General features: G+C 59.6%; 91 protein-coding genes and 1 pseudogene. 64 read left to right on the top strand and 28 right to left on the bottom strand.

Annotated features, from left to right (window positions below):
- The first annotated feature begins 126 nt into the window (after positions 1-126).
- The 15 genes from gap to BW686_RS11340 all read left to right on the top strand — a co-directional run bounded on the left by gap (position 127) and on the right by BW686_RS11340 (position 17924).
- Positions 127-1128: a type I glyceraldehyde-3-phosphate dehydrogenase gene (gene gap / locus BW686_RS11410; protein WP_054985554.1), complete on the top strand. Its 1002-nt coding sequence runs from the start codon at positions 127-129 to the stop codon at positions 1126-1128.
- 100 nt (positions 1129-1228) lie between these two features.
- Positions 1229-1747, top strand: coding sequence for an RNA polymerase sigma factor (locus tag BW686_RS11405; RefSeq protein ID WP_179149241.1), 519 nt, complete (start codon positions 1229-1231; stop codon positions 1745-1747).
- 117 nt (positions 1748-1864) lie between these two features.
- The gene (locus BW686_RS11400; RefSeq protein WP_084916701.1) at positions 1865-2770 is read left to right on the top strand and encodes a FecR family protein; all 906 of its coding nucleotides are present in this window, start codon (positions 1865-1867) and stop codon (positions 2768-2770) included.
- A 121-nt stretch (positions 2771-2891) separates the two neighbouring features.
- A complete protein-coding gene (locus tag BW686_RS11395) occupies positions 2892-5468 on the top strand; it encodes a TonB-dependent receptor (protein WP_084916699.1) in 2577 nt (858 codons plus the stop codon).
- A 112-nt stretch (positions 5469-5580) separates the two neighbouring features.
- Positions 5581-6195 carry a biliverdin-producing heme oxygenase gene (locus BW686_RS11390; protein WP_086934809.1) on the top strand — a complete coding sequence of 205 codons (615 nt, stop codon included), beginning with the start codon at positions 5581-5583 and terminating at the stop codon, positions 6193-6195.
- On the top strand, positions 6192-6650 hold the full coding sequence (locus BW686_RS11385; protein ID WP_084916693.1) for a YbaN family protein: 459 nt from the start codon (positions 6192-6194) through the stop codon (positions 6648-6650). Before BW686_RS11390 ends, BW686_RS11385 begins: the two co-directional genes overlap by 4 nt.
- 91 nt (positions 6651-6741) lie before the next feature.
- Positions 6742-7098: a DUF5064 family protein gene (locus BW686_RS11380; protein ID WP_084916691.1), complete on the top strand. Its 357-nt coding sequence runs from the start codon at positions 6742-6744 to the stop codon at positions 7096-7098.
- A 119-nt stretch (positions 7099-7217) separates the two neighbouring features.
- On the top strand, positions 7218-8726 hold the full coding sequence (locus tag BW686_RS11375; protein WP_084916688.1) for a sigma-54-dependent transcriptional regulator: 1509 nt from the start codon (positions 7218-7220) through the stop codon (positions 8724-8726).
- 174 nt (positions 8727-8900) lie between these two features.
- A complete protein-coding gene (locus BW686_RS11370; RefSeq protein ID WP_084916685.1) occupies positions 8901-10616 on the top strand; it encodes a PAS domain-containing sensor histidine kinase in 1716 nt (571 codons plus the stop codon).
- Positions 10616-11005: a response regulator gene (locus BW686_RS11365; RefSeq protein ID WP_084916682.1), complete on the top strand. Its 390-nt coding sequence runs from the start codon at positions 10616-10618 to the stop codon at positions 11003-11005. Before BW686_RS11370 ends, BW686_RS11365 begins: the two co-directional genes overlap by 1 nt.
- Before the next feature lie 9 nt (positions 11006-11014).
- Positions 11015-13132: an EAL domain-containing response regulator gene (locus BW686_RS11360; RefSeq protein WP_084916679.1), complete on the top strand. Its 2118-nt coding sequence runs from the start codon at positions 11015-11017 to the stop codon at positions 13130-13132.
- Between the two features lie 87 nt (positions 13133-13219).
- The gene (locus tag BW686_RS11355; protein WP_373271004.1) at positions 13220-13969 is read left to right on the top strand and encodes an efflux RND transporter periplasmic adaptor subunit; all 750 of its coding nucleotides are present in this window, start codon (positions 13220-13222) and stop codon (positions 13967-13969) included.
- The gene (locus BW686_RS11350) at positions 13966-15288 is read left to right on the top strand and encodes an efflux RND transporter periplasmic adaptor subunit (RefSeq protein ID WP_084916673.1); all 1323 of its coding nucleotides are present in this window, start codon (positions 13966-13968) and stop codon (positions 15286-15288) included. Before BW686_RS11355 ends, BW686_RS11350 begins: the two co-directional genes overlap by 4 nt.
- The gene (locus BW686_RS11345) at positions 15288-17384 is read left to right on the top strand and encodes an HlyD family efflux transporter periplasmic adaptor subunit (protein WP_084916671.1); all 2097 of its coding nucleotides are present in this window, start codon (positions 15288-15290) and stop codon (positions 17382-17384) included. Before BW686_RS11350 ends, BW686_RS11345 begins: the two co-directional genes overlap by 1 nt.
- A 27-nt stretch (positions 17385-17411) precedes the next feature.
- A complete protein-coding gene (locus BW686_RS11340) occupies positions 17412-17924 on the top strand; it encodes a GNAT family N-acetyltransferase (protein WP_084916668.1) in 513 nt (170 codons plus the stop codon).
- Here BW686_RS11340 and BW686_RS11335 read toward each other — a convergent pair.
- The gene (locus tag BW686_RS11335; protein WP_084916666.1) at positions 17917-18228 is read right to left on the bottom strand and encodes a DUF6916 family protein; all 312 of its coding nucleotides are present in this window, start codon (positions 18226-18228) and stop codon (positions 17917-17919) included. The two genes, BW686_RS11340 and BW686_RS11335, sit on opposite strands and share 8 nt — an antisense overlap.
- A gap of 53 nt (positions 18229-18281) precedes the next feature.
- The gene (locus BW686_RS11330) at positions 18282-18872 is read right to left on the bottom strand and encodes a phage tail protein (protein WP_084916663.1); all 591 of its coding nucleotides are present in this window, start codon (positions 18870-18872) and stop codon (positions 18282-18284) included.
- 366 nt (positions 18873-19238) lie between these two features.
- Between BW686_RS11330 and BW686_RS11325 the strand changes: the two genes are divergently transcribed.
- From BW686_RS11325 to BW686_RS11295, 7 genes are all read left to right on the top strand, one after another.
- On the top strand, positions 19239-20075 hold the full coding sequence (locus tag BW686_RS11325; protein WP_084916661.1) for a sulfotransferase family protein: 837 nt from the start codon (positions 19239-19241) through the stop codon (positions 20073-20075).
- A gap of 139 nt (positions 20076-20214) precedes the next feature.
- Positions 20215-27993: an Ig-like domain-containing protein gene (locus tag BW686_RS11320; RefSeq protein WP_084916764.1), complete on the top strand. Its 7779-nt coding sequence runs from the start codon at positions 20215-20217 to the stop codon at positions 27991-27993.
- A gap of 92 nt (positions 27994-28085) precedes the next feature.
- A complete protein-coding gene (locus tag BW686_RS11315; RefSeq protein ID WP_179149247.1) occupies positions 28086-29579 on the top strand; it encodes a TolC family protein in 1494 nt (497 codons plus the stop codon).
- 316 nt (positions 29580-29895) lie between these two features.
- On the top strand, positions 29896-30279 hold the full coding sequence (gene gcvH, locus BW686_RS11310; protein ID WP_084916655.1) for a glycine cleavage system protein GcvH: 384 nt from the start codon (positions 29896-29898) through the stop codon (positions 30277-30279).
- 10 nt (positions 30280-30289) lie between these two features.
- Complete coding sequence (gene gcvP / locus BW686_RS11305) at positions 30290-33154, top strand: aminomethyl-transferring glycine dehydrogenase (protein WP_084916653.1); 2865 nt, start codon at positions 30290-30292, stop codon at positions 33152-33154.
- A 77-nt stretch (positions 33155-33231) separates the two neighbouring features.
- A complete protein-coding gene (gene gcvT / locus BW686_RS11300) occupies positions 33232-34356 on the top strand; it encodes a glycine cleavage system aminomethyltransferase GcvT (RefSeq protein WP_084916650.1) in 1125 nt (374 codons plus the stop codon).
- Positions 34357-34761: 405 nt separating this feature from the next.
- A complete protein-coding gene (locus tag BW686_RS11295; protein WP_005891387.1) occupies positions 34762-34974 on the top strand; it encodes a cold-shock protein in 213 nt (70 codons plus the stop codon).
- A 152-nt stretch (positions 34975-35126) separates the two neighbouring features.
- On the opposite strand, the gene lptG is transcribed toward BW686_RS11295, so the two are convergent.
- Together lptG and lptF are read right to left on the bottom strand one after the other, a co-directional pair.
- On the bottom strand, positions 35127-36188 hold the full coding sequence (lptG, locus tag BW686_RS11290) for an LPS export ABC transporter permease LptG (RefSeq protein WP_084916648.1): 1062 nt from the start codon (positions 36186-36188) through the stop codon (positions 35127-35129).
- Positions 36175-37302 (bottom strand): LPS export ABC transporter permease LptF, encoded by a 1128-nt coding sequence (gene lptF / locus BW686_RS11285; protein WP_084916644.1) that lies wholly within the window; start codon positions 37300-37302, stop codon positions 36175-36177. Before lptF ends, lptG begins: the two co-directional genes overlap by 14 nt.
- A 318-nt stretch (positions 37303-37620) precedes the next feature.
- On the opposite strand from lptF, the gene BW686_RS11280 reads away from it, so the two are divergent.
- The 5 genes from BW686_RS11280 to rlmF all read left to right on the top strand — a co-directional run bounded on the left by BW686_RS11280 (position 37621) and on the right by rlmF (position 44194).
- Complete coding sequence (locus BW686_RS11280) at positions 37621-39111, top strand: leucyl aminopeptidase (protein WP_084916642.1); 1491 nt, start codon at positions 37621-37623, stop codon at positions 39109-39111.
- Between the two features lie 59 nt (positions 39112-39170).
- A complete protein-coding gene (locus BW686_RS11275) occupies positions 39171-39599 on the top strand; it encodes a DNA polymerase III subunit chi (RefSeq protein ID WP_084916639.1) in 429 nt (142 codons plus the stop codon).
- Between the two features lie 7 nt (positions 39600-39606).
- Positions 39607-40050 (top strand): DNA polymerase III subunit chi, encoded by a 444-nt coding sequence (locus BW686_RS11270; protein WP_084916636.1) that lies wholly within the window; start codon positions 39607-39609, stop codon positions 40048-40050.
- A 209-nt stretch (positions 40051-40259) separates the two neighbouring features.
- Complete coding sequence (locus BW686_RS11265) at positions 40260-43106, top strand: valine--tRNA ligase (protein WP_084916633.1); 2847 nt, start codon at positions 40260-40262, stop codon at positions 43104-43106.
- A 101-nt stretch (positions 43107-43207) separates the two neighbouring features.
- Positions 43208-44194: a 23S rRNA (adenine(1618)-N(6))-methyltransferase RlmF gene (rlmF, locus tag BW686_RS11260; RefSeq protein WP_084916631.1), complete on the top strand. Its 987-nt coding sequence runs from the start codon at positions 43208-43210 to the stop codon at positions 44192-44194.
- 283 nt (positions 44195-44477) lie between these two features.
- Here rlmF and BW686_RS11255 read toward each other — a convergent pair whose 3' ends face one another.
- The gene (locus BW686_RS11255; protein ID WP_084916628.1) at positions 44478-44759 is read right to left on the bottom strand and encodes an HU family DNA-binding protein; all 282 of its coding nucleotides are present in this window, start codon (positions 44757-44759) and stop codon (positions 44478-44480) included.
- Between the two features lie 394 nt (positions 44760-45153).
- Here BW686_RS11255 and yejK point away from each other — a divergent pair, with 394 nt between their 5' ends.
- The 3 genes from yejK to BW686_RS11240 all read left to right on the top strand — a co-directional run bounded on the left by yejK (position 45154) and on the right by BW686_RS11240 (position 49014).
- On the top strand, positions 45154-46155 hold the full coding sequence (yejK, locus tag BW686_RS11250) for a nucleoid-associated protein YejK (protein ID WP_024662369.1): 1002 nt from the start codon (positions 45154-45156) through the stop codon (positions 46153-46155).
- 5 nt (positions 46156-46160) lie between these two features.
- Positions 46161-46511 carry a glutaredoxin family protein gene (locus tag BW686_RS11245; protein ID WP_084916625.1) on the top strand — a complete coding sequence of 117 codons (351 nt, stop codon included), beginning with the start codon at positions 46161-46163 and terminating at the stop codon, positions 46509-46511.
- A gap of 97 nt (positions 46512-46608) precedes the next feature.
- Positions 46609-49014: a hybrid sensor histidine kinase/response regulator gene (locus BW686_RS11240; protein ID WP_179149239.1), complete on the top strand. Its 2406-nt coding sequence runs from the start codon at positions 46609-46611 to the stop codon at positions 49012-49014.
- A gap of 73 nt (positions 49015-49087) precedes the next feature.
- Here the strand turns inward: BW686_RS11240 and BW686_RS11235 are convergent, their stop codons facing one another.
- The 8 genes from BW686_RS11235 to BW686_RS11195 all read right to left on the bottom strand — a co-directional run bounded on the left by BW686_RS11235 (position 49088) and on the right by BW686_RS11195 (position 56542).
- Entirely contained in the window at positions 49088-50020 is a 933-nt protein-coding gene (locus BW686_RS11235) for a glutathione S-transferase family protein (protein WP_084916622.1), read from the bottom strand.
- A 64-nt stretch (positions 50021-50084) separates the two neighbouring features.
- Positions 50085-50423, bottom strand: a complete 339-nt coding sequence (locus BW686_RS11230) for a GIY-YIG nuclease family protein (RefSeq protein ID WP_084916620.1) — start codon at positions 50421-50423, stop codon at positions 50085-50087.
- Complete coding sequence (locus BW686_RS11225; RefSeq protein WP_084916617.1) at positions 50416-50907, bottom strand: nuclear transport factor 2 family protein; 492 nt, start codon at positions 50905-50907, stop codon at positions 50416-50418. Before BW686_RS11225 ends, BW686_RS11230 begins: the two co-directional genes overlap by 8 nt.
- A 73-nt stretch (positions 50908-50980) precedes the next feature.
- On the bottom strand, positions 50981-52210 hold the full coding sequence (locus BW686_RS11220) for a CynX/NimT family MFS transporter (RefSeq protein WP_179149246.1): 1230 nt from the start codon (positions 52208-52210) through the stop codon (positions 50981-50983).
- A 168-nt stretch (positions 52211-52378) separates the two neighbouring features.
- Positions 52379-53143 carry an amino acid ABC transporter ATP-binding protein gene (locus tag BW686_RS11210; RefSeq protein ID WP_005891362.1) on the bottom strand — a complete coding sequence of 255 codons (765 nt, stop codon included), beginning with the start codon at positions 53141-53143 and terminating at the stop codon, positions 52379-52381.
- 10 nt (positions 53144-53153) lie between these two features.
- The gene (locus tag BW686_RS11205) at positions 53154-54251 is read right to left on the bottom strand and encodes an amino acid ABC transporter permease (RefSeq protein WP_084916612.1); all 1098 of its coding nucleotides are present in this window, start codon (positions 54249-54251) and stop codon (positions 53154-53156) included.
- Positions 54252-54261: 10 nt separating this feature from the next.
- Positions 54262-55443, bottom strand: a complete 1182-nt coding sequence (locus BW686_RS11200; protein ID WP_084916610.1) for an amino acid ABC transporter permease — start codon at positions 55441-55443, stop codon at positions 54262-54264.
- Between the two features lie 70 nt (positions 55444-55513).
- Positions 55514-56542 (bottom strand): amino acid ABC transporter substrate-binding protein, encoded by a 1029-nt coding sequence (locus tag BW686_RS11195; protein ID WP_084916608.1) that lies wholly within the window; start codon positions 56540-56542, stop codon positions 55514-55516.
- A gap of 485 nt (positions 56543-57027) precedes the next feature.
- Here BW686_RS11195 and BW686_RS11190 point away from each other — a divergent pair, with 485 nt between their 5' ends.
- On the top strand, positions 57028-57687 hold the full coding sequence (locus BW686_RS11190; protein WP_084916603.1) for an alpha/beta hydrolase: 660 nt from the start codon (positions 57028-57030) through the stop codon (positions 57685-57687).
- 122 nt (positions 57688-57809) lie between these two features.
- Positions 57810-59264 (top strand): ATP-dependent RNA helicase RhlB, encoded by a 1455-nt coding sequence (gene rhlB, locus BW686_RS11185; protein ID WP_084916600.1) that lies wholly within the window; start codon positions 57810-57812, stop codon positions 59262-59264.
- A 3-nt stretch (positions 59265-59267) separates the two neighbouring features.
- On the opposite strand, the gene moaE is transcribed toward rhlB, so the two are convergent.
- From moaE to BW686_RS11160, 5 genes are all read right to left on the bottom strand, one after another.
- Positions 59268-59717: a molybdopterin synthase catalytic subunit MoaE gene (gene moaE / locus BW686_RS11180; protein ID WP_084916597.1), complete on the bottom strand. Its 450-nt coding sequence runs from the start codon at positions 59715-59717 to the stop codon at positions 59268-59270.
- 2 nt (positions 59718-59719) lie between these two features.
- A complete protein-coding gene (gene moaD, locus BW686_RS11175; RefSeq protein WP_084916594.1) occupies positions 59720-59965 on the bottom strand; it encodes a molybdopterin converting factor subunit 1 in 246 nt (81 codons plus the stop codon).
- On the bottom strand, positions 59962-60447 hold the full coding sequence (gene moaC / locus BW686_RS11170; RefSeq protein WP_084916591.1) for a cyclic pyranopterin monophosphate synthase MoaC: 486 nt from the start codon (positions 60445-60447) through the stop codon (positions 59962-59964). The genes moaD and moaC overlap by 4 nt, the downstream gene beginning before the upstream one ends.
- 272 nt (positions 60448-60719) lie before the next feature.
- A complete protein-coding gene (locus tag BW686_RS11165) occupies positions 60720-62114 on the bottom strand; it encodes a PhoH family protein (RefSeq protein WP_084916588.1) in 1395 nt (464 codons plus the stop codon).
- 294 nt (positions 62115-62408) lie between these two features.
- Entirely contained in the window at positions 62409-63587 is a 1179-nt protein-coding gene (locus BW686_RS11160; protein ID WP_084916586.1) for a polysaccharide deacetylase family protein, read from the bottom strand.
- A gap of 199 nt (positions 63588-63786) precedes the next feature.
- Between BW686_RS11160 and yaaA the strand changes: the two genes are divergently transcribed.
- The 13 genes from yaaA (at position 63787) to BW686_RS11095 (ending at position 81800) form a co-directional block, all read left to right on the top strand.
- The gene (gene yaaA / locus BW686_RS11155; protein ID WP_084916583.1) at positions 63787-64566 is read left to right on the top strand and encodes a peroxide stress protein YaaA; all 780 of its coding nucleotides are present in this window, start codon (positions 63787-63789) and stop codon (positions 64564-64566) included.
- A gap of 811 nt (positions 64567-65377) precedes the next feature.
- Positions 65378-66694, top strand: a complete 1317-nt coding sequence (locus BW686_RS11150; protein ID WP_084916580.1) for a nucleotide sugar dehydrogenase — start codon at positions 65378-65380, stop codon at positions 66692-66694.
- Between the two features lie 101 nt (positions 66695-66795).
- The gene (gene alg8 / locus BW686_RS11145; protein WP_084916578.1) at positions 66796-68277 is read left to right on the top strand and encodes a mannuronan synthase; all 1482 of its coding nucleotides are present in this window, start codon (positions 66796-66798) and stop codon (positions 68275-68277) included.
- Between the two features lie 40 nt (positions 68278-68317).
- Positions 68318-69490: an alginate biosynthesis protein Alg44 gene (locus tag BW686_RS11140; protein WP_084916577.1), complete on the top strand. Its 1173-nt coding sequence runs from the start codon at positions 68318-68320 to the stop codon at positions 69488-69490.
- A 2-nt stretch (positions 69491-69492) separates the two neighbouring features.
- Positions 69493-70905 carry an alginate biosynthesis TPR repeat lipoprotein AlgK gene (gene algK, locus BW686_RS11135; RefSeq protein ID WP_084916574.1) on the top strand — a complete coding sequence of 471 codons (1413 nt, stop codon included), beginning with the start codon at positions 69493-69495 and terminating at the stop codon, positions 70903-70905.
- Complete coding sequence (locus BW686_RS11130; protein ID WP_084916571.1) at positions 70902-72383, top strand: alginate export family protein; 1482 nt, start codon at positions 70902-70904, stop codon at positions 72381-72383. Before algK ends, BW686_RS11130 begins: the two co-directional genes overlap by 4 nt.
- Before the next feature lie 26 nt (positions 72384-72409).
- The gene (algG, locus tag BW686_RS11125) at positions 72410-74020 is read left to right on the top strand and encodes a mannuronan 5-epimerase AlgG (protein ID WP_084916568.1); all 1611 of its coding nucleotides are present in this window, start codon (positions 72410-72412) and stop codon (positions 74018-74020) included.
- Positions 74021-74034: 14 nt separating this feature from the next.
- Positions 74035-75474 (top strand): alginate O-acetyltransferase AlgX-related protein, encoded by a 1440-nt coding sequence (locus tag BW686_RS11120; protein ID WP_084916565.1) that lies wholly within the window; start codon positions 74035-74037, stop codon positions 75472-75474.
- 8 nt (positions 75475-75482) lie between these two features.
- A complete protein-coding gene (locus BW686_RS11115) occupies positions 75483-76619 on the top strand; it encodes a mannuronate-specific alginate lyase (protein WP_084916563.1) in 1137 nt (378 codons plus the stop codon).
- A gap of 186 nt (positions 76620-76805) precedes the next feature.
- The gene (locus BW686_RS11110) at positions 76806-78362 is read left to right on the top strand and encodes an MBOAT family O-acyltransferase (protein ID WP_084916560.1); all 1557 of its coding nucleotides are present in this window, start codon (positions 76806-76808) and stop codon (positions 78360-78362) included.
- A 10-nt stretch (positions 78363-78372) separates the two neighbouring features.
- Positions 78373-79548, top strand: a complete 1176-nt coding sequence (locus BW686_RS11105) for an alginate O-acetyltransferase (protein WP_084916558.1) — start codon at positions 78373-78375, stop codon at positions 79546-79548.
- 12 nt (positions 79549-79560) lie between these two features.
- Complete coding sequence (locus BW686_RS11100; RefSeq protein WP_084916555.1) at positions 79561-80229, top strand: alginate O-acetyltransferase AlgF; 669 nt, start codon at positions 79561-79563, stop codon at positions 80227-80229.
- 119 nt (positions 80230-80348) lie between these two features.
- Positions 80349-81800 (top strand): mannose-1-phosphate guanylyltransferase/mannose-6-phosphate isomerase, encoded by a 1452-nt coding sequence (locus tag BW686_RS11095; RefSeq protein WP_084916553.1) that lies wholly within the window; start codon positions 80349-80351, stop codon positions 81798-81800.
- Between the two features lie 156 nt (positions 81801-81956).
- On the opposite strand, the gene BW686_RS11090 is transcribed toward BW686_RS11095, so the two are convergent.
- Positions 81957-84728: an RHS repeat-associated core domain-containing protein gene (locus BW686_RS11090; RefSeq protein WP_084916758.1), complete on the bottom strand. Its 2772-nt coding sequence runs from the start codon at positions 84726-84728 to the stop codon at positions 81957-81959.
- A 331-nt stretch (positions 84729-85059) separates the two neighbouring features.
- Between BW686_RS11090 and BW686_RS11085 the strand changes: the two genes are divergently transcribed.
- The 5 genes from BW686_RS11085 (at position 85060) to BW686_RS11065 (ending at position 89136) form a co-directional block, all read left to right on the top strand.
- Complete coding sequence (locus BW686_RS11085; protein WP_084916551.1) at positions 85060-85464, top strand: hypothetical protein; 405 nt, start codon at positions 85060-85062, stop codon at positions 85462-85464.
- Positions 85465-85654: 190 nt separating this feature from the next.
- A complete protein-coding gene (locus BW686_RS11080) occupies positions 85655-86119 on the top strand; it encodes a multidrug transporter (RefSeq protein WP_084916548.1) in 465 nt (154 codons plus the stop codon).
- Between the two features lie 18 nt (positions 86120-86137).
- The gene (locus BW686_RS11075; RefSeq protein WP_084916545.1) at positions 86138-86956 is read left to right on the top strand and encodes an SDR family oxidoreductase; all 819 of its coding nucleotides are present in this window, start codon (positions 86138-86140) and stop codon (positions 86954-86956) included.
- Between the two features lie 170 nt (positions 86957-87126).
- The gene (locus tag BW686_RS11070) at positions 87127-88074 is read left to right on the top strand and encodes a LysR family transcriptional regulator (RefSeq protein ID WP_084916543.1); all 948 of its coding nucleotides are present in this window, start codon (positions 87127-87129) and stop codon (positions 88072-88074) included.
- Between the two features lie 87 nt (positions 88075-88161).
- Positions 88162-89136 (top strand): 2-hydroxyacid dehydrogenase, encoded by a 975-nt coding sequence (locus BW686_RS11065; RefSeq protein WP_084916540.1) that lies wholly within the window; start codon positions 88162-88164, stop codon positions 89134-89136.
- 47 nt (positions 89137-89183) lie between these two features.
- Here the strand turns inward: BW686_RS11065 and BW686_RS11060 are convergent, their stop codons facing one another.
- Positions 89184-90086 carry a DMT family transporter gene (locus BW686_RS11060; RefSeq protein WP_084916536.1) on the bottom strand — a complete coding sequence of 301 codons (903 nt, stop codon included), beginning with the start codon at positions 90084-90086 and terminating at the stop codon, positions 89184-89186.
- Positions 90087-90221: 135 nt separating this feature from the next.
- On the opposite strand from BW686_RS11060, the gene BW686_RS11055 reads away from it, so the two are divergent.
- The 4 genes from BW686_RS11055 (at position 90222) to fecA (ending at position 95219) form a co-directional block, all read left to right on the top strand.
- A complete protein-coding gene (locus BW686_RS11055; RefSeq protein ID WP_084916533.1) occupies positions 90222-91106 on the top strand; it encodes a helix-turn-helix domain-containing protein in 885 nt (294 codons plus the stop codon).
- 101 nt (positions 91107-91207) lie between these two features.
- Positions 91208-91711: a sigma-70 family RNA polymerase sigma factor gene (locus BW686_RS11050; RefSeq protein ID WP_084916756.1), complete on the top strand. Its 504-nt coding sequence runs from the start codon at positions 91208-91210 to the stop codon at positions 91709-91711.
- Positions 91708-92685, top strand: a complete 978-nt coding sequence (locus BW686_RS11045; RefSeq protein ID WP_084916530.1) for a FecR domain-containing protein — start codon at positions 91708-91710, stop codon at positions 92683-92685. The genes BW686_RS11050 and BW686_RS11045 overlap by 4 nt, the downstream gene beginning before the upstream one ends.
- A 185-nt stretch (positions 92686-92870) precedes the next feature.
- On the top strand, positions 92871-95219 hold the full coding sequence (gene fecA, locus BW686_RS11040) for a TonB-dependent Fe(3+) dicitrate receptor FecA (protein ID WP_084916527.1): 2349 nt from the start codon (positions 92871-92873) through the stop codon (positions 95217-95219).
- A gap of 123 nt (positions 95220-95342) precedes the next feature.
- Here fecA and BW686_RS11035 read toward each other — a convergent pair.
- Positions 95343-97845: pseudogene (locus BW686_RS11035) on the bottom strand (TonB-dependent siderophore receptor).
- Between the two features lie 245 nt (positions 97846-98090).
- On the opposite strand from BW686_RS11035, the gene BW686_RS11030 reads away from it, so the two are divergent.
- Positions 98091-98519 carry an HPF/RaiA family ribosome-associated protein gene (locus tag BW686_RS11030; protein ID WP_084916524.1) on the top strand — a complete coding sequence of 143 codons (429 nt, stop codon included), beginning with the start codon at positions 98091-98093 and terminating at the stop codon, positions 98517-98519.
- A 72-nt stretch (positions 98520-98591) separates the two neighbouring features.
- Here BW686_RS11030 and BW686_RS11025 read toward each other — a convergent pair whose 3' ends face one another.
- Together BW686_RS11025 and BW686_RS11020 are read right to left on the bottom strand one after the other, a co-directional pair.
- Positions 98592-99554, bottom strand: a complete 963-nt coding sequence (locus tag BW686_RS11025) for a FecR family protein (RefSeq protein WP_084916520.1) — start codon at positions 99552-99554, stop codon at positions 98592-98594.
- On the bottom strand, positions 99551-100093 hold the full coding sequence (locus tag BW686_RS11020) for a sigma-70 family RNA polymerase sigma factor (protein ID WP_084916517.1): 543 nt from the start codon (positions 100091-100093) through the stop codon (positions 99551-99553). The genes BW686_RS11025 and BW686_RS11020 overlap by 4 nt, the downstream gene beginning before the upstream one ends.
- Positions 100094-100255: 162 nt before the next feature.
- On the opposite strand from BW686_RS11020, the gene BW686_RS11015 reads away from it, so the two are divergent.
- Complete coding sequence (locus BW686_RS11015; protein ID WP_084916514.1) at positions 100256-100588, top strand: DUF3509 domain-containing protein; 333 nt, start codon at positions 100256-100258, stop codon at positions 100586-100588.
- A gap of 107 nt (positions 100589-100695) precedes the next feature.
- Here BW686_RS11015 and BW686_RS11010 read toward each other — a convergent pair whose 3' ends face one another.
- From BW686_RS11010 to BW686_RS11000, 3 genes are read right to left on the bottom strand one after another with little or no spacing between them, the layout of a single operon-like run.
- Positions 100696-101061, bottom strand: a complete 366-nt coding sequence (locus tag BW686_RS11010) for a hypothetical protein (RefSeq protein WP_084916511.1) — start codon at positions 101059-101061, stop codon at positions 100696-100698.
- Positions 101062-101073: 12 nt separating this feature from the next.
- Positions 101074-101916, bottom strand: a complete 843-nt coding sequence (locus tag BW686_RS11005; protein WP_084916508.1) for an RNase A-like domain-containing protein — start codon at positions 101914-101916, stop codon at positions 101074-101076.
- A gap of 11 nt (positions 101917-101927) precedes the next feature.
- Entirely contained in the window at positions 101928-102422 is a 495-nt protein-coding gene (locus tag BW686_RS11000; RefSeq protein WP_084916505.1) for an Hcp family type VI secretion system effector, read from the bottom strand.
- Between the two features lie 339 nt (positions 102423-102761).
- Between BW686_RS11000 and BW686_RS10995 the strand changes: the two genes are divergently transcribed.
- Complete coding sequence (locus BW686_RS10995) at positions 102762-103094, top strand: YXWGXW repeat-containing protein (protein WP_084916502.1); 333 nt, start codon at positions 102762-102764, stop codon at positions 103092-103094.
- Positions 103095-103197: 103 nt separating this feature from the next.
- Here BW686_RS10995 and BW686_RS10990 read toward each other — a convergent pair whose 3' ends face one another.
- The gene (locus BW686_RS10990; RefSeq protein WP_007244071.1) at positions 103198-103686 is read right to left on the bottom strand and encodes a phosphate-starvation-inducible protein PsiE; all 489 of its coding nucleotides are present in this window, start codon (positions 103684-103686) and stop codon (positions 103198-103200) included.
- Between the two features lie 406 nt (positions 103687-104092).
- On the opposite strand from BW686_RS10990, the gene BW686_RS10985 reads away from it, so the two are divergent.
- The 7 genes from BW686_RS10985 to BW686_RS10955 all read left to right on the top strand — a co-directional run bounded on the left by BW686_RS10985 (position 104093) and on the right by BW686_RS10955 (position 114586).
- Complete coding sequence (locus BW686_RS10985; RefSeq protein WP_084916499.1) at positions 104093-104359, top strand: YebG family protein; 267 nt, start codon at positions 104093-104095, stop codon at positions 104357-104359.
- A 706-nt stretch (positions 104360-105065) separates the two neighbouring features.
- On the top strand, positions 105066-106316 hold the full coding sequence (gene wecB, locus BW686_RS10980) for a non-hydrolyzing UDP-N-acetylglucosamine 2-epimerase (RefSeq protein WP_084916496.1): 1251 nt from the start codon (positions 105066-105068) through the stop codon (positions 106314-106316).
- 167 nt (positions 106317-106483) lie between these two features.
- The gene (locus BW686_RS10975) at positions 106484-108697 is read left to right on the top strand and encodes a cellulose biosynthesis cyclic di-GMP-binding regulatory protein BcsB (RefSeq protein WP_084916493.1); all 2214 of its coding nucleotides are present in this window, start codon (positions 106484-106486) and stop codon (positions 108695-108697) included.
- Between the two features lie 12 nt (positions 108698-108709).
- On the top strand, positions 108710-110830 hold the full coding sequence (locus tag BW686_RS10970) for a glycosyl transferase family protein (RefSeq protein ID WP_084916490.1): 2121 nt from the start codon (positions 108710-108712) through the stop codon (positions 110828-110830).
- Positions 110827-112791, top strand: a complete 1965-nt coding sequence (locus tag BW686_RS10965) for an NfrA family protein (protein WP_084916488.1) — start codon at positions 110827-110829, stop codon at positions 112789-112791. Before BW686_RS10970 ends, BW686_RS10965 begins: the two co-directional genes overlap by 4 nt.
- A 31-nt stretch (positions 112792-112822) precedes the next feature.
- Positions 112823-113695: a hypothetical protein gene (locus BW686_RS10960; protein ID WP_102048008.1), complete on the top strand. Its 873-nt coding sequence runs from the start codon at positions 112823-112825 to the stop codon at positions 113693-113695.
- A gap of 87 nt (positions 113696-113782) precedes the next feature.
- Positions 113783-114586 (top strand): SirB1 family protein, encoded by an 804-nt coding sequence (locus tag BW686_RS10955; protein WP_084916485.1) that lies wholly within the window; start codon positions 113783-113785, stop codon positions 114584-114586.
- Between the two features lie 186 nt (positions 114587-114772).
- Here BW686_RS10955 and BW686_RS10950 read toward each other — a convergent pair whose 3' ends face one another.
- Entirely contained in the window at positions 114773-115330 is a 558-nt protein-coding gene (locus tag BW686_RS10950; protein WP_084916483.1) for a hypothetical protein, read from the bottom strand.
- Between the last annotated feature and the right edge of the window lie 13 nt (positions 115331-115343).

The raw sequence follows: 115343 nt of genomic DNA, 5'->3' as shown, positions 1-115343 counted from the left end.
CAACTGGGAGGGCCTTTCAGGCTTGTAGTTGTAGATAAAACAAAATATTGCCACTAAAAAGGCTTGTTTTCTATTTCTATGAGAATAATCTTGTAATTCCAACAACAAATTCAGAAGGACGGCTGTATGACTCTTCGTATCGCAATCAACGGTTTTGGCCGCATCGGCCGCAACGTCCTACGCGCACTGTATACCCAAGGCTACCGTCAGGACCTGCAAGTCGTCGCCATCAACGATCTGGGCGACAGCGAAATCAACGCGCACCTGCTGCGCTTCGACACCGTACACGGCCCTTTCAGCGGCACGGTCGAGTGCGACAAGGAAAGCCTGACCGTCAATGGTGACCGTATTTCGGTCAGCGCCATTCGCAATCCGGCCGAACTGCCGTGGAAAGCGCAAGACATCGACGTGGTGTTCGAATGCACCGGCCTGTTCACCAGCCGTGACAAGGCCGCTGCGCACCTGACCGCCGGCGCCCGCAAGGTGATTATCTCCGCTCCGGCCAGCGGTGCCGATGCCACCATCGTCTATGGCGTCAACCACGACACACTGCGTCAGTCGCACCAGATCATTTCCAGCGCCTCCTGCACCACCAACTGCCTGGCGCCGGTGGCTCAGGTGTTGCACCGTGAACTGGGTATCGAAAACGGCCTGATGACCACCATTCACGCCTACACCAACGACCAGACCCTGATCGACGTGTATCACAGCGATCCGTACCGTGCCCGCTCGGCCACACAGTCGATGATCCCGAGCAAGACCGGTGCTGCCGAAGCCGTTGGTCTGGTGCTGCCGGAACTGGCGGGCAAACTGACCGGCATGGCCGTGCGCGTCCCGGTGATCAACGTTTCGCTGGTCGACCTGACCGTGACCCTGAAGCGTGAAACCACCGCCGAAGAAGTCAACGCACTGATGAAAGAAGCCAGCCAGCACTCCAAGGTGCTGGGCTACAACACCCTGCCGCTGGTTTCCCATGACTTCAACCACAACCCGCTGTCGTCGATCTTCGACGCCAATCACACCAAAGTGAGCGGCAAGTTGCTCAAAGTACTGTCGTGGTATGACAATGAGTGGGCATTCTCCAACCGCATGCTCGACAACTGCCTGGCGCTGCACAACGCGCAGTAAGCCTCGCCGCCGGCTCGATAAATTCTTACAGATCAACGCTTGACCCGACCAGAAGATGAGAAGCATTATCATTTGCTTGAATCTTCGGTCGGGCTTCTCTGTGCCACAGTCTCGTTTCAACACGGTCTTTTTGACTCAGCGCGCGGTGCTGTTGCGCACCTTGCAACGCATGGTCGGCAGCCACAGTGCCGCCGAAGACCTGCTTCAGGAAACCTGGCTGCGTGTTAGCCGCGCCCTGACCGAACACCCTGTCGATCACCTCGAACCCTTCGTTTTCCAGACCGCGCGCAACCTTGCGCTGGACCATTTGCGTGCGCGGCGCATTCATGGCCGGACCATGATCGAAGACGTCCCGAAAGCCCGGCTGGAAAGCGTCGTTGCGCAACTCGGTGCCCCCGAGGATGCCGCCCACGCCAAGCGCCTTATTGAAAGCCTGAGCGCCAGCCTGGGCACGCTGACCCCGCGCCAGCAGACGATCTTCACCCTCAGCCGCCTCAATGGCTGCAGTTACCTGGAGATTGCCGAGCAACTGCAGGTGTCGGCCAGCACCGTGCAAAAAGAATTGAAACTGATCATGGCGATTTGCGTGGGCGTGATCTCAAGGCTTGACCCGCCCTGAATGCTGCCGCAGGCTCTGGACTCCCATCGATACAATGCCAGGCTTTCGAGGAACACCGTGCCCCTGAGAACAGAACGTCCGCACGCCATTGCGCAAGACGTATTGAGCGATCGCGCGATGGATCAGGCACTCACCTGGCTGATCGAACTGGAAGCGGCAGACGAGGCCGGGCTGGCCCGTTTCGAGGCATGGCTGCACGCCGACCCCGAACATGCGCACGCCTTCGACAAGGCACGCGCGATCTGGCACTCGCAAACCGTTCAACAGACGGCCGAACACACGGTGCCACCGCCAAGGCCTTCGGCGTGGCGGCGTTTGCGTCCGCACTGGAAACCTCTGGCAACCGCCGCCATGCTGATGGTGGGGCTTTTCAGCTTCAGCAATCTGCCCATGCGCATGCAGGCTGACCATTTGACCGTGGTGGGCGAACGCCAACGGCTGGAGCTGGCGGATGGATCGAACGTTCTGCTCAACACCAACTCGGCGTTCTCCAGCAAGGTCAACGGGCAGCAGCGCTCAGCCCGTCTGCTTCAAGGCGAAGCCTTCTTCGACGTCACATCAAAGCCAGGGCTGGCGATGGAAGTCGACGCAGGGCCGGTACGCATGAGCGCCAACAGCACCGCCTTTTCCGTGCGTTATCTGAACGGCGTTGCGCAGGTGCAGGTGCAACGCGGTGCTGTCGATGTGCGCGCAACAAGGGGTGAATCGAGCCTGAGCCTTGCCGCGGGAGACAGTGTTCGCGTCGGCCCTGACGGTTTCGGTCGCCTCGAAAAGCTCGATCCCCTGCGCGACCTGGCCTGGGTGCAAGGCCGACTGATCTTCGAGAACAGCCCGCTGAGTGAGGTACTGGCCGAGGTGCGCCGCTATTACCCCGGCTGGATCATCAACACCAACCCGCAGCTGGGCCGGATGGCCGTGACCGGAAACTACCGCCTGGACAAACCGCTGGACGTGGTGCGCTCACTGGCGCAGATCACCTCGGCCAGCCTGCACGAAATGCCGGCACTGGTGATTCTCAACTGAAGCAGGATTTTTTTACTCGATAGCCGCTGGCCGTTCGTCTAGTTATAGCAGATGCAACTGATTCTCATCTTGAAACAGCTTGTAAACACTATAACGAGCAACACCCCAGGGAGCGCTACCGATGTCATCCACGTTCACGCCTGCCGCCCGACAGCACCGCGCGCGGCTCACGCTTTCGCTGCTGACGGTCGCAGTACTCAGCGCAAGCCTGCAGGCGATACCCGCCAATGCTTCCAGCGATAACACCCGGTCGAGCAGACCCGCTGGCACCTACAGTTTTTCGATCGCTCAGCAGCCACTGGTATCGGCACTCAATGAATTCAGCCGCATCACCGGCTGGCAGGTGGGCCTGTCCGCAGAGCTGGCGCAGAACGTGACCTCTCCGGGTACACGCGGCAACCTGAGTGCAGCACAAGCACTGGATGACATGCTGGCCGGCAGCGCACTGAGCTATCGCCATCTGGGCAACAACACTGTCGTGCTGGAAAAACGCTCGACGGGTGTCATGGCCCTCGATCAGATCACCGTCAGCGCGACCCGTCAGGCTCAAAACGTGACGACCGTGCCCAGCACCGTCAGCGTGCATTCCCGTGAAGAAATGGACCGCGGCACCGTCAACACCCTTCGAGACCTCGTGCGCCATGAGCCGGGCGTATCCGTGGGCGGTGCAGGCCAGCGCGCCGGCACCACCGGGTACAACATTCGCGGCATAGACGGCAACCGGATCATGACCCAGGTCGACGGCGTGGAAGTACCCGACAGCTTCTTCACCGGCCCTTACGCGCAAACCCACCGCAATTATGTCGATCCCGAGATCGTCAAGCGCGTCGAAATCCTCCGCGGCCCTGCATCAGCGCTTTACGGCAGCAGCGCCATCGGCGGCGTGGTCAGTTACTACACGCTGGACCCGGACGACATCATCAAGCCCGGCAAGGACGTCGGCGCGCGCCTGAAAACCGGCTACAGCTCGGCGGATGAAAGCTGGCTGAACTCGGCCACCGTCGCCGGGCGCCAGGGCGAATTCGACGGCCTGCTGCACCTGAGCCAGCGCAAAGGTCACGAAACCGACGCCTACGGTGAAGCAGGCGGCACAGGCCTGAGCCGTACCCAAGCCAACCCTGAAGACGCGCGCAGCACCAACGTACTGGCCAAACTGGGCTGGAACTACGTGGATGGCTCGCGCCTCGCCCTGGCCTACGAGAAGTACAGGGACGACCGGGATTCCAACCTGAAAAGCGCGGTGGGCGGGCCGTTCGCCAATGGCCGCGGCCTGGGCATGTATCAGTCGCGCACAGGCAACGACACCATCACCCGCGAGCGTTTCGGTATCGAAAACACGCTCAGCCTCGACAGCCTGCTGGCGGATAACCTCAAATGGAGCCTGAATTACCAGACAGCCAAGACCGACCAGAGCACCGACGAACGCTATTTCCCATTCTCCCGCGATGTGTATCGCCAACGCGAAACGGTGTATCAGGAAAAACAGTGGGTCTTCGATGCCCAGCTGGACAAAACGTTTTCCGTCGCCAGCACTGACCATGTGCTGACCTACGGCACCACCCTCAAACAACAGAAAGTGACCGGGCTGCGCAGCGGCAGCGGGACCTGCGCGAGGGTGTTCGGCTCCTGTCGCGCAACGGGCGCAAACAGCCCGGATGACCGACTGGCCGCCACCAGCGATTTCCCTGATCCGACCATCAACAGTTATGCGTTGTTCGCGCAGGACCAGATCAGCTGGAACGACTGGACCTTCCTGCCCGGCGTGCGTTACGACCATACCCGGCTCGATCCGGAGTTCACCCCGGCCTTTCTCAACTCGGTCAACCTGACAGACCCGGCCCAGGCCAATGATGAAGCGCGAACCTGGCATCGTCTTTCGCCCAAGTTAGGCGTGACCTACGCCCTGAGCGACCATTACACCGCGTACGGCCAGTACGCCGAAGGCTTCCGCACACCGTCGGCCAAGGCGCTTTATGGACGCTTCGAGAACCCGGCGGCCGGCTACGTGGTCGAGCCCAACCCGGACTTGAAACCGGAAACCAGCAAAAGTCACGAGGCCGGCCTGCGCGGCCGTTTCGAATCCGGTTCGTTCGATGTCGCGGTGTTCTACAACCAATACCGCGACTTCATCAACGAAGACGCGATCACCCCGGGTTATAACGAACTCACCTTCCAGTCGAACAACATCAAGCACGCCACCTTGAAAGGCGCAGAACTCAAGGGGCGTCTGAATCTCGACACGCTGGGCGCACCGAACGGGCTGTACAGCCAGGCATCCGTTGCCTATGTGCATGGGCGCAATGACGACACGGGTGCGCCGATCAACAGCGTCAACCCGCTGACCGCTGTCATCGGCCTCGGGTATGACCAGCGGGATTACGGCGGCCTGCTGAGCTGGACGCTGGTCAAACGCAAGAACCGGGTGGACGACAGCGACTTTCACACACCGGACGGCACCTCCAGCCAGTTCAAGACGCCGGGCTTCGGCGTCCTGGATCTGACCGCTTTCTACAACGTCAGCGACGACCTGACTGTCAATGCCGGCCTCTACAACCTCACCGACAAAAAATACTGGCGCTGGGACGATGTGCGCGGTTACGACGGCGTGGGTGAAGCCGGTGTGACCGCACCTGCCAACCTTGATCGCCTGACGCAGCCGGGGCGCAACTTCAGCGTCAATGTGGTGTGGGACATCTGACCCCGAGCGTGCTGAAAGCCCGCCGTCAAACCTCGATGGCAGGCTTTCTCTACGCGTTCAGGTCCGACTGTTCATCTATTCAACAAGCCTCTTTTCAGCAAGGAAGACTTCGATGCCCCTCGATCAGAACCGCCCGACACTGCGTTCGCAACGCCTCAGTCGTATCACCCATGCACCGCATGAAGAGCTGGACAAGGTGGTCAAGGCCCAGGCGCCGTTTGCCACACTGACCCGTTACGCACGCTTTGTGGTCGCTCAATACCTGTTCCAGAGCGAACTGCAAAGCCTGTACAACACCCCCGCGCTCCAGGCGATCATCAAAGACCTGCCCGCACGTTGCCGGGCAGTACACGCCAAGGCAGACCTCGCCGATTTGAACGTCGACATTCCGCTGCCGGTGGCGGGCGCAGTCCAGCCCTTGTCCGACGCCGAAGCCCTCGGCTGGCTGTTCGTCTCGGAGGGTTCCAAGCTGGGCGCGGCGTTCCTGATCAAACGCGCCGAAGCGCTGAACCTGAGCGACAGCTTCGGTGCCAGACACCTGGGCGAACCGGAAGGTGGCCGGGCCGCCGGCTGGAAGACGTTTATCAGGACGCTGGACGACCTGCCGCTGAACGCCGCGCAGGAAGCGCAGCTTGATCAGGGTGCCATCGCTGCATTCGAGCGTTTCAACGTGCTGCTGCAGCACGCGTATGCCGATGCAGCGGTCGAGGACGTGGCGCAGGCATGAAAAAGCGCCCGGTGCTGTTAAGCTGGCCGGGCTTTCTGAACCTGCCTGTAGAGACCATGACGTACAAACCACCTGGCTCAAGACTTTCACGCCTTTTATACGGCATCCTCGCCTATACCGCGCTGGGCATAGGCATCGTTGCGATCTTCGTGCCTGGCCTGCCGACCACTGAGTTCATTCTGCTGGCGGCCTGGGCAGCGACGCGCAGTTCGCCGCGACTGAATGCCTGGCTGGAAAACCATCGGGTGTTCGGGCCAATCCTGTACAACTGGCGCAATGGCCGACTGGTCGCCCGCAAGGCCAAGATCAGCGCCACCATCAGCATGCTGGTGTGTGCGGTGGTGATGCTCAGCCTGATCGGTCATGCGTGGTGGCTGTACCTGGCCCTGACCGGGATGGCACTGGGTAATCTGTGGATATGGTCAAGGCCGGAACCACCCAAAGCGGGGCGCTGATCGTGCCGTGGACGCACCGCGCATCGGGCTGAACTGCGCAGAGGCGAGCAGTGTCTGACTGAACACACTCATCACTTGATGGAATACCTTCATGTACGAGCCAGGCCATCTACACCTCATTCATGTGGCGCTGCAACCCGCGGAAGTCAGCTATGACCTCCACCTGCGTTATGAAGTCAGCGAAGACCCGAAGGAAGGCACCTGCATGAGTTTCACCTTGCAGGGAGAGGTCAATGGCACGTCTTTCGAAGAACAATTCCAGCTGACCCGTGACAAGGCGTTCGACTTCGCCCACGACGCCAGCCGCATCGCCATGAAGCACGGTCTGCCCAACTCGTCGTCACTGCCTATCGCCCAGCACAAGGACTACGACCGGATGTTCGCCGACATTCGCGACAAGCTGAACGTCAAGTCAGGCGATCCGGTGAAGCCCGAGCACCTGGAATAGTTTTTTCTCGTACCCACGCGAGTGGGTACGAGCGCCAGTTGTATTCACCACCGGATTTCACCAAACCCGCACCACAAGGCATACTTGCCGCCTTCTCCGCCGCGAATCGTTAACGTCCCATGCGTATCCACGTCAGCTTCATCGACCGCGTTGGTATCACCCAGGAAGTGCTGGCCATTCTGGGTGGACGCAATCTGAATCTGGATGCAGTGGAAATGGTCCCGCCTAACGTCTACATCGACGCGCCGACCCTCAGCCATCAGGTGCTCGAAGAGCTCAAGGACGCGCTGTTTCGGGTGCGGGGTGTGGAGGCGATCACGGTGGTGGACATCCTCCCCGGTCAGCGTCGCCATTTGCAACTGGACGCCCTGCTCGCGGCAATGACCGACCCGGTGCTGGCTCTCGACAGCGCAGGGCATGTGCTGCTGGCCAATCCCGCGTTGATTGCCCTGATAGGCCGCGAACCTGCGGGAGAGCCCATCGCTGAACTGTTTGCCGACCCCGGCCTGCAAACGGCGTTGCTGGAAAACGGGTTTCGTCTGCCGTTGCGCGAAATCACGCTCAACGGCGAGGCTCTGCTGCTGGATGCCACCCCGATTACTGAAGCAGGCGCGCTGATTACCCTGTACCTGCCCAGCCGCATCGGCGAACGCCTGTCGGCCTTGCACCACGATCATGCCGAAGGTTTCGATGCGCTGCTGGGAGACTCCGCAGCCATTCGTACCCTTAAAGCGAGGGCGCAACGCGTGGCAGCGCTGGACGCGCCGTTGCTGATTCAGGGTGAGACCGGCACGGGCAAAGAACTGGTCGCCCGCGCCTGCCACGCCAGCAGTACACGCCACGGCGAACCGTTTCTGGCGCTGAACTGCGCGGCGCTGCCGGAAAACCTCGCTGAAAGTGAATTGTTCGGCTATGCCCCCGGCGCCTTCACCGGTGCCCAGCGTGGCGGCAAACCGGGCCTGATGGAGCTGGCCAACCAAGGCACGGTGTTTCTCGATGAAATCGGCGAAATGTCACCTTATCTGCAGGCCAAACTGCTGCGCTTCCTCAACGATGGCAGCTTCCGGCGCGTCGGCGGGGATCGGGAAGTGCGGGTCAATGTGCGCATTCTCAGCGCCACCCACCGCGATCTGGAAAAAATGGTCAGCGAAGGCACCTTTCGCGAAGACCTGTTCTACCGTCTCAATGTTCTCAACCTGGAGGTTCCGCCGCTACGCGAGCGCGGCCAGGACATCCTGTTGCTGGCCCGCTATTTCATGGAACAGGCCTGCGCCCAGATTCAGCGACCCGTCTGCAGGCTGGCGCACAGCACCTACCCTGCCCTGTTGGGCAACCGCTGGCCGGGCAATGTGCGTCAGTTGCAGAACGTTATTTTTCGCGCTGCCGCGATTTGTGAAAGCACTCAAGTGGATATAGGCGATCTGGACATCGCAGGCACCGCCGTGGCACGCCAGAACGACGCCCCCATCGACAGCCTCGAAAACGCCGTCGAGGCGTTTGAAAAGGACCTGCTGGCAAAGCTCTATGCCGATTACCCCTCGACCCGCCAACTGGCCGCTCGCCTGCACACCTCGCACACGGCTATCGCACATCGGCTTCGAAAATACGGAATATCCGGCAAGTCGTAGCCGATTTGCACGCTAAGCGGAAAAATATTCCAGACAGATTCATTTAATTATCAAATCTGCCGATAACCTTCTGGTATGGTCCATAAACCTCCTATCATCCATTCGAATGGATGTCCGTAGATATGCTTTACGGCCGTTTTGGCAGACAGGGTCACGTAGTTACGGGAAAGAATCATGGAGAACCCGCCGGTCGACTACTTACCCGCCGAACCTCAGTCTCGCGCCGAAAAAATCGTGGAGTCGCGTCGGCAGAAAACACTGATCAAGACGAGTGCGCTTCAGGACGCCATTTTCAACAGTGCCTATTTTTCCAGCATCGCGACCGATGAACACGGGGTCATCCAGATCTTCAATGTCGGGGCCGAGCGCATGCTTGGCTATCACTCGGAAGACGTGGTCGACAAGATCACGCCCGCCGACATCTCCGACCCGGCCGAACTGATCATCCGCGCCGCAGCCCTCAGCCACGAACTGAACACCCCCATCACACCCGGCTTTGAGGCGCTGGTGTTCAAAGCCTCGCGCGGCATCGAAGACATTTATGAGCTGACCTACATCCGCAAGGACGGCAGCCGCCTGTCCGCTATGGTGTCGGTGACGTCGTTGCGTGACAGTGCCGAAACCATCATCGGCTACCTGCTGATCGGCACTGACAACACTGCGCGCAAGCAGGAAGAAGAAACCCAGGCCTTGCTGGATCAGCGCCTGCGCGACCAGCAGTTCTACACCCGTTCGCTGATCGAATCGAACATCGATGCGCTGATGATGACCGACCCGCAAGGCATCATTTCCGACGTCAACAAGCAGATGATGGCGCTGACCGGGCGCACCCGCGATGAACTGATCGGCGCGCCCTGCAAGAATTTTTTCACTGATCCGGCGAGTGCCGACGCTGCCATCAAGCGCGTGCTCAGTGAACACAAAGTCAGCGACTACGAACTCACGGTGCGCGCCTACGACGGCACCGAAACTGTCGTGTCTTATAACGCGGCGACCTTTCATGACCGCGACCGCAAGCTCAAGGGCGTGTTCGCCGCTGCCAGGGACGTGACCGAGCGCAAGCGTTTCGAGCGCACGCTGGAAGAGAAGAACATCGAGCTGGAACACGCCAGCCACATGAAGTCCGAGTTCCTGGCCACCATGTCCCACGAACTGCGTACGCCTCTCAACGCCGTCATCGGTTTTTCGGAGGCGCTGCGCGACGGCATGGTCGGTGATATGACCGATGACCAGCGGCGATACATCGGCGACATCTTCAACAGTGGCCAGCACTTGCTGTCACTGATCAATGACATTCTCGACCTGTCCAAGGTCGAAGCCGGCATGATGACGCTGGAGCTGGAGCCCGTCGATCTGGACGAACTGTTGAGCAACAGCTTGCTGATCGTTCGGGAGCAGGCCGCGCTGCAACGCATTCAGTTGAAGCTGGAGACCGAGTCCGACTTCGGGCTGCTTGAACTGGACCGGCGCAAGACCAAGCAGATCGTCTACAACCTGCTGGCCAACGCGGTGAAATTCAGCCAGCCCGGCGGCTGGGTGGTCCTCGCGGTGCGCCAAGTGCCTCGCGCACAGGCCGGCGTCCTGGAGGGGGACTGGCCAACCCACGGTTTCCCGCTCCCGCCCGGCGACGCCAGCCAGTTTCTGGAACTGAGCGTCAGCGACACCGGAATCGGCATCGCCCAGAGCGACATGAACAAGCTGTTCAAGGCCTTCAGCCAGATCGACAGCGGTCTGGCGCGCAAATTCGAAGGCACCGGGCTGGGGCTGGCGATGGTCAAACAACTGACCGAACTGCACGGCGGCTGCGTGGCGGTTGCCAGCGTCAAGGACCTGGGCACGCGCTTCGTGGCCTGGTTGCCGATTCGTCCTCCTGCACCCGAGGAGGCGTAATGGCCCAAATCCTGATCATCGAAGACAACGCCGCCAACATGCGTCTGGCCGAATTGCTGCTCAACAGCGCCGGTCATGACGTGCTCTGTGCGACCGACGCGGAAACGGGTCTCAAGCTGGCCCGCGAGCGTCAACCCGACCTGATTCTGATGGACATCCAGTTGCCTGAAATGGATGGCCTGAGCGCGACGTCGCTGCTCAAGAAAGAGGTGGCTACTGCGGCAATCCCGGTCATTGCCCTGACCGCGATGGCCATGAAAGAAGACGAAGAAAAAATCCGGCTGGCAGGCTGTAACGCCTACATCATCAAGCCCCTGCGCTATCAGGAGCTGTACCGGGTCATCGACGCCTTGCTTGAAAAAAATCCGCCTTTAAGGCCAATCATCTGAGCATTCGTCATGACCCAACCCGCCGCAACCATCCTGATTGTCGATGATGACGTCCATGTCCGGGACCTGCTTGAGGTGCTGCTGCGCAACCAGGGTTACGAGACGCTGACGGCAGAGTCGGGTGAACACGCGCTGGCCATAATCGATAAGCGCGCGCCCGATCTGATCCTGCTCGATATCATGATGCCGGGCATGGATGGCTACGAGGTCGCCAGCCAGCTCAAGGCCCGGAAAGGGACCGCCAATATCCCGATCATCATGCTCTCGGCACTCGATGAGCACAGTGCGCGCCTGTCAGGGCTGGAAGCCGGTGCCGAGGAATACCTGAACAAACCCGTGGACAGCGCCGAACTCTGGCTGCGCGTGCGCAATCTGTTGCGTCTCAAGGCCTTTGGCGACTACCTGAAAAGCCACAGCCTGATACTCGAAGACCAATTACAGCAGCGGACCATCGACCTGGAGCGCTTTCGCACGGTCATGGACGCGTCTGAAGACGCTATTTTCCTGATCAACCGCAACACCATGAGCCTTATCGAGTTCAACCGCAGGGCGTGCCAGTTACTGGGTTACACCGCCGAGGAACTCTCGCATAAGACACCCGCCGAGCTGGGCGAGACGTCGATGGAAAACCTTGAGCGGGTGTACGACCAGATCATCGCCGGCAAAGGCCCCAGCGAACCGCTGGAAACCCAGATCCGTGACAAAAGCGGACGGGATGTCGAGGTGGAGATCCATCGCCAGGCGTATCGCACTGGCGAAGACTGGGTCATCGTCGGCATCGTGCGTGACATCACCCGGCGCAAGGAAAGCGATCAACGCCTGCTGACGATGGCCCATTACGACACCCTGACCGGTCTGCCGAACCGGGATCTGTTTTTCACCAGCTTGCAGATGGGCCTCACTCAGGCCGCCATCAGTCGCTGGAAGCTCGCCGCCCTGACGGTCAACCTGGACGGGTTCAAAAATATCAACGAAACCTGGGGCCACGTTCTGGGTGATCAGGTGTTGCTGGAGGTCAGCCATCGCTTGTCGGACTGCCTGAACGCCAGCGACACCCTCGGGCGCGTGGACGGTGACGAGTTTGCCCTGATTCTGATGATCCGTGACGGTCAGGCCGATACCCGACAAACCCTTGAGCGCATTCGCAAGGCCTTGCGGGTGCCTTTCCAGGTCGAAGGCCAGAACATTGTCATGACCGCGAGCATCGGTATCGCTCTCTATCCGGAGGACGGCGAAGACGCACGCGAACTGATCAGACACGCCTACACCGCCATGAACAACGCGAAGAAGTTCGGCGTCGACAGTTACAGGTTCTACACCGCACAGATGAACGCCGAAGTGTCGGCACGTCTCGACCTTGAAGCCGCGTTGCGTGAAGCCGTGGAAAAGGAGGCGTTCGAAATTGTCTATCAGCCCAAGCTCAACCTGGCCGATGACCGGGTATGCGGGCTGGAAGCCCTGTTGCGCTGGCCACGCCCGGGGCTGCCCGGCGTATCACCTGCGGTGTTCATTCCGGTGCTGGAGAACCTGGGCCTGATCGGCGAAGTCGGCAACTGGGTGCTTGACCGTGTCTGCGCACAAATTGCCGACTGGGAACGCACGGGGCTGGGCCTGTTTCAAGTGGCCGTCAACGTCTCTGGCCAGCAGATATCCAACAGCAGCCTGGTCGCCGACATCCGTCAGGCACTGACAAAGCATCGGGTCAAACCGCAGTGGCTGGAGGTCGAGCTGACGGAAAGTTCGCTGATGGAAAACACGTCGCACACCATCGCTACTCTGGAAACGCTCAAGGCCAACGGCGTGAGTATTTCCATCGACGACTTCGGCACCGGCTATTCAAGTCTCGCGTACCTGCGCCGATTCCCTATTCACAAGCTTAAAATCGATATCGCCTTCATTCGTGAAGTGACCAGCAACCCGCAGGACGCTGCCATCGCCAGAGCGATCATCGAACTGGCTCACAGCCTCGGTCTGAAAGTCATTGCCGAGGGTGTCGAAACACCGGAGCAACTGGCGTTTCTGCGTAAAAACAATTGCGATCAGATTCAAGGTTATCTGATCAGCAAGCCGCTGCCGCTTGCAGAGCTCGAAACGTTTTTAAGCACGCCGGAAAAACAGTTCGGATAACACGGCACGATCGGCACAGGCTGTGCCGAGTACACCATTTTTTAAGGAGTTCGCTGGATGCGGTGTTCGCAAGCTGTACTTTTAGGGATGTTAAGTGTGGCAAGCCTGGCCCAGGCGCAGACGTCAACCGATAGCGCGCTGCTTGAAGACACCGCACCTGCCAGCCATTCCGTACCCGCCAGCGAAGCGCGAGGCGTGCTGCGCGCGACCAATCAGGCCGTGCTTGCCAGCGAGCTGTCGGGCCGTATCGTTGATCTGCCTTTCCAGGAAGGCGAGTCGTTCAACAAGGGCGATACCCTCGCCCGCTTCGATTGCTCCGCCTATCAGGCTCAGCTCAATGCCGCGCAGGCAGCCAGCCGTGGCGCCAGTGAAGAACTGGCACACAATCGGCAACTGGCCTCCCTCAACTCGGTGGGCCGCTTTGAAGTGGCGCGCGCCGAGGCCAGGCTTTCCGAAACACAGGCGCAGTCTGGCGTCTATCAGGTACAGATCAAGCGTTGCAGCGTGATTGCGCCCTATGACGGGCAAGTGGTCGAGCGCAAGGTCAAGCGTTACGAGAGCGTCGCAGCAGGCACGCCGATGCTTGAAATCGTCGACAACCGAACACTCGAACTCCACCTGTTGGTGCCTTCGCGCTGGATGAGCAAACTCAAGCCGGGGCAAACGTTCAGTTTCGTCCCGGACGAGACCGGCCAGCCCCTGACCGCGACCGTCAAGCGTCTCGGTGCGCGCATCGATGAAGGCAGCCAGACGTTGCTGCTGATCGCCAGCCTGCCCAAGGCTGAGGGTCTGCTCGGAGGCATGAGCGGTACGGCACATTTCGCGGAGCTTAAGTGAACGCCCCCGTATCCGGCGCGGTAGAACGGGTATTCGCGCAATTTCTGGACCTTGAACGGCTGACCCGCGCCGCGCCCACGACAGAGCAACTGGCTTACAGCCTGGTCAACGACAGCCAGGGGTTGTTCGGTTACCGCCATGCGGCGCTGGTGATCGCCGGCAAAGTGCGCTCGGTGACCGGGGTCAGCGTTATCGAACCCCATGCGCCGTTCGTGGCGTTTGTCGAGCACGCCGTCGGCCAGTTGCTCAAGCTGGACCTGGTCAAGCCGGCCCGCGTCGTTCGCATGGAGTCACTCAGTGCATCGGTGCGCGAGGACTGGAACAGCCTGTCGGCCCCCCATGTTTTCTGGCTGCCGCTGCAAGACCGCAAAGGCGAGGTGTTTGGCGGCCTGTGGCTGGCCCGTGACACGCCGTGGACGCCCGCCGAGCAAGTCCTGCTCGCGCAATTGGGCGATACCTGTAGCCATGCCTGGCTGGCCTTGCAACCCGGAAAACCCTGGCGCTTGCGTTTCAACCGCAAACGCCAGGCCTTGCTGGTGATGTTGGCGCTGCTGTGCCTGCTGATCCCGGTGCGTCAATCGGTGCTGGCACCGGCCGAGGTCGTCCCGCTGGGCGGTCGGGTGGTGGCTGCGCCTCTGGACGGCGTGGTGGCCGAATTTCTGGTCAAACCCAATCAGCCCGTCAAGACCGGCGACCTGCTGCTGCGCTTCGAGAACACCACCCTCAAGGCCCAGGCCGATGTGGCCGAACGGGCGCTGGGCGTGGCAGAAGCAGAACTGAAAGCCAATTCGCAGCGGTCGTTCGCCGACGCAGAATCAAACTCGAGAATCGACCTGCTGGCGGCCCGCGTCGAGCAGAAACGTGCTGAGCGCGACTATGCTCGCGAGTTGCTGAAACGCAGTGAAGTGCGTGCCGAGCGTGACGGCATTGCCGTGTTTGCCGATGCCCAGCGCTGGCTCGGCAAGCCGGTGCAGACCGGCGAGCGTCTGCTGGAAATTGCCGATCCGACTCAGGCCGAGCTGCGTATCGAACTGGCGGTCGGCGACGCGATTGCGCTGCAACCGGACGCTGAAATAGCGCTGTTTCTGGACAGCGACCCGCTGCAACGTCACGCGGCCCGCCTTGAACGGGCCGCCTATGAAGCGCAGCCCACCCCCGGCGGGCAGCTGGCTTATCGCCTGGATGCCAGTTTTCTCGAGTCGCCACCCCCACGGATCGGTCTGCGCGGCACCGCGAAGGTGTTCGGCGACCGGGCGCCGTTGGCGCTGTACCTGCTGCGTCGCCCTCTTGCCGGTCTGCGTCAAAGTGTAGGCCTGTAATGAACCTGCCCACTCTGCGTGCAGACCTGCAACTGACACCCGCCGCCCCGGCCCTCGACGGCTCGCCGCGCTGGACCCTGGCCGACCCGCTGCGCGGTCGCTATTTCAAGCTGGGTACTCAGGCCATGCGTCTGCTGCGTCATTGGGCACTGGGCGACGCTTCACGGGTGCTGCAAGCGGCCAATCGCGAACCGGGCCTGCCGCTGGGCAGTGCTGAAGTAGAAGAACTGCTGCGCTTTTTGCGCGGTCATGACCTGATCGCCGCACAGGACCCGGAGCAGCGCGCCAGCTACGCCCACAAAGCTGCGGCCTCACGTCACGGGCTGTGGCAGATGCTTCTGCATCAATATCTGTTCTTCCGCATTCCGCTCTGGCGTCCGGATGCATTTCTCGACCAGGTCTGGCCGTGGCTGGCGCGCTACGGTGCAAGGCTGCTGCGTTACGGGTTGCCGCTCACGCTGGCGCTGGGGGTTTTTCTGGTCGCCCGGGACTGGCAGCGTTTCATCGGCACCTTCCCGCACCTGTTCAGCCTCGGCGGTGCTCTGGCATTTGGCGTGGCCCTGTTTTTTGCCAAGCTTTGTCATGAGTTCGGCCATGCGTTCATGGCCAAGCGCGCCGGCTGTCGGGTGCAAAGCATGGGCGTGGCGTTCATGGTGCTGTTGCCCCTGTTCTACACCGATGTCAGCGACGCCTGGCGGGTCAATGACAGACGCGCCCGCCTGCTGATCGGCGCAGGCGGCGTGCTGGCGGAAATGCTGTTAGCGTGCATCGCCCTGCTGGCCTGGTCGCTGTTGCCCGACGGGCCGGCGCGCACCGCCGCCTTCATGCTCGCCAGCGCAACGTGGCTAACCACTGTGGTGGTCAATCTCAATCCGTTCATGCGCTTCGACGGCTACTTTCTGATCAGCGACTTATGGGGAGTCGACAACCTTCAGGGCCGGGCTTTCGCCCTCTGCCGCTGGCGGCTGCGCGAGGCCTTGTTCGGTTACGGCCTGCCTGCGCCAGAGCCGTGGTCACCGGTCATGCAGCGTCGGTTGCTGTGGTGGGGCTATCTTTCATGGCTGTGGCGTGCAGCGTTGTTTTTCGGTATCGCGCTGGCGGTCTACCACCTGTTTTTCAAATTGCTTGGGATTTTCCTGATGCTGGTGGAACTGGGCTGGTTCATTTTTCTGCCGATTTTCAAGGAATGTCGTCACTGGTGGTCGCACCGCGAACAAGCGTATGCACCCCGTGTGCTGCTCAGTGCGACAGGCTTGCTGGCGCTCGTCTTGCTGCTGATCGTGCCGTGGCACAGCAGTGTCGAGTTGCCGGTGATGCTGGAAGCCGAAAGCGTGACCGCCATTCACGCTCCGGCAGCGGCCAGGGTCAGGCAAGTCAACGTGCGGGACGGCCAGAAGGTCGAACAAGGTGCCGTGCTGATGGAGCTGGAATCCCCTGACATCGACTCCCGGCAAAGCATCGTGCGCCGTGAAATCAACATGCTCCAGTTGCAGATGCGTCGCCAGGCCGGGCGCAGCGAGACCGCTGCCGATGCCGGCATCCTGGAACAGCGCCTGGCCGAAGCCGTCGCCGAGTACAGAGGCCTGGCGGCACGGCGCGAGCGCCTGTTGTTGCGCGCGCCCAAGGCCGGGCAGGTGCGCGATCTGCTGCCGCAGTTGAGCGTCGGGCGCTGGGTTTCAACCAGGGATCCGCTGCTTCGGGTGGTCGAGGCAGGCACCCGGATTCGCGGGTACGTGGCCGAGAATGCGTTATGGCGCATAGCCCCCGGAGATCGGGGACGCTTCATTGCTGACGACCCGATGCGTGAGTCGCTGGCCGTGGAGCTTCAGGAAGTCGACGCCAACGGCGTGGCCTGGCTGGATCAAGAGGCGTTGAGTTCCGATCATCACGGCCCTATTGCCGTACGTCGAGACGAAAATCAGCGCGCCGAACCGGTACAAGGCCAGTACGGCGTACGCCTGAAACTGGTGGACAATACCGCCGCACCGTCCCAGCCATTGCGCGGCGTTGCCGTGCTGGACGGTCGCAGCGAATCCCTGCTGGGCGCGACCTGGCGCCGGCTTGCCGCACTGGGCGTGCGTGAAAGCGGGTTTTGAAGCTGACACATGGACAGAGGACAGCACATGACAAAAAAACCTTTCGCCAATATCGATGGACTGGTCGTGCGGCCATCGAGAGAGACCGACAGTGCCTTTCTACAGGTGCTCTATCACTCGGCGCGGCCCGATCTGCAACTGATCGACGGAGAACGCGATCAGGTTGAGGACGTTGTCGCCCAGCAGTTTCGCGTACAGGATCTGGGGCTGGGGGAGCACTTTCCGAACGCCATGCACTACGTGGTTGAAAAGCTCGGCACGCCCATTGGCGCGCTGGTCACCGACTTCGGCCACAACGAGATTCGCGTGCTGTACCTGGCGTTCATTCCGGCTGCACGTGGCAAGGGTTATGGTCGTAACGTCGTGCAAGGCGTGCAGCAGGCGGCCGAACAGATACGCTGTCCGGTCGCAACGGTGGTCTGGGCCAACAACCCCCATGCGCGCCAGCATTATCTGGCGCTGGGGTTTGAGGTTCAGGAACGGGACGTGGCGGCCGAGCGGCTGATCTGGTATCCAGGCCAGGCCGCTGCCGTCAATTGAAGCTGATGCAAAAGTAGGCTAACCGGCTGTCACGCCCCATGGCAGGTACGCGAGACACGAAAACATCCTGCAGTACGCCGGTGTCCGGTAGCTCGATGGCGCATGGGCCGTCGATAAAGGCGCTGGGCTCCAAAGAGTCCAGAGACACGTTGAACGGCAGGCGTTGATCTTGAGAGGCGCGCGCCTGCGGCCGTTCGGCGACCGATGAAACCTGGACCGGCAACTGACTGCCATCGCCCAATTGCAGTAAGCAGGTAGTACCGACCACCGCTCGAAAGTGTTCGACAGTAATGTCTTGCAGCATTAAGCATCTCCAGCGCGAAATACAGGAAAAGCCCGTCCCTGGGCGCGAACAACTCAACTCCGGCTTGGATAAATCCCTTGCAAGGCAATGCTGAAGTTCACGACCAGAAAAGGATTCATGCTGTCGAGAGGCAAGCTTCCGCCAACGGACTGCATGGTTCCACTGACGGCGGTGGTGACACCTTTTTGCACGACAGGCGTTGTTCCGGCACTGGGCGAGAATATATTGGCGGACATTGGCCCGGAGGTGGAAGCGCCTATAAACGCATTGTCGGTGGTTGGCGCAATGGTCGCCCCGGTGACTGCCGGGTTGGCCAGATTAATCGTGGTGGTCGCTGTCAGCGTGCTCAGTGCGTGTACATGAGCAGGCATGTTGGCGATGGCTACCGTTACCTTCTCAACCCCTGAAGCAGCGCCCATCACACGCGGAGTGAGGTTGGTGCCGGAGCCCTGATTGACCGGCACCCGACCCTGCAAATTGGGCACCATGAAGGTTGACGAACCGTTACCTCCGTACGTGCCCCCCAACAGTGAATACAAGGCCTGATACTGGTTGATGTTCAATGTTTGTCCGTTGCATTGCGCCCAGCCTGAAGGTGCAAAATCAAAACCAAACATCATGATTGAACCCATAAAAACTTCCATACGCCCTCATCCTTCTTATGTCATGTCATGGGAAAAGTCGATCCATCCGGGCACTGTCCCGAGTGGCCACGTGAGAGCGTAGACGCAGTTTTCAAGGTGTGATTGTTTTCGCACTGCGCCGTTATTGATCGCACATCCAGTGACGCTGGGCTGTTACCTGTCAAAAAGTTCATTACCGTTCATCTGATAATCATCATTTCAACCGCGACATGACCCAATAAAACCGGGCAGACGGCTGCTTCATCCGCTTTTTTCTTCGCTGATGGCCTAAAGACATGCGGACTTGTGTCGAACTCTTGGCATATAACTGCATTGTGTTACACGGCTCGAACACTGATATGAACCGTTGTTTTCCGGGGCGCAAGGATGCAAAAATTTCACTTTATCGCAGGGCTGCCACGATCAGGGTCCACCCTGCTTTCGGCCATTCTTCTGCAAAACCCGCGCTTTCATGCCGGCATGAGCAGCCCTGTCGGTTCATTGTTTTCCAGCGTTCTGGGCCAGTGCAGCGCGGGCAGTGAATTCTCCTCAGTGATCAATACCGACGTGCGTCGCCGCTTGTTGCGTGGGATTTTTGAATCCTATTACGCCGACAAGGCCGACAAAGACGTCGTATTCGATACAAACCGCGGCTGGAGCTCGCGACTGCCCGCGCTCATGGACCTGTTCCCGCAGAGCAAAATGATTGCCTGCGTACGCAATGTCGCCTGGGTGATGGACAGCATTGAACGCCTGTACCGCGCCAACCCTTTCGAAAACACCAAGCTGTTCAACGATGACGTCGAGCGCAACACGGTTTACAGCCGGGTCGAGACGCTGGCGCAACGCAACCGCCTGGTGGGCTTTGCCTGGGCATCGCTCAAGGAAGCCTATTACGGCGAACATGCCGACTCGATCCTGTTGATCGATTACGAACTGCTGTCCCAGGCCCCGGACCGCGTCATCAGGCTGGTCTACGACTTCATTGAAGAGCCGTGGTTTGAACACGACTTCAACAACCTCGCTTATGACGCCCCGCAGTTCGATGACGCACTGGGCGTCTCCGGCCTGCACAAGGTCAAGCCGCGCATTGCGCTGGAAACAAGGCCCACGATCCTGCCGCCAGACCTGTTCGAGCAGTATTCAACGTTGTCGTTCTGGAATGACGGGTCTGCCAGCGCAGCCAATGTCATCCGCATGAAATCAGACGCCGTGGTCAATTGATCGCGGTTTTATCAGTCCTAATGTTCGATCTCTGGTGAGCCGCATGTGGTGGAATAAACAAAAGTCGCGGACTGCAACGCGGGCACCGTCGAGTGCAACCTCCCCCGTTTCCCCCATGATCATGTCGCTCGAGCCGCGCATGCTGTTCGACGGTGCGGTCGCGGCCACCGTGGCTGAAGCGACCCAGCCGGACAGCCAGCCGACGCCGGACGCGTCGGCCAAGAGTGCCGAACAGGCCAACAGTGCCACCGACCATCACGCGCAAGGGCAGGCCTCTTCGGACGTTGCCGTCACGCCTGCTGCGGTGCCCGGCACCACCGTTGTGTTTGTCGACTCACGGGTGAAGGACTCGGCCAGCCTGCTGGCGGGCGTTGCACCTGGCGCACAAGTGGTCGAACTGGACGCCACCAAAGATGGCCTGCAACAGATTGCCGATTACCTTGAATCCCATCAGGGCGTCAGCTCGGTGCAGATCATTGCGCACGGTAACGCCGGCGACCTGTGGCTGGGCAACAGTTATGTTTCTGCTGACAACATCGCGCAGCGCAGCGCTCTGCTGGCCGAAATCGGCAATGACATGAACGCCGGCGGCGATATTCTGATTTACGCCTGCAACACCGCCGAGGGCGACACCGGCCTGAGCTTTGTCGACTCGCTGGCCACCCTCACCGGCCGAGACGTTGCGGCGTCCACCAACCGCACCGGGGTGGGTGGCGACTGGGATCTGGAGATTGCCACCGGCAACATCGAAAGCGTCAGCGCCCTCTCGCAACAGTCGATGGATGCCTACCAGTGGGGGCTGGCAACCTTCACCGTGACCTCCACCAGCAACACCGGCGCAGGCAGCTTGCGTGAAGCGCTGACCAATGCCCAGAACGGCGATATCGTGACCTTTTCGAGCAGCATGACCGTTGCGTTGCAAAGCCAGCTGGTGGTCAGCAAAAACATCACCGTGGATGGCGACCTGAACAACGACGGCGTCGCCGACGTCACCCTCGACGGGCAGAACAGAACCAGTGTCATCCGGGTCAACTCCGGGGTGACGGCCACACTCGACGGCGTGATCATCACCCGAGGCGTGGCCAGCACGGCGGGCGCAAACAGCGGCTCGGCCATTTCGGCCTCTGATGCGCTGGGCGGCGGTATCAACAACGCCGGCAACCTCACGCTGCGCAACGTCACGGTGACTGCAAACGCGGCAGCAGGCGGTGGCGGTGGTGGCGGTGTCCTCTCGCCCACCGTAGGGGGTGGCGGCGGCGGTGGCGGCGGCATCGGCGGGCAGAACGGTGCTACGGGTGGCAGTGCCGGGGCTTACACTCCTACTGACCCGTCAGCCAATAGCGGTGGCGACGGTGCATCATACGACCCTGCTTTTCTGAGTGGTAAGGGCGGCAATTCTGCGGGCGGCGGCGCCGGGGCCGTTGGCGCTTCCGGGTACACCAACGGTGGCGCAGGCGGTACTGCGACCAGCGGCGGACGCACCATCGGTGGCGGTGGCGGCGGTTCGGGCTTTGACGCCAGTGGCGGCAGAGGCGGATCAGCCGTCGGCGGCATTTACAACGCATCGACCGGCACGCTGGCGATCATCGGCACGTCGACCATCAGCAGCAACATCGGTGCAGGCGGTGGCGGCGGCGGTGGCGGCACGATTGGCGGCAACGGCGGCCGTGGTATCGGGGCGATCTGGAACAAAGGCACAGTCAACATCACGTCCGGCAACAACGCGGCCTTGACCGGCAACGTGGGTGGCAGCGGATCTGGCGGACAAGCGACCAGCGGCGGCACCAATGGCACCTCGCCTAACGCCGTCAATGACATCTTCAACGACGGCGGCACGCTCAACGCTGCCTATACCTCTGACACGACTGCACCAACGGGCACCAGCATCGTGATTGCCAATACGTCGCTGAGTTCGGGCGGCACATCGCTGGTCACCTTCACGTTCAGCGAGCCGGTCTTCGGCCTGGAAATCTCCGAAATCACCGTGCCCAACGGTACGTTGAGCAACCTGGTGACCACCAACAACATCACCTGGACAGCCACTTTTACGGCCTCCAGCGATACCTCCGACAGCTCCGATGCCATCAGCCTGTCGTTATCGGCAGTGCAGGACTCTGCCGGCAATATCGGCACCGGGACAGTGACCTCCAACAACTACGCAGTGTCCGACACCGTTCCGCCGACAGTGACTGTTGTGGTAGCAGACACCGCACTGGCGGCGGATGAAACATCACTGGTCACCATTACGTTCAGTGAAGTGGTCACCGGCTTCGACAATGCCGACCTCACAGTGGCCAACGGCACATTGACCGCTGTGAGCAGCAGTGACGGCGGCAAAACCTGGACCGCCACCCTGACGCCGACCGCCAACCTGACCAGCACCGCCAACCAGATCAGCCTCAACCGGGCAGGCGTGCAGGACCTGTCCGGAAACACCGGCTCAGGCGCTGCCACGTCCAACAACTACGCCATCGACACAGCGCGCCCGACCGCAAGCATTGTGCTGGCCGACAACGCGCTGAGCATCGGTGAAACCTCGCAGGTCACCATTACCTTCAGCGAAGCGGTGACGGGTTTCACCAACGCGGACCTGACCGTTGTCAATGGCACCCTGAGTACCGTGACCACCAGCAACAACATTGTCTGGACCGCGACGTTCACCCCGACCAACAACATTACCGACAGCACCAACGTCATTACTCTGGCCAACACAGAGGTGACCGATGCGGCGGGCAATACCGGGGCGGGCACCACAGACTCGAACAATTACGCCATCGATACCCAGCGCCCGACTGCAAACATTCTGGTAGCGGACGCCAACCTCACGGCGGGTGAAACCTCGCTGGTCACCATTACCTTCAGCGAGGCCGTCAGCGGTTTCACCAATGCCGACCTGACGGTGCCCAACGGCACCTTGAGCACCGTCACCAGCAGCGACGGTGGCGTCACCTGGACGGCGACCTACACGCCGAATAACAACGTAAGTGACACCACCAACCTGATCAGCCTGAATAACGCTGGCGTGGCTGATCTGGCCGGTAACGCAGGCTCCGGCACCAGCAACTCGGGCAACTTCACCATCAATACTGTGCGCCCGAGCGCTACCGTGGTCGTGGCCGACAGCACCCTTTCTGCTGGCGAAACCTCGCTGGTCACCATTACCTTCAGCGAAGCCGTCAGCGGCTTCACCAACGCCGACCTGACCATCGCCAATGGCACCTTGAGCGCCGTGAGCAGCAGCGACGGTGGCATCACCTGGACCGCGACCCTCACGCCAACCGCCAACGTGACCGATACCACCAACCTGATCACGCTCAATGCAAGCGGCGTCGCCAACGCTTCCGGCAACGCAGGCACTGGCACCATCAGTTCCAACAACTATGCCATCGACACTCAGCGCCCGACGGCCAGCATTGTGGTGGCCGACAACGCGCTGGGCATTGGTGAAACGTCGCTGGTGACCATCACCTTCAGCGAAGCGGTCAGCGGTTTCACCAATGCCGACCTGAGCATCAGCAACGGCACACTGAGTACGGTCAGCAGCAGCGATGGCGGCATCACCTGGACCGCCACCCTGACGCCGACCACAGGGGTCAACAGCAACAGCAATTCGGTGAATCTGAACAACGGCGGCGTCACCGATCTGGCGGGCAACGCCGGCAGCGGCCTGAGCACGTCGAACAATTACGCCATCGACACGGTACGCCCGACTGCCAGTATCACAATGTCGGACAATGCCTTGACCGCAGGTGAAACCTCACTGGTGACCGTCACCTTCAGCGAGGCCGTTGTCGGCTTTACCAACGCCGACCTGAGCGTACCCAATGGCACCTTGAGCGCTGTGAGCAGCAGCGACGGCGGTATCACCTGGACCGCGACCTACACGCCAAATGCCAATGTCGCCGATACCACGAACGTGATCACGCTGAACAACACGGGCGTGACCGATCTGGCAGGCAATATCGGCAGCGGCACGACCGATTCCGGCAATTTCACCATTGCCACTCAGCAGCCGACCGCCACCGTCGTGGTCGCCGACAGCGCGTTGTCTGTGGGCGAAACCTCGCTGGTCACCATCACCTTCAGCGAAGCGGTCATCGGCTTCAACAATGCCGACCTGACGGTCGAGAACGGTACGTTGAGCACCGTCAGCAGCAGTGACGGCGGTATCACCTGGACGGCGACCTTCACGCCGACCGCAAACGTGACCGACGCAAGCAACCTGATCACCCTGGACAACACCGGCTTCACCAACGGCTCGGGCGTGACCGGCAGTGGTGTCACCTCCTCGAACAACTACGCCATCGACACCCTGCGCCCGACGGCCAGCATTGTGGTGGCCGACAACGCGCTGGCCATCGGTGAAACGTCGCTGGTGACCGTCACCTTCAGCGAAGCGGTCAGCGGTTTCAGCAATGCCGACCTCGTAGTGGCCAACGGTACGTTGAGTGCGGTGAGCAGCAGCGACGGAGGCCTGACCTGGACGGCAACGCTCACGCCGTCAACGGGTGTCACAGACAGCAGCAATCTGGTGACCCTGAACAACGCGGGTGTCACTGATCAGGCAGGAAACGCAGGCACCGGGCTGACCGTCTCCAACAATTACGCCATCGACACGGCACGCCCGACCGCCAGCATCGTGGTTGCGGACAGCGCGTTGTCTGTGGGCGAAACCTCGCTAGTGACCATCACCTTCAGCGAGGCCGTCAGCGGCTTCAACAACGCAGACCTGAGCGTTGAAAACGGGACGTTGAGCGCGGTCAGCAGCAGCGACGGCGGTATCACCTGGACCGCCACCTTCACGCCGACCCTCAATGTCGCCGACAGCATCAACCTGATCACGCTGAACAACGCCGGCGTGGCGGACCTGGCGGGCAACACCGGAAGCGGCGTCACCACCTCCAACAATTACAGCATCGACACCAACCAGCCGACGGCCACTGTCGTGGTTGCTGACAATGCGCTGTCGGTGGGTGAAACCTCGTTGGTGACCATTACCTTCAGCGAAGCGGTCAGCGGTTTCAACAACGCAGACCTGACGGTCGAGAACGGGACGCTGAGCGCAGTCAGCAGCAGCGACGGCGGCATCACCTGGACCGCGACCTTCACGCCAACGGCGAACGTCACCGATACGAGCAACCTCGTGACCCTGGACAACACCGGGTTCACCAATGCCTCAGGCAACACCGGCAGCGGCGTCACGGCATCGAACAACTATGCCATCGACACCCAGCGCCCGACGGCGACCATTTTGGTGGCCGACAATGCGCTGGCCATCGGTGAAACCTCGCAGGTGACCATCACCTTCAACGAAGCGGTCAGCGGTTTCACCAACGCAGACCTGAACATCAGCAACGGTACCCTGAGCGCGGTCAGCAGCAGCGACGGCGGCATCACCTGGACCGCGACGCTGACCCCGACCGCAGGCACCACCAGCGCCAGCAATTCGATAGCCCTGAACAATGCCGGTGTGACTGACCTGGCAGGTAACGCCGGCAGCGGCCTGACCCTGTCCAACAATTACGCCATCGACTCGTCACGCCCGACCGCCAGCATCGTGGTCGCGGACAGTGCGCTGGGCGCCGGTGAGACCTCACTGGTCACGATCACGTTCAATGAGGCGGTCAGCGGTTTCGATAACAGCGATCTGAGCGTACCGAACGGCACCTTGAGCGCCGTCAGCAGCAACGACGGCGGTATCACCTGGACCGCGACGTTCACACCCGGCGCCAACGTGAATGCCAGCACCGGGCAGATCAGCCTGAACAGCGCCGGTGTCACTGACCTGGCGGGTAACGCCGGCAGCGGCATTATCAGTTCGGGCAGTTTCACCGTCGACACGACCAGACCTTCCGCCACCATCGCGATGGCCGACAATGCCTTGTCCGCAGGCGAGACGTCTCTGGTCACGTTCACGTTCAGCCAGGCCGTCAACGGCTTCAGCAATGCCGACCTGACCGTCGCCAACGGCACATTGAGCACAGTCAGCAGCAACGACGGTGGCATCACCTGGACCGCGACCTTCACACCAACTGCAAACGTGACCGATGCGAGCAACCTGATCACGCTGGATAACAGCGGCGTTACCAATGCTGCGGGCAACACCGGCAGCGGCACCACGGCATCGAACAACTACACCATCGACACTCAGCGCCCGACGGCGACCATCGTGGTCGCTGACAATGCGTTGGCCATCGGTGAAACCTCGCAGGTGACCATCACCTTCAGCGAGGCGGTCAGCGGTTTCACCAACGCCGACCTGACCGTCGCCAACGGCACATTGAGCGCCGTCAGCAGCAGCGACGGCGGTATCACCTGGACCGCAACGCTCACCCCGAACGCAGGCACCACCAGCAGCAATAATGCCGTGACGCTCGATAACAGTGGCGTCGCGGATCTGGCCGGCAACGCAGGCAGTGGCACGACCCAGTCCAATAGTTACGGCATTGATCTGGCCCGGCCAACCGCCAGCGTTGTTATTGCGGACAGCGCCCTGTCGGCAGGCGAAACGTCACAGGTGACCATCACCTTCAGCGAAGCGGTCAACGGTTTCAGCAATGCCGACCTGACCGTCGCCAACGGCACGCTGAGCACGGTCAGCAGCAACGACGGCGGTATCACCTGGACCGCCACCTTCACGCCCAATGCAAACGTGACCGATGCGACCAACCTGATCACGCTGGATAACACCGGCATCGCCGATGCATCGGGCAACACCGGCAGCGGCACCACGGCATCGAACAACTACGCCATCGACACTCAGCGCCCCACGGCGACCATTACCGTCGCCAATCCGAACCTGGCCATCGGTCAGACTTCGCTGGTGACCTTTGCCTTCAGCGAGCCAGTGACCAATTTCGACCTCTCGGACATCAGCGTAGGCAATGGCACGCTGTCCAGCCTGAGCAGCAGCAACGGCGGCCTCACCTGGACCGCGACCCTGACGCCGGATGCCAATGTCACCACTGCGCCCAGCAATTTCATCGTTCTGGACAGCGGCAGGCTCAACGATCTGGCGGGTAACGCAGGTACAGCCGTTGCCCTGTCCAGCAACTACAGCATCGATAACCAGCGTCCGACAGCGACCGTCTCCCTTGCCAATCCGAACCTGGTAACGGGTCAGACATCACAGGTGACGTTCGCTTTCAGCGAGCCGGTGAACAATTTCACGCTGTCGGACGTCAGCGTGGCCAACGGCACGCTGTCCAACCTGAGCAGCGGCGATGGCGGCACCACTTGGACCGCGACCCTGACACCGACCGCGAACGTGACTGACCCGAGCAACTTCATTGTGCTGGACAGCAGCACGGTGACTGATCGGGCGGGTAACGCCGGCACAGGCATCGCGCTGTCGCCCAACTACGCCGTCACGACCACGTCGCTGTCGGGAGACCCGCAGTTCCGGGTCGACGCGCCAGCACCGTTGGTCAACACACCGAATCTGCCGCTGCAGCCGGCACTGTTCGGTCCGCCAACGGGCAACCTGGGTTCGCCTTTGAGCTTCTCACCGTTGTTCGAACAGCGCACCACCGGCGGCGGCCTGCCGCCTGTGGGCAACATCTTCATCACCAACCGTGCGCTGGCACCGAGCTTTATTGCCCAGGTGTTCGACTCCAGCAGCGTCGGCGGGCCAGGCTCCGGTTTTACAGGCTTCAACAGCGGAGAAGGCAGCGTGTTCGGCACCAGCACGCTGTCGACGCTGTTTTCTCGCGAATCTGCGACGGACACCTCGACAACGGGCGCCTTCGACAGCGCTGGCAGCAACGGCCTGCGGGACTCGTCACAGAGCATCCAGGCAGGATTCGGCGCGCTGACCCTGGGTCAGCAGTTGCAACAGATCACCGATAACGAGCAAGAAAAACTGCGCGCACTGGCATGGGCTTTAGGGGAAGTCGGTGTCAGTGAAGCGCAAGCCTGAAACAGGGTTTAGTAATGCGCCGTTCCTGTACGGCGCTCATAAAAAAGAATGCGGTAGCTAGGGGCGGTCGGAGCATGAAAAGAAGTCAGAAGTTGTTCAGCATCAGTCTGCTGGCGCTGGTAGTGAGCGGTTGCGCTGTCACCAGCCAGCCTATCGACCGAAGCGTCAGCGAGCAGCGCGCCAAAAGCGACCTGCAACTGATGTACAGGGATCAGGAGCCACTGAACGGTGCCTTGACCCTGCATCAAGCCATGGCCCGCGCGGTGAAGTACAACCTTGAAGCGCGCCTGAAAATCATGGAAGAAGCACTGGCCAAGCGACAACTGGACCTCGCCAGCTTCGACATGCTGCCGCGCATGGCGCTGTCGGCAGGCTATGCCGGACGCAGTAACGTCAGCGCATCCAGCAGTGAAAGTGTTCAGACCGGCACCCAGTCCCTCGAACCGTCGACCTCGCAGGATCGCAGCCGGCGGGTCGCTGACCTGACCATGGTGTGGAACGTACTGGACTTCGGCGTCAGTTACATCAGCGCCAAACAGCAAGGCGATCAGCGTCTGATTGTTCAGGAACGACGCCGCAAGGTGATCAACACAATCGTTCAGGACGTCCGATCAGCCTATTGGCGTGCCGTGGCCGCCGAGCGCATGCTCAAGCAGATCGACAACCTGATGGCCCGCGTCGAGAAAGCGCAGGACAACAGCCAGAGCATGAGCGAGCAGCGCGTGGGGGATCCGGTCCAGGCGCTGGGTTATCAACGTTCGCTGATTCAGGCCACGCGCCAGCTGGAAGAACAACGCAAGGCGCTGTCACTGGCCAAGACCGAACTGGCCACGCTGATCAATCTGCCGATGGGCACCGATCTGAAACTGGCGACCCCGGACGATTACTCGATTCCGGAACTCAAGGTCGATATGGCACGCCTGGAAACCGAAGCACTGGCCAGCCGCCCCGAGCTGCGCGAACAGGACTACCAGACACGCATCAGTTCCGCCGAAACCCGCAAGGCCATGCTGCGCATGCTGCCTGGCCTGGAGTTCTCGGCGGGCGGTCATTACGACAGCAACTCGTTTCTGGTCAACGACAAATGGGCTGATCTGGGTGTGAAAGTCACCTGGAACCTGTTCAACGTTCTTTCCGCACCGGCTGCCATCGACGTGGCCAAAGCGGGTGAAGAAGTCGCAACCGCGCGTCGTCAAGCCATGTCCATCGCCGTGCTGGCCCAGCTCTACGTCGCCAACGCCAATTACAACGAGGCGCTGCGCCAGTTCAAAACCAGCCAGCAGTTGTCGAACATCGACAGCCAGATCGTCGGGCAACTGCGTAATCGTTATCAGGCCGCCGGCATCGGTGAGCTGGATCTGATTCAGGGCGAACTCAACACCCTGCAGGCTGACCTGCGCCGCGATCTCGCGTACGCCGATCTGCGCAATGCTTACGGTCAGATCTTCGCGAGTGCGGGTCTTGATCCGCTGCCGTCAGAGCTTTCTTCCACCAAAGTTCAGGCTATTGCAGCGGCCTTGAATTCACGTGAGTCTCAGTGGGAAGCAGGCAATATTTCCGTAGCGGCTGCCGCACCCAAGCCGTAAGGCTCCGTATGAATGGACATCCGGCAGCGCGCGAGCGCTGACTGGATGCACCCTCCCCGCCCGAAACGAAATCGTTCCACCGTAACGATTTCATTCCAATCTGCCTGGGTCCGCCCGTATCAAGGCCTTGATCAGGCAAGCATTTTCAAAAGCCTGACCCGTGTAGCGATTTCGCTACAGCCAATCGCATCAAAATCGCGCAACATAAAGTCAAGCCATTGATTTAAAACGATAAATAAAAGATGGCCGCTAAATTGCTAAGCATTGACTCATATTGCTCGCGTTCTGCGCGAGCCCTGTTTTCCGAGGAGTATGTATGAGCGAGTTGCGATTCACCGTTGACCACGAATGGCTGCGTGCCGAAACCGACGGCAGCATTACAGTCGGTATCACGCCCTACGCTCAGGAATCGCTGGGCGACGTGGTCTTTGTGCAACTCCCGGAATTACAGACCTACACTCAACACGCCGAAGTGTCTGTGGTGGAATCAGTCAAAGCCGCCAGCAGCATCAACATGCCGCTGGACGGTGAGGTCGTCGAGGTCAATTCCGCGCTCGATGCCACACCGGAACAGGTCAACGAAGACGCCTTGGGTGCAGGCTGGTTCTTTCGCTTCATCCCGCAAGATGCCGATGCCATCCACGGCCAGCTGGATCAGGACGCCTACGACCGCCTGATCAAAGCCAACGCCGAAGCCTGAGGAGCGAGCCATGACTGACCGTATTCAACTGACCACCGCCAACGAATTCATCGCCCGTCACATCGGCCCGCGCGCCGACGATGAACTGGCCATGCTGCAAACGCTGGGTTTCGACTCCATCGAAGCGCTGAGCGAAAGCGTCATCCCGGAAAGCATCAAGGGCACCAGCGTCCTGAACCTGCCGGCCGGGCAGAGCGAAGCCGATGCGCTGGCGTCCATCAAAGCCATCGCCAGCAAGAACCAGTTGTTCAAGACTTACATCGGTCAGGGCTACTACAACACTCACACACCGGCCCCGATTCTGCGCAACCTGCTGGAAAACCCGGCCTGGTACACCGCGTACACCCCTTACCAGCCCGAGATATCCCAAGGTCGCCTGGAGTCGCTGCTCAATTTCCAGACGCTGATCAGCGACCTGACCGGCCTGCCGATTGCCAATGCCTCATTGCTGGACGAGGCCACCGCGGCTGCGGAAGCAATGACCTTCTGCAAGCGCCTGAGCAAGAACAAAGGCAGTCAGCAGTTTTTCGCCTCCAGCCACTGTCACCCGCAAACCCTCGATGTCTTGCGCACGCGTGCCGAGCCACTGGGCATCACGGTCGTGGTGGCTGACGAAACCGAGCTGGGCGATGTCAGTGATTACTTCGGTGCGCTGCTGCAGTACCCGGCCAGCAATGGCGACATCTTCGATTACCGCGAGCTGGTCGAGCGCTTCCACAGTGCCAACGCGCTGGTGGCTGTCGCCGCCGACTTGCTGGCCCTGACCTTGCTGACTCCGCCGGGTGAGTTCGGTGCCGACGTGGCCATCGGCAGCGCCCAGCGCTTCGGTGTGCCGCTGGGCTTCGGCGGCCCGCATGCGGCCTACTTCTCGACACGCGATGCGTTCAAGCGCGACATGCCGGGCCGTCTGGTCGGCGTGTCAGTAGACCGTCACGGCAAGCAGGCACTGCGCCTGGCCATGCAGACCCGCGAGCAGCATATTCGTCGCGAAAAGGCCACCAGCAACATCTGCACCGCGCAAGTGCTGCTGGCCAACATTGCCAGCATGTACGCCGTGTACCACGGCCCGCGCGGCCTGACACAGATTGCCAACCGGGTTCACCAGTTGACGGTGATTCTGGCCGAAGGCCTGAGCCAGTTGGGCCTGAAAGCCGAGCAAGCCTTCTTCTTCGACAGCCTGACCTTGCACACCGGCAGCAAGACCGCTGCATTGCACGCTGCCGCCCGCGCCCGCCACATCAACCTGCGCGAGATCGACGACCAGCGCCTGGGCCTGTCGCTCGACGAAACCGCGTCGCAGTCGGCCGTCGAAGCACTGTGGGAAATCTTCGCCGGCGACGGTCAGAACACTCCGGACTTCGCCGCACTGGCGGACAGCGCCCAGTCGCGCCTGCCTGCGGGCCTGCTGCGCGAGTCGGCCATCCTCAGTCACCCGGTGTTCAACCGCTACCACTCTGAAACCGAACTGATGCGCTACCTGCGCAAGCTGGCCGACAAGGACCTGGCGCTGGACCGCACCATGATTCCGCTGGGCTCATGCACCATGAAGCTGAACGCTGCCAGCGAAATGATCCCGGTGACCTGGGCCGAGTTCGGCAACCTGCACCCGTTCGCCCCGGCCGAGCAAAGCGCCGGTTACCAGCAATTGACCGACGAGCTGGAAGCCATGCTCTGCGCGGCCACCGGTTATGACGCTATTTCGCTGCAACCCAATGCCGGTTCTCAAGGCGAATACGCAGGCCTGCTGGCGATCCGCGCCTACCATCAGAGCCGCGGCGATGAACACCGCGATATCTGCCTGATCCCCTCGTCAGCCCACGGCACCAACCCCGCCACCGCCAACATGGCCGGTATGCGCGTGGTGGTGACGGCCTGCGATGCACGCGGCAACGTGGATATCGAAGACCTGCGCGCCAAGGCTGTTCAGCACCGCGATCAGCTGGCAGCCATCATGATCACCTACCCGTCGACCCACGGCGTATTCGAAGAAGGCATCCGCGAGATCTGCGGCATCGTTCATGACAACGGCGGCCAGGTCTACATCGACGGTGCCAACATGAACGCGATGGTGGGCCTCTGTGCGCCGGGCAAGTTCGGCGGCGACGTGTCTCACCTCAACCTGCACAAAACCTTCTGCATCCCCCACGGCGGCGGCGGCCCCGGCGTTGGCCCGATCGGCGTGAAGTCGCACCTCGCACCCTACATGCCCGGCCACGCGCGCATGGCGCGCAAGGAAGGCGCGGTCTGCGCTGCGCCATTCGGCAGTGCCAGCATTCTGCCGATCACCTGGATGTACATTCGCATGATGGGCGGCGAAGGCCTCAAGCGCGCTTCGCAACTGGCGATTCTCAACGCCAACTACATTTCGCGTCGCCTGGAAGAACACTACCCGGTGCTGTACATCGGGACCAATGGTCTGGTTGCCCACGAATGCATCCTTGACCTGCGTCCGATCAAAGACAGCAGCGGCATCAGTGTCGATGACGTGGCCAAGCGCCTGATCGACTTCGGTTTCCATGCCCCGACCATGTCGTTCCCGGTTGCCGGAACGTTGATGATCGAGCCGACCGAAAGCGAGTCCCGAGAAGAACTAGACCGGTTCTGCGACGCCATGATCAAGATCCGTGAAGAAATCCGCGCGGTCGAGAACGGCACGCTGGACAAAGACGACAACCCGCTGAAGAACGCGCCCCATACCGCAGCTGAAATCGTCGGCCAGTGGAGCCACCCTTACAGCCGCGAACAGGCCGTGTACCCGGTCGATTCGCTGATCGAGAACAAATACTGGCCTCCGGTCGGGCGTGTCGACAACGTCTTCGGCGACCGCAATCTGGTCTGCGCCTGCCCGTCCATCGAGAGCTACCAGGAAGCCTGATCGCCCGCTGCCGTCCTGTGCCATTTGTCCTGGCACAGGACGGCAGCGCGACATGGCTCGCCAATAAGGAATTGAATATGTCCACAGAGAAGCTGCTGACGACTCCATTGCACGCCCTGCACCGCGAACTCGGCGCCAAAATGGTGCCTTTCGCCGGTTACGACATGCCCGTGCAATATCCGGCGGGTGTGATGAAAGAACACTTGCACACCCGCGCGCAGGCCGGGCTGTTCGATGTCTCGCACATGGGGCAGATTCGCCTGAGCGGTGCAGAGGCTGCCAAAGCGCTGGAAACCCTGGTGCCGGTGGACATCATTGATTTGCCGGTCGGCATGCAACGCTACGCAATGTTCACCCACGAGACGGGCGGCATTCTCGATGACCTGATGGTTGCCAATCTCGGCAACGATCAACTGATGCTGGTGGTCAACGCTGCGTGCAAGGATCAGGACCTCGCTCACCTGCGCAAGCACCTGGCAGGTCATTGCCAGATCGAACCGTTGTTTGAAGAACGCGCCCTGCTCGCACTGCAAGGTCCGGCCGCAGTGACCGTGCTGGCACGCCTTGCACCCGAGGTCGCAGGCATGACCTTCATGCAGTTCACCAGCGTCATGCTGCTGGGCGTTCAGTGCTACGTCAGCCGCTCGGGCTACACAGGCGAAGATGGCTACGAAATTTCGGTGCCTGCGGAGCACGCTGAAGCCTTGGCGCGCCGCTTGCTGGACGAGCCGGAAGTGGCGCCGATTGGCCTGGGCGCACGTGATTCGTTGCGCCTGGAAGCAGGCCTGTGCCTGTACGGTCATGACATGGACACGACAACCACGCCGATCCAGGCCAGCCTGCTCTGGGCGATATCGAAAGTGCGACGCGCTGATGGCGCACGCGCCGGAGGATTTCCGGGAGCCGAGCTGATTTTTGCTCAGCAACGCACCGGCGTGGATAAAAAACGCGTCGGCCTGCTGCCCCAGGAACGCACCCCGGTGCGCGAAGGCACAGAGGTTGTCGACGCGCAGGATAACGTTATCGGCACCGTGTGCAGCGGCGGCTTTGGCCCGAGCCTCGGCGGCCCCTTGGCAATGGCTTATCTGCACAACGATTACACCGCGCTGGAGACACTTGTCTGGGCAATGGTGCGCGGCAAGAAAGTGCCAATGCGGGTCACCCCCATGCCCTTTGTTGCGCAACGTTACTTCCGCGGCTAAATAAAGGCGTCAAAAAAACAGCCTTATACCTGCCAACAGAATCACTGTTTCCTGCGACGTGCGTCAGCCGGAAACAGTGCAATCCATATGCAAAATATGCACCTATAAAGTGCAAAATGTTATATCGCCTCCGGGGTTGCACTGTATGAGTGAAGGCGAGCCTGACTGCGCCAAAGCCCCCGGAAACAGGGGTGTCAGACGGTGAAACAGCAGGGGCTTGTTTTTGTAACGAGAGTTGGCGTAGAGTTTCCGAACTGTGTTTGCATGGGTCGCTGAATCTGGGCCTGGGCAGTAGCTCTAGGTTTGCTACAACCCGCTCTACGTTTCTTACTTCCTGCAACCAGCCCCAGTCCTCTTTCGTGCGAGAGAGGCTGTCACTAATGAAGCGTCAAAGGAATTAAGATAATGGCTGAACGTCAGAGCGGTACCGTCAAGTGGTTTAACGACGAGAAAGGTTTTGGTTTCATTACGCCTGAGAGCGGTCCAGACCTGTTCGTACACTTCCGCGCCATTCAGGGCAACGGCTTCAAGAGCCTGAAAGAAGGCCAGAAAGTGACCTTCGTTGCCGTGCAAGGTCAAAAAGGCCTGCAAGCCGACGAAGTTCAGGCCGAAGGCTAAACACCCCGGACTCCGGTTGCACACCAAAGCCTCTGGCATCGCTGCCAGGGGCTTTTTTGCGCCTGTTCGAAGGCCGCATCCGTTGTCGAACCGTACAGCGAGCGCCCATGAAAAAGCCGACTCAAGGTCGGCTTTTTCAATCCGGCGACACGTTACCCGGCGCGGCGCAACAACAGCACCCCGGCCAGCGCACAAGCCGCCGCAGGCAGCAGCACCGCCAGCAATGGAGGGAAGCCGAACAACAGGCTCGACGGACCGAGCAGGTCCTGGATGATGCGGAAGGTGAAACCGACCACAACCCCCGTGAACACACGCTGCCCCAAGGTGACCGAGCGCAGCGGGCCGAAGATGAACGAGATCGCCATCAGCACCAGCGCCACAGTCACTGCGGGCTGCAAGACCTTGGTCCAGAACGCCAGCCAGTAACGGCCATTGCTCAGCCCCTGATCGGCCAGATAATGGGCGTAGCTCCAGAGCCCGCTGATCGACAGCGACTCGGGCGGCATGATCACCGTGCTCAACAGTTGCGGGCTCAGCGACACATCCCAGCGCTCTTCCGGTGTATTGATGACTTCCGTGCTGCCGTCATTGAAATGCGTGGTGCTGACGTCCTTCAATTCCCAGTAATCGGTCTTGAAATGCGCCTCTTTGGCAAAGCTCGAGGTCAGCATGTGGCGCTGATCATCGAAACGATAGCGCGTCACGCCCAGCATCAGGCCATTGGGCTGCACGGTGTTGATGTGGATGAACTCGTCACCCTGACGATGCCACAGGCCGTGCCTGGCGCTCTGGGCGTCACCCGAACCCTGGGCCAGCGAACGGGCTGCCTGCGCCTGGTTTTCAGCGTAGGGCGCCACGTATTCACCGACCAGCACACCGGCGACCATCAGGAAGAGCATTGGCTTCATGACCGCCCAGACGATGCGCCCGATGGACACGCCTGCGGCGCGCATGATGGTCAGTTCGCTGCTGCTGGCCAACGAGCCCAGGCCGATCAGGCAGCCGATCAGGGCCGCCATCGGCAGCGTGTCATAGACGCGCCGCGGTGCGGTCATCATGACGTAGCTGAGGGCGTCCACCAGTGTGTAGGTGTCATTGATGTCGCCCATCTCGTCAATGAAGGCGAACAGCGAGACCAGTCCCAGAATGATCCCCAGAACCGCGAGGATCGCCAGAAATACGCTTTTACCGATGTAACGATCAAGCTTGACCACGAGTCACCTCCGTGACGCTACGACGACTCGCCATCTTCAGACGCAGAGGCTCCCAATAGAACAACAACAGACCGATGCACAGGTAAATGCCGTGAACCCACCACATGCCCAGGCTGAGGGGCAGCTTGCCCTTCTCCAGCGAACTGCGCACCGAGATCAGAATGGCCAGATAGGACATGTACAGCAGGATGGCCGGCAGCAGTTTCAGGTAGCGACCCTGACGCGGATTGACCCGCGACAGCGGAATCGCCATCAACGTCACGATGAACACTGACAGCGGCAATGAAATGCGCCACTGCAGCTCGGCAACATTGCGCGGCGTGTTGCTGCCGAACAGCTCGCTGGTCGGGATCGCCTCGCGGTCGGTGATTTCTTCGCTGATTTCAGGCTTGGGCAACGCCGCCCCGTACGTGTCGTACTTGACCACACGGTAATCGGCGGCGCCCGGGTTGCCGTCGTAGCGGTAGCCGTTTTCAAGGATCAGGAAGCGGCTGCCATTGGGCTGGACTTCCTGGTGCCCCTTCTCGGCGACCAGCACGGTGATGCCGTTGTCCTTGCTCTTGTCACTGGACATGCGCTTTTCGGAGATGAAAACGCCACCCAGTTGCGAACGGTCTTCCGACAGCTCTTTGGTGTAGGTAATCCGCGTACCGTCGCGTAACGCCTGGAAACGACCCGGCACCAGCGTATCGAACTCGGTCATGGCGTCCTGCTGATTGATCAGCAGCGAAAACTGGGTAGCGCCCTGCGGAGCCAGGCTGAAGCTCAGCCAGGCGACCAGCAGACCGACCAGCACAGCCGGCCCCATGCTCATGGCAAGCAGGCGCTGCTGGCTCATGCCGGTTGCGGCCAGCACGGTCATTTCGCTTTCCAGGTACATACGGCCGTAAGCCATCAGGATGCCAAGGAACAGGCCCAGCGGCAGGATCACCTGCAGAAAGCCCGGCAGGCGGAAGCCCATGATCATGAACAGCACACCCGGATCAAGCGCACCGGAAGCGGCTTGCGCCAGGTACTTGATGAAGCGCCCGCTCATGATAAACACCAGCAGCACGGCGCTGATTGCGCTCAGGGTAAGCAGCACTTCTCGGGACAGATAACGGAAGACAATCAAACCAGACACTCCAGAGTTGTCAGGCTCAGGCAGCCAAACAGGGAAAATTGTGAGCCACGGCAACCAGACATTCACGCCGGCAGAGGGCGTGGGCATCAAAAAATATGCGGCATTATCCTGTGAATGTATGTTTCTGTCACTGCGCACCGGGGATAGTTCGCACATACAGGCAAAGCAGGCGGCTCTACGGGGTTGTCAGCAGTCGTGCAGCGGGGTCAAACTGCAAGGCTTATCGCAGGCGTCGCCCTTGAAACACTCAGGCCATGCTGCGTTCATCATTCATATTTGCGACTCTCATCGCCTATTCGGGGACCCCACATGGAATTGGTTGTTAAAAGCGTAAGCCCAGAAACCTTGAAAACCGCAACACTGGTGGTCACCGTCAGTGAAAGCCGTGTACTGGTTGGCGCTGCGCAGACGGTCGACATCCTCAGCGGCGGGGCCATTTCCGCTGTCCTGAAGCGCGGCGACCTGGTGGGCAAATCAGGCCAGAGCCTGTTGCTGTCCGGCCTGCCCAACATCAAGGCAGAACGCGTGCTGTTGATCGGCACCGGCAAAGACGGCGATCTGTCGGACCGCCAGCTGAAGAAAATCGTCAGCGGCGTCCTGACCGGCCTCAAAGGCCTGGGCGGCAGCGATGCTGCGATTGTGCTCGATGACCTGTCCGTGAAAAACCGTGACACCTACGGCAAGGCTCGCCTGCTGGTCGAAGCACTGGCCGATGGCGAATACGTCTTCGACCGCTTCAAGACCCAGAAAGCCGAAGCACGCCCACTGAAGAAAATCACCCTGCTGACCGACAAGGTCAGCGTGGCCGATGTCGAGCGCGCCGCTGCTCACGCGCAAGCGATCGCCACCGGCATGGCACTGACCCGCGACCTGGGCAACCTGCCGCCGAATATCTGCCACCCTGTCTACCTGGGCGAAGAAGCCAAGGCATTGGGCAAGGCGCACAAGAATCTCAAAGTGGAAGTCCACGACGAGAAAAAACTCGCCGAGCTGGGCATGGGTTCATTCCTCGCAGTGGCTCAGGGCAGCGCCCAGCCACCCCGCCTGATCGTCATGAACTATCAGGGCGGCAAGAAAGCCGACAAGCCCTTCGTGCTGGTCGGTAAAGGCATCACCTTCGACACCGGCGGCATCAGCATCAAGCCTGCTGCCGGCATGGACGAGATGAAGTTCGACATGTGCGGCGCTGCCAGTGTGTTCGGCACCCTGCGTGCCGTGCTGGAACTGAAACTGCCGATCAACCTGGTGTGCATTCTGGCCTGCGCCGAGAACATGCCAAGCGGCACCGCCACGCGCCCGGGCGACATCGTCACCACCATGAGCGGCCAGACGGTCGAAATCCTCAACACCGACGCCGAAGGCCGTCTGGTGCTGTGCGATGCCCTGACCTATGCCGAACGCTTCAAGCCTCAGGCCGTTATCGATATCGCGACCCTGACCGGCGCGTGCGTCGTTGCGCTGGGCGGCCACACCACCGGCCTGCTGGGCAACAACGATGCGCTGATCAATCAGTTGCTCGACGCAGGCAAACTGGCTGATGACCGTGCATGGCAACTGCCGCTGTTCGATGAATACCAGGAACAACTGGACAGCCCGTTCGCCGACATCGCCAACATCGGTGGCCCGAAGGGCGGCACCATCACCGCCGCCTGTTTCCTGTCGCGCTTCACCAAAGCTTATGAATGGGCGCACCTGGACATCGCCGGCACGGCCTGGCTGAGCGGCGGCAAGGAGAAAGGCGCCACCGGGCGTCCGGTTCCGCTGCTGACCCAATACCTGCTCGACCGCGCAGGCGTTTAAGTACAACAACCCTGACGTATCGGGTTCACCCCCGATACGCCACCGGTTCCGGACCGCCCATGACTCAAGTCGACTTTTACATCCTGCCCAGTGCCGACCCTGCCGCACGGCTGGATTTTGCCTGCAAACTCACGGAGAAAGCCTGGCGCCTTGGTCACAAGGTCTATCTGCACTGCAGCGATGCCGCGCAGCGTGAAGACCTTGATGCCCGGCTCTGGCGCTTCAGGGGCGAAGTGTTTTTGCCCCACGGGGATGCCGAAAGCGATCACGATGCTCCAGTGGTGCTGGGACTGGGCGACGACTCGGGCGCTCACGAGGACTTGCTGGTCAACCTCGACCTGAGCATTCCGGCGTTTTTCACACGCTTCGCCCGCGTGGCCGAAGTGGTTGTCGAAGACCCGGCCATACGCCTTGCGGCACGCGAGAGTTTTCGTTCCTACCGCGAACGGGGCTATCCTCCGCAAGATCACCGACTGCAGCGTCTTTGAGGACACGATGGACACTTCAAAAAAAGCTGGATCCGCGCATTTGCTGGACGACCTTGAATCGATCCGCCAATTGCTCGGCGATGACGCCACCCAACCTTCGCAACTGACCGATGCGGTTCATCGCGAGGGGCAAATTCCGCTGTTGTTCGATATGGTCGGTAACCGGCCTGAATCGACACATCACGACGACTTCGACGAAGACGATATCCCGACCCTGACGCCCGATGCGCCTCATGCGCCGGTCGAGCAGGTTCAGCAAGCCCAACAGGCGCCTCAGGCTCCAACGCCGCCCAACCCCGATGCGCTGCTGAAACTGGACAGCGACCTGCGTGCCGCCGCACAGTTGATCATGCAAGACGTGATTGATGACTTTGCACCGCACATAGAGACCGAAATCAAACGTCGGCTGGAGGCAAGGCTGGAGCGGTTATTGGCGCAGCAGCCGAAGTGATGGGTGTGGTTTGACAACGGGTTCGGACGGTTACCACTCTGCCATCAAGGCATGAGTACCGAACCATGCCCCCTTGCCCACTGGCCGCCTGCTGACCGATCTGCCCGCTAACGTTCTGCCAGCTTGTGCCCCCGCGCTTATGGCTTGTCGCTTGCCCACAGGTCTATACTTACCGGTTTCCGAATCAAGGCCACAGGTTCCCGCCTCGCATGGACAAGACTTACCAGCCGCACGCCATCGAAACTTCCTGGTATCAGACCTGGGAGTCCGAGAACTATTTCGCTCCGCAAGGCGCGGGTGACTCCTATACCATCATGATCCCGCCGCCGAACGTCACCGGCAGCCTGCACATGGGTCACGGTTTCAACAACGCGATCATGGACGCGCTGATCCGTTTCCGTCGCATGCAGGGTCGCAACACGCTGTGGCAACCGGGCACCGACCACGCCGGTATCGCCACGCAGATGCTGGTGGAGCGTCGTCTCGAAGCGCAAGGCGTGAGCCGTCATGAACTGGGCCGCGAAAAGTTTCTGGACAAGGTCTGGGAATGGAAAGCCGAGTCCGGTGGCAATATCAGCCGTCAGATCCGCCGCCTGGGTTCGTCCGTAGACTGGAGCCGTGAGCGCTTCACCATGGACGACGGCTTGTCCGAGGCTGTTAAAGAAGCGTTCGTGCGTCTGCATGAAGACGGCCTGATCTACCGTGGCAAGCGTCTGGTCAACTGGGACACCAAGCTGCACACCGCGATTTCCGACCTCGAAGTGGAAAACCACGACGAAAAAGGCCATCTGTGGAACCTGCGCTACCCTCTGGCAGACGGCGCGAAAACCGCCGAAGGCCTGGATTACCTGATCGTCGCCACCACTCGCCCGGAAACCATGCTCGGTGACGCTGCCGTTGCAGTGAACCCACAGGACGAGCGTTACAAGGCACTGATCGGCAAATTCGTCGAGCTGCCGCTGGTAGGCCGCCGCATCCCGATCATCGCGGATGATTACTGCGACCCTGAATTCGGCACCGGCTGCGTGAAAATCACCCCGGCGCACGATTTCAACGACTACGAAGTCGGCAAGCGCCACAACCTGCCGCTGCTGAACATCTTCGACAAGAACGCCGCGGTTCTGGGCACGGCTCAGGTGTTCAACCTCGACGGCACGCTGAACGAGAGCGTCGACGGCACGCTGCCTGCGGCTTACGCCGGCCTGGACCGTTTTGAAGCGCGCAAGCAGATCGTGGCGGCATTCGACGCCGCCGGCCTGTTGGTCAGCGTTGATGATCACGCCCTGAAGGTGCCGAAGGGCGACCGTTCCGGCACCATCATCGAGCCGTGGCTGACGGACCAGTGGTACGTCTCCACCAAGCCGCTGGCCGAACCTGCGATTGCCGCGGTCGAAGACGGACGTATCGCGTTCGTGCCCAAACAATACGAAAACATGTATTTCTCGTGGATGCGTGACATCCAGGACTGGTGCATCAGCCGTCAGCTCTGGTGGGGCCATCGCATTCCGGCCTGGTACGACGAGTCCGGCAAGGTCTATGTCGGCCGCGACGAAGCCGAAGTTCGTGCCAAAAACAACCTTGGCCCGGAGATCGCGCTGCAGCAGGACAACGATGTACTCGATACCTGGTTCAGTTCGGGTCTGTGGACCTTCTCCACCCTCGGCTGGCCGGAAAAAACCAAGGCGCTGGAAACCTTCCACTCCACTGACGTGCTGGTGACGGGCTTCGACATCATTTTCTTCTGGGTCGCCCGGATGATCATGCTCACCCTGCACCTGGTGAAAAACGAAGACGGCACGCCGCAAGTGCCGTTCAAGACCGTTTACGTGCATGGCCTGGTGCGAGATGGCCAGGGCCAGAAGATGTCCAAGTCCAAGGGCAACGTGCTGGACCCACTGGACATCGTTGACGGCATCGACCTCGAAACCCTGGTACAGAAACGCACCAGCGGCCTGATGCAGCCGCAACTGGCGAAGAAAATCGAGAAGCAGACCCGTCAGGAATTCGCCGACGGCATTGCCAGCTATGGCACCGATGCCCTGCGCTTCACGTTCTGTTCGCTGGCCTCTACCGGCCGCGACATCAAGTTCGACATGGGTCGCGTCGAAGGCTATCGCAACTTCTGCAACAAGATCTGGAACGCCGCGCGTTACGTGCTGGACAAGGGTGAAGACTGCGGCCAGAACGGCGAACCCGTCGAACTGTCGCTGGCTGATCGCTGGATCATCTCGCAACTGCAACGCACCGAAGCCGAAGTGACCCGTCAACTCGATCAGTTCCGTTTCGACCTTGCGGCACAAGCACTGTACGAGTTCATCTGGAACCAGTATTGCGACTGGTACCTGGAGCTGTCCAAGCCTGTGCTGTGGGACGAAACCGCACCGGTCGAACGTCAGCGCGGCACGCGTCGCACGCTGGTTCGCGTTCTGGAAGTCGCGTTGCGTCTGGCACATCCGTTCATGCCGTTCATCACCGAGGAAATCTGGCAGCGCCTCGCGCCGCTGGCCGGTGCGCAAGGCAAGACCATCATGCTGCAAGCCTGGCCGGTGGCCAACGAAGCACGCATCGATCAGGCGGCCGAAGACGATATCGAATGGCTCAAGGGTTTGATGCTCGCTGTGCGTAACATTCGTGGCGAGATGAACATTGGTCCGGGCAAGCCGCTGCAACTGTTCCTCAAGAACGTCAGCGCCGAAGACCAGCGTCGCCTGAGCGAAAACGATTACCTGCTCAAGAAGCTGGCCAAGCTCGAAGCCATGACCGTGCTGACCGAGGGTGCCGAAGCGCCGCTGTCTGCCACCGCCCTGGTGGGCGACATGGAAGTGCTGGTGCCGATGGCCGGGCTGATCGACAAGGGCGCCGAACTGGCGCGCCTCGACAAGGAAATCCAGCGCCTGCAAGGCGAAGTGCAACGTGTGGGCGGCAAACTGTCCAACGCAGCCTTCGTCGACAAGGCACCGCCGGAGGTCATCGCCAAGGAGCGCGCCAAGCTGACCGAGGCCGAACAGGCGTTGGGCAAGCTGGCCGAGCAGCACGCACGCATCGCCAGCCTGTAAGGTAGTCAGAGAAGCCAGCCCCTCCGTGGGCTGGCTTTTTGTTATCTGGCCTTTATTGTCCAAAGCCCCTGTATTGACTGACTGCAGCTGAAATCGAACCCATGACAGATACCCCGAAACCACCACGCAAAAAGCCTCAGCGAGCAGCCAGACCCGCTGCGCCGCGTGAAAAGGCAACGTTTCACCCGCGCAATCGGCATCAGGGGCATTACGATTTTCCGAAGCTGATCAAATCCAGCCCCGAACTGGCGGCTTTCGTGATCCTTAATCCGTACGGCAAGGAAAGCATCGACTTCGCCAACCCCCAAGCGGTGCGGGTGTTCAATCGCGCACTGCTCAAGGCGTTCTATGGCATCGCGCACTGGGACATTCCGGCCGATTATCTGTGCCCGCCCATTCCGGGACGCGCGGATTACCTGCACTTTCTCGCCGACCTGCTGGCCGAGGACAATGACGGCGTGATCCCACGCGGGCCTTCGGTCAAGGCGCTGGATATCGGCACCGGGGCCAACTGTATTTATCCGCTGTTGGGGCACAGCGATTACGGCTGGCAGTTCGTGGGGTCGGACATCGACAGCACAGCCATCGCAGCAGCCACCACGCTGGTCAAAGCCAACGGCCTGCAGAAGGCCATCAGCGTGCGCCAGCAGAGCAATCGCAAACAGATCCTGCTCGGACTGCTCGACAGCACCGAACGCTTCACCGTGAGCCTCTGCAACCCGCCCTTTCATGCTTCGCTGGACGAAGCACAACGCGGCAGTCAGCGTAAATGGCGAGCATTGGGCAAGGCCGACCCCAAGCGCAAACTGCCGGTGCTCAATTTTGGCGGGCAGTCTCAGGAGTTATGGTGCGAGGGCGGCGAGATCGGCTTCGTGACCCGACTGATCCAGGAAAGCGCCGGACTGCCTGGTCAGGTGACGTGGTTCAGCACCCTGGTGTCCAAAGCCAGCAACCTTCCCCTGATCCACAGCGCCCTGAAAAAAGCCGGCGCACTTGAAGTAAAAGTCGTCGAGATGGGCCAAGGGCAGAAACAAAGCCGCTTCGTGGCCTGGACCTTCCTCGACAAGGCGCAGCGCATCACGGGCTGACGGGCTCGACTCTGCAGGCTATCGTGCCCATGCCCCGTGTGGGTACGCCGCTCTGCGTCAGGTCTTGAGTGATGCAGTGCGACACAGGTCTGTGACGCGGAGCGTCACCCAAGGCATTCCCACGCTGGAGCGTAGGGAACGATCATCTCAACTACCGTGCGACGCTCTGCGCCCGGCCTTGCGGCAGCCCACCGGAGCATGAGGAACGAAAGCCCTTGGCAAGCGCCCACAAAAAAGCCGTGCCCGGTTAACCGGTACACGGCTTTTTACAACAAGCGGGTGCTTACTTGTTGATCGCGTCGGTCAGCACTTTGGCTGGTACGAACTTGATAACTTTCTTGGCAGCGATTTCGATGGCAGCGCCAGTCGAAGGGTTACGGCCAGTGCGAGCTGGACGCTCTGCAACTTTCAGCTTGCCGATACCTGGCAAAGTGATTTCCACGCCGTTTTCCAACTGGTCGGCGACGATCTGGCCCAACTGCTCAAGAGCATTACGCGAGGTGGTTTTTGGCGCGTCGATGGCTTCAGCGATATCGGCGATCAATTGGTCTTTAGTAAGAGCCATGGTGGTGTTCCTTCCCTATCAAATTCATTTGGATTGCAAAGCGCAACGCAGGCCCGTGGCCAGGCAATGAACCTGACCGCCCGCTGGCAGCCACGATTAATCGCGAAAGTGTAGATACTGAAACCGGGTAATGGTTCGACCCACGTGTGCGCTAACTGCATGCTTGACGCGCTAAGTGCGCAAGACCGCGCAAAACTAGCACAGAGCCGGGCAAATATCCGCCCCTACCTATCCTTTTGGTCAGGTTTTAACGGTAATCGCACAAAAAACACCCAACACACCTGCGCTGTTGGTGAAAACCCTCCTGCTCAGGGGCCACTGGCGCATGCGTGCGTTACACTTGGCCCCATTGCAACGAGCTGCACGCTCTTCACCTTTTTCAGCCGAGAAGCCTATGCCGATCCGCCATTGCATCGTCCACCTGATCGAGAAAAAACCCGACGGTACGCCTGCTGTTCTTCATGCCCGCGACTCCGAACTCGCCGAGTCTCAGGCCATCGAGAACATGCTGGCCGACCTCAACGAGAGTTACAACGCCAAACAAGGCAAGGCCTGGGGCCTGTTCCATCCTGAGTCCGGCGCGCACCCTTTCAGCGGCTGGCTGAAAGAGTATATCGACGGCGGCAGCGACTTTACGGCGTTCTCCCGAGTGGCGGTCGAGCATCTGCAGAAGCTGATGGAAGAATCCAACCTCTCGGTCGGCGGCCATGTGTTGTTCGCGCATTACCAGCAAGGCATGACCGACTACCTGGCCATCGCCCTTTTGCACCACAGCGAAGGCGTGGCGGTGAACGCCGAGCTGGACGTGACCCCGTCCCGACACCTTGATCTGGGCCAGCTGCACCTTGCCGCACGCATCAATATTTCCGAGTGGCAGAACAACAAACAGTCCAAACAGTACATCTCGTTCATCAAGGGCAAGAATGGCAAGAAGGTTTCCGAATACTTCCGCGACTTCATCGGCTGCCAGGAAGGCGTGGACGGCCCCGGCGAAACCCGCACCCTGCTCAAGGCCTTCAGTGACTTTGTAGAGAGCGAAGACTTGCCCGAAGAGTCGGCACGCGAGAAGACCAAGACCCTGGTCGACTACGCCAGCAGCCAGAGCAAGATGGGCGAACCGATGGGCCTGGAAGAGCTGTCCGAGCTGATCGATGAAGACCGGCCAAGGGCGTTCTACGACCACATCCGCAACAAGGATTACGGCCTGTCGCCGGAAATCCCGGCCGATAAGCGCACCCTCAACCAGTTCCGCCGTTTCACAGGCCGGGCTGAAGGCCTGTCGATCAGCTTCGAAGCTCACCTGCTGGGCGACAAGATCGAGTACGACGAAACCGCAGGCACCCTGATTATCAAAGGGCTGCCGACCCAACTGACCGATCAGTTGAAGCGACGGTAATCCGCATGCTGATGCGCACCCTCAAAAAATTCGCACTGATCATGCTGGTGGTGGTCATTTATCAGAACTGGGGCAGGATCGAGCATTTCGTCAATCCTCCGTCAGCGGACGTTGCACAAAGTTACAGCCAGGCAAAGGTGGTGATGTACGCCACTGACTGGTGCGGCTACTGCAAACAGACGCGGCGTTTTCTGGACAGCAAGGGAATCGCGTATCGGGAGTTCGACATCGAGAAGTCCGAAGAGGGCCGCAAGGCCTATGAGGCGCTGGGGGGACGTGGCATCCCGCTGATCGATGTCAACGGCACGATCATCCGGGGGTTTGCCCCGGATGAAATACTGGCGGCGTTGAAGTAATCCCTGCCAGGCACACACAGCAAGCATGCTTTCCTGATGGAATCTGTTCACAGGTATCAGCAGGCCAGGTTGAACACATTACCAAGGGCGGTCGGACATGCGTGACAGAACTGCCCATCGGGATACCTTTCTCGCCGGCGGCGGCGAGATGGGTGAACGCATGCGCGCTCATGACTGGGCGGCGACGCCGCTCGGGCCAATGGACACCTGGCCACTGCCGCTGCTCACGATGGTCTGCGCCTGTCTGAACTCGCCCATGCTGGGTACGGTCCTTTGGGGACCGGATCTCATCATGCTTTACAACGACGCCTACATTCCCTCGCTCGCAGACAGACACCCCTACGCACTGGGCATCCCGGTGGCGGAAGTCTGGGGCGATACATGGGAACTGGTCGCCCCGCCATTTCTTGAAGCGATGACGACCGGCGAAGGCTTCATGCGTAACGATGTCGCATTGCCGATGGTGCGACGAGGCCTGCCTGAACTGACCTATTGGAACTTCACCGCCACCCCCATCCGCGGTGAAACCGGTGACATTGCCGGGCTGCTTAATCAGGGTGTGGAAATCACCGAACAGCACCGCACGACCGCCGAGTTGCGCGAGCTGAACATCGACCTTGAAAACAAGGTCACCGAACGGGCCTTTGCACGAGGCCAGACATGGCGGGTGAGCCCCGACATCCTCGGCGTGCTGAATGCGAAAGGCCACTTTGAAGTCTCCAACCCTGCATGGGCTGCCGTGCTGGGCTGGTCGGAAGCTGAAGTCGCCCGCACGTTCTTCATGGATTTCATTCACCCGGACGATCATGCGGCCTCGCAAGAGGCATGGGATGCCGCGATTCTGCGAGGATCGCCTGCGCTGCGTTTCGAGAATCGCTACCGGCATAAAAACGGAGACTGGCACTGGCTGTCGTGGGTCGCAGTGCCGGATCAAGGCAAGGTTTACTGCTCTGCGCGTGACGTCACCCAGATCAAGGAGAGCGAAAAAGAACTCGCCTCGCGAACCGCAGAACGTGACCGAATGTGGGAGACATCGCCCGACCTCATGCTTGTCATCGATTTCGAAGGGGTCTTTCAACGCGTGAATCCGGCCTGGACCGCGGTACTCGGTTACAGTGCGGACGAACTGGTCAGCCACCACGTCAACGAGTTCGTCCTCCCCGATGATCACCTGCAGACCCAAGGCGCCTACGAGCTTGCGGCGGAAGGCGGGCTGCCCAGAATCGAAAACCGTTACCGACACAAAGACGGTTCCATTCGATGGATCTCGTGGGTGGCAGCACCGGCAGGTGACGTTACTTACGCAACGGGCCGCGACATCACAACCGGCAAACTCCAGGCAGGCGCGCTGTTGAGGGCCGAGGAAGCGCTTCGCCAGTCCCAGAAAATGGAAGCCATCGGGCAATTGACCGGCGGGGTCGCGCACGATTTCAACAACCTGCTCACCGTTATCAAGTCGTCCACTGACCTGCTGAGGCGGCCAGGCCTCGCTGCCGACCGGCAAGCTCATTACGTGTCCGCGATCTCGGACACCGTAGACAGGGCCGCCAAACTGACGGTGCAGTTGCTTGCCTTCGCGCGGCGGCAAACGCTCAAACCCGAGGTGTTCGACGCCGTGGGCAGTGTGCGGGCCATGAGTGAAATGCTGACGACGCTGACCGGCTCGCGCATCAGAATCGTGACCCGGCTGCCAAGTGCGCCTTGCTTCATGGACGCCGATCCCAGTCAGTTCGACACAGCGCTGGTCAACATGGCGATCAATGCACGTGATGCGATGAACGGTGAGGGACAACTCACCATTTGTGTCGAGTCCGTCAATCAGATGCCGACGGTCCGCATGCCGCCTGCAGTCCCTGGCTCATTCATCGCGGTGTCGATCACTGACACCGGCGGCGGCATACCGGATGCCTACCGGGACAAGATATTCGAACCCTTTTTTACCACCAAGGGTGTTGGCCAAGGCACAGGCCTCGGGCTGTCTCAGGTGTTCGGTTTTGCCAAGCAGTCGGGCGGAGAAGTGACGGTGTCGAGTACCGTCGGCAACGGCAGCACCTTCACGCTATACCTGCCTCAGGTCAATGCCCTTCCCTACGTGAAGAACATCGCCCCCGTTGAAGCCTTGATGGACGGCCACGGTACTTGCGTGCTGGTGGTAGAGGACAATACCGATGTCGGCACCTTCGCGGTGCAGACGCTCGCCGACCTGGGGTATGTGACGGTCTGGGCGGCGAATGCAGCCGAGGCAATGGCCGAGCTGGCCAAGGATGCAGGCCGTTTCGATGTCGTGTTCTCTGATGTGGTCATGCCCGGCATGAACGGCATTGATCTGGCCCACGAGATACGCCGCCAGTATCAAAACCTGCCAGTGCTGCTGACCTCAGGCTACAGTCATATTCTGGCGCAGAACGGAACTGACGGTTTCGAACTGCTGCAAAAGCCCTACTCAGTCGAACAGCTCTCGCGTTTGCTGCGCAAAGTCGCTGCACAGCAGCGACGCACATAGAGGCCGAGGCTCAAGCCTGCCGCGATCCCCGCAAGCACGCCCTGCGTGCCAACGGGGGTATTGGCACGATACTTCAGCGCTTCTCGACCCGAAACCCCAGTCGTGGAAAGTGTACGTGTACCACACCGGCGCGATCATCCTCGCGGCGCACGATGAGTTCCTCGCGCCCGGTAAACACCAGCTCCCCCTCCACCGCTTCGACGCCGTAGTCGACCGCCGCAATAGCGACTTTATCGCCCGACGTGATGCCGCTCGGGTCGACGAAGGTTTCATCGGGCAATGGCGCAGGCGTGGCGTTTTTGGCGATGTCGATGGCGTCGGCCGAACTCAGTTCAGTGAATGAGCCGTGGCCAAACCCCAGAACGCGATCCAGCCACGCACTGACACTCGGATAATCATCGACAAATGGCGCCGTCACCGGCGTCTGTTTGAGGAACCACAGCGTGTGGGCGACCGAGAAATCAGCAATCGAAGGTTCGCCAAACAGAAAGTCGCCACCGTGCGACAGCTGCAGCTCAAGGCGTGACATGAGCGTTGGCCATTGATGCTTGACCTGCTCGACAGGCGGGCGTGAAGCAGTGCCGCCGTTGAACAGCGTGGATCGGTCGGCAACGAAGGCCTTGGCGGCGTCAGGCGGCACTTTGGCAAATCGCACGGCCATTGATTCGGGTTGAAACACCAGGCTCACGGCATGCAGAAACAGCACTGAATCCGCCCAGGCAGCCAACCCGGCGACCGCAAACTCCCGGCCATGCGGGTAGAACGCCGGCGACGCCTTTTCCTGCTCCAGACGGCGCGCCATCAGCGCTGTGTCGCAGTAGATATCCGCGCCCGCCTGCAACACGGGGGTCCTGCGATAGCCGCCGGTCAGTGCAGTCAGGTCGGGTTTTGGCATGATCGAAGGAATAATCACCGAACGCCAGGAAAGGCCTTTGAAGCCCAGCATCAAACGGGCTTTCTCGGCGAACAGCGACGTGGGGTAATGGTGAAGAATCAATTCGGACATGTTCAGCCTCTGCGCACATGGGAAGCGGCCAGCTTAACCCGCAATGCCCTGACGGCCCACAGGCTCAACTTGATGACGAGACATCACGCTCATGGATGGACCTGTCATAGCTGGCCGCCAATGCCTCTTTGGCGCTTTTCCTCAGCTTCTTGATCAAGTGTTCGTGACGCAACGCCTCGCCCTTGCTGGGCCACTGCTCGACGTACACCAGCGCCGTCGCCGGGCTGGAGCTGAAAAAGCGCGCGCCCTTGCCGCTCTGATGCGCCGCGAACCGCCGCTGCGGGTCGTCACTGATCCCGCAGTACAACGAGCCGTTGGCCGCCCGCACCAGGTAGACAAACCAGGGTTTGCCGATTGCCTGACCGGCAAGCGGCGCAGTGTCAGTGGTCGAAACGTCAGGCACGGCGGCTCTCGGTAAACGCTTTCAACCCCTTGAGCGCCTGGGCACGCACGGCATTGCGTACCAGCGGTGTCCAGCCAAGCAGCAGGCCTTTGGCACCCAGCGCTTGCCTTGACCAGCGCCACATATCGAAATGGTCGTGATGTTCGCAGATCTTGCCGTCACGAAACACGAAGCGGGCCTGTATGTCGTTAATCACCGTGCGACCGGTCTGGGCAAACAGATAAGTGGCCACCCAATGAGCACTGCCGGTGCGGTCATCGGCGCGGACCTGATCGAACACCACCGAAAAATGCTTCGCCCGGGACGTCAGCATGCGCCACATATCGCCCACCTGAGGCCCATGCAATTCGCCAAATGCCGGATCGCTGAACCGCACGTCATCGGTGTAACAGGCACTCATCGACTCGGCATCCAGCTGAGCGAATGCTTCATAAAAACGGGTGATCAGTGCGCTGTTGGCCTGACTTTGTTCTTCGTAACTCATGCGTGCAAATCCCTTGACGAAAGATGCATGCACGATAAGCGGCGCAGCGAAAAATGGCGAGTGGTTGATGACCTCAAACCTTCTCGCTGCTCACCTGCACATGCAAGGCGCGACCTGCGCCCAGGCCGGCGATCATCGCGCCCAGGCCCAGTACGGCAAAGATCCAGCCAATCGCGTTCCAGCTGCCGGTCATGTCGTGTACCACGCCGACCGCAAACGGACCGGTCGAGGCGATGGTGTAACCAAAGCCTTGCGCCATGCTCGACAGGTTGGACGCCACGTGGGAATCCCGCGAGCGGAGGACGATCAGGGCCAGCGCCAGGCTGAACGTGCCGCCCTGCCCGATCCCGAGCAGAAGCGCCCAGCCCCACAGACCGCCGAGCGGTGCGTAGAGGCAACCGAATAGCCCGGTCAGGGTCAACGACATGACCAGCATGATCGCCAAACGCTGATCCTTGCCGCGCGTGGCCAGATACGGTATGGCCAACGCGCTGACCACTTGCGCGATGATCGAGCCGGACAACAGCAGACCGGCCTCGGTGGGCGTCATGCCGCGACCGATCAGGATAGAAGGAAGCCAGCCGAAAACGATGTAGGACAACGACGATTGCAGGCCCATGTACAGCGTGACCTGCCAAGCCAGTGGATCACGCAACAGGCCGCGAACCCGGTACACGTCGCGGTGCGAACCGTGTACCTCTCGCGCCTGAGGAAACCAGAACATCGCAGCGATCAACGCTGGCACCAGCCAGAAACCCAAACCAATCTGCCAGCTTCCACCGACATACTGGCTGAGCGGCACCGTCGAACCCGCGGCAATCGCGGCCCCCAGGCACAGCGCCATCGTATAGACACCCGTCATGGCGCCAGCCTTGTGCGGGAAATCGCGCTTGACGATGCCGGGCAGCAGAACACCGATCACACCAATGCTGGCACCCGCCAGCAGGCTGCCGGCAAACAGCCCGACCTCACCAAACAGGCTCCGCAACGCCAGGCCGCACGCCAGTGTCAGAAGCACCATCAACACCACGCGCTCACTGCCGAAACGGCGCGCCAGGATCGGTGCCAGCGGCGCAAAAAGGCCCAGACACAGCACCGGCAACGTGGTCAGCAGGCCGGCTTCGGCAGCCGACATGCCAAGGCTTTCGGACACCTCATTGAGCAGCGGTGCAATGCTGGACAGCGCAGGGCGCAGGTTGAGCGCGACCAGCACAAGCCCCAGGAGCAAAAGCCAGGGACGTTTCAGAACAGGATGGGGTTGAGCAGGATTCGGTAGAGGGCTGGGTTGAGCCTTGGCAGTCATCGGTTTCTCGGTCATCAGGTATGTCGACCCGTTTCAGGGGGACGGTATCCTGTTGGAGAATCATCATGAATACAAGGTTCAGCCAGAATTGCATAACACTCGCCGTGCAAATGACCGCCCATAAAAAACCGGGCGCGTGGCCCGGTTTTCACTACGGCAGCTACCGACTCAGTGAATGATCTGACTGAGGAACAGCTTGGTACGGTCGCTTTGCGGGTTGTCGAAGAAGTCGTTCGGTGCAGCCTGTTCGACGATTTCGCCCTTGTCCATGAAGATCACCCGGTTCGCCACGGTACGGGCGAAGCCCATCTCGTGCGTCACGCAAAGCATGGTCATGCCCTCTTCTGCCAGGCCGACCATCGTGTCGAGTACTTCTTTGACCATTTCCGGATCGAGCGCCGACGTCGGTTCGTCGAACAGCATGATTTTCGGCTTCATGCACAAGGCACGGGCAATTGCCACACGCTGCTGCTGACCACCGGAGAGTTGACCCGGAAACTTGTGGGCCTGCTCCGGAATGCGCACACGCTCCAGATAGTGCATGGCGATTTCTTCAGCTTTCTTCTTCGGCATCTTGCGCACCCACATCGGTGCCAGCGTGCAGTTCTGCAGGATGGTCAGGTGCGGGAACAGGTTGAAGTGCTGAAACACCATGCCGACTTCACGGCGGATGGTTTCGATCTGCTTCAGGTCGGACGTCAGTTCGGTGCCGTCAACGATGATGCGGCCCTGCTGATGCTCTTCCAGGCGGTTGAGGCAGCGAATGGTGGTCGACTTGCCCGAGCCTGACGGGCCGCACAGCACGATACGCTCGCCCTGACGCACGTTCAGGTTGATGTCCTTGAGCACGTGGAACTGGCCGTACCATTTGTGGACGCCCTCCATGCGGATCATGCCTTCAGCGCCCAGAGGCTTATTGATAGCTTCACTCATCACAAAACTCCTAACGCTTGTGGCCTGTGTCCAGCTTACGTTCCAAATGCATGGAATAGCGGGACATACCGAAACAGAAGATCCAGAACACCAGGGCCGCGAAGACGTAGCCTTCGGTGGCCATACCCAGCCATGCCGGGTCGGCGGTGGCTTGCTTGACGCTGTTGAGCAGGTCGAACAGGCCGATAATGATCACCAGACTGGTGTCTTTGAACAAGGCAATGAAGGTGTTGACGATGCCGGGAATGACCATCTTCAACGCCTGCGGCAGAATCACCAGACCCATGCTGCGCCAGTAACCGAGGCCCATTGCAGCGGCCGCTTCGTACTGACCTTTAGGGATGGCCTGCATGCCACCGCGCACCACTTCGGCAATGTACGCCGACTGGAACAGGATGACGCCGATCAGCGCCCGCAGCAGCTTGTCAAAGTTCATCCCCTCTGGCATGAACAGCGGCAGCATGACCGAGGACATGAACAACACGGTGATCAACGGCACGCCGCGCCAGAACTCGATGAACGTCACGCACACCACGCGCACGGCGGGCATGTTCGAACGACGACCGAGCGCCAGCAGGATACCCAACGGCAAGGCACCGACGATACCGACCGTGGCGATGACCAGGGTCAGCATCAGGCCGCCCCACTGGCTGGTCGGCACGTTGGTCAGACCAAACGCGCCGCCGTGCAGCAGGTAGAAGGCAACAACCGGGTAGATCACCAGGAAGCTGATGCCGTAGACAGCCTTGCGCGGAAACTTCGAAATGAACAGCGGTGCAGCACCGACGATGGCCAGGATTGCGGTCAGATCGACCCTCCAGCGCAGTTCATTGGGGAAGTAGCCGTACATGAACTGGCCGAAGCGTTGCTCGATGAACACCCAGCAGGCGCCCGCCTTGGTGCAGTCTTCCTTGGTCGTACCGATCCAGTTGGCGTCCAGCAAGGCCCAACTGAGAATAGGCGGCACGATCAGATAGATCAGATACAGCGAGAACAGGGTCAGCAGGGTGTTGATCCAGCTGGAGAACAGGTTCTGCCGCATCCACGCCACCGGACCGAACACTTTGCCCGGTGGTGGCATATCAGGTTTGAAAGTATGGGTTGTCATGCGCGTTTCCTCACCGCTCGATCAGCGCAATGCGCTTGTTGTACCAGTTCATCAGCATGGAAATGCTGATACTGATCGCCAGGTACACACTCATGGTGATGGCAATGACTTCAATGGCCTGCCCGGTCTGGTTGAGTACCGTACCGGCAAACAGGGACACCATTTCCGGGTAACCGATGGCCGCTGCCAGCGACGAGTTCTTCGCCAGGTTCAGGAACTGACTGGTCAACGGCGGGATGATCACTCGCAACGCCTGCGGAATGATGACCTTGTGCAGCGTCGGCCCAGGACGAAGCCCCAGAGAACGGGCGGCTTCGGTCTGACCATGACTGACCGACTTGATGCCCGAACGCACGATTTCGGCGATGAACGCCGCCGTGTAGATCGTCAATGCCAGGGTCAGGGAGATCAACTCGGGAATCAGCACCCAGCCGCCCGTAAAGTTGAAGCCCTTGAGTTGCGGCAGCTCCCAATGCACCGGGCTGCCGAAGATCAGCATGCTCAGGCCGGGAATGACCAGCAGCAACGCCAGGCCGACCCAGAACTTGTGGAACGGCTGACCGGTGGCTTCGAAACGCTTGTTGGCCCAGCGCACCATCATCACAATCGCGATCACCGCGACCATGAGGCTAATCAGGAACGCCCAGGCACCTTCGGCGGGCAACGCTCTGGGCATGTTGAGCCCACGGCTGCTGACGAAGAACATGTCCAGATAGCCATGAGCCTGACGCGGACCGGGCAGCGTCAGGAAAACGGCGGTGTACCAGAACAGGATCTGCAACAGTGGCGGAATGTTGCGGAAGACTTCGACGTAAACGGTTGCCAGCTTGCTGATCATCCAGTTCGGAGACAGGCGAGCGACACCAATGACAAAGCCCAGCAAAGTCGCCAGGACAATACCGATAACCGACACCAGCAAGGTGTTCAGCAAGCCGATGACGAACACACGGGCATAGGTGTCCGATTCGGTGTAGTCGATCAGGTGTTGAGCAATACCGAAACCGGCACTGTTCTCAAGAAAGCCGAAACCCGAGGTGATACCACGGTGTTGCAGGTTGGTCTGGGTGTTGTCGAAGATGAACCAGCCCAGTGAGATCACCGCCACGACAGTGATGATCTGAAATAACCACGCGCGCACTTTCGGATCGCTCAGCGTGAGCTTTTGCTTGGGTGCGACGATTTGCTTTTCCATGAAAGGCCCCAGGAAAAATCCAACAGAACAACGCCCGACAGGCTGTAAAGCCTGTCGGGCGCCGGGTCAATCAACGAATAGGTGGAGCGTACTGAATGCCACCGGCATTCCACAGCGCGTTCTGGCCACGCTTGATTTTCAGCGGAGTGCCTTCGCCCAGGTTGCGTTCGAACACTTCGCCGTAGTTACCGACTTGCTTGACGATCTGTACAACCCAGTCCTTCGGCAGTTTCAGGTCTTTGCCGTAAGTACCGTCGGCACCCAGCATACGGGCAACGTCAGGGTTCTTGGTCGACTTGGCTTCAGCTTCAACGTTCTTGGAAGTGATTTTGGCTTCCTCGGCGTTCAGCATGGCGAACAGGGTCCAGCGAACAATCGAGAACCACTCTTCGTCGCCTTTACGCACGACCGGGCCCAGAGGCTCTTTGGAAATGACTTCCGGCAGAACGATGTAATCGTCCGGCTTGGCCAGCTTGCTGCGCTGTGCGTAGAGCTGCGACTGGTCGGAGGTCAGTACGTCGCAACGGCCGCCTTCCAGCGACTTGGCGCTTTCGTCAGAGGTGTCGAACGTGATCGGCGTGTATTTCAGGCCGTTGGAGCGGAAGTAGTCGGAAACGTTAAGCTCGGTGGTAGTACCGGCCTGGATGCAGATGGTCGCACCGTCCAGTTCCTTGGCGCTTTTGACGCCCAGCTTGTTGTTTACCAGGAAGCCGATACCGTCGTAATACGTTACGCCAGTGAAGACCAGGCCCATGCCCGCATCACGGGAGCTGGTCCAGGTGGTGTTACGCGAAAGGATGTCGATCTCGCCGGATTGCAGGGCAGTGAAACGCTCTTTGGCGTTCAGCTGGCTGAACTTGACCTTGGTGGCATCGCCGAATACGGCGGCTGCTACGGCGCGGCAGACATCAGCGTCGATACCGGTGATCTTGCCGGTGGAGTCTGGAACGGAAAACCCTGGCAGGCCATCGCTGACGCCGCACTGAACAAAACCTTTCTTCTGAATAGCGTCAAGGGTGGCGCCGGCATTGGCAGCCCCGGTCACACCAAATGCGGTCAAGGCAGTGACGATAGCCAGGGTGGATTTCAACATCTTCATTCAAAAACCTCCAGTTTGCTCTTTGTTGTGTAGGTGTCTCGGTCGCGTCGCACCTTTGTGAGGCGCTAATAACCCGTGCTGGCTTATTTTTGGGTCATGCGACGCTGGGCCTGAATCATGAATCGCCTGCAGGATCATCCTGTCATTCGTCTTCATCATTCAGAATCGGCCCCGTGGACTGAAACCCCATGATTTTCCCGGACCAGAGCGGTACAGGTTGAATCGTGCCGCGAATCCTGACGCATGGACTCTCGAGCTGCTTTTCGATCGCTACAAGTAATAGCCTTATAGTGTTACCGAACGATGAGAGCGTCTCGACTCCAGCTCTGCTGTAGCAAAGCCCGTACCAGCATGCTGGCGATGTCGAATTAGCGACAGGTCAAGACAAAAACTTGTAACCTTGCGACATCTTCTTTCATTTTTAATCTACCTGCGCACCTTATTAAAGCGCTCAAAACGAGCCGGCGCACACAAATGGAGCAGTCATGAGCGAACCCTTGGTCATTCAACCTTCAGGCACCGCAGACGCGTGCGTTATCTGGCTGCATGGGCTGGGCGCCGACCGGTACGACTTTCTGTCGATTGCCGAGGCTTTGCAGGAGTCGCTGCTAACCACCCGCTTTGTCCTGCCACAGGCCCCGACACGCCCGGTCACGGTCAACGGCGGTTATGAAATGCCGAGCTGGTATGACATCAAGGCCATGAGCAGCGAGGCCCGGGCCATTGATCACGATCAGATGGAAGCCTCGGCGCAGAGTGTGGTGGACCTGATCGAACAGCAACGCGACAGCGGCATCGACCCGGCACGGATATTTCTGGCAGGCTTTTCTCAAGGCGGCGCTGTGGTGTTACACGCCGGCTACAAGCGCTGGCAAGGTCCGCTGGGCGGCGTACTGGCTCTTTCCACTTATGCCCCGACATTCAGCGACCAGATGCAATTGTCGGCCAGTCAGCAGCGCACGCCGGCGTACTGCCTGCACGGCCAGCATGACGAAGTGGTCCCCAATGCGATGGGAAGGACCGCTTACGAGCATCTCAAGGCTCAGGGTGTAACCGCACAATGGCAGGAATACCCAATGGGCCATCAAGTGTTACCGGAAGAAATTCGTGACATAGGCGTCTGGCTCGCTGAAAAGCTTCGTTAAGACCGGGCTTTTGCCTTCTGGACAGACCGCTTATGTAGCTCGCCAAGGATGGCACTACGCCGAGCACGGTTCTTGCTTTACACTGCCCGGCGTACATTCCTTAACCAATTGACGAGAAGACCGTGCTCAAAGCACTAAAAAAGATGTTCGGTAAAAGCGAGGCTGAACAGCACGCGCCTTCGCCGATAGCCTCCATCCCCGCCTCCCCTGCGCCTGTCAAAGGCGACCCACCGGATCATGCTGTCCAGCCTCAGGCGCTGGATACCGTCGCCGAGTCCGCCACAGTCAGAGCGCCGCGTGCCGACAAGCCAAGGGCCGAGCGCCCGCGTCGTGAGCGCGTGGCCAAGCCGCCCGCACCGGTCTGGAAACTCGAAGACTTTGTCGTCGAACCTCAGGAAGGCAAGACCCGCTTCCATGATTTCAACCTTGCACCCGAACTGATGCACGCGATTCAGGACCTGGGCTTTCCATACTGCACGCCCATCCAGGCCGGTGTGCTGGGTTACACCCTCAAGGGCAAGGACGCGATCGGTCGTGCCCAGACCGGCACCGGCAAGACCGCGGCCTTCCTGATCTCGATCATCGAGCAGTTGACCCAGACGCCTCCGCCGGCCGAGCGCTACATGGGCGAGCCGCGCGCACTGATCATCGCGCCCACCCGCGAACTGGTGGTGCAGATCGCCAAGGACGCCGCCGACCTGACCAAGTACACCGACCTGAACGTCATGACGTTCGTCGGCGGCATGGACTTCGACAAACAGCTCAAGCAGCTTGAAGCGCGGCATTGCGACATTCTGGTCGCCACGCCGGGCCGTCTGCTGGACTTCAACCAGCGCGGCGAAGTGCATCTGGACATGGTCGAAGTGATGGTGCTCGACGAAGCCGACCGCATGCTGGACATGGGTTTCATCCCGCAGGTGCGTCAGATCATCCGGCAGACGCCGCACAAGGGTGAACGCCAGACCCTGCTGTTCTCCGCGACCTTCACCGAAGACGTGATGAACCTTGCCAAACAGTGGACGACCGACCCTTCCATCGTCGAGATCGAATCGCTGAACGTGGCCAGCGATAACGTCGAGCAGCATATCTATGCGGTGGCCGGTGCCGACAAATACAAGTTGCTTTACAACCTGGTCACCGACAACGGTTGGGAACGGGTCATGGTCTTTGCCAACCGCAAGGACGAAGTCCGTCGTATCGAAGAGCGCCTGGTGCGCGACGGCGTCAACGCCGCCCAACTGTCGGGCGATGTGCCTCAGCACAAACGCATCAAGACCCTCGAAGGTTTCCGCGAAGGCAAGATTCGCGTACTGGTCGCCACCGACGTGGCCGGTCGGGGCATTCACATCGACGGCATCAGCCACGTGATCAACTTCACCCTGCCGGAAGTGCCGGACGACTACGTACACCGCATCGGCCGTACCGGCCGTGCGGGTGCCGACGGTGTGTCGATCAGCTTTGCGGGCGAAGACGACTCGTATCAATTGCCCGCCATCGAAGAAAAACTGGGCCGCAAGATCAGTTGTGAAACACCGCCGACCCATTTGCTGCGCGCGGTAGTACGCAGCAACGCCTGAGGGTCATGTCCAGCGATCAGCCGCAAGGTGATCGCTGTGACGGCCTTCTACCCAGCGCGGGCCTTCGGACGTGTTTTCACGCTTCCAGAACGGCGCACGGGTCTTGAGGTAGTCCATGACGAAATCGCAGGCCTCGAACGCGGCCTGCCGATGAGCGCTGGCAACGCCCACGAAAACGATGGGTTCTCCCGGCTCCAGCGCACCGATCCGGTGCAGCACGTCGAGCCTGAGCAATGGCCAGCGCTGCTCGGCTTCTTCGACGATCTTCGCCAGCGCCTTTTCGGTCATGCCCGGGTAATGCTCCAGAAACATGCCGGACACCTCGCGGCCTTCATTGAAGTCACGCACATAACCGACAAAGCTCACCACCGCACCGATGCCGAGCTGCGCGGCGTGCAGCGCGTTGACTTCATGGCCGGGGTCGAACGCAGCCGCCTGCACACGAATCGCCATGCTCAGCCTCCGGTGACCGGTGGAAAGAACGCGACTTCATCGCCATCCAGCAGCGGCTCGGTCAGCTTGCACAGCTCCTGATTGCGAGCGCACATCAGGTTCTGCTCGGCCAGAACCTGCCAGGCCTCACCGCGCTGCAGCAGCGATTGACGCAGCGCCTCCAGCGTGACGAACTCGCCTTCGACAGACTCGCTGTCCAGGCCCAACGTTTCGCGATAGCGGGCAAAGTACTGAACCTGAACCTTCATGGCGTTGCCTGCGTCGCGTCGGCGATGAAGTGACCGCTCTTGCCGCCGAGTTTTTCCAGCAGCCGGACCGACTCGATGACCATGCCGCGATCCACCGCCTTGCACATGTCATAGATCGTCAGCGCCGCAATGCTGGCAGCCGTCAACGCCTCCATCTCGACACCGGTCTGCCCGGCCAGCTTGCAGCTCGCAGTGATGCGCACGGCATCGTCACCTTCGGCGGCCAGATGGACCTTGACACTGGTCAGCATCAGCGGATGGCACAGCGGTATCAGATCACTGGTTTTCTTGGCCGCCTGAATACCGGCAATACGCGCAACCGCAAACACATCCCCTTTGGGATGACCACCGCTGACAATCATTTCCAGCGTGGCGGGCAACATCCGCACCAACGCTTCAGCCACAGCCTCACGGGACGTCACGGCTTTATCAGTGACGTCGACCATATTGGCGCGACCTTGGGAATCGAGATGAGTGAGCACAACGTTACTCCTTGGCAGAAGCAAGAAGTGTAGAGGGTGTGGCTGTTACACGCTATAAGCTACTCGCGCCTGGCTTCATGCGCAGGCTTGACGCAGGAAATGCATCGACCGCACCGCCCTCTTCGCGAACAAGTTAGCTCCTGCCAAAGCTCATGGGTGTCCGCAGGAAGGCTGTGTTTCGGGCGATGAGTCATTTATGGGTATAAAAGGACAGCATCATAACTTGCAGGCAAGGAACCCATTTACGCATGGGCTCCCCGCTTGCATCAGATTTACAAATGACTCTCCGCGTATTCGGCCAGTATCGAGCGTGGCACACCTTGCAGGGTGATGTGTACGCCGTTCGGGAAGTCTTTGAAACGCTCCGTCAGGTAGGTCAGGCCGGAACTGGTGGCTGACAGGTAAGGGGTGTCGATCTGCGCCAGGTTGCCCAGGCAGACCACTTTGGAACCGGCACCGGCACGGGTGATGATGGTTTTCATCTGGTGCGGGGTCAGGTTCTGGCACTCATCGATCAGGATAAGGCTCTGCTGGAAGCTGCGACCTCGAATGTAGTTGAGGGATTTGAACTGCAGAGGCACCTTGCTGAGGATGTAGTCGACGCTGCCATGCGTGTTTTCATCGTCCATGTGCAGGGCTTCGAGGTTATCGGTGATCGCGCCGAGCCAAGGCTCCATTTTTTCCGCCTCGGTGCCGGGCAGGAAACCGATTTCCTGATCCAGACCCTGAACGCTGCGGGTGGCGATGATGCGACGATAACGCTTGGTGACCATGGTCTGTTCGATGGCAGCGGCGAGTGCCAGGATGGTTTTACCCGAACCGGCAGCACCCGACAGGTTGACCAGGTGAATGTCCGGGTCGAGCAAGGCAAACAGCGCCAGCCCCTGATAGATATCACGCGGTTTCAGGCCCCAGGCTTCCTGATGCAGCAACGGTTCCTGGTGCATGTCCAGAATCAGCAGCTCATCATTCTTGACGCCCTTGATCCAGCCCACGAAACCCTGCTCATCGACGATGAACTCGTTGATGTGAACAGCCGGAAGCATTTCATTGAGCTGCACCCGATGCCAGGTACGGCCACGCTCCTGGCGGGTATCGACCTTGTTGACGCGGTCCCAGAACGAACCGGTCATGTCATGGTAGCCACGGGACAACATCGAGACGTCGTCCACCAACTGGTCGGTGCTGTAATCCTCGGCAGCAATGCCGCAGGCACGCGCCTTGAGGCGCATGTTGATGTCTTTGGTCACCAGTACGACGCTCAAGTCCTTGTTGCGCGCGTGCAGGTCGATCAATTGGTTGATGATGATGTTGTCGTTGAGGTGCTCGGGCAACAGACTGTTGGGTTCCTCGCGCCTGCTCATCAGAATGGACAGAAAGCCTTTGAACACACCGGTTCCGCGATCAATGGGGACGCCCTTTTCGACTTCTTCAGGGCAGGCTTCACCCAGGGTCTTGTCGATCAGACGAATGGCCTGACGGCACTCGGCGGCCACCGAGTGTTTACCGGCTTTCAGTTTGTCCAGCTCCTCCAGGACAGTCATGGGAATGGCGACGTGGTGTTCTTCGAAATTCAGCAGCGCGTTTGGATCATGAATCAATACGTTGGTATCGAGCACGTAAAGGATTGGCTGGTTAGTAGAGGGGGTGCGTCCGTGATCATCCATACTCGCTCACCTTTTTAAAAGCCGGGCGACGCAGAACCACGACAGTGCTGCGCCACGAAAAGGCCGCCGGATTCTTCCCTTCAGGCAGGGTAGAAATGTCGCTCAAGGTGGGTCTTGGAAGACGCCACCTGTGTTGCAGGTTTCGGCGGTCTGTATTCGTAATACAGCAAAAGGGATGACAGAAAAAAGCACTTTGACCGTTTTTTGAAGTTTATTTCACAGGCTGACGAATAGGACTTGGCGGACGTTCACCGCACGTTTAAAGTCGGAAGTCCGCCCACGCCGAATCTGCCTTCATTCCCCCTCGGGCACAGCTTCTTCGCGACTCTCCAGCCCTTGTTCTACGGGCGCTTCAGAGATATTTCGGCAGTCATCCCAGATCAATTCGCTTTGCGCCGTGTTGGCCAGCAACAACGGCAAGGCAGATTGCGCCTTGTTGGCCACGTCATGGAACACGACGGTGCCTTTACGCCAGAGCAGCATAAGGGTCAGTACCCGGTCGCTGACCTGTTCTGCCGTCAGCCGGCCCGTATCATCCTGCGCATCGATATTCCATAACGACACCCGCAAATGCTGGGCGCGGAAGAAGTCGCCGCTGTCGGCACGACGGTGGCCGTAAGGCGGGCGAAACAACGGCACGACGTTATCCGGCAGCACACGCTGCACCAGTGCAGCGCTACGCAGAATGGAATCCTGCCAGTCCAGCCACTGGCTGTGCGAGCGATACTCCCAGCCTTGAATGCCGACGCACTGCTGGCGGTAAAGCGCTTGAAGGCCGGCAGCCGAGCTGCTGTCGAGGCGCTCCTGAAGGCTCTTGCCCAGTACAAAGAAGGTGGCGGTCATTTTCTGTTGCCGCATGAAGTCGGCCAGCCAGTCCGTCCCGCCATCCGCCGGGCTGGGGCCGCTTTCGAAATTGAGCATGAACGTACGATCAGGCATCTCGTCGCCGCTCATCTCATCGGAGTTGTAACGCTCGATCTCACTGCTGGTCTGCGGGAACAGCGCAGCCATGAACAACAGCTCATCGAGGTAGCGACGGTGAAACAACGCGCCGGGGCCGGCCCAGTTGGCGTAGAACGAGTCGTTCGACACCTGGTATTCCTCGGCACGCTGGCGAAGCTGATCCATGTCCTCGACCAGTACGCAGAAGTTGGCATCTTCCTCACAGCTCTTCTGTGCGGCCTGGTAGTTCTCGAGCAGACGCAGCCACAGGCGATGACGCACGACGTTCAGGGATGGCACGTTGACGAACCGCAGCCCGAGGCGCTGTTTGAGCCCCTCCTCGCCCAGCTTTTCACTCAAGTACAGTTCATGGGCGAACGCGAGAATTTCCGCACGCGACGCCACGTCGAACAAACCCGGTGTTTCCAGACGCTCAGGCCATACGCTACGGTCGATGGTGGCGATGACCGGCGCTGCCGCCTGAGCCTGAAGCCACAGCAGACTCGCACACACTGCTAAAACGATACGCAAACCCGACGCCCTCTTGATCAACCCTGGCCGATGACCGGCGCGCCACTATAGCTGATATGGCCACGGCTTCTTATGTCGACATGCAGACAACCGCCCATCCGTACTGCGTCAGCAAAGGCACCGCTTTCTATGGCCATGATAGTTGGAGTCAGCGCGCATCAACCCCTAGAATCGCACAACGATCAAAGGAGACGACTTCATGCTGATGGTGATTTCCCCAGCGAAAACACTCGATTTCGAGACGCCACCCACCACCGCGCGCTTCACTCAGCCGCAGTATCTGGACCACTCTCAGGAACTGATCACTCAGTTGCGGGAGCTGACACCTGCGCAGATCGGACAACTGATGCACCTGTCCGACAAGCTTTCCGGGCTGAACGCGGCACGCTTTGGCAGTTGGGACCCGGCCTTCACGCCCGACAACGCCAAACAGGCGCTGCTGGCATTCAAGGGCGATGTTTACACCGGCCTGCAGGCCGAGACGCTGAGCGATGCGCAACTGGACTATGCCCAGAATCATCTGCGGATGCTGTCCGGCCTTTACGGCCTGTTGCGCCCGCTGGACCTGATGCAGCCTTATCGTCTGGAGATGGGCACGCGGCTGGCCAATGCCCGCGGCAAGGACCTGTATGCGTTCTGGGGCACACGGATCAGCGAATGGCTTAATGAGGCACTGGCAGACCAGGGCGACGACCTGCTGCTGAACCTGGCGTCTACCGAGTATTTCTCGGCGGTCAAGCGTTCGGCACTCAAGGCCCGGATCATTGACACCGAGTTCAAGGACCTGAAGAACGGTCAGTACAAGATCATCAGCTTCTATGCCAAGAAAGCGCGCGGCATGATGAGCCGCTTTGTTATCGAAGAGCAGATCAACACGCCCGCAGCGTTAACGGAGTTCGACGTGCAGGGCTATCGTTACAACCGCGAACAGTCGACACCTGACAAGTTGGTGTTTCTGCGCGATACCCCCGAGCACTAAGGGCGTCAAGATTGTGTAACAGGCGACTGTTACACACCCTCAATCCGCTGTAACGAACCCGCAATGACAACTTCGTGACGCCAAGGAATCGTCAAAATAAAACCGTCCCGCGGCCGAGGATTTTTTCTTCAAAAAATAATCAATTTTTTTAAGTAGTGGCCTTTTGGTTTTTCAGTGTAGTAGCACTTCCACACCTCCCCCCATGCACCCCTTGTAAAACAAGGCCCTCAGGAAAAGTTCCAACCTAGCGCCCAAGCCTTTGTCACAGCGCTGACACATCAAAATGTGTAAATCAGGACGAGCGGCCAGGAACTAAATAGGAATTCATACGCTCCTACATCCCGTAACAATTCAGGGCTGCCTTGTAAGAGATCACTTACAGGGTGCCAGGTAAATCGGGGACTTACCGACCAGGAAGCTTGAGCCTTGTCGGCCCCGGTACACGGAATCAGACTCACATCACTAGTTGATGTTGGTAGACAGACGAAACGCCGAGCAGGCGGGATGCGCAGGATTCGACAGGGGACGCCACGGCTCTGGCCAGAGGCTTTCCGACCGAGGTCCGCCATCGATCGTCAGACAAGGAGTGGTTTACTACATCCAAGGAGAGCAGGGCCCTGCCCGCCGGACAGGACACTTGCCGCTTGCACTTAGTGTCATTTGAGTTCGCCTCGCTTGTTTGGGCACTCACTCATTAACTCTGCCTGCGTTAGTTGAACGGCTTATTAAGCCGTCTTCGCTGACGTGTGATACCTGCTGGCAAAAATTTATATCCAGCCACTTTATGGCGTGAAAAATCGAGGAGAATACGATGCGTATCAGCATATTTGGTTTGGGTTATGTCGGTGCCGTTTGTGCCGGTTGCCTGTCTGCACGTGGCCACGACGTAGTGGGCGTGGATATTTCCAGTACCAAGATCGATCTGATCAATAACGGCAAGTCGCCTATTGTTGAACCGGGTCTGGAAGAACTGCTGCAAAAAGGCCTCGCCACCGGCAAACTGCGCGGCACTACCGACTTCGCAGAAGCCATTCGCGCCACGGACCTGTCGATGATCTGTGTCGGTACGCCCAGCAAGAAAAACGGCGACCTGGAACTGGATTACATTGAATCCGTTTGCCGCGAAATCGGTTATGTTCTGCGCGACAAAACCACCCGCCACACCATCGTTGTTCGCAGTACCGTTCTGCCGGGCACGGTGGCCAATGTCGTTATCCCGATCCTGGAAGACTGCTCCGGCAAGAAAGCCGGTGTTGACTTCGGCGTTGCCGTAAACCCTGAGTTCCTACGTGAAAGCACCGCGATCAAGGACTACGACCTGCCACCGATGACCGTCATCGGCGAATTCGACAAAGCGTCTGGCGACGTTCTGCAATCGCTGTACGAAGAGCTTGACGCACCGATCATCCGCAAGGACATCGCCGTTGCCGAAATGATCAAGTACACCTGCAACGTGTGGCACGCCACCAAAGTGACCTTCGCCAACGAAATCGGCAACATCGCCAAAGCAGTCGGCGTCGATGGCCGTGAAGTGATGGACGTGGTTTGCCAGGACAAGGCACTGAACCTGTCCCAGTACTACATGCGCCCAGGTTTCGCATTCGGCGGTTCCTGCCTGCCGAAAGACGTTCGCGCCCTGACCTACCGTGCCGGTGCGCTGGACGTTGAAGCCCCTCTGCTCAACTCGCTGATGCGCAGCAACACGTCGCAAGTGCAGAACGCATTCGACATGGTTGCCAGCCACGACAGCCGCAAGGTTGCCCTGCTGGGCCTGAGCTTCAAGGCCGGTACTGACGACCTGCGCGAAAGCCCGCTGGTAGAGCTGGCCGAAATGCTGATCGGCAAGGGCTTTGACCTGAGCATCTTCGACAGCAACGTTGAATATGCACGCGTTCACGGTGCCAACAAGGACTACATCGAATCCAAGATTCCGCACGTATCGTCGCTGCTGAATTCGGACTTCGACCAAGTCATCAATGACTCTGACGTGATCATCCTGGGCAACCGCGACGAGCGTTTCCGCGCCCTCGCCAACAAGACCCCTGAAGGCAAGCGCGTGATCGACCTGGTGGGCTTCATGTCCAATGCCACCACCGAAGACGGTCGTGCCGAAGGTATCTGCTGGTAAATCAGCCGCAAGCCACAAGCGCCAAGCTCCAGGCCACAAGCTCAAGCCAACTGCTTGCAGCCTGGGGCTTGAGGCTTGCAACTGACTTAGGGATACAGATTATGCAGAGGCTCAAGCACGGCCTGTTACAGGCCGCCGGTTGGCTGTTCTATCTGAGTTTATTAATGGGCATTGCAACCGCATTGCCCACCAGTATCTTCGACTCACAGTCGAAGAACTTTATCTTCCTGATTGGCGCCGTCGGCATCTGGCGTTACTCGATGGGGATCACGCACTTCGTGCGCGGGATGATTTTCCTGTACATCGTTTACCCGCACTTGCGCCGCAAGGTTCGCAAGCTGGGCAGCGCTGCAGACCCATCCCATGTCTTCCTGATGGTCACCAGCTTTCGTATCGATGCACTGACCACCGCTCAGGTGTACAACTCGGTTATCCGCGAAGCCATCGACTGCGGCCTGCCGACTACCATCGTCTGCTCGCTGGTGGAAATGTCCGATGAGCTGCTGGTCAAGAGCATGTGGGCGAAGTTCAATCCGCCTGAACGCGTCAAGCTGGACTTCGTGCGGATTCCGGGCACCGGCAAGCGCGATGGCCTGGCGTATGGCTTCCGCGCCATTTCACGTCACCTGCCCGACAGCCGCGCCGTGGTTGCCGTGATTGACGGTGACACCGTGCTCAACGAAGGCGTGGTCGCCAAGACCGTGCCCTGGTTCCAGCTGTTCGACAACGTTGGCGGCCTGACCACCAACGAGTTCTGCGAAGTGCGCGGCGGCTACATCATGAGCGAATGGCACAAACTGCGATTCGCTCAGCGTCACATCAACATGTGCTCGATGGCGTTGTCCAAGCGCGTGTTGACCATGACCGGTCGCATGTCGGTGTTCCGCGCCACTGTGGTCACCGACCCCGAGTTCATCGCAGACGTTGAAAGCGATTCGCTCAACCACTGGCGTCTGGGCACGTTCAGGTTTCTGACCGGTGACGACAAGTCCAGCTGGTTCAGCCTGATGCGTCTGGGCTACGACACGTTCTACGTGCCGGATGCGGCGATCAACACCGTCGAGCATCCGCCCGAGAAGAGCTTCCTGAAAGCCAGCCGCAAGCTGATGTATCGCTGGTACGGCAACAACCTGCGTCAGAACTCGCGCGCACTGGGCCTGGGCGTTCGTCGTCTGGGGATTTTCACCAGCATCGTGCTGTTCGATCAGCGTGTGTCGATGTGGACCTCCATTCTCGGCCTGACCGTCGCCCTCATCGCCAGCTTCAAGTATGGCGGCGCGTTCTTGCTGATGTACCTGCTCTGGATCGGCATGACCCGTCTGATCCTGACCCTGCTGCTGTCCCTCTCGGGGCACAGGATCGGGCCTGCCTACCCGATGATTCTTTATTACAACCAGATCGTCGGCGCCCTGATGAAGATTTACGTCTTCTTCCGCCTGGACCGCCAGTCCTGGACGCGCCAGGACACAAAACTCAGCCGCGACATGGCCAGCTTTCAGGGCTGGTTCAACACGTGGTCGTCCCGAACCATGACTTTCTCGGCTGGCACCATCTTCGTCGCCGTGCTGTTGACGATGGTTTGACCGGACCAACGGATTAATTGCTTAAGTAGGAAAAATAGCCATGAATACAGCCGTGAATGCGAACGTCGTACATGAATCCGAAGCCCAGCGCCAACACGCCCGGATCAAGATTCCTGCCAAGCTGCGCCTGCTGAATGATCAGCCCAACGCGCCGCTGGTGCGTATTGAAGACCTGTCGGCCGGTGGTCTGAGCTTCGTTGCTCCGGCAGGGCAGAAATTCACCGAAGGGCAAATTGTAAAAGGACGCCTGCAGTTCATCATCGACAACCTTGGCCTGGCCATGGACGTCGATCTGCAAGTGCGCTCCATCGACAATGCCAGCAACCGCATCGGTTGCCAGTTCCAGAATCTGGAGCCTCAGGACATTGCCACCCTGCGCCACTTGATCACCTCGCACCTGTCGGGCGAAGTCGTCACCCTGGGCGAAGTGCTTGCGACGCTGCAACGTGACAACTTCACCAAGGCACGCAAGGTCAAGGGCAAGGACGGCGGCATGTCGACAATGGGTCGTCTGCGCGCTGTGACCTTCAGCCTCGGCGTGTTCATTGTCGGCCTGGCTGCGTTCGGTTTCATCTTCAAGACTGTCTACGGTCTGTATTTCGTCAGCCACGCTTCGGCCGGTCTGGTGTCGATTCCGAGCATGGATGTGACCATGCCACGCGAAGGCACCGTGCAGAGCCTGGTCGGCCCGAACGGCGAAGCCACCAAAGGCGCACCGTTGGCAACCTTCAACACCAGCATGCTGGAAATGCTCAAGGGCAGCCTGACCGGTGAAGACCTGCAGCCGGCCAAGATCGAAGAGCTGTACGGCAAGCAAATGAGCGGCACCCTCACCAGCCCATGTGACTGCGTTGTCGGTCGTCAGCTGGTTGCCGACGGTCAATTCGCGTCCAAGGGTCAAGTGATCTTCCAGCTGGTACCGCGCAACGCGCCGGCCACCGTTGAAGCACGCTTCACCTACCGCCAGTTCAACGACGTCAAGCCAGGCACCCGTGTCAGCTTCCAGATCGCAGGCGAAGACAAGCTTCGTACCGGCAAGATCATCAGCAGCACCAACCTGAGCGATGCCGACCTGTCCACTGACATCCGTGTGCAGATCCAGCCTGACGAAACCCTGAGCAGCTCGCTGGCCGGCCGTCCTGTTGAAGTGGTCAGCGATCGCGGTCCTTCCGTGAACTGGCTGCTCGACAAAGCAATGGCTGCGGGCCTGTAATCATGAACAGCCCACTACGACGCCTGTCGACCCCCACGCTATTGAGCCTCGCCGTCGCGCTCGGCCTCAGCGGCTGTGCCGGCCTGCCTGATCAACGCCTTGCCAATGAAGCCTTGAAAAACGGCGACACTGCATTGGCGGAGCAGAACTATCGGCAGCTGGCGGACCTGGGCTACAGCGATGCACAGGTCGGCCTGGCCGACATTCAGGTGAGCACACGCGACCCGGCACTGCTCAAGCAGGCCGAGGCCACCTACCGTGCCGCTGCACAGACCTCTCCCCGGGCGCAATCGCGCCTGGGTCGTCTACTGGCTGCCAAGCCCGACGCCACAGAAGCCGAACACCGTGAAGCCGAAGCGCTGCTGAAAAAAGCCTTCGCCAACGGCGAATCGGGCACGCTGATACCGCTGGCCATGCTGTACCTGCAATACCCGCACACGTTTCCTGAAGTGAACGCGCAACAGAAGATCAGCGAATGGCGTTCAGCCGGTTATCCGGAAGCCGGTCTGGCGCAGGTGCTGCTGTATCGCACTCAAGGCACCTACGCTCAGCACCTCGACGAAGTCGAGAGCATCTGCAAACAGGCCCTGTCGGCCACTGACATCTGCTACGTCGAACTGGCCACGGTCTATCAGACCCGCGGCCAGGCCGAGCAACAGGCAGCACTGATCGAAAAACTCAAGAGCGAACACGCCGCCGGTCGCGTCAGCGCCCAGCGAGTGGACAGCGTCGCGCGTGTACTGGGTGATTCCACCATCGGTACGCCGGATGAAAAAACCGCTCAACAACTGCTGGAAGGCATCGCGCCGGGTTACCCGATTTCCTGGGTCACACTGGCCAAACTGCTGTACGACTTCCCCGAACTGGGCGACGTCGACAAGATGATGGAATACCTGAACAACGGGCGTGCGGCTGATCAGCCACGCGCCGAGCTGCTGTTGGGCCGCCTTTATTACGAAGGCAAATGGGTGACGCCGGATGCAGCCAAGGCCGAGGAACACCTCAAGAAAGCCACTGCAACGGAAATCTCCGCCCATTACTACCTGGGCCAGATCTACCGTCGCGGTTACCTGGGTCAGGTCTACTCACAGAAAGCCGTGGACGAATTGCTGACAGCCGCCCGTGGTGGCCAGAACAGCGCCGACTTCGCCCTCGCGCAACTGTTCTCCCAAGGCAAAGGCACGATGCCGGATCCGGTCAACGCCTGGGTATTTGCCCAACTGGCGCTGACCAGCCAGACCCCGCAAGCCACCGAGCTGGCCGAGGCCCTCAACACACAACTGCCGCCTGAAAAGCTCGCCACCGCCAAAGACCTGTTGGCACGCGAGCAAAAAGTCCGGGGCGCTACCGCCACTCAGAACGCGATGGCCACACAAGCCCTGCAAGAAGAAAAAGACGGTGAGGAAGCATTATGAAGTTGAATCCCCTGATGGCCGCCGGCATGGGCCTTGGCTTCACCCTGTTGTGGGCCTGCCCGACGCTGGCAGCGCTGACCGAGCAACAGAATTTCGGCATCGAGATCAAGGCCACGGCGCAGACCGAGGATGACCGCGATCTGGGCACCCGTTCAGGCGGCGACGTCAACGGCGTGGGCCTGGACTTGCGCCCTTGGGTGTACGGCGAGCGTGGCGACTGGAGTGGTTACGCCATGGGCCAGGTGGTCACCGCCACCGACATCATCCAGACCGACCCGCTGGAGCAGAGCAACAGCGACGGCAGCGGCACCCAGACCTCGCGTGGCACGGCCAGCGAGCGCGAGACCAAGAAAACCTACGCGGCATTGCGTGAATTCTGGATCGGCTACAGCGGTTTCACGCCCTACCCCGGCGAGATCCTGAAAGTCGGTCGTCAGCGCCTGCGCAATGACGACGGTCAATGGCACGACACCAACATCGAAGCGATCAACTGGTCGTTCGACACCACACTGCTGCGCGCCGAACTGGGTGCTGCCCAGCGTTTCAGCGAATACCGCACGGACCTGACCGAACTGGCGCCTGACGACGAAGACCGCAAGCACCTGTTCGGTTCGGTGAGCTACCAGTGGACACCTGGCCATTGGGCCGGTATCCGCGCTCACCACAGTGCTGACGACGGCAAGCTCAAGTCGCAGGGCCAGGTGCTTGATGACCTGGACAAGACGTCCAATGGCGACCTGACCTGGGTGGGCCTGCAGGCCGACAGCGATGCGTACAACTATCGCAGCAACGCCAATCAGCTCAACTACTGGGGCAGCCTGACCTGGCTGGACGGAACGCGCGACGAAATCGGCGTCACCTCGCCAGGCAACGACCAGTTCATCGCCGGTGAAAAGAACAGCCGTGACATGAATGGCTGGGCCACCGACCTGGGCCTGCGCCTGCGTCTTGACCCGCAATGGCAAGTGGGCGCGGCCTACTCGCGCGCCAGCAAGGACTACGTGCAAAACGGTCTGGAAAGTAACCGTTCCAACTGGACCGGCACCCGCTCGCGTATCCATCGCTTCGGTGAAGCCTTCCAGGGCGAAATGGCCAACGTGGAAACCGGCTCGCTGTTCGCCTCATGGCAGATGAACGAGGAATACGACGCGTCGCTGATCTACCACAAGTTCCGTCGTGTGGACGGCAACACCGGTATCGGCGGCTCGGGCATCAACGCGGTCAACGAAAACAACAACGGTACGTTCAGCTCACTGCCGCTGGAAGACGGAAGCAAGGACCTGGGTCAGGAAATGGACCTGGTCGTGACCAAGTACTTCAAGCAAGGCCTGCTGCCTGCCTCGCTCAGCCAGTCGTTCGATGAACCTTCGGCACTGGTGCGCTTGCGCGCAGGTGTCTTCAAGCCCGGCGACGCGTATCAGAGCAACGTGGACAGCTACATGCACCGCGCTGTTGTCGACGTCATCTGGCGCTTCTGATGCGAACCGTCATAGGAGTGCGAGAGATGAACAGTCAAGCTAGCAACGGGCGCAGTCGCAACTGGTCACATGCCCTGCTCGAAAGTGCAGTGCTGACCAGCGCCCTGCTGATGGCCAGCAGCGTTGCGCTGGCCAATGCGCCTGTCGTACCCGAGTCCTCGAAAAACTTGGTCAAGGAATTGCAACAGGCCAAGACCTACACCATCACCAGCCCGCCGACCGAGCCGCTGGAAATGGCCAAGCCGGTGCTCCCGGACCTCAGCGGCTACACCGCAGACGCGGCGCTGAAGAAGATCGTGCGCAACAAACCGGGCAAGATCACGGTCTCGCGGATGATGGAAGAAACCGGCCTGAAGGAATTCATCGGCGGTGACAACAAGATGGCTGAATGGGTTGCCCGGCAAAAGGGTATCCCGGAAGCCATCATGATCTCCGACGGCTACGTGAACCTGCAGGACCTGGCCAAAAAGGTCCCGAAACAGTACCTGAACGAAGTGTCGCCGGGTGTCTACGTGGCGCGCCTGCCGATTCTGGTCAAAGAGACCGGGATCTTCGAGATCGACAGCAAGACCAAGGAATTGCGCCTTTCTCAGGAGAAAGGCTCGTTCATCGTCAGCGAAGGCAAGATGCTGATCACCCACACTCAGGTGAACGCCTGGAGCGAAACCCGCAACAGCCTGGCGACCTATCGCAAGCCTGATGAATTTCGCCCGTTCCTGCTGACCTGGGGCGGCTCGGAAACCTGGATCGCCAACACCAAAATGGCAAGCATGGGCTACGACCAGAGCAAGTCGTACGGGATCAGTATTTCCCAGTACACGCCTAACACCGCGAAAGTGCTCAAGCGTCCCGAACCGACCGGCTGGATCATCGATTCCGAGTTCTCGGACATGTGGTACGGCTTCTACTGCTATGAAACCCGCGATTTCGTGGTCAAGGGCAATACCTATCGCGACAACATCGTTTACGGCATTGACCCGCACGACCGTTCACACGGTCTGATCATCGCCGAGAACGACGTTTACGGGACCAAGAAGAAGCACGGGATCATTATTTCCCGGGAAGTGGACAACAGCTTCATCTTCCGCAACAAGAGCCACAACAACAAGCTGTCCGGCGTGGTGCTTGACCGTAACAGCGTCGGCAACATCGTCGCGTACAACGAGATCTATCAGAACCATACCGACGGCATCACCCTGTACGAAAGCGGTAACAACCTGCTGTGGGGCAATCGCGTCATTGCCAACCGCCGCCACGGTATCCGCGTGCGTAACAGCGTGAATATCAAACTGTATGAAAACGTGGCCACCGCCAACGGACTGATGGGCGTTTACGGCCACATCAAGGACTTGAGCGACACCGACCGCGACATCGAGCTCGACCCGTTCGACGCTCAGGTTTCGCTGATCATGGTCGGCGGCGAACTGGCCGGTAACGGCTCTGGCCCGCTGTCCATCGACTCGCCGCTCAGCGTCGAGCTGTATCGCGTCTCGATGCTGATGCCGACCAAAGAAGTCGGTATCAGCCTCAACGGCGTCCTCGGTGATCGCCAGGACGAAATCCTCGACCTGTTGGTACGCCAGAAAAAAGCCGTATTGATCGACCCCGTCGAAAGCCAGACCGAGCTGCGGGAATGAGGAAGGGTATTGTTATGCACGCACATCTGATCAAGCTGTTGAGCCTGTCCAGCCTCACCGCCGCGCTGATGGCCGCCGCCGGTGTTGCTCGCGCGGACGACTCGCAAGCGCCGGTGTTCAAGGCCGAGCCTTGCTGCAGCCTGTGCCCGGCCGCGCACGACGCGAAAAACTACACCACGCGCTATCAGCAGAACTTCACCACGCTGATTCAGGCTCAGGGCGACTGGCTGTTCCGTACTCAGGAAGACCTGCGTACCGAGTTCGACACAACACCTGCCGGCTACCGCCGCATGAAAGAACTGCACGATGCGTTCAAGAGCAAAGGCGTCGAGCTGGTCGTGGTCTATCAGCCGACCCGCGGTCTGGTGGATCGCAACAAATTGTTCCCGGCTGATCGCGACAAATTCGATTACGACAAGGCACTGAAAAACTATCAGGCCATGCTCGGTCGTTTCAGCAAGATGGGCTATTGGGTTCCGGACCTGGCGCCGCTGACCAACGAACAGCAGGCACACGATTTCTATTTCCGCGGTGACCAGCACTGGACGCCGTATGGCGCTCAACGCACCGCGAAAATCGTGGCCGAGACGGTCAAGAAAATCCCGGCGTATTCCAGCATTCCAAAGCGTGAATTCGAAAGCCACATCTCCGGACGCATGGGCAAGAACGGTACGCTGCACAACATGGCTGGCCAGCTGTGTGGCACCAGCTACGCCGTGCAGTACATGGACCAGTTCAGCACCGAGCCTAAAGGTGAAGCCGGCGACGGCGACCTGTTCGGCGATTCCGGCAACCCGGAAATCACCCTGGTCGGTACCAGCCACAGTGGCAAGAACTACAACTTCGGCGGCTTCCTGCAAGAAGACCTCAGCGCCGATGTGCTGAACGTGGCCTTCCCCGGTGGTGGTCTGGAAGGTTCGATGCTGCAGTACCTGGGCAGCGAAGACTTCCAGAAGCGTCCACCGAAGATCCTCATCTGGGAATTCTCGCCGCTGTATCGCCTGGACCAGGAAACCATCTACCGCCAGATGATGTCCCTGCTGGACAACGGTTGCGAAGGCAAACCTGCGGTGATGAGCGCCAGCACCACCCTGAAGCCGGGCACCAATGAAGTTCTGGTCAACGGCAAGAACGGCATCAAGAACATCCGTAACGGCAGCAACCAGATCGATATACGTTTCGATGACACCTCGGTGAAAACCCTTCAGGCCAGACTCTGGTACATGAACGGTCGCCACGAGGACCTGAAGATCGAGAAACCGGAAACGTCTGACACAGATGGACGCTTTGCCTTCGAACTACGCGAAGACGAGGACTGGGCAGACCAGCAGCTGCTGGCACTGGAAATCCAGGGACCGGAAGCAGGCGCAGCACCACAGAAAGTCGAAGCCAAAGTATGCAAACGCAACGTGTTCCCGAGCGATGCGAAAAACAACGCTCAAGCTGGACTATGAGGTGATTTATGCAGACTCCTAAACTGATCCGCCCTACCCTGCTGTCGATGGCAATCCTGTCATCGATGGCCTGGGCCACAGGCGCATCCGCAGCACTGGTTCCACCCAAGGGCTATGACGCGCCCATCGAGAAAATGAAGACTGGCGATCACAACTTTACCTGTGAAGCCATTCCAAAACCGTACACCGACAAGCTGGTTTTCCGCAGCAAATACGAAGGGTCGGACAAGGCGCGGGCGACGCTCAATGCGGTGTCTGAAGAAGCCTTTCGTGATGCGACCAAGGACATCACCGACCTTGAACGTGGCGTCAGCAAAGTCGTGATGCAGTACATGCGCGACGGTCGTCCCGAGCAGCTCGATTGCGCGCTGAACATGATGACCACCTGGGCCAAGGCCGATGCGCTGGAGTCCCGCGAGTTCAACCACACTGGCAAGTCCATGCGTAAATGGGCGTTGGGCAGCATGTCCTCCGCTTACCTGCGCCTGAAGTTCTCCGATTCGCATCCGCTGGCCAATCGTCAGCAGGAAGCGAAGATCATCGAAACCTGGTTCAGCAAACTGGCCGATCAGGTGGTCAGCGACTGGAGCAATCTGCCGCTGGAAAAAATCAACAACCACTCGTACTGGGCCGCCTGGTCGGTGATGGCAACCGCCGTCGCGACCAACCGCCAGGACCTGTTCGACTGGGCAGTCAAAGAGTTCAAGGTCGCCGCCAATCAGGTGGACAAGGACGGCTTCCTGCCCAACGAAATGAAGCGCCGTCAACGTGCCTTGTCTTACCACAACTACGCCCTGCCACCGCTGGCAATGATCGCCAGTTTCGCTCAGGCCAACGGTGTGGACTTGCGTCCAGAAAACAACGGTGCCTTGAAGCGTCTGGGTGACCGGGTTCTGGCCGGCGTCAAGGATCCTTCGATATTCGCTGAGCACAATGGCGAAAAACAGGACATGACGGACCTCAAGAAAGACCCGAAATTCGCCTGGCTCGAACCGTACTGCTCGCTCTACTCGTGCAGCCCGGATGTCCTGGAAGAGAAACACGAAAAGCAGCCTTTCAAGACATTCCGCCTGGGCGGTGACCTGACCAAGGTCTACGACCCTGCGCATGAAAAAGGCGACAAGGGCGATAACGACGGTTCGTGATTCGCCGAGTTTTTTTGTGGGAGCGAGCGTGCTCGCGAAGGCGCACATCCAGGCAATGCATCCATAAAGCCGGATCTGGTCTGATCAACGTCGCGAACACGCTGTGAACTGATTCACCCCCCCTTTTCAACGGGGGGTTTGGGGGGGCTTTGAGCCCTTGAATGTTGGACCAACGGAGAGATAAGGATGGTTTTCTCATCCAACGTGTTCCTGTTCCTGTTCTTGCCGATCTTTCTCGGCTTGTACTACCTGAGCGGGCAACGCTATCGCAATCTGCTGCTGCTGATTGCCAGCTATATCTTCTACGCCTGGTGGCGTGTGGACTTTCTGGCGCTGTTCATCGGTGTGACGGTCTGGAACTACTGGATCGGCCTCAAGGTAGGCGCGGCCGGTGTACGAACCAAACCGGCACAGAAATGGTTGCTGCTTGGCGTGATTGTGGACCTGTGCATTCTGGGCTACTTCAAATACGCCAACTTCGGTGTGGACAGCATCAACGCGGCCATGACCTCGATGGGTCTGGAACCGTTCATCCTGACTCACGTGCTGCTGCCGATCGGCATCTCGTTCTATGTCTTCGAGTCCATCAGCTACATCATCGACGTGTATCGCGGTGACACGCCAGCGACCCGCAACCTGATCGACTTTGCGGCCTTCGTGGCGATCTTCCCGCACTTGATCGCAGGACCGGTGTTGCGTTTCCGTGACCTGGCCGATCAGTTCAACAACCGCACACACACACTGGACAAGTTCTCTGAGGGCGCCACGCGATTCATGCAGGGCTTCATCAAGAAAGTGTTCATTGCCGACACCCTGGCAGTGGTTGCCGATCACTGCTTCGCCCTGCAAAACCCGACCACCGGCGATGCCTGGCTTGGCGCGCTGGCGTACACCGCTCAGCTGTACTTCGACTTTTCGGGTTACAGCGACATGGCCATCGGTCTGGGCTTGATGATGGGTTTCCGCTTCATGGAAAACTTCAAACAGCCTTACATCAGCCAGTCGATCACCGAGTTCTGGCGTCGCTGGCACATCAGCCTGTCTACCTGGCTGCGTGACTACCTGTACATCACGCTGGGCGGCAACCGTGGCGGCAAGTTCGCGACTTATCGCAACCTGTTCCTGACCATGCTGCTGGGCGGTCTGTGGCATGGCGCCAACGTCACCTACATCATCTGGGGTGCATGGCACGGCATGTGGCTGGCCATCGAGAAAGCGGTGGGCATCAACACCAAGCCTTACAGCTTCAACCCGATTCGCTGGGCACTGACCTTCCTGCTGGTGGTCGTAGGCTGGGTGATCTTCCGCGCCGAGAACCTGCACGTGGCCGGTCGCATGTACAGCGCCATGTTCAGCTTCGGCGAATGGCAGCTGTCCGAACTCAACCGTGCCAGCCTGACCGGTCTGCAAGTGGCAACCCTGGTGGTGGCTTACCTGACACTGGCGTTCTTCGGTCTGCGTGACTTCTACCAGAACCGCGAAAAAGACACTGGCAAGAGCGCCAAGGCCGACGGTCCTGCCACTGCACAGCCGGGCACCATCAAAGCCGTGCCTGGCGATGCGCCTGGCAGCCTGCACCTTCCTGGCTACACCGTGGGCAGCGAAGCCCAGGTGCAACCGGCTTACTGGGAAGCTGACTGGCCACGTTACGCCATGCGCGCACTGATCCTGCTGCTGTTCGTGGCTTCGATTCTCAAACTTTCGGCGCAAAGCTTCTCGCCGTTCCTTTACTTCCAGTTCTGAGGAGCCTGACATGACCCGTTCATTACGAATCCTCTACATCGCCATCTTCCTGGGCATTCTGTTGGTCCTTGGCGTCTGGTCGTTGCGCAGTTTCAGCAACTTCTCGACATCGGCCGAGACCACCGTGCTCAACGGCAAGTGGACCAAGGCGGCGGAGACTCATTATGACGATGAGTTCCCGATCAAGCGTCTGGGCACCAACCTCTGGGCGGCACTGGACTTCAAACTGTTCAACGAAGGTCGTCCAGGCGTTGTGCTGGGCAAAGACCAGTGGTTGTACACCGATGAAGAGTTCGACGCTGTTGCCAATGGCGAACAGAACGAAGCGGACAACCTGGCCTTGATTCAGGGCGTGCGTGACGCACTGGAAAAACAGGGCACCAAACTGGTCCTGGCGATCGTGCCGGCGAAAACCCGTCTGTACCCGGAACACATCGGTGATACCAAGCCTGCCAGCCTGCATGTCGACCTGTATAAGCAGTTCCACGAGCAGGTGGCCAAGGCCGGCATCTTTGCTCCGGACCTGCTGGCCCCGCTGCAAGCGGCCAAGCAGCAAGGCCAGGTGTTCCTGCGCACCGACACCCACTGGACGCCGATGGGCGCCGAAGTAGCCGCGCAGCAACTGAGCACCGCGATTGCCCAGAAAACGCCGCTGGAAGGTGAACCTGAGCAGTTCGTCACACAAGCCAAGGGCACTGAAGCCTACAAAGGTGACCTGACGACCTTCCTGCCACTGGACCCGCTGTTCAGCAACATGCTGCCCAAGCCTGACGAGTTGCAGAAACGCAGCACTGATCCGGTAGCAGGCGCAGCCGCAGGCGATGACGCGCTGTTCGCGGACAGCGACATCCCGGTGGGTCTGGTCGGCACCAGCTACAGCGCCAACCCGAACTGGAACTTCGTCGGTGCCCTGAAGCAGGCGCTGCGCAGTGACGTCGTCAACTACGCGGAAGACGGCCACGGCCCGATCCTGCCGATGCTCAAGTACCTGCAGACCGATGCGTTCAAGAACACCCCGCCGCAAGTGGTGATCTGGGAATTCCCGGAGCGCTACCTGCCGGCCCACAACGACCTTGGCGAGTTCGATCCCAAGTGGATCGCCGAGCTGAAGAAGTCGCGTGACACCCAAGAAAATGTGGCGCTCAACGCCAAACAATCCGAGTCGCCCAACCGGGCGCAAAACTGAGAGGACTGACTCATGACTTTCAACACGACTGCTAACCGTTCTGCCACCAAGCGTCTGTTCAAAACCTGCGCACTGGCCGCCGGCCTGGGCCTGATGTCCCTGCAAGCTTTCGCCGGTGACTCCGCCCTGTATGGCCCGACTGCACCGAAAGGCTCGACGTTTGTTCGCGTCTACAACGCCAGCAGCAGCGAAATCAGCGCCAGCGTCGGCAACACCAACCTCAACGAAGTGGCGCCACTGGGCAGCACGGCGTTCAGCTTCATGCCACAGGGCGACTACACCGCCAAGCTGGGCAGCCAGAGCGTGCCGGTGAAACTGGCAGGCGATCACTATTACACCCTGGTCAACAACGCCAGCGGCAAGCCGCAACTGGTCGAAGAACCACCGTTCAAGAACAAGCAGAAATCCCTGGTTCGCGTTCAGAACCTGAGCGACAAGGCACTGACCCTGAAAACCGCTGATGGCAAGACCGATGTGGTCAAGGCTGTAGCGGCCAAGGGCACCGGCGAGCGTGAAATCAACCCGGTCAAGGTCAGCCTGGCGCTGTACGACGGCGACAAGAAAGTCACCGATGTGAAACCTGTGGCGCTGGAGCGTGGCGAAGCCGCTGTGCTCTACATCACCGGCAGTGGCAGCAGCCTCTCGCCAGTGTGGGTCAAGCCACCGGTTGCAACCCGCTAAAACGGATTATGACGGTCGGTTCAAGGCATGGGCCATGAACCGACCGGCGCGGCACAAGAAAAAGACAGAAACGACAGACATCTCGTACAGCCCAAATTGAATGCTATTGGAGAAATAAAATGATTCCAGTGATCTTGTCAGGCGGTAGCGGTTCACGACTCTGGCCGCTTTCGCGTAAACAGTTTCCCAAGCAATTTCTGGCGTTGACCGGCGACCACACTCTGTTCCAGCAAACCCTGGAGCGTCTGGTGTTCGAGGGCATGCAGGAGCCTATCGTGGTCTGCAACAAGGACCACCGTTTCATCGTCAACGAGCAACTGGCCGCACTGAACCTGAAAACCCAGTCCATCCTGCTGGAGCCGTTCGGCCGCAACACGGCCCCGGCCGTGGCGCTGACTGCCATGAAACTGGTCAACGAAGGCAACGACGGTCTGATGCTGGTTCTGCCTGCCGACCACGTCATCGAAGATCAGAAAGCCCTGCAACGCGCTCTGGCCCTGGCCACTGTTGCGGCAGAACGTGGCGAAATGGTGCTATTCGGTGTACCGGCCAACAAGCCGGAAACCGGCTACGGCTATATCAAGTCGACCGCTGATGCTCTGCTGCCGGAAGGCGTCAGCCGCGTGTCGCAATTCGTCGAGAAGCCTGACGAAAAACGCGCCAAGGAATTCGTCGAAGCCGGTGGTTACTACTGGAACAGCGGTATGTTCCTGTTCCGCGCCAGCCGCTTCCTGGAAGAACTGAAAAAGCACGATCCGGACATTTACGACACCTGCTTGCTGACCCTCGAGCGCAGCGTGCTGGATGACGATGCGCTGGAAGTCGACGCTTCCACCTTCGCTTGCTGCCCGGACAACTCCATCGACTACGCGGTCATGGAAAAAACCCAGCGTGCCTGCGTTGTGCCGCTGTCGGCTGGCTGGAGCGATGTCGGCTGCTGGTCGTCGCTGTGGGAAGTCAATGCCAAAGACGCCAACGGCAACGTCACCAAAGGCGACGTCGTGATTCAGGACAGCCGCAACTGCATGATCCACGGCAACGGCAAACTGGTCTCGGTCATCGGTCTGGACAACATCGTCGTTGTCGAAACCAAGGACGCCATGATGATTGCCCACAAGGACAAGGTCCAGGGCGTCAAGCAGATGGTTGCCACCCTGAACGAGCGTGGCCGTAGCGAAACCCAGAACCACCTCGAAGTGTATCGTCCGTGGGGTTCCTACGATTCGGTCGACATGGGCGGCCGCTTCCAGGTCAAGCGCATCTCGGTCAAGCCAGGCGCCTGCCTGTCGCTGCAGATGCACCACCACCGCGCCGAGCACTGGATCGTGGTCTCGGGCACGGCTCAAGTGACCTGCGACGACAACGTGTTCCTGCTCACCGAGAACCAGTCCACCTACATCCCGATCGCCTCGGTCCATCGCCTGAAAAACCCGGGCAAGATCCCGTTGGAAATCATCGAAGTGCAGTCGGGTAGCTACCTGGGCGAAGACGATATCGAGCGTTTCGAAGACATCTACGGTCGTTCGAATGCGCTGGAAGCGGGTGTGAAGACGCAGACGATCGCTCGTTAACAGGCGTTTAGCTGCACGTACGACAGCCCTCGGCAATGCTCGGCGTATCTTCTACGCAACGAGGTGTCGAGGGCTTTTTACGTCTCTGTTCAACCTATCGCTGCCGTGCAAAGTTTTGCGCTCGCCTTCAGGCTGCTTGTGTATCCGACTGCACGCCTATCGCCAGGAATGGCTGTTTCCTATTTCTACGATGTATGAAAAGGGCATTCTTTTTTTAATTTCTTTCTGATAACTTTTCGGACTGCTTAATTTTTCATGATGGATGTTGTGGTTGACCATTAATGAAAAAAGCTTTCTCAAACCACGTCCCTCTTTCAGCAACACCTCTGTGAATACCTTGGGGCCCGTCACGTCCGAGACAATTTTCATCCTGTCGCCAACATCAGCGGTGCTGCTTAAAATATGACCGAGCCCCGTCTCACGATAATCACTGTACCGACTGACGACCTCATTTTCCAAGGCGCTCAGCACCGGATTTTTAGCATGCGACGCAAACGTGCTATTGGGAATCACGATTTCACTGCTGTTCCAAGGTGTAGCCATAGCATCCAGCGTGAAAACCCTTTTAGGTTTGGTTTTGAAATCAGTCTTCCTGAACCCGCGCATGAACGTGTCATCGGTGTCCGAATAAATACCACCATAATAGTTGATCAGGCTGTATCGAAGCACATCACTGGCCGCCGCATAGTGTCGAGGGTCATCCCCATATAAATCCGTATAAATATTGTAGGACGCTGTTTCTTTGAATCTCTTAAAAAACGCTTCTTCTCTGAGATCCGAAATCTTGACGTTTTTTTCCTCGTGCAACGCTGACGCAATGCGTGATTCGTTACCCGAGCGCAGGTGTAAATGCAGCGTCAATTGATAATCAGGATTCACCACAGCGTTGCGTCTAATCCCGCTCAAATGTTTCATCAGTGGCGCGGCCTTGCCCAACCAGATGTAGTGAATATGCTCGGGAATTTCAGCGACTCCCCCCTGAGCGTCGATGAACGTGAGCGGGTTATTGCTCAACATTCCGTACAGGTTCAACCCTTCCCCCGCCGGGTCCGGATTGATCCACCGCTGCAACCACGGCGCGTAATACCGTAGCCCGTAGTAATAAAGCCCCGTCGCGTCACGCTCCTTGCCCGAGTAGCGCACGGTCTTGTAGTTCGCTTCGATGGCACTGCGGCCCGCCCACCATGACGTACCACCGAACGGGTAGTAACTTTCCTGACTGATGAGTTGTGCCTGCGCGTCCAGCTCTAGGGCGCTGGAGCCCAGATGGTCATTCAGCGTGTAGCGAATCGAGTCATTTTCAAGCGTGTCAGGCTTGCCGGCCTGCCAGTGCAGCACGCGCACGTTATTGCGTCCGCCTTGGGCAACCACGACGTGCAGGGTTTCACCCGTCGCGCTGTCAGTGCGCACTTCGAGGCCTGGCAGATAACGCACTTCAGCGCTGTGGACGACGGTTTTGGCCTGCGTCATGCGCACCTTGCGCAGGCGCTGGCCGCTGGCGTCGTAGACATAGCACTCGCTGTCGTCCATCGCGTTTTCGCGAATCACGGGGCGCACTTTCTGCAACTGGTTGCGTGGGTCCCAGTTCACGTCTTGTCCGGCTTGCAAGGCAAGCAGATTACCGTTGGAGTCAAATGCGGCGGCGATCTCTGTTTCGTCGGGTATCCGGTCATTGATCACCGGCAGGCTGCGATTGCTGTAGCGAGCGGTGACCCGTTTGCTTGAGCGGGGCTGCGCGCCGTGATGGGTCAGTTGCTGAAGATTACCGCCCGCGTCATAGCGGTAGATCTGCGTGTAACGGGACAGTTTCGCTGGGTCGGCAAGCCTTTGAAAACCGGCAGACACCGGGCCTTGATTAACGACCGCTGATTCCCTGCCCGAGGCTTCGACCAGCTGATAAAGCGTGTCGTAGCGATACGTCGAAACAGGGTCGATGCGCTGAATGCCGTTGTAGGCGGTTGGCTGAGCACGGTCCTCGATACGGATCACATTGCCGACCGGATCGTAGTCGTAGAGCAAATCCTGTAAAACCTCGCCATTGCCACGCCTGGCTTTCAGTTCCAGCAGACGACCGTCTTCAGTGCCGTACCTCGCTGTGCTGATCACTCCATTACCAGCCGTCTCCGACACCACCCGCTGCTGCGCGTCGTACTGGAGCTGGCTGACCAAGACCTTTTCAGCCTGACCGTGCAGCCGCAAACGGCTGCTTTTCAATTGACCCGCAAGGGTGTAGTCCAAAGACTGGACATTACCCTGAGCATCAGTTTGCCGGAGGGTTTCGCTCAACGGGTTGCAGTGCCAGCAAGTGGTTGCACCGGCACCGATTTCCAGCAAGGCATCACGTGCGGCCAACGACTCGGGCCAGTTAGGCCTGTCGTGATTTTTCAGGAAGCGCCGCGTTTGACTGAGCACATGCCCCGAAAGACTGTATTCATCCTCAAGCTGCGTCCCTGCCGGATCGTCATGACGAATCAATTGACCGCACTGATTACGAGACGCCGACTCAGCACCGCCATAAAGCAGACGTTCGACACAGTGTTGGTCCTCAAAAACATGAGTGGGTCTGAGCTGTGCGTCGTATCGAGTGCGTCGCGCAACACCCCGACCATCCCAGGCGCTCACCTCCTGCCCGGCGTCACCTGCCAACGACACACGCCAGCCGGCATCCACACTCTCGGAGGCAACAACCTGCCCGCTGAGGGTATGAATATTCGTCACATTGGCGGGTGCCCGGTCGGCCCACAGACGGGCATCCCAACTCATTGACGGTCGGCCTGCGACATCAAAAACCGTGTGACTGATCCGCACTTCCGGCTCGTCGTCGGGTGTCAGACGACAGAAAGCAATGGAGTGGATGAGCCGTTGACGCGGGTCCATCGCATGCAGAGAGGGAGTACGCGCGTGTAAGGCAAGTAACGTCTCAACCATCGTGATGACCTGCGTAAAGCCCGACACCGGATGAGCCTGTTTAACAGGGCTTGAACAACATGGCCGGCGCGGGAAAAATCAAGTTTCGATTGTTTAATGTAACCACGCAGGCAGGCAGTGCCTACTGGCAGATCTGACAGTAACCGCTCCGTGGAAATCGCTCACGAACATTACAATCAGGTGCCTGACCTTCGGGTTCGTGTCACACACACTGAACAGGTGAAAAACACTGTTATTTTTGTCAGTAGAGACCGGAATAACGTACGCCTACTATCAGTGCCGAGGTGATGCAACCCACTGAACCGCGTCATCCACCAAGGAGCTCGACACCATGAAACATACCAACGGCGATCTGTTGAAACTGTTTAAAGAAGCAGGCATCCACACGACCGAAGATAATATTTCTCCTCTGTTAAAGCCTTACATAGCCGAAGCACAAAACGGCGTGATTGATTTGGGCAAGCCTTTCACTGTGGTATTGCCAAAACTTGAGGGTGACACTTTTGGCATGGCAGCCCTCTCGTTTTTAAACAAAGACGGAACCTTTCATCCTCAATCAACAGGCTTCATTACTCTGAAGCCTGGCGAGGACACAAAACATGTGATTGACAACACTCAGCTTGATCCAGCCTTCGAGCCGTATCACGAAGCGATTATTATCGCGTTCATACAACACACCGTAGCGGGCGTATGGGTGCGCGTACAGGAATCCGATGTCTATACATTCACGTCCTGATCGGATCTGATTGCTCGGTGACAGCCGGAAAGCATGTCACCGAGCTTTTATCCTTTCAGCGCAGCGCTTCACCTGCTCCAATGGTGCTTTTCCAAGCGTTGTTTCTTGCTGTACAGCCCATGCCTCCCCATTGGTCAACGCCTCACCAATGTCTGTAGGATGTCCAGCACTGCCCCCGCTGGAGACGCGCATGATTATCGGCACTTTGTTGATCCTGACCTGGCTTATTCTGTTACTGCGCTACCCGGCCAAGGCCTTGCCGGTCTCGCTGGCAGCGGCTGCCGGCCTCGGGATCGTGGCGGCGATAGTGATCTGGCAAGACCATCGGGAAACGCGTCAACTGGAGCATCTGGATATCCGCCTCAGCTACGATCCGCAACGCTGCCCTGCCGATCGTCCTCTGAGCGTGACAATCACCAACGCCAATCAAGTCGCCTTGCAGGAATTGCACTGGCGCGTTGCTGCCTACGCACCCGGTGACACAGCGAATCTGACGGATAACACTTACCTGTCTGCCCGCTACCGTGGCCCTGGCGAGCTTCAGGCCAAAGACACATGGCAGGACTGTGTGCCGCTGCCCGTATTGCGCAAAGGCTATCGCCCGCAAACCCTCGAATTTCGCGCAGAGCATTTGCAAGGCAGCTTTTCGGACTGATCCACAAGGACCCTACCTATGCCCATCGCGCTCATAACAGGCTGTTCCAGCGGAATAGGCCGTGCCCTGGCTGATGCCTTCAAAGCCACAGGCTATGAAGTCTGGGCCACCGCGCGCAAGGAAGAAGATGTCGCGGCGCTGAGCGCTGCCGGGTTCATTGCCATACAGCTTGACGTCAATGACGGGCCGGCGCTGGAGCAACTCGACGCCGGGCTGGAACATGGCGGGCTGGACGTGCTGATCAATAACGCGGGCTATGGCGCGATGGGGCCGCTGCTGGACGGCGGCGTCGATGCGCTGCAGCGGCAGTTTGAAACCAATGTGTTTTCAGTGGTTGGCGTGACCCGCGCGCTGTTCCCGGCGCTGCGCCGCAACAAAGGCCTGGTGGTGAATATCGGCAGCGTTTCAGGTGTGCTGGTCACGCCGTTCGCAGGCGCCTATTGCGCATCAAAAGCGGCAGTCCATGCCCTCAGCGATGCCCTGCGTCTTGAGCTGGCTCCGTTTGGTGTTCAAGTCATGGAAGTACAACCCGGCGCAATTGCATCCAGTTTCGCCAAAAATGCCAGTCACGAAGCCGAACAGTTGATCAGCGAACAGTCGCCCTGGTGGCCGATCCGCGAGGGTATCCGCGCCCGCGCCAAGGCTTCGCTGGACAACCCGACACCCGCCACGGTCCTGGCCCGCGAACTGCTCAAGGCGGTGCAACAGGCCAACCCGCCACGTTTGCTGCGCATAGGCAACGGCTCGCGCCTGCTGCCGCTGATGGCGTGGTTGTTGCCCAAGGGGCTGTTGGAAAAAGGCTTGAGAAAGCGGTTTGGACTGAACACTGATCTGTGATGCAGCCCATCATGACAGGCACTTCCACGCGAGAGCGTGTGCAACAAGCGCGGGCGCCTGAAGCTTTGTTACAGAAACGGTGATAATGCGTTGGCAGGATGACATGCGCGCGTTACTTCATGTCACAATTTGCTATCACTTCAGAGAAGTACCCACTTAGAGAAGTACTCATGGACACCCTGCAAAACATGCGTGCCTTTAGCTGCGTGGCCCAGGCGGGTAGCTTCACAGCCGCCGCTGCAGTGCTGGACACCACAACAGCCAACGTCTCGCGCGCAGTCTCCAACCTTGAAGCGCACCTGCAGACCCGCCTGCTCAACCGCACGACCCGCCGCATCGCCCTCACCGAGGCCGGCAAACGCTACTTGCTGCGTTGCGAACAGATTCTCGCCTCGGTCGAAGAAGCCGAAGCCGAAGCCAGCGACGCCCATGCCCGCCCCGCCGGCCAGCTCAAGGTGCATTCGATGCCCGGCGTCGGCCAGCATTATGTGATCGACGCCATTGCCCGCTACCGCCGCAGCCATCCTGACGTCGCGTTCGACCTGACCATGACTCATCGGGTGCCGGATTTGCTCGAAGAAGGCTATGACGTATCAATCGTACTGGCCAGCGAGCTGGCAGACTCGGGTTTTGTGTCGCAACGCCTGGGGATCACCTACAGCATCGTTTGTGCGTCCCCCGAGTACGTCAAGACATTCGGCATGGCGCACAAGCCTGCAGACCTGCTGAATCATGCGTGCCTGCGTCTGGTCAGCCCGGTGTTCCCGCTGGAGAAATGGCTGTTCGACGGCCCTGACGGCCAGGAGATGGTCACCATCAACAGCTCGCCCTTGCTGGTCAACTCGGCCGATGCAATGAAAACCGCTATTTCCAGCGGCATGGGAGTCGGCATTCTGCCGATCTACTCGGCCATCGACGGCCTGCGCAACGGCACACTGGTGCGCGTGCTGTCTGACTACCGCTCGCAAGAACTCAACCTTTACGCCATCTACCCGTCGCGCCAGTACCTGGATGCGAAGATCAGGACCTGGGTCGAATACCTGCGTGGCTCGCTGCCGGAAATTCTCGCGGCCGACGAAGCCGACCTGCATGTGCAGGCACTGAAGGCATCGTCCTGACATCGTACAACCGAAAAAAGCGGCTGCCAAAGAGCGGGCAGGAATGTTAGCGTGCTACTCATTCAACCGCTCAAGAGTGACTGCCCAATGAAAAAAACCGTACTCGCCTTCAGCCGTGTCTCCCCGGAAATGGCCGAGCGCCTCGCGCAAGACTTCAATGTGATCGTGCCCAACTCCAAAAAGGGCGACATAAACGCTCAGTTCGAAGAGGCATTGCCAGAGTCCCACGGGCTGATCGGCGCGGGCCGTAAACTGGGCCGCGAACAGCTGCAGAACGCGGCAAAACTGGAGGTGGTTTCCAGCATTTCGGTGGGTTACGACAACTACGATGTCGGCTACCTCAGCGAGCGCGGCATTCTGCTCACCAACACCCCGGACGTATTGACCGAAACCACCGCTGACCTCGGTTTTTCGCTGATCATGAGCAGCGCCCGTCGTGTCGCCGAGCTGGACGCCTACACCAAGGCGGGGCAATGGACCCGCAGCATTGAAGCGCCGCATTTCGGCACCGACGTGTATGGCAAGACGCTGGGCATCGTCGGCATGGGCAATATCGGCGCGGCCATTGCGCGACGTGGTCGTCTGGGCTTCAACATGCCGATCCTGTACAGCGGTAACAGCCGCAAGACTGAACTGGAACAGGAACTGGGTGCGCAGTTTCGCAGCCTGGACCAACTGCTGGCCGAAGCGGATTTCGTCTGCCTGGTCGTGCCGTTGAGCGAAAAGACCAAACACCTGATAGGCCGTCGCGAACTGGGCCTGATGAAGCCCGGCGCCATCCTGATCAACATCGCGCGTGGCCCGATTGTCGACGAGCCCGCACTGATCGAAGCCTTGCAAAACGGCACGATTCGCGGCGCAGGTCTGGATGTTTACGAAAAAGAGCCGCTGAGCGAATCACCGCTGTTCCAGCTCAAGAATGCAGTGACCCTGCCCCACGTCGGCTCGGCCACCACTGAAACCCGCGAGGCAATGGCCGACCGCGCCTACCGCAACCTGCGCAGCGCGCTGCTGGGCGAGCGGCCGCAGGACCTGGTCAACCCGCAAGTGTGGAAAGGCTGAAAGCATTTTTGTGATCGTTCCCCGGCCGGGGAACGATCCTTTCGGGCTCAGGCCAGCCTGGCGCCGGCAACAACGGCCACCGGCCTGGCCTTCCTGAACACCAGCACATTCCCCGCCATCACCAGCACGAGCCCCACCAGCGCCGCTGCCGTCCACTGATAGCCCTCGAGCCATGTCGAGATGTTCAGCGCCACAATCGGGAACAACACAGTGCAGTAAGCCGCGCGTTCCGGCCCCATGCGGCCGACCAGGGTCAGGTACGCGGTGAAAGCGATCACCGAGCCGGGGATGACCAGAAACAGCAGCGAACCGATATAACGGCTGTTCCATTCGAAGGTGAACGGCGTGCCGCTGAGCAGACAGTAAAGGGCGAGAATGCTTGCGCCGTAGAACATGCCCCAGGCGTTGGTGGTCAGCGGCCGCAACCCTGATTTCTGTTGCAGGCTCGAGAGCATATTGCCCGCTGAAAAACACAGGGTGCCGAGCAGCGCCAGCCCCAGGCCGATCAGGGTTTCGCGGCTTGCGCTGTGCCCGGACAGTTCAGGCCAGAACAGGCACGCCAGCCCCAGCAGGCCCATTGCGCCACCGGCCATGACGTTGCCGGCGATCTTCTGGCGAAAGAACACCCGCGCATTCAACGCATTCCATAAGGTGGAGGTCGAGAACACCACGGCGATCAGGCCGCTGGGTATCCATTGGCTGGCCGTGTAGAAGCACATGAAATTGACGCAGAACAGGCACACGCCTTGCGCCAGACAGATCAACTGACCGCGACGGTTGACGGGTTGCAGACGCTTGGTCAGCAGCAGGAATGCAAACAGCACCAGTGCCGCCAATGCAAAGCGATACACGATGGAGACCGGGATGGCGACGTCGCCGAGCTGGAGTTTCAGGGCGATCCAGGTGGTGCCCCAGATCAGCACGGTCAGCAGATAAAGCGAAAGGTTCATGGTGCGGCTCCTCAATGAGCCATCAGTCTGCTGCGTCCTGCCGCGCGCCCGCTTGCACAATCTTGCGCTTTTGATTGAACAGGTAATGGCAGCGGCGCGGGCTGCAGGTAGGATACGAAGCCTAGAGGATTCACCATGTCAGCCATCGACTCCATTCAGGTCTTCCAGGCCTTGAGCAGCTCCCCCCATGCCCGCCTTGAGCAAAGCGCGCCGCTGGGCGACGGGTTGATGGCCGCGCAGTGGAACAATCGGCACGACTCACAGGAGTATCACGCGCCGACTCATCACACGCTGTCGTGTTACGTCGCCGACGGCACCGGTACGTTCCGGCGTGGCCAGCCTGATCAGAAAGGCTCGCCGGGCAAGCTTTGTGTGCTGCCCGCAGGCCACGAGTCGGCCTGGGTGGTGAATGGTGAGATCCGTCTGGCGCATTTGTATTTCAGCCAGGAACACTTCGCACTGGGCTGCGTGACGTTGCTGGATCGCGAGCCTCGGGAAATGCAGCTGCGCGAGCACACGTTTCTCGACGATGCTGTACAGGCGCAGCGGTTCCAGCAGTTGATTCGTCTGAACTGGGCAGAGCCTGGCGAGCGCCTGCTGACCAGCAGTCTGGCTCACGAAATGGTCAGCCACGCGCTGCTTCGTCAGGCGGGAATGCGTGAGGGCCTGCGGTTGAAAGGCGGCCTGGCACCGCACGTGCGGCGTCATTTAACCGATTTCATCGAAATGCATCTGGCTGACCCGCTGAGCCTCGGTCAACTGGCGGCCATGTGCGCGCTGTCGGAATACCACTTTGCCCGCATGTTTCGCGAAAGCTTCGGCTTGCCGCCGCATCAATACCTGCTGGCCCGCCGGATCGGCCAGGCTCGCCACTTGCTGCGTCAGACCGCCAAGCCCCTCGGCGAGATTGCGCTGGCCTGCGGTTTCGCCAGCGCCAGCCACTTCAGCAACCGTTTTCGTCAGGCTGTAGGCGCCACACCCGGCGAGTACCGGCAGGCACTGGGGGCTGTTCATCGCTGAACGGGCAATTAAAGCGCAATATTAATGATAAATATTCTCATACGCAAAAGACTCTGCCAGAATCCACGCCATCAATGAGTCCCCGTGGATTGTTCTTCGTGATGCCCATCGCCCACTCCGCCCTCAATCATACTGTCGAAGGTCTTTATCAGGCGCACAACGCCTGGCTGACGACCTGGTTACGGCGCAGACTCGGCTGCCCTCACAGCGCAGCAGACCTGGCGCAGGACACCTTCGTCAAGGTGCTGGGCGCGCGCGATACGGCGCAGATCATCGAACCCCGCGCCTTTCTGACCACCATTGCCAAACGTGTATTGAGCAATCACTACCGTCGTCAGGACCTGGAACGCGCTTATTATCAGGCGTTGTCGGAACTGCCGGAAAGCGTGGCACCTTCAGAAGAAGAGCGGGCAATCATCCTTGAAACCCTGGTGGAACTGGACCAATTGCTGGATGGCCTGCCGGTGGTGGTCAAGCGCGCGTTTCTGATGTCCCAGGTCGATGGCCTGAGCCACGGCCAGATCGCTGCCGAGCTGAATATTTCGATTGCAACGGTCAAGCGTCACCTCAACAAGGCTGCCTTGCGCTGCTACTTCGCCTTATGAATTCCGGCAGCGACACCCTGAACAAATCCGACATTTCGCCCGCCGTGGCGCAACAGGCGGTGGACTGGCTGCTGGAAATGCAGGAAGGCGCGCTCGACGCCCGCCGACAGCACGCCTGGCAGTTGTGGCTTAACGGCAATTCCGAGCATCAGCGGGCCTGGGCGCACATGCAACGGGTCAATCAGCGCCTGAGCGGGCTTTCTTCTCCCCTCGCACACGCGGCCCTCAACGCACCGAAGTCCGCCGGCCGTCGGCATGCCTTGAAACTGTTGTTGTTGCTGGGCGCAGGCTCGGCAGCGGGCTGGAGCCTGCGTGAACAGATTGCCTTGCAACCGTTGCTGGCCGACTACAACAGCGGCGTGGGCGAACAACGCAAGGTGGCGTTGAGCGATGGCAGTCAGGTGCAACTGAATACGGCCAGCGCCGTCGATGTACGCTTTGACACACATCAGCGGCTGATCCGGTTGCTGCAAGGCGAAATCCTCATCACGGCGTCGGCGGATGCGCGGCCATTGAGCCTGTTGACTGCCGAAGGCACCGTTAAGGCCTCAGACCGCGCAAGCCGCGTCAACCTGCGCCAGTTGAGCGGACAGACGCACATGGCAGTATTCGCCGGTGCCGTCGAGATAACCCCGACCGGCAGGGCCGGTTCGGGCTTGCTGCTCCAGGCGGGCCAGCAACTCTCGTTCAGCGGCGATGCCTGGGGCAACGTGCGTCCGCTAGACGCCGGCACTGGCGCATGGGCGGATGGCATGCTGGTGGCGTCGCGCATGAAGCTGTCGGACTTTCTGGCCGAGCTGGGCCGTTACCGACGCGGTCGCTTGAACTGCGACGCAACCGTGGCCAACCTGCTGATTTCCGGCAGTTACCCCTTGGCGGACAGCGAGCGCATCCTCGACATGCTGGAACTCGCCCTTCCCGTGCGCGTGCAGCGTTTCACCCGGTATTGGGTAAACGTGCAGGCGCGGGTTTGATAGAGAGGGCTCGTTCCAATAAACCGCAGTCAGCGTGATTATCGTTCCCACGCAGAGCGTCGGCACGTTAGTGAGCTGGATGTGCGCTGGTCGGCCAAAATGTTCAAAAACCGTGAGCCGTTTTCTGCTGCTCGCGTGACAGACAGGGAAAGCATCTCTCAACCTTCCGGTCAAAGGACTCCTGCATGTCAGCCCGCCTTACCCAACTTTCACCGCTGGTACGCACATTGCGCCACGTCATTTTTGGCGCCAGCCTCTCGGTCGGCAGCCTGTCGATGGCGTACGCCGCTGATGTGGCGCCCAAGGTGTATCACATCGCACCGAGCGAGCTTGAAGCGGCGCTGAATCAGTTCGGGCGGGAGTCGGGCGTGCTGATTTCCTACGGGTCACAGATCACCAGCGGCTTGAAAAGCCGAGGGCTGGAAGGTCAATACACACCCGAACAAGGCCTCAACGCCCTGCTCGAAGGCACGGGTTTGCAGGCTGTGGCGAACGGCGCCAACGGATTTACCCTGCAATCGGCCAGTGTGGCTGGGGCGCCGATCGAGCTGGGTGTCTCTACGGTGGTCGGCGACTGGCTGGGTGAAGCGCAGCAGACCAACGTTTTCGAACACCCCGGTGCCCGTGACGTGATCCGCCGCGAGGAATTCGAGCGCGTCGGCGCAACCTCGGCACGCGAGGTGCTCAATCGCATCCCCGGCGTCAATGCCCCGGACAATAACGGCACCGGCAGCCACGACATGGCGCTGAACTTCGGCATTCGCGGCCTCAACCCGCGCCTGGCGTCGCGCTCCACGGTGCTGATGGACGGCATTCCGGTGCCGTTCGCGCCTTACGGTCAGCCGCAATTGTCTTTTGCGCCGATCAGCATGGGCAACATGGACGCCGTAGACGTAGTACGTGGCGGCGGCGCAGTGCGCTACGGTCCGCAGAACGTGGGTGGCATTGTCAACTTCGTGACCCGCGCGATCCCCGATGCGCCAACGCTCAAAGGCGGTATCCAGACCGAAACCAGCCCGTCGTCCAGCCATGACGGCTTCAAGACCACGGGCAATCTGCTGGCGGGCGGCACCGCAGACAACGGCCTGGGCGGCGCGATTCTGTATTCGGGTGTGCGCGGCGGCGATTGGCGTGAACACAGCGACACTGAAATCGACGACCTGATTCTCAAAGGCAAATACCAGATCGACGAGGCCAACAGCCTCAACGCGATGGCGCAGTATTACGACGGCGAAGCGCAGATGCCCGGCGGCCTGAGTGTTGCAGACTACGATGCCGATCCGTATCAATCGACGCGCCTGAAAGACAAATTCTGGGGCCGACGCACGATGTTCAACTTCGGCTACCGCTATGAACAGGATGCGCGCGTGTTCACCGCCAACACGTTCTTCACCAAAACCTTGCGCAGCGGCTATCTCGACCAAGGCAGCTTTGTTTCTCTGTCACCTCGTGAATACTGGGTGCGGGGCCTGGAAACGCGTTTCTCGCAGGGCGTTGCGCTGGGCGAAGCCTGGCATGAAGTGGGCGTCGGCTACCGTTACGTCAACGAGGCCGGGCATGAATTGCGCTATCGCGAGCCGGTAACAGGCAACCTGCCAACCACGGCCAGCCGCAACGACCGCGACACGCGTGGCGCCACCGAAGCACATGCGTTCTATATCGATGATCGTATCGACATCGGCAAGTGGACCATCACGCCCGGCGTTCGCTACGAAATGATCGACACCGCGCAGAACAACAACCTGACCAATGCCCGGTATCAGGGCGACTACAGCACCGCGCTGCCGGCACTGAATGTGCTTTATCACCTGACCGACACCTGGAACCTGTACGCCAACACCGAGGGTTCGTTCGGCAGCGTGCAATACAGCCAGATGCCCAACCGCGTGACCGGGGATGAAGTCAAACCGGAAAAGGCACGCACCTGGGAACTGGGCACTCGTTACGACAACGGCAACCTGCGGGCCGAGATCGGGGCGTTTCTGATCAACTTCGATAACCAGTACGACAGCAACCAGACCAATGACACGGTCATCGCACGCGGCGAAACACGCCATCAAGGGATCGAAACCAGCGTCAATTACGCACTGGAAGGCTTGAACCCGGCGCTGGCGGGTTACGACGTGTACGCAAGCTACGCGTTCGTTGACGCCAAGATCCGCGAAGACGGCCCGAACAAAGGCAACCGTGTGCCGTTCTCGTCAAAGCATAAAGGGACGATGGGCGTCAGCTACACCGAAGGGCCGTGGAAACTGAATGTCGACAGTTCATTCCAGAGCGACCAGTTTGCCGACAACGCCAACACGGCAGCGGAAAGCGCAGACGGCAGCACCGGCAAGATCCCTGGCTACATGCTGTTTAGCACCCGCGCCAACTACGATTTCGGCCCGCAATTGTCGGACCTCAACGTTGCCGTGGGGATGAAGAACATCTTTAACCGCCAGTACTACACCCGCTCGTTCGACGACAACAACCGCGGCAAATACGTCGGCGAACCGCGCACGGTGTATGTGCAGACGTCGGTTGCTTTCTAGTTTTCGGAGAAACACTCAGAGTGTCGATGCTACGCGTCGGTAGGCCGCTCGGGACGCTCCGCGTCACCTGTCTACAGCCATGCGTGAAGTCAGGCATGGCTGAAGCTCAGGCTTCTCAGCCTGTCACCACCGATACGTAGCACTGGCCTGCACGGTGCGTTGCGAGCCGTACCAGCACCATGAGTAGGTGTAGCACGACGCAACGTATTCCTTGTTGGTCAGGTTGGTGACGTTCAGCGCCAGGCGCAGGTTGTCCGTCGTGTTGCTGATGTTCGGAATGTCGTAATGCACGGCGGCATCGAAAAGGGTGTAACCCGGCACTTTCAGGGTGTTGGCTTCATCGCCCCAACTTGCCCCCACATAACGCGCACCGCCCCCCACGCCAGCACCTTTCAGTTGCCCGTCATGAAACGTGTAATCGACCCACGCCGACGCCGTGTGCCGCGGAATGGCCGGGGCTGTGGTGCCCTTTACCGCGACTTCAGGACCTGGCGCGTCATTGATGATGCCGGATGTCACATTGACCACGCTGTTGGACTGGGTCACCCGGTTGTCCAGATAGGCGTACGCCGCGGTGATGTCCAGGTTGTCGTTCAGGCTGGCCTTGCCTTCCAGTTCGAAACCACGCGACTGCACCTCGCCGGTCTGCACCTGGCACACCGAGCCGTTGCACAGGTTGCCGTTCGGGTCTTGAGTCAACACGTTGGATCGACGCAGGTCAAAAATCGCGGCCGTGATGAAGCTGTTGCTGCCGGGCGGCTGATATTTGATACCCAGCTCGTATTGCGTGCCTTCGGTGGGATCAAACAGCGCGCCGCCCAGCCCCGTGCCGCTTTGTGGCTCGAAGGATTCGGAATAGCTGATGTACGGTGCCAGCCCGTTATCGAACAGGTAAACCAACCCAAGACGCCCGGTAAACGCTTCGCTGTCGGCAGAGGAGCGGGTTTTGGCCCCCGGACGTCAGGTCAGTGGAGCTGTTGCTGCTCTCGGCCCAATCGTAGCGACCGCCCATCAACAGCACCCACTTGTCCCACTTCAACTGCTCCTGGAGGTACAAACCCTTTTGCTGATCACGCTGGGTGCTGGACTCGGTATAGGCGGGAACGTCAACGGGCGATCCATACACCGGGTCGAAGATATCCAGTGTCGGGCCCAGGCCATAGCCGGCTTTGGTGCCGGTGCTGGTGTTCTGGTAATCCGCGCCCAGCAACAAGGTGTGCTGCAACGGGCCGGTGTCGAAACTGGCCTGCATCTGATTATCGAACGTGTACGAATCCAGGTTCACGTCAGTGGCGATGGTGGCGCGTTCAGAGGTGCGATAGTCAGGCTGCAAGGTGCCCCAACCGTTGTAGATGCTTCGGTAAAGCCCTTCGCTGCGCAGGTAGCGAGCGTTCTGGCGGAAGGTCCAGACGTCGTTCAGACGGTGTTCGAACAGATAGCCGACGGCGTGATATTCACGGTCGCTCTTTTCGAAATTCTTCTCGCCATCATAGAAATCGAAATCGATATGCCGCCCGGTCGGGCTGCTCACCACCGAACCATAAGCTGGCATCGACCCGTAGGAGGCCCCTTTGGGATCGCTCTGCAGATTGGCCAGCAACGTCAGCGACGTGTCCTCATCGGGCCGCCAGGTGAACGCCGAAGCCAGTGACTGGCGACGGGTTTCGGTGTGTTCGATCTGCCCGTCGGCATCGTCATAAAGCCCGGACAGGCGATAGGAATAGACACCCTGATCATCGATAGGGCCACCGAAATCGAACGTGGTGCGCTTCTTGTTGAAGGTGCCGTACGTCAGACCGATCTCATGGAACGGCGTCTCGGTCGGCAACTTGCTGACCATGTTCACCACGCCACTGGGGCTGGCCTGGCCGTACAGCACCGACGCAGGACCGCGCAGCACTTCGACACGCTCCAGATCGAACGCATCTTTCTGCGGCGCGGCGTCCCGGTTGTCCGGCATGCGCAGCCCGTCCAGATACAGCGCGGGCGAGAAGCCCCGAATGCTCAGCATGTCCAGACGCGAAGCGGTGGAACCCCGCGTCTCGGGCACCACCGCAGCGCTGTAACGCAACATCTGGCTGAGATTCTCCGCGCCCTGGGCTTTCATCTGGTCCTTGGTCACCACTGAAATCGATTGCGGCGTTTCGATCAGCGCCGTGTCTGTCTTGGTCGCCGACAACCCGCGCGTCGCCACATAGCCTGTGACAGGCCCGGTGGCGGTTTCGAAGTGCGACGCGCCGCTGATGTTGGTGGCCTGCAACTCCAGAGAGCCGTCGACGGCCTCGGGGGCCGTTTCGATGCGATAACGATTGGCCGACAATGCGGTTGCGCGCAGACCGCTGCCTCCGAGCAAACGGGCAATCGCCTCGTCAGCGCTGTACTGCCCTTGCAGACCGTTGCTGCGTTTGCCCCGAGTGAGTGCCGGATCGAACGCCAGCGCCAGACCCGCCTGCTCCGAAAAGGTATTGAGCACCTGGCTCAAATCCCCGGCCGGTATCGAAAAACTGCGTGCGGCACCTACCTCCGTGCCGGGCACGGAAGATTCGGCGGCGCTCAAGGGCATCGCTGCACATGCCATGAGAACGGCAAGTGCCAAGGGGTGCAGCGAACTGGCGGGACGGGGCATGACAGATCCTTGGTATTGATTGGGTTTCCATAGCCATGACGTACACGCTCGCAAAACAGACAGCGAATGAGAGGGATTTACATTCAATTTTTGATCGGAAATTTTACTGCGAAATATTTCTTACACATTGGGGTTGAATTGTCAGGCCATTGCCGCCAACACTGTGACTGAGCGCAAACGAAATCGATTCCGCACGGGATCGCACTGTCCAGCCTCACACGAGCAAGCCCTAATAAGGATTAACTATGCAAATCCAGGTCAATAGCGATAATCACATCGAAAGCAGTATCCGACTGGAGGAGTGGGTTCGTACCACCGTTGAAAGCACGCTCGAACACTACGATGAAAACCTGACTCGCGTTGAAGTCCATATCCGCGATGAAAACGGCGACAAGCCCGGCCCGCACGACATCAAGTGCCAGATGGAAGCCCGGCCAAAAGGGCATCAACCCATTTCTGTTTCCCACAAGGCCGATACGGTCGATCAGGCTGTGGACGGCGCTGCCGTGAAACTTGATCACGCCCTTGAGCACCTGTTCGGCAAGCTGCGTGGCAAGCGCAGTGCAGCGCCGGCGCTGGCCGAGCAGGACGACGATCCGGTCAGCCCGGACGCATTGCTCGAAGAAGAATTTCTGGAAAAAGAGCAGGAGAAAGAAGCCGCTCGTCTGAGCTGATGTATCGCTGACACGTTTTGCAAAAAAAGGGCGAACCTGCAAGGGTTCGCCCTTTTTCGTTACCGGTGCCGTTCATCGATCCGTCGGTTTGACGATCACCAGCAAATCCGTAAAACGCTCGATTCTGATCGGCAGATTGTCAGCCAGCGTGGCCAGCGCCGCATCGGTGTCATCGAGACGGAACACGCCAGACACCCGCATGCCTGACAGCGCCTGCGGGTCGAAGCGCAACACGCCGTGGCGATAAGTCGCAAGGGTTCGCAGCACCTCGACCAGAGGCCGGTCATCGACCTTCAGCACGCCACGCGTCCAGGCAGCAGGGTCATCGTTGTCCAGCGGGTGCGGTGTCTGCACCCGCCCATCCTTGAGCAGCGCCTGCTGACCGGTCGCCACCTTCACCACGTCGGCAGTGTTGGCCTGCGCGGCAATGGCCGACTCCAGTACGCTGACGGTGGTGCCCCCCTCACCCCGATGAACCAGAAAACGTGTGCCCAATGCGGTGATCGTGCCCTGATCGGTACGCACCACAAACGGTCGCTGCACATCTTTGGCCACCTCAACCCACAATTCGCCTTGCAGCAACTCGACCTCACGTTGCCGTCCATCGAATTTAACATCCAGTGCCGAGCCGCTATTGAGCTGCACCTGACTGCCATCGGCGAGAGCGAATTGCCGCCGCTCGCCAACCGCAGTGTGTTGATCGGCCATCCACACCGGCATCCGTTCGGCACTCATCCAGCCGCAGGCAAGAACGCCGATCAATGCCAGCGCCTGCACAGTGCGCGAGGCCGGTTTTGACCCCGCAGGCACGAAAGTCTGACGAAGGGAAGCGCGCGTCGGCGTGTCGGACAGCTCATCAAAACTGCCCCACAACGACTGCATCCGCGACAAGGCCAACTCGTGTCCGGGGTCAGCCTGACGCCAGGCTTCGAAGGCATTTCTGTCAGCCGCACTGACCGGCTCATCGTGCATCAGGGCCAGCCAGGAAGCGGCCTCAGTGATCATCTGCCCGGACGGCTCACGCGTGTCGCTCATGCAAAATGGCCCGAACCGTGCAGTGTCTTGTAGCAATGCACCATGACGCTCGCCATGTACTGTTTCACCATGCTGGAGGACACACCCAAGTGAGTGGCGATTTCGCTGTACGTCAGACCATCAAGACGATGGAGCAAGAACGCCTGACGCGGCTTCTCGGGCAGGCCTTCAAGCAACCGGGCGATGCGTTCCAGTATCTGCAGTGCAGCGTGAATCGCTTCCGGGCTGGGCGTACCGGCTTCATCGGCATGCAGGGCCAACGCGTCAAGGTAAGCACGCTCGACCTTGCGTCGCCGCGCGCCATCTATCAGCAGCCGTGTCGCCGTCGTCGCCAGGAATGCGCGCGGTTCCTTGAGGTTGAGCGGTTCGGTCAGGGTAAGAATCCGCACGAACGCATCATGCGCGAGGTCTGCAGCACGGTGCGAACAACCCAGTTTTTTCCGCAGCCAGCCGTGCAACCACGCATGGTGGTCGCTGTAGAGCCGGGTCATTTGCTGGCGACGACGCAAATCGTCATCAACGGCGGAAAAGTCTCGCATGCGTCAACGCTTCTCAAACACGAAAAATTATCATTAGCGAAAGATGACATCAAAACCTGTCAGCAGCAAGCGCAGGAGTAACGCAACCGCTGATCAGTCATCGAGAACCAAAAGGACGAATACCCGGTCAACTTACGCAGAACCATTGAGCAGGTGAATGATATGGACAATCCTTTTCAGATGATCACGGACACATTCCACCCCGACTATCGGGTGAATCTGAGCATTCAGGGGCTGGACGGCAGCATCATGCTGACCCTTTCCAATGAAAGTGGAGTCGTTGCCAAGCGCCTGATCAGCGCCGCCCAGCGAAATGACCCGCAACGCCTGCGCAAGCTTATCGAAAGCGTGCAATTCGGCATTGCGATAGAACATGGCGAGAGCGCCATCAAGATTCTTGCGGCGATGACCGATGGTGTCACGCTGCAAAAAGCGCCTGGACCTGCCAATGGTCCTTGGCTGCGGGATCAGGCGACGGTGAATGCCGGGGTTTGACACTGACGCGTATTCTCCCGAATCCAGCGCCTTCAAAGGGGCTGGATCCATAGCTTGAATACGCCAGATCAACGGCATCGCGCCCCGCGTCTGAAACCAGATCGACGCTAAACGGTTCGATTCAATCTGAAAAACTCACGCACTCGGCGTTTTGTCTCGAGATCAAGCAGCGTCAATACGTTTGTTAAAAACACGTATAAGTCGCCCTCGAAATAATCTTCAGGAAAAGAGGTTTCCTGGCCGAAGGGCGGGTCAACATAGGCAAGCCCCTGAGCGGTCACATTCTTTTTTATGTAGGCGTTTACCTGACGACTTAAAATAAAAATACTTAAAAAACCGCGCTCATCAATATAGTTTTTAACAATCTCATCCAGCCTCAAAGGGGTGAAATCTTGTTTTTCTTCGTCACGCAAAAACTCACCAACGCCATCGCCGACATCATGCATGAAATCCGTAATTGATCCGTAAGCCATTACAGCACTCCCTTACAGGGAAGGAAAAGCAGTTACTATATAATAAGGCATATGATTATACTCAACAAACTTAACAACCACGGTGACCTTCGACATATGCACTACGGTATCAGGGGAACGCCTGACTATCCCCCACCCCACTGATTTTTCTAAGACGGTCGAAAACTCATACCGCTTATCCGGATAAAAAACCGTCATCTTGGACCGCATCAATATGTTAAGTCGATTTCTTTGAAGTGCCTGACTGACCGCCCACTCTGCGATGTCAAGATCGTAAAAAGTAGAGGCGACATGAACATTTTTTGAAGCAAACCTGGTTTTCAGGAACTCGATACTTTTGTCGACGTGTTTGAATACAGTATGCCCACCTCCCATTTTCCTGGGCGCGTGAAGGGGCTTCTCACTGGTGATGACTGATATCCGACCCGCCCTTACCGAAGACACCCTAAACGCATTATGCAGCGAAGCGATTGAAACAGGCAGCGCAAACTCTGTTGCCAATCCAACCATTCGACCTGTCGCCCTTGATGCCCCCAGCGCTTCAGCGGCAACAGCACCGGCCTTGAAAGAAAAGGAATCTGTTTCCTTGCCCGTCACCAGTTGCGTCATTCCCGCCGAAAGCTGATCGGACGCATGAAAGCCCATCGCCACGCATCCGAGCTTGCTTATCATTGTCGGATCAGGGGCAGCACAAAGCACTCCCGCTCCCGCCAGTTCGACAATCCCTTCCACCAGACGAACGCTGCCAAAGACCCGATTCGAGAATATCTCTGCGGGCGACAGTGACTCTTGGGTCAACACAGCGGCCATCTGCGCGAAACTCAGCGTAACGCGAAACGCTCCATCGTTATCCATTGCGCGCATCCTTACGCAAACGGCTTGTTTGCAATACGGTCCCAGCCACCCGACACGGTGCCCGCGCTGCCACCGTCAGCCCGGCGTTGCCGGGAGTATTCGAACTTTATACGGCCATAATTAAGGGTGATGATCTCTACCGGAAAGCCACCCCGCTCTGCGCCTTGTCCGCTCACCGTCGAGATCAGCACGTCTTCAAGAACGATGTCCATGTACTTGAATTTTTCGGTACCGGCGCGGTGTATACGCACAGTGACGTTCTTGAAGTGCGCCCCACGGCAGCACAGTTCGAACAGTTTCGGGGTGGCTTGGTCGACATATTTACTGATCTGGAAATCACCCAGCGCGACGCCACCCGCAGAGGCGCCACCGCTGGAACTTGCAGACGTGCTGATCGACTGAATGGCATCGTAGTGATAGGACAACAATTCAACCCAACCTTTATGGTCAGCGTCCAGCGACTCGCCCTCTACACCGTCTATTTGCATAAATGCGTCAAATGACATATTGGCTCCCTGCGCCCAAGATCATGAAGACCGAAAGCCTAAGGGAAGGACATTAACGATGAATACCCAGGCACAGGGACATGACTGATATCTTCAGCAATGTCATACGGGGTGATAGGGATACGACTGTCAGAAAAGTCCTATATCCGACACCTGCGCTCTAAGCAGCCGTCATGCTTAGAACACTGGCCCTTCCGGCAATACGCCATCATTCGCCCTCCCTCAGGTTCAGCAAAAGTACAGATACAACCTGCTACAACATCCTTGCGCAGAAACATTCGAGCGACTGGGCATTGAGTCCAGCGCCACTGCACTTGCGGATGAGTCCGAGGAGGCAACATGTTCTTACGTTACGGGTTATTGATCGCATCACTTGCGATAGCGTCAGGCTGTGTCGAGGAGCGGGTGGTGCATGAGCGGCCGCACGTACATCACGAATACGTCGAAGAAGTCATCGCACCGCAGGCGCCGCCTGAGCGTGTCATAGAAGTGGAACCGGCCCCTCGGCCTGGCTACGTATGGGCACGCGGCTACTGGCACTGGAACGGTCAGCGTTTTGTGCCGGTTCACGGCCATTGGGAAGCGGAGCGACCTGGCTATCGCTACGTGCATCCGCACTGGGAAAGCGCGGGTGATGGCTGGCACTGGCATGCCGGGGTCTGGGCTAACTGATGCGCTTGCAACAACGCTCGTCTTAGGTTCTGTACGAAAAGTCGGCGAGCGAAGCCACTTTTCGTACAGAGCGGCATCTGTCCCGGATGCCGCCATTGTCACATCAGACCTCGCCTTTCTCTTCTGTCACAGCGCCTTTGACCGCACTGGATGAATCGGGAATCTTCGCTGACGGGTATTTGTACGATGCATAGCGCACGACCAGAATCGCGAACGCCAGCAACAGAATGCCGCCGCACAGGTAAATGATGCCGATGTCGGGCGGGTTGTGGTGAGACACGTCGGAGATCAGCAAGCGGGTGAGCGCGGTGATCGCGACGTAGATCAGAAAGCGCACAGGCATGTGGTTGGTTTTGAAATAAATCCCGGTCATCGCCCCCAATTCCAGGTAGATAAACAGCAGCAGAATGTCATCGACGGTGACGTTGCCTTTTTCGACCATCCCCAGAAAGGCGACCACTGACGCCCAGGCGGTGATTGCGCCAATCGCGAACAGCGCGAGAAAGTGAAAGCTCTCCACGCAGAGGTTGCCCAGCGACTCTGCCTGCGCATGCACGCGGTGCCTTATCTTTACTGCCCATTTGTTTCCCATGACGCGCTACCTCTGAACCTTCATTTATGCCGACCGGATGGTGCCGGGTACTCGTGACACCCGTTGTGGCCTGCTTTTTAAAGCAGGAACAGGGCCATAGGCTATGGTTGAGAGCGCGACCGGATGTCGCAAGGCACATTTGCACGGCAAAAAAGATAGTTAAAGGCCATCACTCAGACAGGGGTTGATTGCGATATGCCTTTTACTGTATAAAAACACAGTAATCAGGCAATCACCTTCAAACGCAGATGCGTCGGTGAACGGCCTTCATGTGCCGCCCCGCTCTACCTGACCGGCACGCTGGTCATGCACGATCACTGCTGTTGCATCACCCGCTGGTCAGAGCGTGAAGCGCTGAACGTCCGGGTCTAGCCCTTTCAACACTGGATAAGACGACGAGGCCAAAATGGCTGTTGAAACCCTTTACCGCAGTACCCGCGATCTGGAGACTACTTTCGTGGACCGTAAACTCGCCGATGCGCACGATCAAATGCTCGAGCTGGCCGAGCTTCTCACCGACGTTCTGGTCAAGAATGTGCCGGGGATTTCCGAGAAGCACGCAGAGGACGCGAGCATTTACATGGCGAAGAACCGGGCCGTGTTTGCAGCCGCTTTCAAAAACAACGCCTCGGCCCTCAACGAGCTGTCGGAGCCTGTCGCCGCAGAAAGCTGATCGCGTCGCCCTGATGGTGAGCGTCCCTTTTTGCCGAAGGGCCGCAAACCATTCTCATTTAATGTTTGCCCTGACGCCACACGCCTGTTACAACTCAATGGCCGTCGGTATTCAAATGAATGGTTTTACTTGAACAGCATGTAACGCGACACCCGCCCGATGACCTCGTCACAATCTCGATACATACTAAAGTTCCCCTCCGCCATAATAGCAGCGCCATTTTTGTGAACAGCGTCTCTCTTAATGTCATTAAACAGGCGTCAGGATTTTGCTGTAGTGAGCGCCTTCACAGTGCAGTGTTTTTTATTTGAACTTTTTGCCACCCTTGATAATTCACGGTACGCATCCATACTTTGAAAACAGCCAGAATGGCGCTACGATCAGCCCCCAACCCCCTGCAATCATTGGCCCAAACCTGATCTACAAAAAACCTAACCTTTCCCTGACCGTGTTAAAAAATGAAAGTTCAGACTAATCAACGCATTGTAAAATAGTGAATAAAAAGTTTGGCTTTGTTAATTTCTTCTGCTAATAATCCGACCAAATTCGGGTAACAAGGCAATTGGCTACATCACACTGAAGTGAACATCGAGTCGTCATTCCGATCTTTCCCGCCCGACAAACTCATTAACTCGCATACTCACCGAGCTGCCTGCAGCCCGGGTTCATTGCTGTGCGGAGCGCTTGATAGCGCGGGAGGAAATCAATGGCTGGTCAACAACCCAGAATGAAGGTCCTTTCAATCTTCGGCACTCGCCCGGAGGCCATCAAGATGGCCCCGCTGGTCAGAGCTCTGGCCGCCGAGCCAGGTATCGATTCGAGAATCTGTATCACCGGGCAGCATCAGAGCATGCTGCAACAGGTGCTGGACATGTTCGAGCTCAAGGCCGACTACAGCCTTGATGTGATGCGCCCTGAACAGACTCTGAATTCCCTGACCGCTGCGCTCTACGCGGCCATCGATCCGATTCTGGACGAGATGAAGCCGGACAAGGTGCTGGTACACGGCGATACCACTTCAGCGATGGTGGCCGCCATGTCGGCTTTTCACCGCCGCATTCCCATCGGCCACGTCGAAGCCGGTTTGCGCACGGGTGACATTCGCCAGCCGTGGCCCGAGGAGATGAATCGTCGTTGCATCGACCTGATCTCAGATCATCTGTTTACGCCGACCGCGGAATCGCGCCGTAACGTGCTGGGTGAGCGCCTGCAAGGCGTGTCGTTCGTGACCGGCAACACCGTGATCGACGCCCTCCAGTTGACGGCTCAGCGAATCGATTGCAATCGCCAGCTGCGCCACGCCCTTGATCGCCAGTTCGCGTTTCTGGTGCCGGAGCGCAAGGTGCTGGTGGTAACCGGCCACCGTCGCGAAAACTTCGGCGACGGTTTCCTGAACATCTGCAAGGCCCTGGGTGAACTCGCCCGCCGTGACGATATGCAAATCGTTTACCCGGTACACCTGAACCCCAATGTGCTGGGGCCGGTGACCGAGCATCTGGGTGATCTGCCCAACGTGCATCTGATCAAGCCGCTGGATTACCTGTCCTTCGTGCGACTGATGCAGCGCGCCCACGTCATCCTTACCGATTCGGGCGGCGTGCAGGAAGAAGCCCCGTCGCTGGGCAAGCCGGTGCTGGTCATGCGCGACGTCACCGAGCGCCCGGAAGCCGTGGCTGCCGGCACCGTGCGTTTGGTAGGCACCGAGACGGACGCCATCATTCGCGGTGTGAGTGCGCTGTTCGATGATCAGATTCTCTGGCAGAACGCCTCCCGTGCGGCCAACCCCTACGGTGACGGCAAGGCCAGCGCACGTATCGTCGACGCGCTGATGGGCCGTCCGGTCGATGAATTTGTCGCTGAATTGCCACGCCAGCGTCTTGACCCGACGGACGCGTTGCCTGACACCCGGATCAAGCCTCAGCACCAACACACCCCGTTGCGCTCGATGGCCGGTTAGCGAAAAAGGTGCGCAGACAGCGCACACCAACACCTTAACGAATTCGCAGGAGGCAGTCGGCAAACGATACGGGTACTTGGTTCAGGCCAAGTACCCGCAACCGTTTAAGCCGACCTGCAACCTGCATCAAGACCCAGTGGCCTTGAGCCCTTAGCGAGATCTGTCCGATGAAATCTTCCGTTACCGTAAACACGGGCGCGTTTAACGTCCTTGCCTGCGGGATGACCCTGCTGGCGCTGATGCCTGCATTCGCCCTGGCTGCAGAAAGCCCGTTGACCCAGGCGATCAACAGGATCACCGCCGACAGTCGTCAGGAACGAGTGATCGAGCTGAGTGAGCTGGGTATTGATCGCCCTATCATTCTGAGCGCCACAGATGCGCGCCGGGAGCTGTACCTGCCGGTGCCGGCCAATGTGCCGTTGACCGATGCGACGCTGAACTTTGACGCCAGTTACCTGAACGGCGAGGCAGGTCGCAATACGCTGCTGCTGTCGCTGGATGGTTACCCGGTGCGCGCGCTGGGCCTCAACGAAGAACAGGGCAATGCCAGCACCGTTCTGGGTGTCGACAAGGCTGCGCGGGAAAACGGCTCGGTGCGCCTGGGCATTGCCTGGTCGTCGGTCATTTCGAAGGTGCTGTGCGAAGATCAGCGCGCGATCGGCAACGTACTGCGCATTGATCCGCACACACGCCTGACGTACAGCTATGACGCGAGTCAGTTGCAGGACGTGGGTGCTGCGTGGAATGCACTGCCGGGCAAACCCGGCCTGCTGGTTGCGCCCGGCACGTTGTCCAGCGCCAGCTATGACGCGGCCTGGCGTCTGGGCGTGGCACTGGAAAGAATCGGCAAGCAGGCGCGTATCCTGCCCTTTCCAGCCGTTCAGGACAGCGTTGACCTGAGCAACCTGAACATCCCGGCAGAACTCAAGCAGATCCCGGCCTTCGCCAGCCTCGACGGCAAAGGCCAGTACACGCTGCGCGACCCGGCGGAAATCGGCGCATTGTTGATGCTTGGCCAGACACCTGCCTTGCAGGCAGACATGGCCGTCAGCGATCCGCAACTGCTCAAGGCAATCGACGACTCCCTGAATGCCCTTCAGGCACAGGTGCAAGGCCTTGATGCATCGGCCGCTAGCGCACTGGGCCAGTGGCGTGAGCGTCACATCAAGCAACCGCTCGCCAACAGCACCGAGGACGTCAGCCTGGCCTTGCTGGGCAACCGTGCGCTGCTGATGATCAAGCCGGAATCGGCCAGCAAGGCCATCGGTCTGTTCAGCTCGGCCTGGAACAAGCTGGCGCGCAATCGCCAGTTGACCATCGGTGAAGAAACCGCCATGCCGCTCAGCGAAGACGGTCGCGTTGCGCTGACACGTCTCGGTGGCAAACCCGGCACGGTGGATGTGCTGGCAAAAACCGACTGGAGCGCTTCGTTCCCGTTGGGCAGCGTTGCCTATGACGGCCGCGTACCGGTGACGGCGATGATCGACGTCGCCGCAGCACCCGGCGCCTCGGGAACGCCACCGGTTGCCACGCTGTTCCTCAACGATTACCTGATCGGCGCCATGCAACTGACTGCCGATGGCAAGAAAGAACGCATCGAAGCCAGAATTCCACAGTACGCACTGGCGGCGCAGAACACCTTGCGGGTCTCCTTCCAGCGTCAGCCGGTCAGCAACCAATGCCTGGAAACGCCACAAGCCTTCCCGATCTCGGTACTGCCGACCAGCCATGTGGTGCTGGACAAGGTTACCCCCGATGAAAACTTCTCGGGCATGGCAGCACGGTTTGCCACCGACACGCAGATCATGGTGCCGAAGGGCTACCTTGAACGTCCGGCCAGCAGCTTGCCGCAAGTCATTCGCATCGCCAGCGCCTCTGGTGTCTCTCCGTTGCGCGCGCAGCTCAGCGTCAGTGACGACGCCAGCGTCGCCGTGACACCGGCCAAATCCTTCCTGGCCTTCGAATTGCCGATCAAGGACGGCGCCGAATCCGTCAAGGCAAGCAACGATGGCCATCTGCTGATCAATCACAAAGAGCAGACGCTGCTCGACCTCAAGTCCCTCAATCACGTGGCGTCGTTGCAAGTGATCGACGCTGGCGGTCAGCACGGCATGGTCTATCGCACACTGGGCGGTCAGGCTCCGGTCTTCGAACGTCCGGTATTGCTGGAACGCGGCAACGCCGCACTGTTGGCCGACAGCGGGCCGATTGCCACCTTTGACGCCAAGGACCCGACGGGCAGCCAGATGATCGAGGACGAAGAAACCACCGGCATCGACGCCTGGCGCACACCTTCGCTGCTGTGGCTGATTCCGGCCGGTATCGTGCTCTTTCTCATTCTGTTGCTGGCTGGCCGTCGCGCCCGTCGCAATCGCTCGTAACGGATCGCCGCAATGACGTCGCTTTATTGGCCTTACTGGCTGGCCCATTACTACAGCGCGCTGGAAGTCGCGACGATCATCGTCGGGCTGATCATTCTCGTCTCGAGTATTGACGACCTGATCATCGACATCTGGTACTGGGTCAGGCGGCTGTACCGCAAGTTCACCGCCGAACGCCGCTACCGGCCACTGACCGCCGAGCAACTGATCGCCCGCGACGAACAGCCGCTGGCGATCATGGTCCCGGCGTGGCTCGAATACGACGTCATCGCGCCGATGATCGAGAACATGGTGTCAACGCTCGACTACCAGAACTACGTGGTTTTCGTCGGCACCTACATCAACGATCAGCGCACCATCGATGAAGTGGAGCGCATGCGCCGTCGCTACAAGCAGTTGCATCGCGTGGAAGTGCCGCATGCCGGTCCGACCTGCAAGGCTGACTGCCTGAACTGGGTGATCCAGGCGATTTTCCTGTACGAAAAGACGCATGCCGTGCAGTTCGCCGGGACCATCCTGCATGACAGCGAAGACGTGCTGCATCCCCTTGAGTTGCGCCTGTTCAATTACCTGTTGCCGCGCAAGGACATGATCCAGCTTCCGGTCGTCTCGCTTGAACGCAACTGGTACGAGTGGGTGGCCGGGACTTACATGGACGAGTTTGCCGAATGGCACGGCAAAGACCTGGTGGTTCGCGAAAGCATGACCGACACCGTGCCGTCGGCCGGTGTCGGCACCTGCTTCTCTCGGCGAGCCTTGATGGTGCTGGCCGATGAAAACCAGAACCAGCCGTTCAACACTGAAAGCCTGACCGAGGACTACGACGTCGGCGCACGCCTGGCGAAGTACGGCATGCAGGCGATTTTTGTGCGTTTTCCGGTGCAATTCCGTGTGCTGCGCAAATCCTGGTTCCGCAAGCAGTATGAATCCACACTGGAAATGCCGCTGTGTGTGCGCGAGTTCTTCCCGGACACGTTCCGCACCGCGTTTCGCCAGAAAGCCCGCTGGACCCTCGGCATCGGCCTGCAAGGCTGGGAGCAGATGGGCTGGACCGGCTCGCTGGCAAACCGCTACCTGCTGTTTCGCGACCGCAAGGGCGTGGTGACTTCGTTTGTCAGCATCATCGCTTACCTGATTCTCATCCAGTTACTGGCGTTGATCGTCCTGCGCTCCAGCGGCGTATGGAACACCAGCTTCCCCACACCCTTTGAAACCACCGGGCTGATTCAGTACCTGCTGGTGGCCAACGGCATCGCATTGCTATGGCGGATTGCCCATCGTTGCTACTTCACGACCGTTTTGTATGGCTGGCAGCATGGCTTGCTGTCTATACCGCGCATGGTGGTCGGCAACTTCGTCAACTTCATGGCTGCGGCACGGGCCTGGCGGATGTTTCTGGTAGGCAAACTGCTCAATCGCAAACTGGTCTGGGACAAGACCATGCACGACTTCCCGTCCACGGATCTGGTCGCCGCCGCACCGCGCCGTCTGGGCAGCGTGCTGTTGTCCTGGCAGGCCATCAACGACGAAAAACTCCAGACCGCGCTGGCCGAACAACAGACTCGCCAAGTGCCATTGGGCCGCATTCTGCTCAGTCACGGCTGGCTCGACGATGAAACCCTCGCTGAAGCCATCGCTTTCCAGAATGACCTGCCGCGCGTGTTCGACATCGCCAGCAAACGTGCCGACAGCAGCGTGCTGGCCGACGAATTCTGCCTGCGCTGGCGCGTGGTGCCGCTGACCATCAATGTTCAGGGGCGCACGGAAATCGCAGTGGCCAGCCCGCTTCCGGAAGAAGGTTTGAAGCAGATTACCGACCAGCTCGGCGCAGAGCCGGTGCAACTGGTTGCGCGTGAAAGCGAGATCGTTGCGCAGTTGCGTCAACTGCAAGCCGTCGGCGGCCAGCCATTACCGGCTGCGGCTCCCTTGCTGGGCGATCTGCTGGTCGAACAGGGTTTGCTGGACCGCGAAGTGTTCCGCAAGGCCATGCTGGGTTATCGCCCGCAAGTGCATGGCCGGATCGGCGACTACCTGGTCGATATCGGCGTGCTGCCACGAGAGACCATCGAAGAGGCTGTGGCGCGTCAGCACAACCATTACCGATCAGCAGATCAAACGGAGCAGCCACTATGAAGCGCCCCTTCATCCTGTCGCTGCTGGTGACCGGTCTGAGTCTTTCCTCACCGTTCAGCCAGGCAGAAACCCTGCCGTTGCCGTTGACCGGCCCTGCGTATGCCATCGCCAACGAAGCCTACATGGCCTACAACCGCAAGGACTACGACCTTGCTATCGCCAAGGCGAACGAAGCGTTGCGTCAACGGGCCGATGCTGCCCAGTTGCGCGACCTGATAGCGCTGGCCGAACGCGACAAATACCGTCGCGACCACCCGCAACGCGCCTTCAAGACACGCCCGAAACCCGGTTACCTGGAAGGCAATCAGGCGCTGCGTGCTTACGCCAGCCATGACTACGATGGCTCGGCCAGGCATGCTCGCAACGCCATTGCGCAAGCGCCGAAAAACCTGGATTACCGCATGATGCTGATCGAGGCCCTGCAACGTCAGCAGCGTCTGGACGAGGCGCAGGCGGCCATCAAAGAGACAGAACAGGCCCTTGGTCCGCAACCGGTGTTGACCCGGCGACTGCAAGCCATTCAGGAGCAGGTCGCGGTCGACAAGGCGGCCAGAGGCTACAAGGCGTTGGCGCGCGGCGACAACGACACCGCTGTCAGCGAAGCACGTGAGGCGGTCCGCAGCTTCCCGAAACAAATGGCTTACCGGAAACTGCTGGTCAGTGCGCTGATGGCGCAAGGGCAATATGAAGAGGCGCGTTCCGCAGCCACCGAAGCCCTGGCACTCAACGGCAACGATGCCACCCTGCTCGCCCAGCGCGGGCAATTGCGTCAACGCCTCGGCGATCAGAACGGCGCGCGTCAGGACTTCGCCCAGGCACTGGCCGTCGGCAACCTGCCGCTGCGCGAGCAAGCGTCACTGTACGCCGCGATGGGTCAGCCGAAAGAAGCACTGCAGCGTCTGCAGCAAGCCCGCGATGCCGGGGAGCTGCAACCGGGCGATGAGGTGCAGATCGCCTACTTCCTCAGCCAGGCAGGCGATGATCAAGGCGCGCTGGACACCTTCAAACGCGTTGATCGCCAAAACGGCCTGAAACCCCGCGAAGTCCAGGACGCTGCCTACAGCGCCATGCGTACATCGGAAGATGCCCAGGCCATCGCCTACTTCAAGCGGGTGCTCGACTATCAGCAGGCCGGCGACTTGCAAATGCCTGCTCAACAAGTGTTCGAGACCCGACGCGCTGTCTCCGATCTGTCCCGCGTCTGGGGCCTGACCAACACCACGACTTATCGCGGTGCCAGCACCAGCAACGGCCTGAGCGGAGCACCCGGCGGCACCACTGACAGTGTGCAAAACAGCACCGAAGTGTTCTGGCGCCCGTTCGGTTACCGCAACGCGCGCTTCGTCGAACTGTACGGGCGGGTTACTGACACCCTGTGGAGCAAGGACGGTGAGTCCGACACAGGAGCGGACGCGCTGCAAGGCGCGCTCGGCATTCGCGCCAAGCCGTTCAGCGAAGTCAACATCATCGGGGCCTTCGAACGCACGTTCCCTCTGGGCAATTCCAATGCCGACGGCGACTGGCTGGTGCGTCTGGGTTATGGTTCCAGCATCGGCACCGACCTGCGGGTCGACGTGCCAAGCTGGTGGACCTCGCAGTTGTATGCCGAGGGCGGGCGTTACCTCCAGGACAAGCGCAACTACTTCAACAGCGAATGGCAGGTCGGTCGCAGCTTCCGCCTTGACAGCATCAGCCCGCGACTGGTGGTGTTTCCGCATGTCGTCGCCGCCGTGGACTACGATTCGAAAATGCGCAGCGAGGTCGATAGCCTCGGTCGCAGCAGCACGTCTTCCGGCAACGCAGGCGGTCTGGGCGTTGGTACAGGTATGCGCTACTGGTTCCGCGAGGATAAGTACAAGGCACCTCAGTCGTATGTCGACCTCTCGTTGCAATATCGCGAGAAGGTATTTGGCGATGACCGCGCAGAAGGCGTATTCGCACGCATGACCTTCTCGTGGTAACCGTCGCGAATCACCCACCTGGGAGTAATGTTTGAAGGCTTTGGCCGCACTGCTACGACAGACAACGCTGGTCAAGACTTCGCTGGCGGCCATGCTGGTCGCCGCGCTGACCTTCGCTTCCAGCGAACTGTATCTATTGATACAGCCCAAAGGGCCGGGAATCGTCGGCATTGTCTGGCAACCGGATAATGCAACGGTCGGTATCAGCGGCAACTGGGACAAACTCGGCGCACGGCAATTGCTCGTGCAGTGGACGGCGGTCGATGACCAGTCGTTCATACCGGGCACCCCGTTGCAGAACGTGCCGGTGCTGCCGGACTGGACGCGCATCGGCAAGCAACCCTGGGCGCAGGAAGTGATTCTCGGGCTGGCCGGGTACTTCAGCGAAAACCGCTCGCGCGACAACATCGAACAACTGGCCGTGCTTTCCGCGCAGATGGCCAAGGCCAAAACTCCGCTCAATGTCACAGGCTGGTATTTCCCGGCTGAAGTCGACCCGAGCTGGAGCCGCGCCAAGGAATTGCCTGCCCTGCTGGCCAGGCTGCCACGGCCGCTGTGGATCAGCGTTTACGACGGCGCGAATATCGGCCCGGCTGCCACCGCAGACTGGCTGAAAACCTGGCTGCCGGATGACATCGGGGTGTTCTTTCAGGACGGTGTCGGCGTTTATGCCCGCACCGCCCCCGTCGCCCGCACGTACGCTGATGCCTTGCGCAAACGGCTGGGCAAGAACCGCGTGAGGATCATCGTGGAAGCGTTTCGCCCTCAAGTGGGTGGCGGTTTCCGCTCGGCCACTGCCGACGAATTGCGACCGCAGATCGACGCCTATGACGGCTACCCCCTGTACCTGTTCGACGGCCCGCATTACGTGACGCCCGAGCTGGTGGAAGCACTCAACAAGTAGATACATGTGGCGCTGGACGAAACCTCCGTGCGGGGCTAAAAAGAGTCTTTGTACTCAACGCCTGAACGTCGGTTCACGGAGTGGTCGATGACTCCACGTCAGCATTGCCTGGCTTGTCTGCAACATACGCCGCCTGCGGTGTTTGAAGCCGCGCTGTGGGTTAGCGCCGAGCATGACACGCAGTTTGCGCGGCAGGAGGTGATGAGCGAGGTGGATCAGTTGCAGCGCCAGGCCGCTGCCGCACTGCCGGTCCTGCCGCCATCCGAGCTCGCGCAACCGCTGTTGCGACAACTGGCTGCACTGGGTTTTCAGCAGGATGACTGGAACCCGCCAAAGCCCGAATCCGCGTTGCTGCATTCAATCGTGCTGCGCAAACGAGGCCAACCCCTGGGGCTCGCACTGATCGCACTGGAGATCGCGCGAAGGCTTGAGGTCCCGCTGGAGGGCGTCAACTTTCCAGGCCACTTCCTGCTACGCGTACCCGGTGCCGATCACCTGCTTGATCCGTGTGGCGGGCGCAGGCTTTACCCCAGAGACTGTCGCGAATTGCTGATCCGGCAATTCGGCCCGACCCTGCAACTGCGCGCCGAGCACATGGTCCGTGCCACACCGACCAGCATGCTGCAACGGCTGTCGCGCAATCTGCGGCACTTGCATCAGATCAACGACAACCCTATCGCCGCGCTCAAGGACGCTGACAGAATCGTCGAACTGGGCCAGGCCACCAGCAGCGATCACCTGGCCCGCGCCACGCTGTATCAGCTTCTCGAATGCCCGCATGCCGAGCGTTTTGATCTGGAACACGCCCTGCTGCTCAGCGACGACCCGATCCAGCGCCTCAGACTCACGGAACGCCTGAGTCACCTGCCGACGAGCCGCAGCGTCCACTAGAGGATTGTTACCTGCACTGTAACGCTCCCTATCCCGTACAGGGATGTTTCAGAACCGTGCCGACGTTTAACCTGCGCGCGCTGAAATAGACGTGGATTTGCAAGCTCCCTTGATCCTGCGTTTTGTTTGGCCGCTGCCTGTCTGCGCAGCGGCCTTTTTTATCGCCGCCTGTAGTTGATTATTGACTCACGCCTTGGCATCAGGCGTTCTTTTCACCAGCCCTTTTCTTTCCATGTCTTTGATCTTGCGCATGTCGTAACTGTCCCCCGACTCTGCGAAGGTCTGAAGATTTTGCATGATATGAATGGTCTTGATGTAGTCAGGCAATAATATCTTGGCGTAAGGATCTCCGCTCAGTGCCTTCTCTTTCATGTCGATGATCCGCTTGGCAAAGAACTCCAGCGCATTGATTTCTTTACTGGGGTCGACCAGATTGCCTTTCTTGTCGAACTCATCGCCTGTTCGGCTCATGAGTTCAGCGGTATGGTTGTCGATCATGCCAAACTTGTACAGGATCATGCCTGCCCTGTTCAGGTCTTTCGGGGTTATCTGCGCGGGGTTGAAGCCCTTGAACAGCGGCTTCATCTTGCGTTTCTCCATCGCCAGAGCGTTGAGCGCGAGCGCGTTCTCGCCCACCTCTTGCAGCACATGCCCCACCTGTGCTGCGGCTTTTTTTATGCTGATTCTTGGAGGCGGCTCCGCGAAGGTTAATGGTGGAAAGTCGCCCCAAATTGATCTTGCCATGTGATACTCCAGA

It is taken from the genome of Pseudomonas syringae (assembly GCF_002157375.1).
GTDB lineage: Bacteria > Pseudomonadota > Gammaproteobacteria > Pseudomonadales > Pseudomonadaceae > Aquipseudomonas > Aquipseudomonas syringae_T.
This window is presented reverse-complemented; position numbering and strand designations above follow the sequence as displayed.

Excerpts from the sequence above, each read along its gene's own strand:
- gap (WP_054985554.1), top strand. The coding sequence starts at position 127 with ATGACTCTTCGTATCGCAATCAACGGTTTTGGCCGCATCGGCCGCAAC.
- BW686_RS11400 (WP_084916701.1), top strand. The coding sequence starts at position 1,865 with ATGGATCAGGCACTCACCTGGCTGATCGAACTGGAAGCGGCAGACGAG.
- BW686_RS11395 (WP_084916699.1), top strand. The coding sequence starts at position 2,892 with ATGTCATCCACGTTCACGCCTGCCGCCCGACAGCACCGCGCGCGGCTC.
- BW686_RS11390 (WP_086934809.1), top strand. The coding sequence starts at position 5,581 with ATGCCCCTCGATCAGAACCGCCCGACACTGCGTTCGCAACGCCTCAGT.
- BW686_RS11385 (WP_084916693.1), top strand. The coding sequence starts at position 6,192 with ATGAAAAAGCGCCCGGTGCTGTTAAGCTGGCCGGGCTTTCTGAACCTG.
- BW686_RS11380 (WP_084916691.1), top strand. The coding sequence starts at position 6,742 with ATGTACGAGCCAGGCCATCTACACCTCATTCATGTGGCGCTGCAACCC.
- BW686_RS11375 (WP_084916688.1), top strand. The coding sequence starts at position 7,218 with ATGCGTATCCACGTCAGCTTCATCGACCGCGTTGGTATCACCCAGGAA.
- BW686_RS11370 (WP_084916685.1), top strand. The coding sequence starts at position 8,901 with ATGGAGAACCCGCCGGTCGACTACTTACCCGCCGAACCTCAGTCTCGC.
- BW686_RS11365 (WP_084916682.1), top strand. The coding sequence starts at position 10,616 with ATGGCCCAAATCCTGATCATCGAAGACAACGCCGCCAACATGCGTCTG.
- BW686_RS11360 (WP_084916679.1), top strand. The coding sequence starts at position 11,015 with ATGACCCAACCCGCCGCAACCATCCTGATTGTCGATGATGACGTCCAT.
- BW686_RS11355 (WP_373271004.1), top strand. The coding sequence starts at position 13,220 with ATGTTAAGTGTGGCAAGCCTGGCCCAGGCGCAGACGTCAACCGATAGC.
- BW686_RS11345 (WP_084916671.1), top strand. The coding sequence starts at position 15,288 with ATGAACCTGCCCACTCTGCGTGCAGACCTGCAACTGACACCCGCCGCC.
- BW686_RS11340 (WP_084916668.1), top strand. The coding sequence starts at position 17,412 with ATGACAAAAAAACCTTTCGCCAATATCGATGGACTGGTCGTGCGGCCA.
- BW686_RS11335 (WP_084916666.1), bottom strand. The coding sequence starts at position 18,228 with ATGCTGCAAGACATTACTGTCGAACACTTTCGAGCGGTGGTCGGTACT.
- BW686_RS11330 (WP_084916663.1), bottom strand. The coding sequence starts at position 18,872 with ATGGAAGTTTTTATGGGTTCAATCATGATGTTTGGTTTTGATTTTGCA.
- BW686_RS11325 (WP_084916661.1), top strand. The coding sequence starts at position 19,239 with ATGCAAAAATTTCACTTTATCGCAGGGCTGCCACGATCAGGGTCCACC.
- BW686_RS11320 (WP_084916764.1), top strand. The coding sequence starts at position 20,215 with ATGCTGTTCGACGGTGCGGTCGCGGCCACCGTGGCTGAAGCGACCCAG.
- gcvH (WP_084916655.1), top strand. The coding sequence starts at position 29,896 with ATGAGCGAGTTGCGATTCACCGTTGACCACGAATGGCTGCGTGCCGAA.
- gcvP (WP_084916653.1), top strand. The coding sequence starts at position 30,290 with ATGACTGACCGTATTCAACTGACCACCGCCAACGAATTCATCGCCCGT.
- gcvT (WP_084916650.1), top strand. The coding sequence starts at position 33,232 with ATGTCCACAGAGAAGCTGCTGACGACTCCATTGCACGCCCTGCACCGC.
- BW686_RS11295 (WP_005891387.1), top strand. The coding sequence starts at position 34,762 with ATGGCTGAACGTCAGAGCGGTACCGTCAAGTGGTTTAACGACGAGAAA.
- BW686_RS11280 (WP_084916642.1), top strand. The coding sequence starts at position 37,621 with ATGGAATTGGTTGTTAAAAGCGTAAGCCCAGAAACCTTGAAAACCGCA.
- BW686_RS11275 (WP_084916639.1), top strand. The coding sequence starts at position 39,171 with ATGACTCAAGTCGACTTTTACATCCTGCCCAGTGCCGACCCTGCCGCA.
- BW686_RS11270 (WP_084916636.1), top strand. The coding sequence starts at position 39,607 with ATGGACACTTCAAAAAAAGCTGGATCCGCGCATTTGCTGGACGACCTT.
- BW686_RS11265 (WP_084916633.1), top strand. The coding sequence starts at position 40,260 with ATGGACAAGACTTACCAGCCGCACGCCATCGAAACTTCCTGGTATCAG.
- rlmF (WP_084916631.1), top strand. The coding sequence starts at position 43,208 with ATGACAGATACCCCGAAACCACCACGCAAAAAGCCTCAGCGAGCAGCC.
- BW686_RS11255 (WP_084916628.1), bottom strand. The coding sequence starts at position 44,759 with ATGGCTCTTACTAAAGACCAATTGATCGCCGATATCGCTGAAGCCATC.
- yejK (WP_024662369.1), top strand. The coding sequence starts at position 45,154 with ATGCCGATCCGCCATTGCATCGTCCACCTGATCGAGAAAAAACCCGAC.
- BW686_RS11245 (WP_084916625.1), top strand. The coding sequence starts at position 46,161 with ATGCTGATGCGCACCCTCAAAAAATTCGCACTGATCATGCTGGTGGTG.
- BW686_RS11240 (WP_179149239.1), top strand. The coding sequence starts at position 46,609 with ATGCGTGACAGAACTGCCCATCGGGATACCTTTCTCGCCGGCGGCGGC.
- BW686_RS11235 (WP_084916622.1), bottom strand. The coding sequence starts at position 50,020 with ATGTCCGAATTGATTCTTCACCATTACCCCACGTCGCTGTTCGCCGAG.
- BW686_RS11225 (WP_084916617.1), bottom strand. The coding sequence starts at position 50,907 with ATGAGTTACGAAGAACAAAGTCAGGCCAACAGCGCACTGATCACCCGT.
- BW686_RS11220 (WP_179149246.1), bottom strand. The coding sequence starts at position 52,210 with ATGACTGCCAAGGCTCAACCCAGCCCTCTACCGAATCCTGCTCAACCC.
- BW686_RS11210 (WP_005891362.1), bottom strand. The coding sequence starts at position 53,143 with ATGAGTGAAGCTATCAATAAGCCTCTGGGCGCTGAAGGCATGATCCGC.
- BW686_RS11205 (WP_084916612.1), bottom strand. The coding sequence starts at position 54,251 with ATGACAACCCATACTTTCAAACCTGATATGCCACCACCGGGCAAAGTG.
- BW686_RS11200 (WP_084916610.1), bottom strand. The coding sequence starts at position 55,443 with ATGGAAAAGCAAATCGTCGCACCCAAGCAAAAGCTCACGCTGAGCGAT.
- BW686_RS11195 (WP_084916608.1), bottom strand. The coding sequence starts at position 56,542 with ATGAAGATGTTGAAATCCACCCTGGCTATCGTCACTGCCTTGACCGCA.
- BW686_RS11190 (WP_084916603.1), top strand. The coding sequence starts at position 57,028 with ATGAGCGAACCCTTGGTCATTCAACCTTCAGGCACCGCAGACGCGTGC.
- moaE (WP_084916597.1), bottom strand. The coding sequence starts at position 59,717 with ATGGCGATTCGTGTGCAGGCGGCTGCGTTCGACCCCGGCCATGAAGTC.
- moaD (WP_084916594.1), bottom strand. The coding sequence starts at position 59,965 with ATGAAGGTTCAGGTTCAGTACTTTGCCCGCTATCGCGAAACGTTGGGC.
- BW686_RS11165 (WP_084916588.1), bottom strand. The coding sequence starts at position 62,114 with ATGGATGATCACGGACGCACCCCCTCTACTAACCAGCCAATCCTTTAC.
- yaaA (WP_084916583.1), top strand. The coding sequence starts at position 63,787 with ATGCTGATGGTGATTTCCCCAGCGAAAACACTCGATTTCGAGACGCCA.
- BW686_RS11150 (WP_084916580.1), top strand. The coding sequence starts at position 65,378 with ATGCGTATCAGCATATTTGGTTTGGGTTATGTCGGTGCCGTTTGTGCC.
- alg8 (WP_084916578.1), top strand. The coding sequence starts at position 66,796 with ATGCAGAGGCTCAAGCACGGCCTGTTACAGGCCGCCGGTTGGCTGTTC.
- BW686_RS11140 (WP_084916577.1), top strand. The coding sequence starts at position 68,318 with ATGAATACAGCCGTGAATGCGAACGTCGTACATGAATCCGAAGCCCAG.
- algK (WP_084916574.1), top strand. The coding sequence starts at position 69,493 with ATGAACAGCCCACTACGACGCCTGTCGACCCCCACGCTATTGAGCCTC.
- BW686_RS11130 (WP_084916571.1), top strand. The coding sequence starts at position 70,902 with ATGAAGTTGAATCCCCTGATGGCCGCCGGCATGGGCCTTGGCTTCACC.
- algG (WP_084916568.1), top strand. The coding sequence starts at position 72,410 with ATGAACAGTCAAGCTAGCAACGGGCGCAGTCGCAACTGGTCACATGCC.
- BW686_RS11120 (WP_084916565.1), top strand. The coding sequence starts at position 74,035 with ATGCACGCACATCTGATCAAGCTGTTGAGCCTGTCCAGCCTCACCGCC.
- BW686_RS11115 (WP_084916563.1), top strand. The coding sequence starts at position 75,483 with ATGCAGACTCCTAAACTGATCCGCCCTACCCTGCTGTCGATGGCAATC.
- BW686_RS11110 (WP_084916560.1), top strand. The coding sequence starts at position 76,806 with ATGGTTTTCTCATCCAACGTGTTCCTGTTCCTGTTCTTGCCGATCTTT.
- BW686_RS11105 (WP_084916558.1), top strand. The coding sequence starts at position 78,373 with ATGACCCGTTCATTACGAATCCTCTACATCGCCATCTTCCTGGGCATT.
- BW686_RS11100 (WP_084916555.1), top strand. The coding sequence starts at position 79,561 with ATGACTTTCAACACGACTGCTAACCGTTCTGCCACCAAGCGTCTGTTC.
- BW686_RS11095 (WP_084916553.1), top strand. The coding sequence starts at position 80,349 with ATGATTCCAGTGATCTTGTCAGGCGGTAGCGGTTCACGACTCTGGCCG.
- BW686_RS11090 (WP_084916758.1), bottom strand. The coding sequence starts at position 84,728 with ATGGTTGAGACGTTACTTGCCTTACACGCGCGTACTCCCTCTCTGCAT.
- BW686_RS11085 (WP_084916551.1), top strand. The coding sequence starts at position 85,060 with ATGAAACATACCAACGGCGATCTGTTGAAACTGTTTAAAGAAGCAGGC.
- BW686_RS11080 (WP_084916548.1), top strand. The coding sequence starts at position 85,655 with ATGATTATCGGCACTTTGTTGATCCTGACCTGGCTTATTCTGTTACTG.
- BW686_RS11075 (WP_084916545.1), top strand. The coding sequence starts at position 86,138 with ATGCCCATCGCGCTCATAACAGGCTGTTCCAGCGGAATAGGCCGTGCC.
- BW686_RS11070 (WP_084916543.1), top strand. The coding sequence starts at position 87,127 with ATGGACACCCTGCAAAACATGCGTGCCTTTAGCTGCGTGGCCCAGGCG.
- BW686_RS11065 (WP_084916540.1), top strand. The coding sequence starts at position 88,162 with ATGAAAAAAACCGTACTCGCCTTCAGCCGTGTCTCCCCGGAAATGGCC.
- BW686_RS11060 (WP_084916536.1), bottom strand. The coding sequence starts at position 90,086 with ATGAACCTTTCGCTTTATCTGCTGACCGTGCTGATCTGGGGCACCACC.
- BW686_RS11055 (WP_084916533.1), top strand. The coding sequence starts at position 90,222 with ATGTCAGCCATCGACTCCATTCAGGTCTTCCAGGCCTTGAGCAGCTCC.
- BW686_RS11050 (WP_084916756.1), top strand. The coding sequence starts at position 91,208 with ATGCCCATCGCCCACTCCGCCCTCAATCATACTGTCGAAGGTCTTTAT.
- BW686_RS11045 (WP_084916530.1), top strand. The coding sequence starts at position 91,708 with ATGAATTCCGGCAGCGACACCCTGAACAAATCCGACATTTCGCCCGCC.
- fecA (WP_084916527.1), top strand. The coding sequence starts at position 92,871 with ATGTCAGCCCGCCTTACCCAACTTTCACCGCTGGTACGCACATTGCGC.
- BW686_RS11030 (WP_084916524.1), top strand. The coding sequence starts at position 98,091 with ATGCAAATCCAGGTCAATAGCGATAATCACATCGAAAGCAGTATCCGA.
- BW686_RS11025 (WP_084916520.1), bottom strand. The coding sequence starts at position 99,554 with ATGAGCGACACGCGTGAGCCGTCCGGGCAGATGATCACTGAGGCCGCT.
- BW686_RS11020 (WP_084916517.1), bottom strand. The coding sequence starts at position 100,093 with ATGCGAGACTTTTCCGCCGTTGATGACGATTTGCGTCGTCGCCAGCAA.
- BW686_RS11015 (WP_084916514.1), top strand. The coding sequence starts at position 100,256 with ATGGACAATCCTTTTCAGATGATCACGGACACATTCCACCCCGACTAT.
- BW686_RS11010 (WP_084916511.1), bottom strand. The coding sequence starts at position 101,061 with ATGGCTTACGGATCAATTACGGATTTCATGCATGATGTCGGCGATGGC.
- BW686_RS11005 (WP_084916508.1), bottom strand. The coding sequence starts at position 101,916 with ATGGATAACGATGGAGCGTTTCGCGTTACGCTGAGTTTCGCGCAGATG.
- BW686_RS11000 (WP_084916505.1), bottom strand. The coding sequence starts at position 102,422 with ATGTCATTTGACGCATTTATGCAAATAGACGGTGTAGAGGGCGAGTCG.
- BW686_RS10995 (WP_084916502.1), top strand. The coding sequence starts at position 102,762 with ATGTTCTTACGTTACGGGTTATTGATCGCATCACTTGCGATAGCGTCA.
- BW686_RS10990 (WP_007244071.1), bottom strand. The coding sequence starts at position 103,686 with ATGGGAAACAAATGGGCAGTAAAGATAAGGCACCGCGTGCATGCGCAG.
- BW686_RS10985 (WP_084916499.1), top strand. The coding sequence starts at position 104,093 with ATGGCTGTTGAAACCCTTTACCGCAGTACCCGCGATCTGGAGACTACT.
- wecB (WP_084916496.1), top strand. The coding sequence starts at position 105,066 with ATGGCTGGTCAACAACCCAGAATGAAGGTCCTTTCAATCTTCGGCACT.
- BW686_RS10975 (WP_084916493.1), top strand. The coding sequence starts at position 106,484 with ATGAAATCTTCCGTTACCGTAAACACGGGCGCGTTTAACGTCCTTGCC.
- BW686_RS10970 (WP_084916490.1), top strand. The coding sequence starts at position 108,710 with ATGACGTCGCTTTATTGGCCTTACTGGCTGGCCCATTACTACAGCGCG.
- BW686_RS10965 (WP_084916488.1), top strand. The coding sequence starts at position 110,827 with ATGAAGCGCCCCTTCATCCTGTCGCTGCTGGTGACCGGTCTGAGTCTT.
- BW686_RS10955 (WP_084916485.1), top strand. The coding sequence starts at position 113,783 with ATGACTCCACGTCAGCATTGCCTGGCTTGTCTGCAACATACGCCGCCT.
- BW686_RS10950 (WP_084916483.1), bottom strand. The coding sequence starts at position 115,330 with ATGGCAAGATCAATTTGGGGCGACTTTCCACCATTAACCTTCGCGGAG.